We start from the raw sequence: 115,343 nt of genomic DNA on the forward strand, positions 1-115,343 counted from the left end.
TTCACTGACTACACTGAGCATATCGTTTGCACTCGACATCGGCTGGCTTTTTCAGCACGCCCGCAGGTCGGGTGCAAGTCCCCAGTCCTGAAAAGGAGTCCGGTCATGAATACCCTGCGTTTCTCCTCCAAGCTTCTGTTCGCACTGCTGCTGTCCGCAGCCGGCATGCCCGCTGCACTGGCCGCACCGCAAACCTACGAGATCGATCCGGAGCATTTCTCGATCGGCTTCCAGGTGCAACATGTCGGCTACGCCAGCGTGATCGGCCTCTTTCTCGAGGCCGGCGGGCAGTTCGTGTACGACGAGGACACCCGCCAGCTCAGTTCGGGCCGCGTCGTGGTTGCCGCCGACAGCGTCTTCACCAATCACAAGAAGCGCGACGGTCACCTGCGCGACCGCGATTTTCTGCAGGCCAAGCGCTATCCCGAGATTGTCTTCGAAGCCAGCAAATTCACGCCGGGCGAGAACAGTACCGGCAAGCTCGAAGGCATGTTGACGCTGCGCGGCGAAACGCGGCCAGTGGTCCTCGACGTGACCCTGAACAAGGCTGCCAGCTATCCCTTCGGGCATCGCAAGCACACGCTCGGCATCTCGGCCCGAACCACACTGCTCAGAAGCGAATGGGGCATGACCTACGCGGTGAAGGATGACATGGTGTCGGACCAGGTCGAGATGCGCTTCGAACTGGAGGCCGTGCGCCAGTAAACCAGGCAGGAGCGGTCTGAACCGGCTTGCGCTACCATGCACGACGCCAACCGGATCAGAGCCATGAAGAAAATCGATCACAGCAAACTCGACCAGATCGTCGCCGATGCCCGCCGCAACGCCGATGCCCGCAGCGACGGCTACCGTGAGCGCGCGCTGAAGATCTACCCGTGGATCTGCGGTCGGTGCGCACGCACCTTCACCCACGCCAACCTGCGCGAACTCACCGTCCATCACCGCGACCACAACCACGACAACAACCCGCCCGATGGCAGCAACTGGGAGCTGTTGTGCATCTACTGCCACGACAACGAACACCAGCGCCAGCTTGAAGCCCAGGCCGGCGGCAGCACCATGACCGACAACGGAACCGTGGCCACGCATTCACCGTTTGCGGACCTGAAGGCCCGGATGGCGGGCAAGAAGGGCTGACCCCGCTGCGCCCAGGTGCCCGACCGGCGCAGAAACGGTCTTCTATACTGCAGGTACAACACCATACGCAGCGGAGGAGACCACCATGTCGGATCACGTATACAAAATCGTCGAGCTTGTCGGTTCATCGCCAGTCAGCAGCGACGAAGCCATCCGCAACGCCATCGCCAAGGCGGGGCAGAGCGTTCGTCACATGGACTGGTTCGAGGCCACCGAGATTCGAGGCCACATTTCTGACGGCCAGATCGCCCACTTCCAGGTGAAGGTGAAAGTGGGCTTCCGCCTGGAGGATTGAGCGCCGCAGCGTTTGCCGAGCAGCAGTGATGTTCCACGTATGGGGATGGCGATGGCGATGAGCGAACTCAATCTCTCGATCTCTGTTGCAGGGCTGGCGCTCCCGCAGTGGGAGCAGGCCTTTCGCACCACCCTGCTGGCCGAGCCCGACGCCAAGGCGCTCGCCCTCGCCCCCGTCCGCAGCGCGGGCACGCTGGGCGCACGCCGCAGCAGCGCGATCAAGGTGAAGGGCGCTGCTGGCAGCGACGGTGCCGATGGCACGATCAAGCTTCTTGGCATCGTGCTGTCGGCCCTTTCGCTGGCCGTCGCCAGCGCCCAGCTCGCGATTGCGACAGGCGACAGGCCCGTTGTGCAAAGCGCAATCACCTGCACCATCGAAGGTCCTGACGGCACCCGGGAATTGCGCATCGAGAATGCAGGCATCGTGCCCGAGAGCCTGCTGCGCGACTGCCTGAAATCGACCGGAACACCAAGCCGTATCCAGGCCAAGCCAGATGCCGCGCCCCGATGAGCGCAGTGAGGCGGTCGCACGGCTGCGCGGCTCCAGCCGCGAACTGATTTCACGCCTGCCGGAAAGCGGGGAAGCACTGCTGGTACTGACCTGCGGGGTCGTCGTCATCAATGAAAGCTACGCCTATGCGAAAACGGTCAGTGGATTCGAGGCGGAGGTCGATGACCGCTTCATCCGCTGTGTTTACGGCGTGTCGCACGAAGCCGTCCATATGGTGCAGTTGCTGTCGACCCGTTTCGTGCTCGACATCGCGATCGAGTATGCCAACCTGTGCGCCCGAACCCAGCAGCACCTGAAGGCCGGGACGCCCGAAAAGGACTGGCTGGCCGGTCTGCTCACGGACTACCGCGCAACCCGAAGCCGTTTTGCCGCGTCCGGGCCGGGATTCTCGACGCTTCAGGTCCTCGAAACCCAGGCCGTGATCGAAGGCTTTCGCGGCGCCTTTTCCCGATACTCGGAGCTCGGCCTGGCAAAAACCGTACAGATCGCGCACGGAGTTGAATCCGACTATGCAGAAGCCATCGGCCGCCTGCTGGCCGGCTTCGGCTTCAGCTTCACTTTCAACGTCGTGCCCAAGCTGTGCTGGATCGCGCTGCACACGCCCGACCCGGGAAAGTCCTTTACCCAGGCCCTGCTCTCACTCGGCGACACCGACGTGAGCCCGCTGGAGATAATGAGTGCGTGCGAGATCTGCGATGTCTTCGGGGCGGCCCCGGCCGGACTCGCACGTTCGATGCGGGTAAGCATCCCCGCGGTGCGCGATCATGCCGTTCATGCACTGCTCGGCGATTACTTCGATGTGCTGGAGCAGGAAACCGACCCCGAAGCCTATCTGCAACGGGTCATGCACCCGGGCCGCAGTTCGGGGGGCGAACGGCGCGTCGCTCTGGCAGACCTCATGCCGCCGCTGACCATCTTCAACGACGACGGCTTCCAGATGAACGGCCCGCTCAAGGACCAGGGATGGGACGCCGCAGACCCGCTGATCCGGATCTCCACCCTCACCACGCAGACACTGGAATGGCTGGACGAACGCGCAGACGAAATGCCAAGCCACCCGACGTGATGCGGGCAGCCCGCTGACAAGGGTTCAGCGCGGCGCCTCGGTCCGGTTGTCAAAGCCGCTTCTGATGGCTTCGACCCGGCGCCGGTTCGCACCAAAATCGTAGTACCCGGTACGCGATGCCGACCGCAACTGGATCTCGCCTGCCGGGCCGAAGCGGAAGACCACGTCATCGACGAATCCGAACACTGCCGAGCGAAATTCGGCGTGAATCTCATTGCCCGCGTCCTGTTTGACCTGCGCGCCGTCCATGCCACGAAGCACCGCAAGCAGGCGCTTGCGCGCATCGGCCACGTCGCCCGTGTAACGCAGCGGCGCCACCCGACGGCCTTCGTCTGCTGCCTGCGACGACACGCAGTTCGGCGATGGCGGACACGGCTCGAGACCAACGGCCGCAGGAGCATCGCTGGCGAGAACCACGCTGCCGGAACATCCACTCACGAGCAGCGCAACTGCGATCCTTGCAGCCCGGCGCGATATCTTCATGTGCTCTCCAGATCTGAATGGCCCGACGGAAAAACGGAACAAGCGCGCACTGTTTCAAGCCTTGCGGCACGCCCTGCATTCGGCGTCATTCTACGCGGCGGCGTCTTTCCCCGCCGCCGCGTCACCCCCGATGAGTTCATCTGATGCCTTCAGTCACGCTCCCGGAGCGATGGCCTTCCCTGCAATTCGTGGCGTTGTTCGAACAGCCCCTTGCCGATACCGGGTATTGACGGGCGCGCCGGCGGACGCATTCTTCCTTGCATAAACTGCCTCTCGCACTAAGATAGTAATTGCTTACTTACTTTTCCCAAGAGGCTGTCGTGGATACTCCGCCGAAGCACCTCCCTGCCGACGAGCGTCGTGCCGTCACGGTCGAGTCCGTCGTCGCACTTGCCGGTTCGCAGAACCCAAGCGAAATCACCACTGCGGCGATCGCCAAACACATGAACCTGACGCAGGGCGCTCTGTTCAGGCACTTCCCGAACAAGGAGGCCATCTGGCAGGCGGTCATGGAGTGGGTCGCAGAGCGCCTGCTGGCCAGAATCGACCGGGCTGCGCAGGGAGTCGATTCCCCCCTGGCAGCCATGGAAGCGATGTTCATGTCGCATGTCGATTTCGTGATCGAGCACCCTGGCGTACCCAGAATGATGTTTGGCGAACTTCAGCGCGCCGAATCGACACCGGCCAAGCGCATGGTGCAGACCCTGATCGAGCGCTATGGCGAACGCCTGCATCGTCTCATCGACACCGGCAAGGCGCGAGGCGAGATTCCCGCCTCGCTTGATAACGCTGCTGCGGCGACGCTGTTCATCGGCACGGTCCAGGGGCTCGTCATGCAATCAATGCTGGCAGGCGATGTGGGACGCATGCGCCGCGATGCACCGCTGGTCTTCGCGATTTACTGCCGCGGCATCAGGAGTGCGCAATGAAACAGTTTCCCTTGCAAGGCCGCACCCTCGCGCTGCTTGCCGTCATCCCTCCGCTGCTGGCGCTGTTCATCTATGTCGGCCTGCGTTCGGGCCCACTCGCGCCGGTTGCAGTAACGCTTGTAAGCGTGGAGTCGCGGGCGGTCACCCCAGCGCTTTTCGGTATCGGCACGGTTGAGACACGTTACACGTACAGGATCGGACCGACGTTTGCAGGACGCATCAAGCGCCTCGACGTGCATGTGGGCGATCAGGTCAAGGCCGGGCAACTGCTCGGCGAAATGGATCCGGTCGATCTCGACGACCGGGTTCGCTCTCAGGAGTCGGCGTTGAAAAGTGCGCAGGCGGTTGTGCGCGAGGCACAAGCACGGCAGGCATACGCGGAAACCCAGGCTCGCCGCTATGAGCGGTTGCGCACCTTGCGCTCTGCCAGCGAGGAACTCGCAAGCACCAAGCGACAGGAACTGCAGATCGCCGAGGCTGCACTATCAGCAGCCCGGGAAGAGCTCGGACGTGCCCGCGCCAACCGCGAAGGACTCGTCGCACAAAGGAGCAACCTGCGCCTGATCGCGCCCGTCGATGGCATCGTCGCCGCGCGTGACGCCGACCCCGGGACGACCATCGTTGCCGGCCAGTCCGTCGTAGAAGTGATCGATCCCACGAGCTTCTGGGTCAGCGTACGTTTCGACCAGGTGAGTGCATCCGGACTGGCTGGAGGACTGCCCGCCCGTATCGTCCTGCGTTCGCACAGCGGCACGATGCTGGAAGGGCATGTGCTGCGGGTGGAACCCAGGGCCGACGCCGTGACCGAGGAGATACTCGCGAAAGTGATTTTCAACAGCATCCCCCAGCCACTGCCGCCCCTGGGTGAGCTGGCCGAAGTCACCGTCGAGCTGCCGACGCTCGCCGCGGCCCCGGTGGTCTCGAACGCGGCGATTCACCGTAACGGCGACAGCGTGGGGGTGTGGACAATCGCGGATGGCGATCTGCATTTCACCCCGGTAAAACTCGGCGCCGCAGACCTTGATGGCTACGTGCAGGTACGTGAAGGACTCAAGGATGGGGACCAGGTGGTGACCTATAGCGAAAAGGCGCTGACGGAGAGCAGCCGCTTCCATGTCGTCGACCGCATCCCGGGAGTCTCAAAATGATCAGCCTTGCCGGCCGCGACATTCTCCACGCCTGGGGAAAGTTCGTCTTCACCGGCATCGGCCTGGGTCTGCTGATCGGTGTGACTCTCGTCATGGCCGGGGTGTACCGCGGAATGGTCGATGACGGCAGAGCGCTGCTCGACAACAGCGGCGCAGACCTCTGGGTGGTGCAGAAGGACACGCTCGGGCCCTATGCAGAGTCGTCCAGCCTCAACGACGACGTGTATCGCACCCTGCTTGCCATGCCGGGAGTGGCCCGCGCCGCAAACGTGACCTACCTGACCATGCAGGCAAGAAAGGGTGAGCGCGATGTCCGTACCATGGTGGTCGGCATTGCACCCGGCGCAGTGGGGGGCACGCCGGGCTGGCCGCCCTATCTCGTCGCCGGGCGCAAGATCACGCGGGGTCACTACGAAGCAGTAGCCGACATCGCCACCGGCTTCCAGCTCAACGACGTACTGAAGATCCGCCGCAACCAGTACACCGTCGTGGGGCTGACACGGCGGATGGTGTCGTCCGCCGGCGACCCCATGGTATTCATTCCGCTCAAGGATGCGCAGGAGGCCCAGTTCCTCAAGGACAACGACGCCATCTGGCGGAGCCGGCGTCGCACCGAAGCCAATCCGGCCTTCAACCAGCCCGGCGTTCCGGGTCTGCTGGATGCGGTCATCGCGTCACAGAGCACCAATGCATTCGTCAACGCGGTGCTCGTCACGCTGAAGCCAGGCCACGCGCCGGACGAGGTCGCCGAATCCATCCGGCGCTGGAAGCGTCTGACGGTCTACACCCGGGCGCAGATGGAAAGCATTCTCGTCGGCAAGCTGATCGCGACCTCGGCCAAGCAGATTGGCATGTTCCTGGTGATTCTGGCCATTGTCAGCGCTGCAATCGTGGCCTTCATCATCTACTCGCTGACGATGGACAAGATCCGCGAGATCGCGGTGTTGAAACTCATCGGCACACGCAACAGAACGATCGCCGCAATGATCATGCAGCAGGCGCTCGCCTTGGGCGTGATTGGCTTCGTGGTCGGCAAGATCGCAGCCACGTTCTCTGCGCCCCTGTTTCCCAAGTACGTTCTGCTGATGCCGCTCGACTCCATCGCAGGCTTCTTCGCCGTACTTGCAATCTGCGTACTGGCCAGCATCGTCGCCATTCGCACGGCGCTCAAGGTCGATCCGGCCGAGGCCATTGGAGGATGAGATGAGCGGCAAAGGCATCCGCATCGAAGGTTTGAGAAAGCGATATGGCCAAGGCGACACCGCAGTCGACGCCCTCAAGGGTGTGGACATGCTGGTGGCGCCGGGTGAGGTGGTGGGGCTGATCGGTCCCTCGGGCTCCGGCAAGAGCACCCTGCTCAAATGCCTCGGCGCGGTGATCGACCCGACCGCCGGTCGCATGACGCTGGGCGATGAAGTGATCTACGACGAGCGCTGGAAAGTCCGCGATCTGCGCGCCTTGCGCCGCGACAGGATCGGTTTCGTATTCCAGGCGCCCTATCTGATTCCGTTTCTTGACGTCACGGACAACGTCGCACTGCTGCCGATGCTCGCCGGCGTCAATAACGGCGCGTCGCGCGAGAAAGCCCTGGAACTGCTGACGGCGCTCGATGTACAACACCGGGCGCACGCCATGCCCTCGCAACTCTCCGGAGGCGAGCAACAGCGGGTTGCGATCGCGCGCGGCCTGGTCAACCGCCCCCCGGTAATCCTGGCCGATGAACCCACCGCTCCGCTGGACTCCGAGCGCGCAATGGCAGTAATCCGCATCCTCAACGACATGGCCCGGAAGTTCGAGACAGCCATCATCGTCGTCACCCATGACGAAAAGATCATCCCCACATTCAAGCGCATCTACCACATCCGGGACGGCGTCACGCACGAGGAAGCCGGTGAAGGGCGGGGATTCGAATGAGAGAAGGACTGCGTTCCGTCAGACACTCGTAACGGCTTCCCGCGACGCCCGTCGAACCACCCTCACATCATACGTTTTCGACATACCTTCGATGTTCGTAAGGGGAAATGATGACCAAGGTGGTCGATTTCCATGTTGATGGCTGGCATTACATCTGGGTTGCATCCGACAGCTAGCAGGTGGCCTTCTGCCTTCAGGAGAGCAACTACAGAACCCACATCGTCCCCATGGAGGATTCGATCTACTTCTACCGGGATACCACCCGCCCTGCCCTGACACCAACCAGTGAGCCTCGTTAATGGCCATGTATTCGCCATTCATCAGGATCTGACGACACCGCCCCGGAAACCACATGAACGCCAGACGCATCAGCGAAATTCTCTACCGGCACGATCCCGCGCATACCGGATGCAATGCTTGCGAGGACATGGAGGACGAATACGACAGGATCTCAGATGCGATAGCAGACACTCCTGCTGCAAGCCTCAGCTTTGAGGCGTTCCGGGCAGTCATGATTGACTCATTCTTCGACGACGCCTTTGCCGACGGTGATCTTGAACGCTGCAATCGGGAAATCACAATGGAGTCTGCCGATTCGCACCGGCCAATGGGACCATAGCCAAACCATGCGCTGCAGAACCTGCGTGATCGAACGTCATGAAATCACGATCTTGCACAAGTCGTGCCGACACCTGACCGCTAACAGGCTTATTTATATTGAATAATATCTAGTCACAAGAGACCCGAAAATGATGGCAACACTTGAACGCGCAATCGCCCTTGCTGCTGAAGCTCACGCTGGACAGGTCGATAAGGCAGGACAGCCTTACATCCTCCACCCCTTGCGGGTCATGCTCAGGGTTCGCACCGACGAAGAGCGGATCGCTGCAGTGCTTCATGACGTTGTCGAAGACACGCACGTCACCCTTGAAGCACTCGCGCAGGAAGGCTTTTCACAAGCCATTCTGACCGCCGTTGCGGCACTGACCAAACTACCCGGAGAGACCCGTCTGGAGGCGGCGTCGAGGGCCGCCGTTGATTCTGTCGCACGCACAGTCAAGCTCGCCGACAACGCAGAGAACATGAATCTGAGCCGGATCGAGAACCCCACGGAAAAGGACTTTGCGAGACTGAAGGAGTATGAAAGCGTCCGCGCCCTGCTGCTCAGCACGACTGCAAACTAAGGCTTGGTCCTGCTGAAAGACTGGATCGGCGGTCGAGAGGGGTGGGTCTATATCTCCAGAATACAAGGGGTAGAGAGCCTCTCAGATGTTTACAAAGTCGGCATGACAAAACATGACACCCCAGAGAAACGAATACGCTCTCTATCTACAGCGGGTTTGCCGGGGCATCACGAGCTTGTCCGCGCATGGCCTGCACTCGAAGCCCGTAGCATTGAATGGAATCTTCACAAGGTGCTCAAGGCTTACGCATGGAAAAAGGAATTCTTTAAAGGCATTGAGCTTGATCGCCTGATTGAACTTTGCGATCATGAAATCACCGTGGCAAACGAAATAATTCGCGGGTTGTTTTACGAAGAATCCTAAAAACAAAGGACGCCGAAGCGTCCAAGATGACAAAGGACGCCGAAGCGTCCAAGATGACAAAGGACGCCGAAGCGTCCTATATAACCAAGGACGCCGAAGCGTCCTTGGGATCCATTCAAGATCCTGTTATCTTAATCCGACTTTTTAGCCATCCGTTCCCGCTGTTCGGCCTTCAGTCTGGCTTTCATTGCTTCCTTGGATTCCTGCAATTCTTGTGTTTTTTCCTGAATCATCGCTGCGCGATTAGTCTTGACGCGCTTGATGGCTTCTTCCATCGCCCGGTCGGCACAGCGTTTGTAGTCCTCTTCAGTAATTTCGACCGTAAAATTCTGTGTATCTTCTCTGACATACTTGGAAAACAATCCGGAAAACAGATTTTTACCTTCATTTGCTGTTGACAGATTAACATGAATATCTGCCTGATTCATAAGGTGACGGGCAACCAGATCTGCAAGCTCACTCGAAACCGGATCAAGATCCATCTGACGACTCAAGTCGGTCACGCGGTCACGAATTCTGGCGTTAAAAGCATGAATTTCGTCCGTCATTCTGACCGACATTTCTTGATCTCCAATAATGGACGTTCTAAAGTCCTCTATTGTATATTCATTACTTTTAATTTTATTGTCTTTTGATTTAATTACACCATCACGGTGTGCGATGATATCGTCACGATTTTTGATGACTTTATGTAAATGCGCAATCAAGTCATCCCGCTCCTTGATTTTTGCCTTCAGTGTCGCCACCTCTTCATTGTGGCGTTGAACCATGGCTTTAATCCGGTGACTGATCATTTCCATCTGATCCGCCGCCATCATGTTCGAAAGATGTTCCTGTGCAGCTGCGCCGTTAAGGTAAGAATTGGAACTCATGAGTTAACCCCCAATGTACGACATGCGTTATTCACAATGTTTTCCTCAGCCCTTCAAGACTTTTAAACGTACCTCTTTGACCTGATCCAAGGCTTCGCAGCCTTTATTACGGTATCAGTTAGGGCCATGACGGCAACTCCTTCAATACCACCCCAGTTACCGTCAATCACCGTCGGCCTGCAATAGCTCGACTCGGAACAATACAGCCAAAAAAAACCGGGAAGCACTTTTTTCAGTTGCTTTCCCGGCTTTTCTGCCGTTAAGCATTAAGTGGCCGGGAATAAAGCATAACGTGGCCAGACGACCTTGAAACGTCGGGCTCAGCAGGCCCCAAACACAACATATTTTATCCTTTAGCGCGCTTCGCCCGACCCACGAAAAGCATATCTTGGCCAAAAAATCCGAAATAAAGCAATTCGTGGCGAAAAAAATCTACCTTGAATCACCGCACTTTTTCGCACTGATACTGATGCTTTACCAGTAGCCGGGTCGCTTGGGCTCTGGCGCATCCAGGATTAGGTCGGAAACCAGCACCAATAGGTCCAGCCAATCCGCCTTTGTCCGAGCCCACGCAAGCCAGTCAGCCTCGTCAGCTGAAAGCACACCTTCGGCGTAAAGCCGCCTTTCCTTCGCAGCAGCAAAGCCGCGAAGGCTTGCTTCTTGCCCTCGGCTAATAGCATCAGCCTCAAGCTCCTTGAAAGGAGCGACCTAACCAGCACTGCAGGTCGTGAGGGACTATTGACCATCGCTGTGACGCAGCATGCCAACTTACGGCAGACCTCCTATTCCTCAATAGGTCGTAATTGCAATATCTAGCATCTCTAGTTCGCTTGGTGCCGAAAATATACCAAACCGATACAGCAATCCGTAGAGCGGGCCAGACTCAAGTCGCGCTTGTAGTGCCGCAAGGTTGCTAGAGGCGTTCAATCTCCTCGACTTGTTCCGCCTATTTCGGTCGATTCAAAGTCTCCGGAATGAAACCCTCGGCGGACAAGGCGCGGATGACCCCACGTATCAGGAAACTGTTGCTGAAGCCTACAGTGTACTGCCGTGCTCCGTCGCGAATGGGGGCCAACATCCGCCGTTCCACCAGCTTTCGGATTTGATAGGTGCGCTGGGTTTCATTCATGCCCGGCATCACCTCCTTAAGGTCGCTCGCCTTGACCATCCCTGCGCGCGCTGTCACCAGCAACACCTGCTCCTCCAACTGGGTGACCAGCTCACGGTCGCGCGCGTAATGGAGCGCGGGAGTCAAGATGCTGTCGACAAGATAGTTCCGGTCGGTCAGGCGGTCGACCTTGCGCAGTTCGTCCAGCATCCCTTCCAATACATAGACACACCATGCCTCCAAGCCCTCCGCCGCACCGGTATCAGCCCGACCAAGCATGGCGTAGTAGCGGTCCCGGTCATTGCAGAACACCGCGGTCGGATTCAGCACCCGCCCCCCGGCCTTTACGTTGAAGCCGTATTTGATAAGCAGGGTGTAGGTCAGGAGCCGCACGACACGGCCGTTACCATTGCCGAAGGGGTGAATCCATGCAAAGCGGTGGTGAGCCAGCGCCACCTTGATGAGGTCGTACTTGGCGGCATCGGCTCGGTTGATGAACGAGACCAACTCGCTCATGTACTGCGACACCATGACCGCCTCTGGCGGGAGGTGTTCCGACCTCGAAATCTTGACCGGTCCTTGCCGATACGCGCCCGGCGTAGCATCGCCCTCCCGTTCCAACTGCTCCACCGCCATGGCATGGAGCTCACGTACGAAGTGTTCGCTCACATCCTGGCCCGGCTCGAAGTGCTCTTCGATGTAGGCCATAGCCTCTTCGATGTTGGCCATCTCACGCAAATGGTCATCGAGGGCGGCAGGTTGCGCCTCGAGCCGGCTTTCTACGTAGTCGGCGAGCGTCGTGTGGTTACCTTCGATGCGTGCCGACCCGAGGCTCTCCAGCATATGGAAGATGTGCTTGAGCTGGAAGAAAACCGGCGCCGGGGTGCTACCCTCGAGTCGGAGACGACGTAGATGCTCCAGTTCGGTCACTACGTCGACCAGCGGGGAGTCGAAAGCCGGGTTCAGCAGGCGAAGGTCATGATGGTTAAAGCTGGGCATTGCTGGGTACCGGATTTGTGTAACTGGAACAGTGTGACAGATTATCTGAAAACCCCTTCCACAACATCTAAAAACCCTGAACCCAAGCCGTTGTTTACCTTTAACTTCTAAGCATCAAAGTCGCAAGATATCTTTAAAATAGCTCACCCGTCTTCTGGAACTCTGATCGCTGGCATCTGGTCACGCGCACTGATGCGCCCCCAGCTTGAAGTACACCTACGAGATGTCTGGCTAATGTACGCAGCGACGAACAGTTGGGTGGCGTAACTTAGCGAGCCGCTCACCGAAGCCTGTGACCGGCTTCCAGCAGCATTCTCTCAAGCTCAATCAGGTCAGTTGGTGTCGGTGGCTGGTTGCGACGCAGTCTCTGAAGCGCAACGTGCGACTCGTGCGCCCTCAGGAACTGCCGGGCCTTATCCTTGAACTTCGCCATATTCAAACCTGCTGTTACTTACGGTAGCTCAACAGGCGTCAGATCTCCGATCTCGTCCTCGAAGTTACTGTAGACGATGTTCTTCAGGCCTTTTGGAATGAGCTTTATCAGTGCGCGGAGTCGCCGACGAACGGTCGCGAGCATCGATGTGACGCCCTCCCACCAGTCTTCTGAAGCGACTGCCTGAATCAGCACCATCTCGGCCCTGATGGCGGGAATGGCACTTTGCTCTTTCAGCGCGCTCGCGATGGTCTGTATCTTCTCTTTCAAACCCACGAAGTCAGGTTTGGCCAGCAAGATGGCAAGCTGGGTCCGCAGCACCAGCATGTTGAAGCGCTTGGCCTCTTCATCCTCATCAGGCAGTTCGGTGGGTAATCCCGCCACCTTTGTGCTCAGCTCATGGAAGTCTTCGGGGCCGAGCGTGTGCCACGCATCTTCCTTTGCGGATTTCCCCACGTACTGGCGCGGTGGTCGAACAACGAAGTTGTCCAACCGCATGGCCGTCAGCCCGACTAAGAGCGAGTCTAAGTAGTCGAAGATGGCTCGGTACTTCTGATAAACGGACCGGAGTGCCTCATCGATGATGAGGAGGTCGAACAAAAGCGCCGCTGTCCTGAGTTCTCCCCGGCCAATGCTTCATCAATCGGGCCCATTATTGTTGGATACCCACAGGCAAATGCAGAAGCCCGTGCCATTGCCGACCGCTACCTCCGGCATCGCGCCGCCCGCGGCGAGCAACGGCAGACTCGCCTGCAATCACAGATTGGGGAGGTGCTCGACGAGCGCCTGGCAGCAGGCTACGAGGGAATGAGCGCGCGGGACATCTGGTATCGACTCGATACAGAGGCGCAGTCAGTGCCCAGCATCTTCCGCCACATCGCCACCGTAATGGACAGCCGTCGCAGCTGACCCAACTTCACCTAGAAAACAACACGGGACCGCGAGGTCCCGTTTTTTTACTCTCGCTGCGGCCGCGGTCACAGACCGCGGAAGCAAACCCGTCAGATTACTATGCCGCACCCGATAAACCAAAATATGGCCAATCGTGAAATAAAGCATAAATTGGCCTGGTGGCCACTTTATGCTTAACGGCACACACATCTGTGCCGTTAAGCATTAAGTGGCCGGGAATAAAGCATAACTTGGCCAGACGACCCTGAAACGTCGGGCTCAGCAGGCCCCAAACACAACATTTTTTGTCCTTTAGCGCGCTTCGCCCGACCCACGAAAAGCATATCTTGGCCAAAAGGTCCGAAATAAAGCAATTCGTGGCCAAAAAAATCCACCTTGAATCACCGCACTTTTTCGCACTGATACTGATGCTTTACCAGTAGCCGGGTCGCTTGGGCTCTGGCGCATCCAGGATTAGGTCGGAAACCAGCACCAATGGGTCCAGCCAATCCGCCTTTGTCCGAGCCCACGCAAGCCAGTCAGCCTCGTCAGCTGAAAGCACACCTTCGGCACGGAGCTGCTTCTCCCTCGCATCAGCAAAGGCGCGAAGCCGCACCGCCCGTTCCCAGTTCGTCGCATCAGCTTCAAGCTCCTTGAAGCGAGCAAGCTCGGAGGCACGGCGGGTCGTGAGGAACTCATAACGCGCCACGGCGATGCGGTATGCCTCCTTACGGCGGGCCTCCTCTTGTTCCTTGGCATGGATATCTCTCGCCAGAACCATGACACCTCCGACGACCTCCCCGAGTCGCCGTTCAAGCTGCGTTCTCGGTGTGTCGTTCCACTTACGGGATGGCCAGCGCCCAACCTCTATGGTCAAGGTGCCGGTCGGTGTGTAGTCATACTGGGCGATGCTTGGATAGCTTGCAGAGTGGTCCCATCGCGAACGGTCCCAATACCGTTTCCGGGCACGTTCCTCCGCGGGCGTAATCACATGTGCGCTGCGTTTGATGTGCTCAGTGATGACGACCGTCATCTTTGTACCTGTTTCCAGCCACTTCACCCAAGTACCACCCTTTTCAGCGTCAATCTCAAAGGCGAAGCCTTCCTTGGTCAGAGCCTTGATGAGCGCGTCGGCAAGCGCAAGCGCCCGGTCGAGTGCGTCCTTGGTCACGGAGAGGTTGAGCACTTCCTTCGGAGCCGAGCGAAGCAGCGTACCTTCGGGCCAACCGTCACGCCGACGCAGCCGTTTCGATGCAGCCACGACGAGCGGATGCGGTAGGCCACCTTCTTCGGGCGGAGGACTTGGCAAGACTGCCTTACGCACCCGCGCCGCAGTCTTCCGTGCTGCCTCACGGACAGCCACATCTTCTGGAGGTAGCTTGACCAAACCCGTACCAACCGGGCCAGACTGTTTGACAGGAGGAAGCGGAGCGCGGCGCATGACCTTTCCCGCTTTTACTTTAGCCCAATACCCCCTGCTCGGCAGCGGGATAGCCAAAGACCGACAAACTTTCGCCAAACCGACATCAGATAGCCCATATCGAGGGGCCACAATGGACACTGGCTCAGTCCAAACCTCGTTATAAAGCGCTTCTCGGTCAACCGATTTCTCGGCGCTCACCATCGCAGGCCTCCGAAACAAACAACTATCAAAGCTAACGCTGGCAGAATGTAGAGAACTCTTCCAGCATATCCTTGGTTGGTTACCCCATCGTTTTCTGAATCATTCAATGACCGAAAAAGCGCTTAATCACCTCCTCGACCGGACCGCCGAGTTCCATGAGGCCGTTCATCAGCACGTCGGCGAACTTCTGCCGGTGCCAGAACCACGCTTCCTAACCGCATTCCAGTCAGGCCTTTTATCGCTGGAACACGCCCTCAGCGCCTTTATGCTTTTCCAACATGGTCTTTGCCCGTCAGCAATCGCGCTTGCGCGTCCGCAGTACGAAAGCCTCGTAAGGGGCGTGTGGCTCCTGCACGCGGCAAGCGACCTATGGGTGAATAAACTCTCCGAACCGCTGTCCTTGGAAAGCGCCAAGCGAGCTAACGAAGGCTTGGGGTTGGCAGACATGCTTAAAGAGCTTGAGGCAGCGCCCTCCGCGCCTGCGGGAATCGTGGCCCAGCTTCGCGAATACAAAGAGGTTGCCTGGAAGGCAATGAATAGCTACACCCACGGCGGCCTCCATCCGATATCAAGAACATTGACGGGCTATCCACCACAACTCATTTACGACGTTGTCCGCAATTCGAACGCGGTGGTCGCATTGACAGCCCAACTCCAGTCGGTTTTGACGGGGCAACCAGCCAACATGGAACCCGTTCGCCAGATACACGAAACGTATAAAGATGTCTTACCTATCGTGCACTCACCCGCATAACCCAAGAAGCCCGGAGGTGTGAAATGCGAGCTGACCGGAGCATGTGCAGGCTGCTTCGGCTCCGGTTTCGACTCGCGTTAATCTTCCCCTGACAGCCGTTCGAAACCGAGAGACTCTTGGGGAATCCAGCACCCAGCCCGCCACAGCTTGAATAATTCACCTCCAAGCTCAGCACCGAGCCAGTCGACCGCTAACGATTCAATCCCGTTACTCGGCACATCCAAAGACCTCTGCCGACCATTAGCGAGGAGCCAGGCATAGAGTTCTGTAGCCGGAGCCACTTTTTCACGCCCACCTGCACGTGCCCGGTTAAACTCGAGCGGAATGCGGACCCCTGCAGGGTCGAGGTCCCCCAAGTAAAGAGCACCCACACCAGTAACCTCGTGCAACACCTGTTCAAGCGCGTCACCGCTGCCTTGGAAAGCCTTACCCGAACCGTAGACCACGGCGGCATAGCGCCTCGCCTGCTGGTTCCACTCGCCGAAGCTCCAGAAGCTGTTGTGGTTTTCGACAACGAGCACAGGCTGACCAGCGGCATCGGCCATGCGGTAGGGCAAGGGGGACGGCACCACGAAGGCGCCCAAGGCCGACAGGGGGAGCCGACCGCCAAAAAGACTATTGCCGCCACTAGCACGTAACGCATCGAGGCGCTTCTCATCGCCGAAGATTTCGAGCGAGCGCTCCTTGATGGGCACCATCTTGAGCGTGGTGCGCCGGCGCAGCAGAAAGTCGTTGATGGCCCGGGCGGCCTCCAACGGGGGCGGCTTCAATTCCGGCCAGAACCCGAGCTCCGGGACCCACGGCACCGTAGCGTAGTCGACCACCGGCGCCAGAGCCGGGGTGCGCTTGACCTGTACCCAAGTCGGCAGAGGCGGGTTGCCGACCTTCTCCCAGCTTCCGGGCGCAGGCAGTGCGAGCGCACCGGCCTCCTCGAGGGCGTGCAGGCGCTCGAGCAAAAGCGCATTACGGCCAGGATTGGTGAGGACTTCCGGATGCGCGGCGAAGAATGCCCGACGGACATCCTCGAGCGCCACGCGCTTTCGGGACCCGGTTCGAAGCGCCTCGAGGAACGCATCGCTCATGCCGCCACCTCCGCTGCCGAACGCTGCTCGTTGAGCTTGAAGTCGACGGCTTCGAGATGCCAGCGGCCGGTCTTCGTGTTCTTCCCGGCCTTGCGCAGACGCACGAAGCGGCCGAACTCGCCTACGGTGTTGTAGTCGGGCAGTGCGGTGGCGAAGATGAGCTGCACGTCCATCGCTTGCGCGAGCAACCGCTGCGCTTGCCACAGGGTCGGAGTGGTCGCCTTGGCAAAGGGGTTATCCAGGATGAGCGGCCCTCCGCCCGCCTTCTTGAGCTTCGCCTGGGTCTCGGCGCGCAGCTGGTTGATGAGCATGTAGAGGAACATCGCCATCACGACGCCCTCACCGCCCGAGTTCTGAATCTTGTCCACGGCGACGTACTGCAGCGCCTCATCGGGTACCATCTTGAGCATCTGCAGCCCGAGCGGCTTGCCGTAGATGCGCAGCAAGGCGTCCGCGACGAGTTCCGCGCCTTTGGCCGGCACGGTCTTCGATTCAATCAGGTCGTCGAGGTAGTTGCCAAGCTGCTGCCGGCGCACGTCGTGTCCCAGCTCGTGGAAGCGTGCCCGCATCTTCAGGATGGATTTGCCGCCCACGTACGGCGCGCCGGGCGGCACGCGCTTGTTGTTGCAGGCGGAGTTGAGCAGCGCGATGGCGCTGCTGGTGAGGTTGTGCAGTTCGCCCAGACACGCCTCGAAGTCCTCACGCATGCCAGCGAGGCTCGCCTCGGTCGTGCCAATGCGGTCGTCGAGGCCATCGAGCAGCCGCGCGCTGTCGGCACAAGCCGCTTCGAACTCGTTGCGCAGGAGCTGGCTGGCAATGTCGGGCTCCACCTCCTGCAGCGCAGGCATGGCTGCCTCGCCCCTGAGACGGTCGAAGGCCTTGATGGCGGCCGAGCGCGCGCCCTCCGATTCCTTGCGCTTGAGATTGAACTCGGCGATGAGCGCCGTAGCCTGTTCCACGAACGCGCTGTCCGGCGTTTCCACTGCTGCATCGAGCAGGTCCGGCAATCCCAACGACGCGCCCAAGCTCCCCGCCGACTGCTCGGCGCTGCGGGCCGTCTCTCCAGCTTCGCGAGCGGCCTGCTTGTGGCGGTCACTCTCGGAGAGCGCGGCCTTTGCGGCGGCAGTCGCCTCTTGCTGCGCCACGCGGGTGCGGGACAACGTTTCCTCGAGCGACGCGTCATCGAGGGCCAGCATTTCAGGCGTGGCCGGCTCGACCTGGGGGTTGTCCTTCCGGAACACCTTGCGTTCCGTCGCAGCCTCCGTTTCGTCGCGGTCCGCATCTCTCAGCGCATGTCCGGCTTGGGTGAGCGTGTCGGCACACTGTCGCAGGCGAGCGGCGAAATCCGTCGTATCAAGGTAGACCTCGTAGTCCTCTGGGCGCATCCCGGCGAACTCCGCCGCAAAGGCCTGCTGCCGTTCGGTGAGCCCCTTGCGCGCCTGCTCCTCCTGCAAACTAAGAAGTCCCAGCCGCTGGCTGGCCTCGGTCGAGTAGGTCCGCTCCGCGTCGGCATAGAGCGTGCGCAGCACATCCAGCGATTGCGGCTGCGCTCGCAATCGTTCTTCGGCCGGGAAGCCCTCTCGCCCGTACATGACCTCCTGCTGCTCCTTGAGCCGCTCAGCCGCCTGGCCTTCGAGTGCGAACTTGCGCTTGAAAGCAGTCTCCTTGGCCAGAGCGACGTTGCCCCGCTCGGCTTCGAGCTGGGTCTCAAGTGCATCCTGCTCGGCGCGCTCAATGGAAATGGCCTGCAGGCGAGCAAGCCGCGTCGGTCGGGCAACGTCGTGCCCCTCACTGAATCGGCGCACTGCGGCCCGGTGCATTTCGGCGGTCTGCGCCGCATAACCACACTCGGCCGCAGCCTGGCTCGCCGCGTCGGCGAGCTCGCGATATTCATCGGCCTGTTCTTCGGACATCTGCGCCCGCGCCAACGCGGCCGTCGACTCGGCACGCAAGCGCTCAATCTCTGCCCGAGCACGAGCGAGCGCACCACCACTAAAGCGCTTGGCGTACGCGAGCAACTGCTCCTGGGCGGTCACCGCCTCCTTGTGGCGCAATGCGTGAGCGTCACGCTGCCCTTCCGCGATGGCAAGCCTGGCATCGAGTTGCTGGAGCAGGACCTGAGCGGCCTCCTCGTTGAACGCGGCGTCATCGGCGGCGGGCAGCACGAAGCGGTCCTCGCTCCCGACCTCGGCCTCCAACGCGGCCACCGATACCACGACTGGGGCATCGAGCTGCAACGCCTGTCCGACGAGTTCGCGGGCCCGCGTGAGCTCGCTGGACGCAACCGACACCCCCAGGAAGCGCGCCGGGTTGCTCAGGACCAGAGCGCGGGCCGCCGCGGCGTCGGGGATGGCTCGCGCGAGGTAGGTATTGAAAGGCTTGGCCGATTTAACGCCCAGTGCGCGAAGGCTCGACACGACCTCATTGACGTCGCGCGAGCCGCCCGCAACCCCGGTCTCCATAATGGCGCTATGGCTTGCTTGAAGCGTCGAAAGCTGCACCGCGTGTTGCGCCACGGCCCGCTCTTCGGCCAGCGTGCGTCGCTCCAGGGCGGGCAACAAGGCCGGCGAATCGGGGTCCGCCGTGTCGGCCTCGGCCACCAGCCGCAGAATCGGCAGCTGCGAGAGCTTCTCGCGCTCGGCTTCGCCCTCGGCCACGAACGTCTCGCGCTGAGCAATGCTGTTTGCGGCCTTGGCGGCATCGAGCGCGGCTTCTTGAGCACGTCGGCGCGCATCGCGCTCCTGCTCCCGCAGCGTCGCGGCCTGGTCACGGCGCTGCTGCTCCTCGCTGCGCTTCTTAGTGGCGAGCTCAGCGTAGCGCGACAGGGCCGCCGACGTCGGCTCACCCTCGTTGAGCACGCCTTCGTCGATGAGTTGAGCGAGCGCAGCGAGATAATTGTCTTCGTCCGCCTTTAGCCTCGCCTTCTCCGCCTCGAGCGTACGCACGGCGGACTCGAGCTTACGCAGGTCTTGCGTGAGCGTGCCGAGACGCTCACCCGCCTGGGTCTCTTCATTGCCCGCTGCGCTCGCTTGGGCGCGCAGCGCCTGCTCGGCGTTATGGAGCGCGTGGCGCAGCAGCGCCCCTTGCGTTTCTGCCTTGTCCCGCCAGGGTTCAAGCGCTTCGCGCGCCGCGGCGGCGCTCGCCTCCAGTTCAGTCAAGCGCGTCTCGCAGGCGGCAATTTCAACGCGCGCCTTGGCCGCCTTCACGCAGAGCTGGGTGAGCCGCGCGGTCTCGACGCTCCCTTGGGCCGACTCCTTTCGCGCCGTGGCGGCTTCCAGGGCGCGCGTGAGCTGCAGCAGCCTCAGCGTCGTAGCCTCGCCGGCATGCTGCTTCGACAGGTTCTCCTTCTCCTTGGCCAGGACGGTCTGGGACTCCTGCTTGGCGGTCGCGTCACGTTCAGCTTCCCGCAACTCGTGCGCCATGACGTCAAGGCCGCGCACAAGCCCCGCCCCACGGCGCAGCACCGTGTCCTGAGCGCTGTGGGCGACGGTATAGGCGGCTGCAGCATCGTTAAAGGTGAGCAGCGACGTGCGCAGCCGGGTGAGCTCGGTCAGGCATTTTTGCAGATGAGGCTTGCGCCGAAGCTTGTCGCAGACATCGACCACGCTTTGGCGTACGGACGCCGCCAGCCCCTCGTCGAGGGTCAGGCCGAAGAATTTACGGATGAATTCGGGCTCCGAGTTGAAGGTCAGGAACCCGGTGTCGATGCCCCCTTCCTGTGCGGAGAAATTCACCTGTAGCTTCAGCATGTCGACGTCGATGAGGCGCTCCTCGCGCAAATGCTTCTGCCAGTCGTGTTGTACCCGGGTCTGGAAGAAATCCGGCGAGTGCTTGTGTGCGTCGTGAATCCAGCGCGAGAATTCGAGCATGCTGCTCACCGGCGCCCAGTTGAGCTTCGGCGCAGGCACCGATTCGAAGGTCAAGCTGCTGTTGGCCTCGAAGCTGAAAAAAACGCGCTCGACTTCATCGCGCTCGGCACTCGCCTTCACGGCGACCGCCTGCCCGAGGACCAGCCGGTAGGGCTGGCCGCCCGCCGTGCGCGGCGGCATCACCCACTCGATGAGGACGATGCCGGGCTGGCCGTCGCGCGCGAAATACTGGGTAAAACGATGGTTCTTATTCTGGATGTGCTTGAGGAAGCGCTCTAACGGGGTGTCGAAGCACGAGAACACGAAACTCAACAGGGTCGTTTTCCCGCCACCGTTTTCGAGGTTCAGGATGGTGTCGGTGGGCTCCCCCGTCGCGGGGTCGGTCAGGTCAAAGGTCACTCCGTCGTACCACGCCATATCGACGCCGTAGCCGCCAACGTAGATGCGCGAAATCTTTTGCATGATTAGGCCCGTCCTGCGGTGGCGCCCGTCTGGGCGATTTCGAAAAGGCGCCGCAAGGTGAGCTCACGTAGCTGCACCTGCAGGCGGTGGGTGGGGGTGTACGTCACTTGCGTATCGTCGGCGGCCTCCCGGTCGACGCGCACCAGGCCGCCGGCCACCATGTGCAAAAGCGCAAGGCCGATGAGACCCGTAACCGAGGCGGGCGACGCCCGCTGGGCGCCGGGCAGCATCAAGGGCATCGAACAGACGAGCTCCCAGCCCGGGGCGAGCTCGACCGGGACGTCCTTGAGGTCAGCCTCCTCGGCACCGTCTTTCAGGCGTCGCGCCAGCGCCAGCAAGGTGTCGCGAAACTGCGCGAGGCTCGCCGGCGGCGGCACGAAGCTGTCGTCCTCCAATCCGCTCGTGGTCGGGTAGAACACCGCCGCGATGGCCACGTGGGCGAGCACGAGTCCGGCCTTCTGGTCGGGCTTGAGGTTGGCACGCAGGTCGGCGATGCGCATGGCGAATTTGCTCTCGCGCGAGGCCGGCACGACGACCAGACCGCGCTCGCTGAAGTCGAGTACCGACAGTTCGAGCCCGTCGGCGACCTCCTCTACCATGGCAGCGAAGCTCGGTTCCGCGCGAAAAAGGTCGAGCAGCTCGCGGTAGTGCGGGTCGTTGACCGGCGAGAGCGCAGGCTGGATGGCCTTATAGACGAGGCGCGCGGCGTTACGCGCTGTGCTGGTTGAAGCTGTCATGACGAGGTCCCGTCGAGTGGGGAGAAGCGCAGGTTCGAGCCTTGCGCGACATCGCGCTCGAAGCGTCCGTCGGCTTCAGCACGCATGGAGGGAAAGAGCGTTTCCGCCTGCGAGTAGCTGCGAAACAGCATGAGCACGAGACAGCGCTGCATGGCACGGTCAAGACCTTCCGTCTCGGCCATGGCCAGTAGCGCGTCGAGACTGCAGGTGCCCGCTTCCGCGAACTTGCGGGTCACCCAGGCCTGCACCTCGCTGATGAGTGCCGGCGAGAACTGTTCGGGCGGCGGTACGAAGGGCTCGATTTCTCCCTCTTCACCATCGGGCTCGACGGCCTCCGCGCGTCGCTCCAGGAGCAAACCGAAAACGCTGTTCAGCCCGTAGACCTTGGGCCACTTGGCCGGATACAGCCCGCTGATGGCATGGTCCGCGTGCTCGGCCAGCACCTCGCTGCCGAGCTTGAGCAGGTCTGGCAGAAGACGGGCTTCGAGGTCCGGCAAACCGGACGGACGGCGGGCGCGGAAGAGCGCGCGCTGCGCCAGCAGGAATCTGTCTGGCGCGACCGTAATGTCGCTCACCAAATTCGCGCGAATCACGCTGGCACCCTGCAGGGTTTTCAACAGCTTGGAGAGGTCCTGTCGCGCCTTCGCGTCCTCGGCAGACTGCAAGGCCTCCCGGACCGCCTCCGTCATTCGCTGGTCCTCAGCTTGGCGGGCACCAACGTGGGCGCGCGCATCAATCAGCTTCCCTGCGACCTCCCGCGTCCAGTTTACCGAGCCAGGCGCACGGTACGCCTGCGTCAGTCGGTCGCGGATGAATTGCCGGTACTCAAGCGAGAGCGTGCGTGCCCGCTTTGCGATTTCAAGCGCCACATCGAATCGCCCGCGCTTAACCAACAAGTCGAGCATCTTCTCCATGAGTTCCTGTGCATCTTCAGGCGCAAGGTCGAGCATGCCGAGATACACAAGATAGCCTTCGGCCGTCGGGCGATAGCGGTAAACGTCCTCGAGGTCTGGTTCGTAACTGACGAGCCGGAATCGAATTGTCCTCGTCTGGCGGGCAGGCCCATCGAAGAAATCGAAGGCAAACTCGCGATAAGCATTTGCCTTGTTGTCGAGGGTATCGAGGATAGCTTCCGCCACTCGGCGCGCCTGCGGTGCGGTGAGACTGGGCTTCATGACCGACGCGACCGCCATCAGCCCGTCAATGAGCTCTGCTGGCGTGCAGCCCATGTGGATGGTTGTGCCTTCCATCATCTGGTCCAGTGCCGTCAGCACCAGATAATGCGTATCGAGGTCCTTGAACAGCGGCGCAGTACCAGCCGATTCAGTGCCGATACTATGTTTGCTGAGTTCGAGTTGAAAAAACGGCCTCAGCAGGAGCAAATTCCGTTGCTGCTTCGTAAGGTCGAGCAGTTCCACTACGGAGTCACGAGCGGAGGCGGCGTCTTCAAAGCGCGGCAGTTCAGCAGCTTGGTCCATTTCGAATGTGGAAATCCGGGAGAGCACACACTATCGAACAAATCACATTGGCATTGTAGGTATAAAAACTAGACTCGTATAGTTTTTATACAACCGATAGACTTGCTCCATGACCAAGCACACACCCCCTGCCGTCGGCATCCCATCCGGCACCGCACACACATCAAGGCGCTGGAGCCAGGAGCGCAGACTTGAGTTCATCGAATACCGCTTGCAATGGGACGGTCGGCTCAATCGGTCCGACCTTATCGAGTTCTTCGGCATCTCAGTGCCCCAGGCATCGCTCGACATCGCCAGATACTCGGAGCTCGCCCCAAACAACATCCGATACGACTCTAGCGAGCGAACCTACCTGTGTAGCACCCCGTTCGCACCGCTATTCCATACCGACAATCCACAGCGATACCTGAACGACCTGCTCGTATCTGCCTCCGCCATATCATCGGAGGGCAGCATATTTCTCGGATGGGTGCCGCCTGTCGGGATAACGCCCGTCCCCACGCGGGTCATCTCTGCCGAGACACTGGGCAAACTTCTGTTCGCCATTAGGAACCGTGAGACGGTCTACGTGGAGTATCAATCACTTACGAGCGAGAAGCCTCAGGCAAGAACGCTTTCACCTCACGCAATGGGCTTTGACGGCTACCGCTGGCATATTCGGGCATTCTGCCAAATGCGAAAGTCCTTCCGCGATTTCGTGATTGCTCGGATACTCAGCATCAGGTCGGGAACCGCATCAAGCGTCTCCCCTTCAGATGACCACGCCTGGAACACCCCAGTCACTCTGGTTATCGCACCGCACCCCGGCTTGCCACCGGCACAGCGCAAAGTCGTCGAGCTCGATTACGGAATGGAGGGCGGTGAGGCACGTCTTGAGTGCCGCCAAGCGCTGCTTTTCTACCTGCTCAAGCACCTTGGGTTTGAGGGACGCCAAGCGGTCACGCCGCAGGCACAGCAAATCATCCTGAAAAACGTGGACGAAGTCACATGCTACCTGGCTGAACAAACGCGCCTCTCCTGAAGCAAAAACACACCAATGAGCTTAGTTCCTCATCGCGCCCTCCTGTAAGGCAGTGCACACTCCGGAGTCATATGGTGTGCATTGCGCGGCCATGCCCATGCCATTTTAATGACGAGGGTGCGTGTCGTCGGTAAGATTGATGTCATGAACGAATATCTTGACCTTGACCGCCGTTTTGGCCTACTGACAAAGTACATTCCCTCAGAGCTGTTCGCACCTGAAATGCAGGGCAAGTACCTGTCCTGGGACAAGGTGCTGGAAGGACGCTTCTCTGTCATTGTAGGCCGAGCCAACTTTGGCAAGACCATGGAACTCAAGGCTAAGAGCAAGTCAGTTCGCGCCCACGGCCAGCTCGCCATTTACGCTGCTCTACATAATGTCCTCGGGGAAGACGATTTTGAGGACGCATTAGAGATTGAGGACCGCGACGCTTTTGCTGCTTGGACGCAATCCGGTGGCGAATTAACAGTGTTCGTCGACTCTTTGGACGAAGCGTCTCTCGGCACGGAGGATGGCATTCGGAAAGCATTACGGCGCCTGAGCAAGGCGCTCGATTGGCCGACCACGAACGTCAAGTGGGTCCTGGCCTCCCGGCCGGCCGTACTCACACAAGATGTACTAGCCCTACTCCAAGCCGAGCTTCGCACCACCCTGTTTACAGGGGCGAGCGAAGACTCATCCGATGAAGATGAGTTCAGTGCTGCTTTTGAAGAAGTCGCCGCAGCTTCAGCAGATGGCATCGAAATAGAACGGGCGTCATCTACGTCAACGGAAGCAGATGCTGGCGACCCCGCAATAGGCGATGTCGCATCTTCGGACGCGGCCAGCAAGACAGCGAACAAGGCCCTTGCAAAAGAATGCCTCAAAGTTTTTGCATTGAAACCATTGGACAAAGCTGCCGCAACGGTTTACCTGGAAAATCATTGTGGTATGCATCAAGCCAAGGAGACGCTGAACGCTGCAGAGAAGTACGGACTCGACCGCCTTGCGGAAGGACCTGGCAGCTTGGAAGTACTTGCCCATATCGACCCGGTTCGAAATCAGCCTCAGTGCCTCACTCAGGTCTTTAAAAAGATGGTTAACGCTGTTCAGGAACAACAGCGCACCGACCCCAGAGAGTGCAGAGTAGGTAGCCCGCCACCTGACAGCCTCGAGAAAGCTATCGAGCGCCTAGCCAGCGCCTCAGCAGTGTGTCAGCTCCTCAACATCGAGATTTCATCCAAGGCACTGCACTATCGCGATGGCGTGCTCTCCGCTCGTCCCATCATAGCCTCGCTTCTGTCGGAACATTCCCTTGCATATCTACTCGGCTCACGCTTGTTCATTGACTCAGGACAGCATCAGGTCAAGCTATACCCGGATGAACTCTTACCTTTTCTCGCTGCCCGGCGGCTTGCCTCCCTTGTCAAGTCTCCCGAAGATGCTCGTCGGTTGCTCGCCAACTTCACTTGGCGCTCAACCACAGGGGAGTGCGGCGTCTACCGTCCCCTGCTTGCTTTAGCCGGATGGTTGGCAGTCTTCTGTACGCACTGCCGTCGGGAACTCCTAGTCATCGAACCTCAAGCAGTTGCGTTCTTCGGCGACCTAAGAAACCCCCATCTGCCGCTTACCGAGGCTTCGGATGCACTCGAGCGCACCATCAAGCGTCTCGTCGAAGAAGGCGATTCGCTCGGGCGCTCGTACTACACGCTTACGGCCGAAAACTATTGGCAAGCGGCCAAACCAGGCATTGAATCGATACTCGTGGCGCTGTTCGAAAAGTACGGCGCCGATTGGCACGCCAAGAATGCGCTCTTGAATATCGCCGGGCATGCACGCCTAGATGTTTTCCGCGATACGGTGCTTGATTCTCATGGCAGGGACTACGGAAAACTACTAGATGACCAGCTCGACATGGGCTACATCTTAGCGTTGGGCCGGAGGGACGACCTCCTCGCCTTGGGAGCAGCTCTGCGGGATAGACCTGAGATACCTGAGTCCCGTGTGGCTAGACTCCTAGCTGAACTAGCCTGGAAGGCTTTGGATGCCCGGGCGATATCAGAAATTACGGCTGCGCAGTTTCGCAGGGGGCGGGGAGGATTCACCACTAATTGGGTGCTCACGCGCAGTGTGGCGCACGATGCAACAGATGACGCCCTGTACAAACTTACTCGCTCGTTGCTGCTGCGACTCGTGAAATCGGATGTCGCTGACGGCCGCAGGACTGAAGAGTATTGGGCAAACGAGAGGTTCGTCGAACTCGTTATGGACATGCTCGCGCTTGTTATCGAGCGCGCCGTCAAAACGCCATCGCACATTGCGAAGTTTTGCCTAGTGCTCAATCGCGCTGTTAGCAAGCGCTACCTCGGAAGCGCTGATAGGGCTAAGCTACGAACTGCGCTGCAAGCAAATAGCGAGGTCCGCCTGGAGGTCCTTCGGGGGCTAATACACCGAACCGACAAGACGGCTGACGACATCGCCAAAGCGCTCTTCATGCATCAATGCATCTACCATTTCGTCGACGGAGACGAGACGGAAGTTGGCGAACCAGGTTTCACTGAGCTAATTGAGACGCGGAGGAGGCAATCGAACGAGCCTCCACGCAAGCCGCGAAAGCCGCGTGACCCGGACCACATAGTAGACGCGGAATCTCAGACCGCCCTGCTCGGCATGCTCGACGGGCTTCGAGATGCCTCCAACGAGAGCGCTCTAGCTTGGGTAGCCCGATGGTTAAGTCAAACTATTCAGGAGGCACGTTGCGGCGAATGTAACTTCGCACTCTTCGAGCAGGCGACTGGTAGCGAGATTGCGCAAGCTGTTCGGCTAGGTCTAAGTACCTTGTGGCGAAGCAAGGACCCGAAGTGGAACGAGAACGAGCCCAACTCAACCTACAACATCACAATCGCAGGTTTGCAAGGGTTGCATCTTGACCTAGGCGATGGGTCCCAGCTACCGGCACTCGGCGAACAGGAAGTTCGGAAAGCCATTCGATACGCGCAGTTCGAAATTAACGGCTACCCAAAGTGGTTTTGGAGCCTCGTGCGCACTCACGCGGAGGTGTCAACGCAGGAGCTAAGCACTATCTTGGCGCGAGCGGGCAACGGACAGCTATCACTGGACAAGGCTGAGACCCTGATTCGGCATCTCGACGAATCACCCATCGGCGTCCAGCAAAGCCTCGCCCGCCCGGCATGGGATTACATTCTGAGAAATCCCATGCTTTCCAAGTACACCTCCGAAGCGGCCCTGAAGGTTGCAGCTGCCACCAATGATGTCATTGACCAGGCTACATTCGAGACGGAAGCATACCGCCGCGTGGTGTCGGCATTCGATGACCAGTCTCGTGTGCTCGACGCTAATGGGGCAGTCGTGGATTCGGAGACCCACAAGGAACTGCAAGAATCGGAGAAGCAGAGCCGCGAGTTGAAGCAAAGGCGTTCAAACGCGGTCGTTTGGGGCAGCTTCTGGCTGTGGAACTATCCTGGGACTTTTAGTGAATTTTGGGACGCTTGGCGGGCGAAAAACCCGATGGCAGCGGAGGCGTTCATGTTTGCTCTGGCGGCACACGTGGGTGAAGACCGCGAAGCAAACCTTAAGCAGGTCGCCGAAAAGGGGAGTGTTGGTCTTGACACACTGAAGATGCTCTACGTCTGGGTGCACTCGGTGGTCCGGGAGGAGGACGACATCCAGCACGAAGCAGGCCGAGTTTACTCGATAGGTCAGCGTGAACACGCGGAGCGCCTGCGCAACTCGATAATCCCCGCCATCTCGCACGCCAAGTCCGAACGGGCCTATGAGGTACTAAGTGAGTTAAGGCAAAACGCCTCCGGCTACCGAGCGAAATACCTGAGACATATTCAGTTCATGATGCGCGAGGAGCAGTACGCCAAAAACCCGATTCCACAGACTGAGTACGCCGAGTTCGAAAGGAGTTTCGCCCCGAAAGTATCTGAATACATTGAGTTTGCCATGGCCGTGGAATCCGACTTACTAGCAGTCAAAAGCCAAATTGAAACGGGCGACTTCAGTCTTCGCCGCTTTTTTAACTCTCTGAACTTTAATCGCATCAAGACCAACAACGACGGCCTTGCGCTTGAGGAAGACTTCCAAGCGCTGCTGGGTAGTGAGCTAAATCACATCGCAAACAGCCGCTACGTCGTTACCCTCGAACCAATACTCCCAGAAATGACGCGCCGGGACGTCCTGTGTCAAATAGGGTCGCTTCGGGCCACTATCGAACTCAAGATGTCGGTCCGGTGGACTCTTGCGGACTACGTCGAGGCACTGGAGAAGCAGCTGCAAGGCCAATACATGATGGCGCCGAACTCGAAGATTGGCTTCTTCGTACTGGTGCTACAGAAGCCACGTAAGTGGGTTACAGGGAAAAAAACGATTGGGTTTGACGAGCTGCTTCGCATATTGCAGAAGAAGGCGCGAGAAAAGGAAATTGAAGACAGCTCAGTCTACCTCCGCGTCATCGGCATCGATGCAACCTCCAAGGAGAGCTTCCGCGCTGCCAGACAAAGCGAGAAGGAGGGCGTAAAGAAAAAAGCTGGCCGGAAAGGCGGCACTCAGCAGCGTAGTGGCAGCAACCCCAAATAGTTGAAGGATGCCCTCGCGTTCGGAAGCACTCTAGATGATTCACTCACCCGCAATCACAAAGCTAGAAGAAGCAATTTGCTGAGCTGTTGGTCGGTGCTCATCGACTCTCCACCTTCCATATGCGATTCAGCTAGGCCACAGCCCGCTCCCGAATCCCCTCCAACACCTGCACAATCTGTGAAACGGTCGCGGCCGGAAATATCCCAAGCGGGCCCTGCGCGTTGAAGTCGGTAAATGGCGATTGAAATAACCTGTCCGTCTCCATCACGCCGTTTTGCGTAAGCTCCTCGACCACGAGATTGATGAACTCAATCTGGTTTGCCGTGGCGGTCGAGCCGCTGATGAACTCGCTGAAGGCCTGCATCGCAGCTTCACGGTCAAGCCCGACCAGGGAGCGGATGAAGATGCCGAGTCCGTGACTCTTTTCTTTCGCTTCCTGAATAAGCTCGGGCGAGCCACCGGCTTCCAGCAGCATTCTCTCAAGCTCAATCAGGTCAGTTGGTGTCAGTGGTTGGTTGCGGCGCAGTCTCTGAAGCGCAACGTGCGACTCGTGCGCCATCAGGAACGGCCGGGCCTTATCGTATTGCTGCCAGTTGAAGTCTGCAGTGCTGAAAGGCAAATACACTGATAGTCTTGCTATCCGCAGCGTCTATGCCAATCAAGATTGTTGATGCAGATGCAATGAATCTATCCTAACGGAGCGGTGCCCCAAATTGATAGACCTGCACGAGAGCGTACGGAGCGTATCAGCGCGCGCCGGCACCCGTACGCATGAATACGACGCGCCTGCCTTCCATCCTCAACGAGTCGGTTGGTGAAGTTGCCTCCGGCGCCACCGCCTATGGACGTGGCAAGTGCCACCTGGCAAGCGCTACCGTCAGATGGCAGTCAGTGAGCTCGAACGCCGATACACGCACAGTCTCTGGCACGTCTTCGCACTGTAGCCGCGCAAGCGCACGCTTCAGCCGCCGCCGAAACTCCCGGAGCTCACAAACTGCGCCACTCCAACGAAAAAGGTCATCGATTTTCACCGGATACGGCTTGGCGTGAGAACTGTAGTAGGCCGCCAGCCATGCCGGTAGCCCTGAGTAATTATGCAGTGCAGCATCACTGACTGCACTCCAGTCCGCCGGACCAAAAAGACGCGCCATCGACTCCAGCACGCGAAATGAAATAACGTCACTTCCCTTCAGTTGCCCATCAGGCGTCCCGCGCCCCCGGTAACCATCGTCGAACGCGACATCAATCAGCCGTGGCATCGGAATATCCACCCTTCTCATCCGTACGCGCAGATGTGCGGCGTTAAGTCGAATCAGGCTGTCTCGAATTGCGCGGTGGGTATTGGCACAGTAGCTAACCTTAAGGTCACGTGAAAGTTGCCAGAACGTCACCTTCACCCAACGCAGGTCACCCCCAGGGCAAAGCGGGCGGTCGTCGCGATAGTAGTTCAGGCAGGCCGCAAAAACGCGGCGGTCGTAATCACCAAGCGGATGCCCTGTGAGTGTCACTGCCGTGTCGCCCTGCGATGCAATCTCCAGGTCCATCAACGGTTTGTCGCTCACCCCAGCGGCCGCGAACAGGGACGAGCGCAAGAACAAATTCGGGATACCGACGGTCGCCTCCCGCCACGAAGGCAGATAGACGTCCTCTCCGCGACGTATCGCCCGGCGCTGGCGGGCCTGGCGCACCTCGCTCACAGAGGCGTTGTCAGCAAGCACTAGCACCGCCGCCTCCTCCTCGGCCTTCATCTTGCGTAGCTGACTGCGCGCGGAAGACTCGACGGTTGCCGCCGCCGCACAAGCAAGGTCTTGAGTCCAGCCATCCTGTGCTGACTCCGCTGCCCGCCGCGCGCCCGAGGCTTGCGCCAGAAGCTCGGAAACCTGCTCAGCGGTTCGTCGTATTGCCATGCTGCGCGTCCGTAGCTCGTTGAATGTATGCAGCCAGAAATCCACGAAGGACCGCCGACGCACAGACGCCCTGCAGTGCGCAAAGCGAGGTGAACTCGTTTTTCAGGTCCTCAGGCAGCCAGATTTTCATCTGCACTGAGCCCGCCCGGTGCCGGTCATTTGTGTTTTGAGTATTTATTTGCATTTGTCGTCTCCAAGGGGAATCGAGTACCCACTTGGACGTATAGCGCGCAGACCATGCATAACGAACCTAAATCGGCGTCCATGCCCACCGCCACTTGGCGTTAATACACGGATTACTTGGCCCCGAGACACGCACTACTTGTCGTGGCCCCACATTTCACTTGGCTTCGAAACACGGCTGTCAGCCGCCAGAGAGAAAATATGTACCAACACGACGGAACATTTCGGCGGATACCCACACGCCTAATCACTAATCATTTAATCAAACCACCCACGCGCCGCTTTCGCACGCCCTCTGCTACGCCCACGGTGAGCTGACACCCCACAACCAACAATCCCAATCTCGCGGCATGGCTCTCCGACTTCCAGCCAGTGTGCGACATAGTGCGCAGCGCGCACCTCATGACGCACCGGGAGCCCACCGTGGCGCACGGGACCGTTACGCAAACTCAACAATTCCGCAATTCCCAGCCAATGACAGAACAGTCCCGTGGATACTCACTCGATACAAATGGTGCGCTTCGAGAGCACTGAATAGCCGGGGGTAGTTACCAGACTATGCGTCCAGATGCAGCGCTCAAACGCGAAAACCTTTTCTTCCATAAAACATGGACTAGAGTTAGACACAGCTACTGCGGTAGCGAAACCTGAAACGCAGGCAATCGGGCCTATGAGCTCCGAGGCGCCATTTTGTGAACAGACCACAAAATGGAGCTCGGGGAATGTGCGCCATCAGAAAACCGGAAAAGAAGAATAACAAGGTCGTTAAACACGGTTACCGCGAGGGCCCGGTCAGACTATGCGCTAACTCCTGCTGGCGCTCATTTCGTTGCACCCTTCGCACTGCTGCCGACACCATCTTTTGCAGTGACGGCATCGACAAGGTCCGACTCGTTTCCAAGAATGCTCAGGCAAACCAACAGGAACGCGGCACTGAAGTTGCCACGATTGATGCGTCGATTAATGACCGTAGCACTACCTGGAATCCTCTTGGCATTCAAGGCTTCCGCCAACTCACGATAGCCCCACCCGCGCTGAAGCATCCCACGCTTTATCAGCCGCTCTGCCACAAACCCCCACTCCTCCATCACTGGCACTTGGACTCCCGGCAAACCGTTCGCCACATCAACCGATATAGGGCGTCCCCTGCCTGCTCTCATCATCGACCGCACCTCAATTCAAGTAGCCGAAAAAGCTATTTAGAGTCAATTTTGGCACATCATCCATGCGCCTTTCTATACCTCCACTCAACCAACATGGAGGCAAGAAATGCTTGACACCCCCGAACGCGAGCGATTACTCGACCGGCTTGGACTTCCAGCTGCCGGAAGGCGACTGATACTCGACGCCGCAAAGTACGCTCCGGTAAGAAAAGTCTCCTCCAAGGGGGGCGGAAACGTCATCACGCCCTACCAGAGCCTGAAGATGCAGCGGACCGTCGAAACGGAAAGCCGCCATCTTGAGTTCCCTGCCGCGGTCGGCCACGAGCACAACCCAAAGGTCTTGGAGTATTTTCCGCAACCCTGCCGGCTGACGTTTGAGGTCATCGATGCGGACGGCGAAATCCATGCTGTCGACCACACCCCTGACTTCTTGGTCATCACCGAGCGTGAAGTCTGGCTCGAAGAATGTAAACCGTGGTCGAAGCTCGAGCGCCTCGCACAGCGCAAGCCGTGGCGCTATCAGCTCGACGCGGACAACCGCTGGCGGTCCGATGGTATCGAGCAGTGGCTCGCCGAGAGAGGTATCGGTTATCGTATCCTGAGCGACCACGACATCCCCCAGCGACGCGTCGAGAACACGCTCTTCCTTGAGGACTACCTTGACCCTGCGGCACCGACCTGCCAGGTAGAGGTCGAGCTTCGCGTTAAGGAAGCGCTCGCGCAGGACGCCACGTTGTACCTGGCCGAACTGTACGAGCGACTGGAGTGTCGCCCCGATGACATTTTCAAACTCGTTGCAGATGGGCTGATTGTCGCTGATATCGACCATGCGGCACTGAGCGAACCGACCCGATGCCGCGTGTTTCGCGATACCGCAGTCCGCGATTTTGAACACGCACGCCGGCTTCCAGCGCCGTTCGCCCCCCTAGGCACGGTGGATATTACCGTCGGTGCTCGCCTGATGTACGACCAGCAGCCATATACCGTCCTTATGGTCGGGGGAAACAAGGCCGTCCTCCAATCCGACGACCATAAATCCGTTGAGGTCTCGCTCGAGACTTTGGAGAAGCTTGCCGTTGCCGAAAACGTTCTTATGGTCGGACAAAGCCTCGGGACCGAAGGGTCAGTTCGCCTATCCGACTTCACCGAGAACGAGCTGCGGATGGCGCTCAACCGCAGCTCCAACCTCGAGAACATCACAAACCCCAATCGGACCCAGAGGCGGCTACTGAAGGCGCTTGCCATTGCGAAGGTAAGCGGCACGGACGAACTCGTCGCACTGGTTCCCCGTCTGCGCGACCGCGGCAACCGTAGCCCCCGTCTGAGTTCCGAGCAAGAAGCTGCGATGGAGGAAGTCATCCGCACGGAATTCGAAAAAAGTCACGCGCCGAACCCAAAGCATTGTCACGCGCAGCTCAAGACGCTGTGCGCAACCCGCGGCATACGCGCCCCATCCTACCCCACGCTCATCGCCCGTATCAAGGCACGCCCCCGCCAGCAACAGGACCGGGCCCGGCACGGTAATCGGGTCGCGTACCAAAATGCAGAGTTCGTGAACGTGCTCTATGCCGATACCCCGGTGCATGGGTCCCGCGCGCTTCAGTATGTACATATGGACCACACCGAGCTCGATATCGAGCTGGTCTCACTGAAGACCGGCAAGTCGCTCGGTCGGCCATGGCTGTCGCTCGCCATCGACGCCTTCACACGGCGAATTGTGGGCATCTATCTCTCGTACGACCCGCCGTCGTACCGCTCGAACATGATGCTCCTGCGTGACATCGTCCGTCGCCATCGTCGGTTGCCTCAGTTCATCGTCGTCGACAATGGAGCGGACTTCCGCAGCGAGGATTTCAAGAATTTTGCCGCACTGATGCGCATTCACGTCCGCTACCGGCCAGCCGGCCGTCCGCGCCACGGTTCGGTCATGGAACGCATCTTTGGACGCATTCACACAGAGTACATCCACAACTTAGCGGGCAACACGAAAGCGTTAAAGGATGTGCGACAAACCACCGGCAAGTTTCTGCCCTCGCGCCTTGCCGAATGGACGCTGGAGTCTCTATACCTCGGCATCGAATACTGGGCGTTCATTTATTACGACAACGCTGAACACGCTGCGCTGGGCGTGAGCCCTTGCCAAGCCTTCAATCGCAGCATCACATCGTCAGGTAATCGCACACATCGCATCGTCACGTTGACCAAGGATTTTCTCATCCTGACGTGTCCGACGGTGGGCCGACTGGGGCAACGCAAAGTCGACCGCCAGCGTGGCATCAAAGTCCACTCGAACTACCACTACTGGTGCCCGGAGTTTCGCGACCCGAAGCTGCACGGCCGCAGCCTCCCCGTGCGCTACGACCCGTGGGATAGCGCGACCGTCTATGTGCAAATCGACAAGCGCTGGGTGGCAGCGCAGTGTAAATCGCTCACCGCGTTGGGTCAGCTCACGGAGAAGGAGCGCGAGCTCTTCTCGACCGAGATGCGTAGCCATTACCGCCTGCGCGACGACGACGAGGTCTCAACTCAGCAGCTTGCCGAGTTCCTGCGAGTGTTCACGCCCAAGGGCGCAGCGGAGCTCGCCCTGGAGCGTCAACGCGAAAACCGCGAACTGTACGGGTCGGTTGGCATCGGCGCGATTGCCAAGCCCATACCCGCATCCCAACTCCCCAGCGCGGTCCAGCTCTCGGCCGCCCCTGTAGCCAGCGACATCCCCGCCATTACGTCGGCCTCGTCCACGGGGCTGTCGCTCGAAGCCGCGCATCCCCTGGACCTTCCCGAATTCGACACCTTTTAATCATTGAGAGAAACCATGATGACTACTCACTTGAATAACGCATCGACCGACCATCATCACCTGACCGGTCACCGTATCCGTCACCCCCGCATCGCCTCGGCCATCGATGAATGCGGTCTACTACTTGAAGCGGGCGACGGTGCGGACCTCCTCCTGCTCTGCGGCCCTACGGGTGCGGGCAAGACGACGCTCGGAAATTTCCTCGTCGAGACCGAACTGAAGAACCAGTCGGAGGACCTTGCCGCGAATCCTGGCTACATCCCCGCGATACGGGTCGAGGCGCCGGCGTCCGGTGAGCGCGAATTTTCGTGGCGGCTGTTTTTCAAGCGCATCCTCGATGAACTTGAATACGAGCTCGATGTGCCGCGCACGGCCTACGGCATCGACCCCGGCACGGGGCGAGTGGTGCGCCCCCGCGGCACGAATCCCAACAGCCTTGCCGGTCTTCGCACGTCGGTCGAACGGTCTCTGAAAAGCCGCGGGACGCGCTTCATCGTGGTCGATGAAGCCGCCCACATTGCCCGCCAGTGCCATCCCAGCCTGCTGGAACTGCAATTCGATACGCTCAAATCGCTGTCGAACGAGTGCGGAGTTCAGTGGATTCTGATGGGCTCCTATGACCTCTTCGAGCTCATCTCGCTGAGCGGTCAGCTCGCGCGTCGCTCGCACATCATCCACTTCAGCCGCTACCGCGAGGACGTCACAGACGACCTCCGCGCATTTCGTGCTTGCCTCAAGCACTTCGGGCTGTCGCTGCCCGCGCTCAAGCAGGTCGACCTGCTGAAGTACGCCGAGGTGTTCCACCAAAACACCCTCGGCTGCATCGGCATACTGCGTGACGTGCTGGTTCGCTTGGACCTGCTGGTCGGCCGCCGGGGGTGGTCCGAGGATACCCTGTGCAGTGCCCTTCTCACCGAAGCCCAGGTGACCCAAATCCTGCGGGAAATCGTCGAGGGCGAAGAGCGCATCGCACCGGGGCTCAAGCGCAACCTGATTGCGCCACACACCACTGCCGGCCGGAGGGTCGCGTAATGAGCAAAGTGCACAATCCGCGCTCGACGCTCCACGCCCTGGCCCCGCTGGGACAAGGCACACCGGACGTTGAAAGCCTCACCAGCTATTTCTGCCGCCTAGCCTTCTCCCACAGCATGACGGCCCAGAAGCTCGCCGATTGGGTACTCGAGCGATTCGACAATGCGATGTGCGAGAAATACGGCTGGCACCAGCGCAACCTGTCAAGTATGTCGCCGGAAAGTGAGCAGTGGGCGGCCTGGCTGTCCGAACTGACTGGCGTCGGGGCGCTGGACCGGCACACCCTGTCGCCTTGGCGCGGCATCCTGGGCACCCCGGGCCTGGCACCGAAATCGGACCGTTGGTGTCCGTGCTGCCTGGCCGAAGACAAGACCAACGGGACCACCCCTCATCTTCGTCTGTCGTGGGACATCGCACCGGTCGACGTATGCCAGCGCCACAAGGTCGAACTCACTTCCACGTGCCCGCATTGCGAGCGCAGCAACGTTCGGAATCGTTCGACGATTGTGGTGCCGGGCTACTGTACGTCTTGCGGCGGATTCCTGGGCGATGCGAAAACTGAGCCGGCATCACCGGAGGACCTGTGGGTGGCCCGTCAAGTTGGGCTGATGCTTCAGGAACCCCCGAAGGTTGCATCCCATGGCCTAGTTCCCCTGTTGGAAACAGTCATCGAGCGAATGGCTGACGGGCGACCGAGCAACTTCGCGAGCCGATATGGTTTCTCGAAGAGCGGCATCTCGCACTGGCTCAACAAGGGCGGAATCCCCTCTCTGAAGGCTTGGCTCACTATCGCCGGACACGGCGGTATCGGCCTGGACAGGCTGTTCGCGGGCGACGTTGAAGGTTGGGAGCCTCCCCTTGTGCCGATGCAGTTGCCCATCGAGATGCCCGAATCGCCCAGGGCCGGTATTAAGTCTAGAGAACTCGACTGGGAGCACATCCGGGCTCAACTTCGCGCCATGCTCGAGGAGCCCGAGGCGATTTCAGTAAATCAGGCGAGCGAGCGCTTGGGCGTCGACCGCAAGAACCTCTACCTGCAGGCAAATGCAGAAGCTCGTGCCATTGCCGACCGCTACCTCCGGCGTCGCGCCGCCCGCGGCGAACAACGGCAGACTCGCCTGCAATCACAGATTGGAGAGGTGCTCGACGAGCGCCTGGCTGCAGGCTACGAGGGAATGAGCGCGCGGGACATTTGGTATCGACTCGATACAGAGGCGCAGTCAGTGCCCGGCATCTTCAGCCACATCGCCACCGTAATGGACAGCCGTCGCAGCTGACCCAAACTTCACCTAGAAAGCAAAACGGGACCGCGAGGTCCCGTTTTTTTTCTCTTGCTGCGGCCGCGGTCACAGACCGCGGAAGCAAACCCGTCAGATTACTATGCCGCACCCGATAAACCAAAATATGGCCAATCGTGAAATAAAGCATAAATTGGCCTGGTGGCCACTTTATGCTTAACGGCACAACATCTCCGGAACATTCCGGACTTGTTCGTGGTGGACCGAATGAGGATCGAACTCACGACCTCCGCATTGCGAACGCGGCGCTCTCCCAGCTGAGCTATCGGCCCATCGAGCGAATATTATATGAACTCACCCGCTTGAATGGAAGCCTCGGCGTCAGGTTTCATCCTGGTCAGCACCCGAGCCGACGACAGCGCGGCCGAGGCGGTCGGCGATGGCTCGCCAGGCGTCGTCCGCCGGCAGCCCTTCGAGCAGGATGAAGTCTGCACCGCTGGCGTCGAGTTCGCGCAGACTGGCATAGAGATCGTGCCCGTAGGCGGCCACATCAGCCGACGCTGCATGCCAGATGAAACGTGCATCATGCGGATCAGCGACGGAGTGGGCCAGCACGGCTACGCGACTGCCCTCCCCTGCCAGGGTTGCGGCCTCTTCAACGAGTTGCGCAGCGGCCAGCATTTTGAGCGGAGTTGCCGGTGCGTAGTGTGCAGCGAGGGCACCTGACACGCGGGGCGTATTCTCATCGGGCCCGGCCTTCGGCGCAGCGGCACTGCCTGCATCGGCCTCACCACGCACGCGCGGCCGACGGCCAATGATGCGTGCAATGTCGTCTGCGGTGATCGCGCCGGGGCGCAGGATCTCGGGTGTGTCGCGCGAGAAGTCGAGAATGGTGGACTCAATGCCCACTGCACAGGCGCCGCCGTCGAGCACCATCGCCACCTTGTCGCCGAGCTCTTCCTGAACATGGGCGGCCGTGGTCGGACTGATGCGGCCGAAACGGTTGGCGCTTGGCGCAGCAATGCCGGAGTCGAACACCTGCAGCAGCGCGAGCGCGATCGAATGCGAGGGCACACGCAGGCCAACCGTATCCTGACCACCCGTCACTTCGTCCGGCACGCCGGCTTCGCGTTTCAGGATGAGGGTGAGCGGGCCGGGCCAGAACGCGCGGGCCAGCGCAATCGCTTCTTTCGGAATGCTCGAGGCCCAACGCGTCATGTGGCTGGCATCGGGCAGATGAACGATCAGCGGATGATCGGCCGGACGCCCCTTTGCCGCAAAAATTCTTGCGACCGCTTCAGGGTTGAGCGCATCCGCCCCCAGCCCGTAGACGGTTTCGGTCGGCATGCCGACGATGTCGCCTGCACGCAGCAAATCGGCCGCGCGCTGAATGGCAGTGAGCGTGGGCGGCTCGATGAGGCCACGCGCCGGGGCAGGCGCGGCTTTCGATGCGCTCATTCGTCGCTGATGCCGATTGCTGCACGGGCCTGCAGCGCGAGCGCGAGCACCTGATCGCCATTGTCGCCGGTCACGGTGAAGTGCCCCATCTTGCGACCGGGACGCGCGTGGTGCTTGCCGTACAGATGCAGGCGCAGGCCGGGCACGGCATGCAGCACAGACCAGTCGGGCTCGCGATAGCTGCCGTGACCTTTGAAGTCCTCGTACCAGAGTTCGCCAAGCAGATTGACCATCACCGCAATCGAATGCTGGCGCGGAAGGGCGAGCGGCAGACCGCACAGCGCCCTCACCTGCTGTTCGTACTGGCTGGCGTCACAGGCGTCGATGGTGTGGTGACCGCTGTTGTGCGGGCGCGGCGCCATCTCGTTTACAAACAGTTCGCCGCCGCAGACGAAGAACTCGACCCCGAGGGTGCCGATATAGCCCAGTTTGCCCGCCAGACGCTCGGCGATGTCCTGCGCGCGCAACTGTACGGCCTCGGTGACAAAGGGCGAAGCCTGAGCCGGGGCAACGGTGATGTCGAGGATGCCGTTGCGATGGCGGTTCTCGCCCGCTGCAAAACAGCACACTGTGCCGGCCTCGTCGCGAGCGAGCACCACCGACACTTCGTAATCGAGCTTGAGCATCTTCTCCAGCACACAGGGCTCGCCCTTGAAGTGCTGAAATGCGGCAAGTGCCTCGTCCCGGCTGGCAACGCGCGCCTGGCCCTTGCCGTCGTAACCGAAGCGGGCAATCTTGAGCACCGCCGGAAACAGCTCGTCTGCGGCGCCGCGAAGATCGTCCTCGCAGCGGATGATGGCGAAGGGGCCGTGCGGCACTTCATTCTCCGCCAGAAACGACTTCTCGGCGATACGGTTCTGACACACCGCCACTGCACTCGCAGACGGATGTACGGGGATGAACTTTGCGAGGTAATCCAGCGTATCCGCAGGGACGTTCTCGAACTCGGTGGTCACGGCCGCGCATTCTGCGGCCATCGCATCGAGTGCCACATAGTCGTCGTAGGCTGCCACCAGGTGATGATCGGCGAGCAAACCCGCAGGGCTGTGCGGATCCGGGTCGAGCACCCAGACCTTGTAGCCCATTTCATGGGCAGCCGAAACGAAAAAGCGACCAAGCTGGCCGCCGCCGAGCATGCCTAGGGTGGCGGGCGGAAGAATCATGATGTGCGCCTTTCAGTCCAGCTTCATGTCCAGCACCGACTGCGTCTGACGGGCGCGGAAGGCGTCGAGTTTTTCGGCCAGGGCGGCGTCGTTGTTGGCCAGCAGCGCAATGGCGAACAGGCCGGCGTTGGCTGCGCCTGCTTCACCAATGGCGAAGGTCGCGACCGGAATGCCCTTGGGCATCTGCACGATGGAGAGCAGCGAGTCCTTGCCCGACAGTGCCTTCGACTGCACCGGCACACCAAGCACCGGCAGCGTGGTCTTGGCGGCAACCATGCCCGGCAGATGGGCTGCACCGCCGGCCCCGGCGATGATCGCCTTCAGGCAACGACCGCGCGCGCTTTCGGCGTACTCGAACATGAGATCGGGCGTGCGATGGGCGGAGACGACGCGTGCCTCGAAGGGCACACCGAACTCTTCCAGCATCCGTGCAGCAGCCTGCATGGTGGGCCAATCGGAGTTGGAGCCCATGATGATGCCGACGACCGGCTGCATATCACTCATTATCTTGTCCTTGAAACTTACTTGCCCGCGGCGCGAGCGGCGCGGTCGGCGGAAATCACGGTGTTTTCGAGCAGCATGGTAATGGTCATCGGACCCACTCCGCCGGGCACCGGGGTGATGAGACCGGCAACATCCTTCGACGATTCGAAGTCGACGTCACCGCACAGCTTGCCGTCCGGCAGACGGTTGATGCCGACGTCGATCACCGTTGCACCGGGCTTGATCATGTCGCCGGTAACGAAACGCGGCTTGCCGATGGCCGCCACCAGGATGTCGGCGCGGCGGGTATGGAAGAGCAGATCGCGCGTTTTCGAGTGACACACGGTGACCGTTGCACCGGCGTTGGTCAGCAGCATCGCCATCGGCTTGCCGACGATATTGGAACGACCGATGACCACGGCCTCGGCGCCAGCAAGCGTCACGCCCTCGGCTTCGAACATCTTCATCACGCCGTGCGGCGTACAGGGCAGGAAGGCTTCCTGGTTCTGCGACAGGCGGCCAACGTTCTCGGCGTGAAAGCCATCGACGTCCTTGGTCACGCTGATCGCTTCGAGCACGGCGGCTTCGTCGAACTGCGGCGGCAACGGCAGCTGCACCAGAATGCCATGCACAGCGGGGTCGGCGTTGAGCTCGGCCAGCTTGGCCATGACCTCGGCCGGCGCGACATCGGCAGCGTAATCGAGCCGCAGCGAGCGGATGCCGGCTTTCTCGCAGGCCGACACCTTGTTGCGCACATACACTGCGGAAGCGGGGTTCTCACCCACCAGGATGACCGCCAGACAGGGCTGCACACCGCGCGCGGTCAGTGCAGCAGCGCGTTCGGCAATTTCGCCGCGTACCCGGGCCGAAAGGGCGTTGCCATCAATAATGCGAGCGGTCATCGCTGGAGCCTCGAAAAAGCTCGTAATTTTAGCAGCATCGACGCGTGCTGCGAGACGCGAGGCGAAATCTGCTCCGATTCCGATCCCGCAGACGCACTGAAGCACCCCGCCGGTGCTCAGTCGGGCTCAGACAGATCCGGGCACTTGAGACCGATCCGGGTGACACGTCCGGCTTCGTCCATGTCGCGCACGGTAAGCAGAAAACTGCCGATACGAACACGGTCGCCGACGACGACACGTCGTCCGAGCCGGTGCAGCATCAGGTCGCGAAGCGCAAGCGAGGCTTCTCCCGCCTCGATCTCGAAACCATAGGCCTGGGCAAGGTCGACCGCCGGGCAGTCGGGATCGACCACGAACTCTCCGAAAAAGCGTGCGTTGGCCGACAGTTCGTTGGATGCGCCCGCATTGAACGTGCTGGCAAGGGGCTCGGCGTAGGCATCGGCCGCCGCGAACCAGACGGCATCGCCCGCCTGCAAGCGCGTATCGCGCTGCAAGGCCTGCAAACGGCCACGGCGCACCAGCGACACGCAGCGTACCGACAGCTCGCCGTGCGCTGCCGCGATGTCGTCCGGATGCACGCCCTCCGCTCGGGAGCCCGCCGCAACGCGGTATTCCAGCAGATCGAGCGAGGCCTTGTCGCCGACCCAGACCTCACGCCGATCGAAAGGCTCGTCGCGCGCCGGCACCTCAACCTTCAGCCAGCGCGCCGCGATCGGCACGGTCGCACCCTGCACCAGCAAGGACACCAGCACCACCGCGAAAGCCACATCGAACAGCAGGCGCGAGTCGGGGATGCCCATCATCACCGGGACGATGGCCAGCACGATCGGCACCGCACCCCGCAGCCCGACCCAGGAGATGTACGCGAGCTCGCGCGGCCGGTAACGAAAGGGCAAGAGCCCCGTCAGCACGGCCAGCGGGCGGGCAACGAGCATCAGAAACACCGCCATCAGCAGCGCCTGCGGCCCGTGCGTGAGCAGCTGCGACGGCGTCACCAGCAGCCCCAGCACGAGGAACATGCCGGCCTGAGCCAGCCACGCCAGCCCGTCCATGACGCGCAGCACGTGTTCGGTGGCGTGACAGCGGCGGTTGCCCACGACGAGGCCGGCAATGTAGACCGCGAGGAAGCCGCTGCCGTCGATGAGATTGCAGGCGGCAAAGATCATCAGCCCGCCGGATACGATCAGCAGTGCATACAGCCCTTCGGCCAGCTTCAGCTTGACCAGCAGGCGCGCCAGCACGAGTCCGCCGACGAGGCCGAACATGCCCCCGATGACAAGCTGCGACACCAGCATGAGGGCAAACCGTCCGGCGCTGGCCTGCTCGGGCATCAGCAACATTTCCACCAGCGCGGTCACCAGCAGGATGGCCATCGGATCGTTGGCGCCGGACTCGATCTCGAGCGTGGCCTTGACCCGCTCGTTGAGGCGCACGCCACTGTTGCGCAACAGGGCAAACACGGCTGCGGCGTCGGTGGAGCCCACAATCGCGGCCAGCAGCATGCCGAGCCGCCAGTCGACATCGAGCAGCCAGGTGGCAAACAGGCCCAGCAGCAATGCTGTGCCTACAACCCCCCAGGTCGCAAGCACCGCCGCCGGCCACAGCGCGACCCGAAAACTGGAGATGCGGGTGCGCAGTCCACCGTCGAGCAGGATCACGGCGAGGGCAAGGTGTCCGACCAGCGTGGCCATGCTGAAGTCGTCGAAGCGAATGCCGCCCGGCCCGTCCTCCCCGGCAAGCATGCCGACAACAAGAAACAGCAACAGGAGGGGCAGGCCAAGACGTGCAGACACGGTGCTGGCCAGCACACTAATGAATAGCAGGACGCCTGCGAGAAGAAAGAGTGCGTTGAGGGCGGTCATGGACGAAATGCGGGTGGCAGGCGGTGCACAGTATATGCACCTGACACCGCTTCGTCCGTTCCCGCGCCAAACGGTTCAGCGCGCGGTGCCGCCCGGCTCCACGGTCACGACGTTCTGCACCAGTTCGGCCAGCGAATGCGCGCCCATTTTTTCCATGACACGGGCGCGGTGCACTTCCACCGTCTTGATGCTGATGCCGAGGACATCGGCGATCTGCTTGTTGAGTTTGCCGACGATGATGAGATCGAGGACCTCGCGCTCACGCTGGGTGAGGTGCTCGAGGCGCCGCGCGGTATCCGCTTCCTGCCTGCGCTGCGAGCGGCTCGACCGCTCCTGCTCCAGACACTGCTCGATGAGTCGCAGCATGTCCTGGTCGCCGAAGGGTTTCTCGATGAAATCGACCGCGCCCTTCTTGAGCACCGATACCGCCATTGGCACATCGCCATGACCTGTGATGAAGATGACCGGCAGCGTGCAGCGACGGCGGCCGAGCTCTTCGAACAGTTCCAGCCCACTCATGCCCGGCATGCGCACGTCAAGCACGAGACAGCCCGACATCTGCTCGCCATAGGCGGAGAGAAACTCTTCCGCCGACTCGAACGCAGATACCGCGTAACCGCTGGACTCGAGCATCCAGACAAGGGAGTCGCGCAAGGCGTCGTCGTCGTCGACGATGTAAATCTGTTGATCAGGCGCGGCGTGCGACTCGCTCACTTGCGGCCTCCGTGGGCAGGGTAAAGGAGAATATGGTACCTCCTTCCGGGTTCACGTCGACAATCAGGCGACCATCATGAAACTCGATGATGGAGCGACAGATATTGAGCCCCATGCCCATGCCTTCGGCCTTGGTTGTATAGAACGGTGTAAACAGCTTCGCCCGGTCCTCGTCGCTGATGCCGTGGCCACGATCGATGACCGCGACCTCGACCGAATGCGGGCCGAAATCGCGCGCCCGGACGACCAGGGTGCGCTCTTCGGGCAGCACGTCCTTCATGGCCTCGAGCCCGTTGCGCACCAGGTTCAGCACCACCTGCTCGATCATGATGCGGTCGGCGAACACCGCCGGCAGATCCGGGGCGACCTCGACCTCGAGCCGGATGCCAAGGCGACGCGAGTCGATTTCGGCAAAACCGATCGCATCGTCGAGCACATCCGAGATGTGCACCGCACTGCGGCGCGGCTCGCTCTTGCGCACGAACTCGCGGATGCGGCGGATGATCTTGCCCGCGCGCTCGGCCTGGAAGCTCGCCTTCTGCATTGCCGCCAGCAGGTCCTCGGGCTTGCTGCTGCCTGATTGCATGCGGGTGACGCAGCCAGCGCAGTAGTTGGCAATCGCGGCCAGCGGCTGATTGAGCTCGTGCGCCAGGGTTGAAGCCATTTCGCCCATGGTGATGAGGCGCGCAGTGCGTTCGAGACGCTCTTCCTGCTGCCGCGAGATCTCGGCCGTCTGTTTGCGGTCGGTGATGTCGGTGGCGATCCCCATGCGCACCACACGGCCGTCCACCCAGCGCGTAGCGTGCTCTCGCACGTGATACCAGCGCCCCGACAGGGGGTGCTGCAACTCGCCGTCGAAGAGTTCGCGCGGCAGGTCACCGACGGTCAGGCTGCGCGGGTCGACACGGTAATCGCCGCGCTCCGGCTGCGGCACCGCTACGCCGCGCACGGTGCGCCCGACCGCATCGAAGCCGTGAATGGCCTTGAAGGCACGATTGGCAAAAAGGATTTCGTCGGTGCGTGCGTCGGACACGAACACCGCCGCATCCAGACCGTCGAGCACGGCCTCGAAACGTTCATGCGCCGCCTCCAGCGCGGCACGCACCCGCTTGGGCTCGGTGATGTCGGTCACCGAGGCCATCCAGCCCGTCTGATGTCCGGCCAGATCGATCAGCGGCGACAGATAGAAGCGGGCATCGAGGCGCTCGCCATTCTTGCGCCTGATCCGCATCTCGAAGCCGCTTGCCGGCGCACGCCCGGCAAGGGTCAGCTCAAGGTTACGTGAGCAGGTTTCGATTTCCTCCGACGGCCAGTACGGGAACGGCGCCTTGGCCCCGATCAGCTCACCCTCTTCGAACCCCACCATGCGACAGAAGGCGGAGTTCACATACATGATGCGTCCAGTGAGATCGATGGCGCGCAGGCCGGTGATGACCGAATCCTCCATCGCCTTGCGGAAGGCCGACTCGGCGCGCAGCGCCTCTTCGGCGGCCTTGCGCCCGGTAATGTCGTGCGCCACCGCGTACACCAGCTTCTCGGTCCGGACCGGGTTGATGCTCCACACCAGCCACTTGTAACTGCCATCGGCGCACAGACAGCGATTCTCGTATTTCACGGTCTGTCCGGACGCAAGCAGACGCAACTGCTCAAGAGTTGCCGCAACCTCCTCGCGGTGGACGATGTCGAGCATCGGCGTACCGGGCAACTCGGCCGGCGGATAACCAAGAATGCGCTCGAAGGCCGGGTTGCAGCGCTTGAACGTACCGTCAAGGCCGACCACGCACAGCATGTCGAGCGACAGATTGAACAGGCGGTCGCGCTCCTTCTCGACCTGAACCCGACGCTGCACATGAGTACGCAGCATCCACAGGCTCCAGAACACGGTGATCGACAGCCCGACGATCAGGATCGTCGGCAGCGACTGGGGCAGTTCGCCAGTGGTGCGGAAGGCCGTTGCGCGCAGGACCAGGCCGTTTCCGGGCGGATCGAGCGGAATCTCGAAGGCGACGCTTTCATCGAGATCCTTGAGCATGGAATTGACCGCGAGGGTTTCGCCGCGCACGTTCTGCAGCGCGAGGCGGTACTTCTCGGCAAACCAGCCGGGCACCAGGTGGCGGACGATGCGCTCGATCGAGTACACACCGACGATGACGCCACGAAACTCGCGCCCCCTCCGGATCGGCACGTACACCTCAAGCACCGTCACCCCGCGCGGCGTCATGTAGGCCTCGCCGTAGGTGATGCGGCCTTCGTCGCGGGCACGATGAAACACGCCGGACTGAAGCACCGACAGCGACTCGCCCGACAGCCAGTCGGTCGTATCGAAAGGGGCGGACCAGCGCACGACGCTGTCATCGCCCACCCAGACGATATTGACCAGCTCGCCATTATTGGCAATGTGCTGGTTGGCCCTGAGCTGGAACGCGTCGGAGTCGAGCGCCTCCGCCGACAGGTCGCGCGCAAGTTGCCCCAGAAACTCTTCCGTCCCCTGCATGTGCAGGCGCATCGTCTGCTCTGCCCACTGCACGTCGCGCGCCACTGCGTTGCGCTGGGTCTCGAGTTCGCGCGTCTGCAACAGACCAACCAGCGCCAGCATCGACAGGGCGAATACAACCATCGCGATATAGGGCGCGGTCCAGTACCAACGACTTGGTTCGAACTGAGAGGGATCGTCGGTTTCGGTCATGATGCGGGCGATGGGTACCGCTTGGCTGAGGATGGAGGAATAGCATGGCACCCGGAAACTGCCGGCTGACCCATTGTTGCTGCGCGGCCCGGGCATGTGGCATCGGGTATTACCCCTAGCAACGAAGCATTGAATAATTGCTGCTTGGGGTTTCCGCCAATTTTTTGTCATTGCGCATCGACACACAATGCGTGAATGCCCCTATGCACGATTTTCAAACAACTGCTCGTCGCAGTCGCCGCCATGCTCATGACGCTCACTGCCGGGGCACAGCAGCCTGCCGTCTCGAACAACCCGATCAAGATCGGCGTCTCCGGCCCGTTCACTGGCGGGTCGGCCCCGATGGGGATCTCGATGCGCGAAGGCATCCGGATCGCAGCCGCGGAGATCAACGCAGCGGGTGGTCTGCTTGGCCGCCCGGTCGAACTGGTCGAGCGCGACGACGAGGCACGCAACGAGCGCGGCGCGAATGTCGTGCAGGAATTGCTCAACAAGGAAGGCGTGGTCGCCGGCCTCGGCATCGTCAACACTGGCGTCGCCCTTGCGAGCCAGCGCTACTACCAGCTCGCGCGCGTTCCGGTTATCACCTCGGTGGCAACCGGCTCCCTGGTCACGAAGCAGTTTCACCCACCCGAGTTCGTCGACAACTACATCTTCAGGGTATCGGCCAACGACACCCTTCAGGCCGCCATGATTGTGGAAGAAGCCGTCGATCGCCGCGGCTTCCGGCGCGTGGCGATCTTTCACGACGCCACGAACTACGGTGTCCTCGGTCGCGAAGACCTCGAGGCCGCACTCGACCGGCGCGGGATGCGTCCGCAGCTGGTCGAGCGCTTTCAACTGCGTCAGGCCGACATGACCCAGGCCCTGATGCGAGCCAGGCAGGCCGGCGTGGATGCGATCCTGACCTATGGCATCGGCCCCGAGCTGGCGCAGATTGCAAACGGCATGGCGCGCCTGCAGTGGAAAGTGCCCCTGATCGGCAGCTGGACGCTGGCCATGTCCAACTTCATCGACAACGCCGGCCCCAACGCCGAAGGCGCACGCATGCCGCAGACCTTCATCCAGGAGCCGAACTCACCTCGGCGCAAGCGCTTTCTCGATGCGTGGCAGGCGCTGACCGGAACCGAGCGAATTCCCGTTCCACCTGCGGCCGCACAGGGTTATGATTCCGCCCTGCTGCTCGCTGCCGCCATTCGTCAGGCAGGCACAACCGAAGGTGACCGTATCCGGGACGCCCTGGAAAACCTCCAGACCCGGGTGGAGGGCGTGATCATGGACTATGAACGACCGTTCTCCAGGAACAACCACGAAACCATCGCCGCGACCGGTCAGATCTTCATGGGCGAAGTGCGCGGTGGCAAGGTGGTCTTTGCATATGAAGAAGACCGTTTGCGAGCGGTTCGCAGATGATGCAGTTGGTAAACGCTTTCCCGATCGGCCGGGGGATCTCTCCCTCCCTCCCTCACCCCCGGCCGATTTTTTTCCGTAAGTCTCAGTCGACAGGGCTCGCGCTGCAGTGCGCGAGCCCTGTTTCATTTTGCGCGCCGGCGTTCACGAAACGCAGTGTTTCGCGCGCCCGACGCCTGGCATGGAGGAACCAGCTTTTGATCTGAGCGGCGAAAGATGCATATGAGGTTTTCAAGATAGATATTGCACGATGCGAAATAACGTTTTATAGTTCGAAACGTTGAGCAAACGAGCCACGGTTCGTGCGCGCACGATTTACGAACGCAACCGCTCGTAATGGGCGGAATCTGCCAAACAGCAGTCATGAGGAGACAAGCCATGGGAACAAACAACGTCCTTCTGCAGCCCGACCCGGACACTCAGGAAACGCAGGAATGGCTCGAGGCAATCGCCGCAGTCATTGAGAACGAAGGCCCCGAACGCGCCCATTACCTGATCGAAAAGCTCATCGACAGCGCACGCGAGGAAGGCATCAACCTGCCCTACTCCGCAACCACTCAGTACATCAATACGATTCCTGCCGATCAGCAGCCCAAGTATCCGGGCGATCCGGACATGGAGATCAAGCTTCACTCCTACATCCGCTGGAACGCCATGGCGATGGTGGTGCGTGCCAACAAGCACACCAACGTCGGTGGCCACATCTCCTCATTCGCTTCATCCGCTGCCCTCTACGACGTGGGCTTTTCGCATTTCTGGAAAGCGACGGACCACGAATCCGGCGGCGACATGATTTTCTTCCAGGGCCACTCGGTCCCCGGCGTCTACGCCCGTGCCTACATGCTCGGCCGCCTGACCGACAGCCAGCTCGACGGCTATCGTCAGGAAGTCGACGGCACCGGCATTTCGTCCTATCCGCACCCGTGGCTGATGCCGGATTTCTGGCAGTTCCCTACGGTCTCGATGGGCCTCGGCCCCCTGTGCGCCATCTACGCCGCTCGCTTCACGAAGTACATGGCGAGCCGCGGCCTGATCGACGCAAAGAAGGCCGAAGAGCGCAAGGTGTGGGCTTTCCTCGGCGATGGTGAGACTGACGAAGTCGAATCCCTCGGCGCCATCGGCATGGCCGCGCGCGAGAAGCTCGACAACCTGATCTTCGTCATCAACTGCAACCTGCAGCGCCTGGACGGCCCGGTGCGTGGCAACGGCAAGATCATCCAGGAACTCGAAGGCGAGTTCCGCGGCGCGGGCTGGAACGTCATCAAGCTGGTGTGGGGCACCCACTGGGATACCCTGTTCGAGCGCGACAAGACCGGCATCCTCAAGAAGCGCATGATGGAGCTGTGCGACGGCGAATATCAGACCTTCAAGGCCAAGGACGGCGCCTATGTGCGCGAGCACTTCTTCAACACGCCTGAGCTGAAGGCACTGGTTGCCGACTGGACAGACGACGATGTGTGGCAACTGAATCGCGGCGGTCACGACCTGTTCAAGATCTTTGCCGCCTACGACGCAGCCGTAAAGCACAAGGGCCAGCCGACCCTGATCCTGGCGAAGACCATCAAGGGCTTCGGTCTGGGCCAGTCCGGCGAGGCAATGAACATTGCCCACAACACCAAGAAGCTCGACGTCGAATCGATCAAGCGTTTCCGCGACCGCTTCGGTCTGCCGGTGTCCGACGACAAGGTCGCCGACCTGCCCTATCTGAAGTTCGACGAGGACTCGGCCGAGTACAAGTACATGCGCGAACGCCGCATGGAACTGGGCGGCTTCCTGCCCAGCCGCCGGACCAAGGCCGAAGCCCTGCAGGTTCCCGGCCTCGACGCTTTTGCCGCGCTGCTCAAGCCATCCGGTGAAGGTCGCGAACTGTCGACCACCATGATCATGGTGCGCATCATGAACACCCTGCTCAAGGACAAGCAGATCGGCAAGAACATCGTGCCGATCGTGCCCGACGAGAGCCGCACCTTCGGTATGGAAGGCATGTTCCGCCAGTACGGCATCTGGAACCAGGAAGGTCAGAAGTACGTTCCGGAAGACCATGACCAGCTGATGTTCTACAAGGAATCGGTCACTGGCCAGGTGCTGCAGGAAGGCATCAACGAGGCCGGCTCGATGGCCGACTGGATCGCCGCCGCAACCGCTTACTCGGTGCATGGCGTGCAGATGGTTCCGTTCTACATCTGCTACTCGATGTTCGGCCTGCAGCGCACCATGGACATGTGCTGGGCGGCTGCCGACCAGCGTTCGCGCGGCTTCCTGATCGGCGGCACCGCCGGTCGCACCACGCTGAACGGCGAAGGCCTGCAGCACGAAGATGGCCACAGCCAGATTCTGGCCAATGTCATCCCCAACTGCGTCAGCTACGACCCGACCTTCCAGTACGAGCTGGCAGTCATCGTGCAGGACGGCATGCGCCGCATGTTCGCCGAGCAGGAAGATGTGTACTACTACATCACGGTGATGAACGAGAACTACGAGCACCCGGAACTGCCGGCGGGCTCCGAAGCCGACATCATCAAGGGGATGTACGCGTTCAGGAAGGGCGCCGAAGGCAATGGCCCGCGTGTGCAACTGCTGGGCTCCGGCACCATCTTCAACGAAGTCATTGCCGCAGCCGATCTGCTCAAGAACGACTGGGGCGTGGATGCGGACATCTGGGGCTGCCCGAGTTTCAACGAACTGGCCCGCGACGGTCAGGCCGCTGCGCGCTGGAACCTGCTCCACCCGCTGGAGGCACCGAAGCTCTCGCACGTCGAACAGAAACTTGCCGACGCCAAGGGCCCGGTCGTTGCCGCAACCGACTACATCAAACTGTTCGCCGAGCAGATCCGTCCCTTCGTGAAGAGCAGCTACATCACGCTGGGCACCGACGGCTTTGGCCGCTCCGACACCCGCGAGAAGCTGCGTCACTTCTTCGAAGTGGATCGTCGCTGGGTCACGCTGGCTGCATTGAAGGCACTGGCAGACGAAGGCAGCATCGAACGCGAGAAGGTTGCGGCCGCACTGGTCAAGTACAACCTTGACCCGTCCAAGCCGAACCCGATGTCCGTCTGAGCGCCGAAGGAGACAAGAAGATGAGCCAACTGATTGAAGTCAAGGTTCCGGATATCGGCGATTTTTCCGATGTACCGGTGATTGAACTGTTTGTGAAGGTCGGCGACACCATCAAGGTGGACGACTCGATCGCCACGCTGGAATCCGACAAGGCAACGATGGATGTCCCGTCGTCGGCGGCCGGCGTGGTCAAGGAAGTGCTGATCAACCTCGGCGACAAGGTGTCGCAAGGCACGCTGATGATCAAGGTCGAAGCCGCAGGTGATTCTGCAGCGGCAGCCCCTGCTGCTGCACCCGCACCGGCCGCCGCACCGGCGCCAGCTGCAGCAGCGCCGGCTGCGCCGCCTGCGGCCGGTGGCGGCATTGTCGAAGTGAAGGTGCCGGACATCGGCGATTTCGATGAAGTGCCCGTGATCGAGCTCTACGTGAAGGCTGGCGACACGATCAAGGTCGACGATGCCATCGCCACCCTCGAGTCCGACAAGGCAACGATGGACGTGCCCTCGTCGGTTGCCGGCGTGATCAAGGAGGTTCTGGTCAAGCTCGGCGACAAGGTGTCCGAAGGCTCCGTGCTGATCAAGGTGGAAGCGGCCGCTGCCGCTGCCGCAAGCGCGCCGGCACCGGCGGCCAGTGCGCCCGCCGCCCCCGCTGCAGCACCTGCACCCGCCGCTGCGCCCGCCCCGGTTGCAGCGCCGGCACCAGTTGCTGCGGCCTCCGCACCAAGCGCAGTCAAGCTTGGCGGAAAAGTGCACGCCAGCCCTTCGGTACGCGCCTATAGCCGGGAACTGGGCGTAGACCTGTCGACCGTAAAGGGTTCAGGCCCGAAGAACCGCATCCTGAAAGAAGACGTCACCGCCTTCATCAAGGGCGCGATGAGCAGCGGCGTGGTTCCGGGCAAGACGCCGGCTGCTGCGGCCGGCGGCAGCCTGGGTGGCGGCCTCGACCTGTTGCCGTGGCCGAAGGTCGATTTCGCCAAGTTCGGCGAAGTTGAAGTCAAGCCGATGTCGCGCATCAAGAAGATCTCCGGTCAGAACCTCGCCCGCAACTGGGCCATGATTCCTGCGGTCACCTATCACGAAGATGCCGACATCACCGACCTCGAAGCATTCCGTGTTCAGATGAACAAGGAATACGAGAAGTCCGGCAAGAAGCTCACCATGCTCGCCTTCATCATCAAGGCCTCGGTGCGTGCGCTGCAGGAGTTCCCGGAGTTCAACACCAGTCTCGATGGCGACAACCTGGTGTACAAGAAGTACTTCAACATCGCATTCGCGGCCGATACCCCGAACGGGCTGGTCGTGCCGGTTGTGAAGGAAGCCGACAAGAAGAGCGTGTTCGAGATCGCTGCCGAAACCGGCGCCCTGGCCAAGAAGGCACGCGATGGCAAGCTCGGCCCGGCAGACATGTCCGGTGCCTGCTTCACCATCTCGTCGCTGGGCGGCATTGGTGGCACCTACTTCGCGCCCATCGTCAATGCGCCTGAAGTCGCCATCCTCGGCGTGAACAAGTCGGCGATGAAGCCGGTGTGGGACGGCAAGCAGTTCGTGCCGCGCCTCACGCTGCCGATGTCGCTGACGGCCGACCACCGTGTCATCGACGGCGCACTGGCAACCCGTTTCAACGTCTATCTTGCACAAATGCTGGCCGACTTCCGTCGGGTCATGCTGTAAGGGGGCCACGTCATGAGTCAAATCGTTGAAGTAAAGGTCCCGGACATTGGCGACTTCGATACCGTTCCGATCATCGAACTGTTCGTTAAGGTCGGCGACAGCATCCAGGTCGACGACGCCATCTGCACGCTTGAGTCCGACAAGGCCACGATGGATGTACCGTCCGAGGTGGCTGGCGTAGTGAAGGAAGTTCTCGTCGCCCTCGGCGACAAGGTCGGCGAAGGCGCAGTGCTGCTGAAAGTCGAGACGGCCGGCGCAAGCGCCGCTGCACCGGCTGCAGCACAAGCCCCTGCAGCACCGGCTGCGGCCGCCGCACCTGCGGCAGCACCATCCGCTGCTCCCGCCGCCGCCAGTCATGGCGGCACGGCCGACATCGAGTGCGACATGCTCGTCCTCGGCGCAGGCCCTGGCGGTTACTCCGCCGCCTTCCGCGCAGCGGACCTCGGTCTGAAGACCGTCATCGTCGAGCGCTACCCGAGTCTGGGCGGTGTGTGCCTGAACGTCGGCTGCATCCCCTCAAAGGCACTGCTGCATGTTGCCGAAGTCATGGATGAGGCCTCTCATGTCAGCACCGCCGGCATCAGCTTTGCCAAGCCCACGGTCGACGTCGACGCGCTGCGCAAGCACAAGGATGGCGTGATCGGCAAGCTGACCGGCGGTCTCGCCGGCATGGCCAAGGCGCGCAAGGTCGAGATCGTGCGCGGCTACGGCAGCTTCCTCGACCCCAATCACGTCGAAGTCGAAGTTACCACCGGCACGGCTCAGGACAAGACCGGCGACAAGAAGGTCATCCGTTTCAAGCAGTGCATTATTGCAGCCGGTTCGGCTGCAGTGCATCTGCCCTTCATCCCACGCGACCCGCGCATCGTCGACTCTACCGGCGCACTGGAACTCCGTCAGGTGCCCGAGAAGATGCTGGTCATCGGCGGGGGCATCATCGGCCTTGAAATGGCCACGGTGTACTCCTCCCTCGGTAGTCGCATCGATGTGGTCGAGATGCTCGACGGCCTGATGCAGGGACCGGATCGCGACGCAGTCAAGGTATGGGAAAAGCAGAACGCCCATCGCTTCGACAAGGTCATGCTGAAGACCAAGACGGTCGGCGTAGAAGCGAAGGATGACGGCCTGTATGTCACCTTTGAAGGTGAAGGCGCACCGACTGAGCCGGTCAAGTACGACATGATCCTGCAGTCGGCCGGCCGCTCACCCAACGGCAAGAAGATTGCTGCTGACAAGGCCGGCGTTATCGTTGGCGAACGCGGATTCATTCCGGTCGATGCACAGATGCGGACCAACGTGCCGCATATCTTCGCCATCGGCGACATCGTCGGTCAGCCCATGCTTGCGCACAAGGCAGTACATGAGGCTCACGTCGCCGCAGAAGTCGCGGCAGGTCACAAGTCAGCCTTTGACGCCACCGTGATTCCCGGTGTCGCCTACACCCATCCTGAAGTCGCATGGGTCGGATACACCGAAGCCCAGGCCAAGGCCGAAGGCAAGAAGGTCGAAACCGCCAAGTTCCCGTGGGCAGCGAGCGGCCGCGCGATCGCCAACGGTGCCGACTACGGCTTCACCAAGCTGATCTTCGACGCCGAATCCCATCGCGTGATCGGCGGTACGATCGTCGGCCCGAGTGCGGGCGACATGATCGGTGAAGTGTGTCTGGCAATCGAAATGGGCGCCGACGCGGTCGACATCGGCAAGACCATCCACCCTCACCCGACGCTGGGCGAAACGGTGGGCATGGCAGCCGAAGTGGCGCACGGAAGCTGCACCGACCTGCCACCGATGCGCAAGAAGTGACAGCGTCGGACAGTGAATAACGGTGAAACAGAGAATGGCGGCCTGCGGGTCGCCATTTTTTTGGTTCGATTTCCGAGAGAGGTATCAGTCGCACGGAGAATGCCGCTTCTTCGCAAAGAAAGGCCTGGAGTAACTTCGGCTCATGCACCGAGCAGACACCGCAGCTGCACGACAACGTCGCCGAGAGCTTATGCCGAGAGCTTCTTTCTCTTGCTAACGCGGAAGCGTCATCAAGCGTCGGATCTACAGGCCCCAGCGCGAATGCGGGGGGACGAGGAATGCCTTCTATTACAGCGCGCTTTTCTACAAGTCTCCGCGCCTACACGGTTTCCGCTCAATTCTAGTCAGCGGCGTTTGAACAGCGGTACCGTGTCGCAATGCAGGACCGTCTGCTCAATCCGAGGGATTCGCCTCCCGCGTTGTAGCGCTGCGTGCCGTAGACGTCAAAAACCCCGCTGAGGATTATCTCAGCGGGGTTAAGCGTAGGGTTAGTCTGACGATGACCTACTTTCACGAGAACGAATCTCACTATCATCGGCGCGATCTTGTTTCACGGTCCTGTTCGGGATGGGAAGGGGTGGGACCAAGACGCTATGGTCGTCAGACTATGACTTGTCACCTGCGCGTTGCAGGCCAAAGCGGGAAGAAGTATATGGGTGTTGTGATTGCGTCGATGGTTGGGCGAAGTTTTTTCGTCCAACAACGAGTATCGACTGTTTTGTAAGGTTATAGGATCAAGCCTCACGGGCAATTAGTATCGGTTAGCTTAACGCATTACTGCGCTTCCACACCCGACCTATCAACGTGGTGGTCTTCCACGACCCTTCAGGGGGCTCTAGGCCCCAGGGAAGTCTCATCTTGAGGCGAGTTTCCCGCTTAGATGCTTTCAGCGGTTATCTCTTCCGCACTTAGCTACCCGGCGATGCGACTGGCGTCACAACCGGTACACCAGAGGTGCGTCCACTCCGGTCCTCTCGTACTAGGAGCAGGTCCACTCAAACTTCCAGCGCCCACGGCAGATAGGGACCAAACTGTCTCACGACGTTTTAAACCCAGCTCACGTACCACTTTAAATGGCGAACAGCCATACCCTTGGGACCGGCTACAGCCCCAGGATGTGATGAGCCGACATCGAGGTGCCAAACTCCGCCGTCGATGTGAACTCTTGGGCGGAATCAGCCTGTTATCCCCAGAGTACCTTTTATCCGTTGAGCGATGGCCCTTCCATACAGAACCACCGGATCACTATGTCCTGCTTTCGCACCTGCTCGACTTGTCGGTCTCGCAGTCAAGCCTCCTTTTGCCATTGCACTATCAGTACGATGTCCGACCGTACCTAGGAGACCTTCGAACTCCTCCGTTACCTTTTGGGAGGAGACCGCCCCAGTCAAACTGCCCACCATGCACTGTTCCCGACCCGGATTCACGGGCCTGGGTTAGAACCTCAACGACACCAGGGTGGTATTTCAAGGTTGGCTCCACGAGAACTAGCGTCCCCGCTTCAAAGCCTCCCACCTATCCTACACAAGTCCCGTCAAAGTCCAATGCAAAGCTACAGTAAAGGTTCATGGGGTCTTTCCGTCTAGCCGCGGGTAGATTGCATCTTCACAAACATTTCAACTTCGCTGAGTCTCAGGAGGAGACAGTGTGGCCATCGTTACGCCATTCGTGCAGGTCGGAACTTACCCGACAAGGAATTTCGCTACCTTAGGACCGTTATAGTTACGGCCGCCGTTTACCGGGGCTTCGATCAAGAGCTTGCACCCCATCACTTAACCTTCCGGCACCGGGCAGGCGTCACACCCTATACGTCCACTTTCGTGTTTGCAGAGTGCTGTGTTTTTAATAAACAGTCGCAGCCACCGATTCTCTGCGGCCCCTTCGCCCTTCGGATGTACTCCTACAAGCTACCGGGGCATACCTTCTCCCGAAGTTACGGTATCAATTTGCCGAGTTCCTTCTCCTGAGTTCTCTCAAGCGCCTTGGTATTTTCAACCTGCCCACCTGTGTCGGTTTGCGGTACGGTCGATTCTAGACTGAAGCTTAGAGGCTTTTCCTGGAAGCAGGGTATCAACCACTTCGTCTCACAAGGAGACTCGTCATCACGCCTCAGATAATCCCCGCGGATTTGCCTACGGGGTACTCCTACACGCTTAAACCAGGACTTCCAACACCCGGCTGGCCTAACCTTCTCCGTCCCCCATCGCATCTAGAACCGGTACAGGAATATTGACCTGTTTCCCATCGACTACGCATTTCTGCCTCGCCTTAGGGGCCGACTCACCCTGCGCCGATGAACGTTGCGCAGGAAACCTTGGGCTTTCGGCGAGGGTGCTTTTCACACCCTTTATCGCTACTCATGTCAGCATTCGCACTTCCGATACCTCCAGCATCCCTCTCGAGACACCTTCGCAGGCTTACGGAACGCTCCCCTACCACGTGTCATAAGACACATCCGCAGCTTCGGTTCATGGCTTGAGCCCCGTTACATCTTCCGCGCAGGACGACTCGACTAGTGAGCTATTACGCTTTCTTTAAAGGGTGGCTGCTTCTAAGCCAACCTCCTAGCTGTCTATGCCTTCCCACTTCGTTTGCCACTTAGCCATGCATTTGGGACCTTAGCTGGCGGTCTGGGTTGTTTCCCTCTTGACAACGGACGTTAGCACCCGCTGTCTGTCTGCCGTATATCACTTTGCGGTATTCGGAGTTTGCTATCGCGGGGTAGATCGCATTGACCCCCCCAACGATTACAGTGCTCTACCCCCGCAAGTGTCCGTACGACGCACTACCTAAATAGTTTTCGGGGAGAACCAGCTATTTCCGGATTTGTTTAGCCTTTCACCCCTATCCACAGCTCATCCCCTAATTTTTCAACATTAGTGGGTTCGGACCTCCAGTGCGTGTTACCGCACCTTCATCCTGGCCATGGATAGATCATCCGGTTTCGGGTCTACGCCCAGAGACTATGTCGCCCTTATCAGACTCGCTTTCGCTACGCCTCCCCTATTCGGTTAAGCTCGCCACTGAACGTAAGTCGCTGACCCATTATACAAAAGGTACGCAGTCACCCCACAAGGAGGCTCCCACTGTTTGTATGCATGCGGTTTCAGGATCTATTTCACTCCCCTCCCGGGGTTCTTTTCGCCTTTCCCTCACGGTACTAGTTCACTATCGGTCGATCACGAGTATTTAGCCTTGGAGGATGGTCCCCCCATCTTCAGACAGGATTTCTCGTGTCCCGCCCTACTTGTCGCACGCTCAGACCCGCCACCTAATTTTCACATACGGGGCTATCACCCTGTGTTGCCGGACTTTCCAGACCGTTCTGCTAATTAGATGGTTTAGTCGTGCAGGCTCATCCGTGTTCGCTCGCCACTACTTACGGAATCTCGGTTGATTTCTGTTCCTGCAGCTACTTAGATGTTTCAGTTCGCTGCGTTCGCCTCCACGTACCTATGTATTCAGTACGGGATACTCCTTGCGGAGTGGGTTTCCCCATTCGGATATCGGGGGATCAAAGCTCCATTGCCAGCTCCCCCCCGCTTTTCGCAGGCTTGCACGTCCTTCATCGCCTGTGATCGCCAAGGCATCCACCACATGCACTTAGTCGCTTGATCCTATAACCTTAGATCCTCGGTTACCCAAAGATCCGGTCACAGGTCGAACTCGTTTGTGCGAACCTCGTCGCGCCGCTGACACAGCACGCGAGATTCAATGCAATCACGCTACCCGTGCAACGCATCTACTGATACGCTGCACATATATATACTTCTTCCACTTTGTTAAAGAGCGAGCCAATCGAGAAGTTTGACCTTCCCGAGAAGTCAGGCATAAACACCAGAAGCTTTCCTGGCCATGCATGACTGACTTCTCGAACCTCGTTGTGTGTCTGACCACTGTCTGACCAGCGTCTGGTTTGCATCAGATACTGGTGGAGCTTGTCGGGATCGAACCGACGACCTACGGCTTGCAAAGCCGCCGCTCTCCCAGCTGAGCTAAAGCCCCATTCTGACCAACGCACCTTCGATAGTTTGGTGGGTCTGGTTGGGTTCGAACCAACGACCCCCGCCTTATCAAGACGGTGCTCTAACCAGCTGAGCTACAGACCCTCACACTCGAGGCTCTTCGCTTGAACAACCGATAAGTTGTGGATACTTGACCACTGCGACCTTTCTCTTGAAAGGAGGTGATCCAGCCGCACCTTCCGATACGGCTACCTTGTTACGACTTCACCCCAGTCATGAATCTCACCGTGGTAAGCGCCCCCCGAAGGTTAAGCTACCTACTTCTGGTGAAACCCACTCCCATGGTGTGACGGGCGGTGTGTACAAGACCCGGGAACGTATTCACCGCAGCATGCTGATCTGCGATTACTAGCGATTCCGACTTCACGTAGTCGAGTTGCAGACTACGATCCGGACTACGATCGGCTTTAAGAGATTAGCTCCACCTCGCGGCTTGGCAACCCTCTGTACCGACCATTGTATGACGTGTGAAGCCCTACCCATAAGGGCCATGAGGACTTGACGTCATCCCCACCTTCCTCCGGTTTGTCACCGGCAGTCTCATTAGAGTGCCCAACTAAATGATGGCAACTAATGACAAGGGTTGCGCTCGTTGCGGGACTTAACCCAACATCTCACGACACGAGCTGACGACAGCCATGCAGCACCTGTGTTCTGGCTCCCGAAGGCACCAAGTGATCTCTCACAAGTTCCAGACATGTCAAGGGTAGGTAAGGTTTTTCGCGTTGCATCGAATTAATCCACATCATCCACCGCTTGTGCGGGTCCCCGTCAATTCCTTTGAGTTTTAACCTTGCGGCCGTACTCCCCAGGCGGTCAACTTCACGCGTTAGCTGCGTTACTCAGAAAGTTACCTCTCCGAACAACTAGTTGACATCGTTTAGGGCGTGGACTACCAGGGTATCTAATCCTGTTTGCTCCCCACGCTTTCGTGCATGAGCGTCAGTACAGGCCCAGGGGGCTGCCTTCGCCATCGGTGTTCCTCCACATATCTACGCATTTCACTGCTACACGTGGAATTCCACCCCCCTCTGCCGTACTCTAGCCTTGCAGTCACAAACGCAGTTCCCAGGTTAAGCCCGGGGATTTCACATCTGTCTTACAAAACCGCCTGCGCACGCTTTACGCCCAGTAATTCCGATTAACGCTCGCACCCTACGTATTACCGCGGCTGCTGGCACGTAGTTAGCCGGTGCTTCTTGTCAAGGTACCGTCATCCGACAAAGATATTAGCCTTGCCGTTTTCTTCCCTTGCGAAAGAGCTTTACAACCCGAAGGCCTTCTTCACTCACGCGGCATGGCTGGATCAGGCTTGCGCCCATTGTCCAAAATTCCCCACTGCTGCCTCCCGTAGGAGTCTGGGCCGTGTCTCAGTCCCAGTGTGGCGGATCATCCTCTCAGACCCGCTACAGATCGTCGCCTTGGTGAGCCTTTACCTCACCAACTAGCTAATCTGACATCGGCCACTCCAATCACGTGAGGTCCTAAGATCCCCCACTTTCCCCCTCAGGGCGTATGCGGTATTAGCTACGCTTTCGCGTAGTTATCCCCCATGACTGGGCATGTTCCGATGCATTACTCACCCGTTCGCCACTCGCCGGCAGGTGCAAGCACCCCCGCTGCCGTTCGACTTGCATGTGTAAAGCATGCCGCCAGCGTTCAATCTGAGCCAGGATCAAACTCTTAAGTTTAATCCTACAAAGTACTCAAAATCATTTTACTGACATATGAGCACCTAATCTTTGTGAAACTCAAAACTGCCTAAGCAGTTTCATGGCCACAGCGATCAAGCACCCACACTTATCGATTGTTCAATTTTTTAAAGAACCGCTGCAGTTCCTGCAGCAGAGAAGCGAGATTATGATCAACTTAACTTATCTCGTCAACCCCTGTCTTCGTTTTATTTCAAAACCACCGAAACAACAAAAACAGAAATCCGCTTCAAAAATACCTGCAAAAACAACTGCTTTCCTGCCATCACCCCGTTTCGCTAACTGCGTTTCGCGGTGAAGAGGTGCGCATTATAGACACCTCAGAATGCTCGTCAACAACTAAATTTCAGATTGTCGAAAAGAAGCCCAATTCACGCCTCGGCGCCCTTCTGATGACGCATCAGCGCCCAGGCGACATGCTCGCGCACAATCTCTGAAGGATGATCGGCCCTCGCACTGAGCGCAGCCACGACTTCGGGCGTACCAGGGCCGTTACCAAGTGCAACCGCAATGTTGCGCAACCATCGTTCGTGACCGATGCGGTGAATCGGACTTCCCGCGGTCAGGCGCCCGAACGCTTCTTCGGTCCACCCGAAGAGTTCTACGAGCGATGCACTGTCGAGCCCGTTCCGCACCTCGAAGTCAGTTTCCACAGCCCGCCTGGCGAACCGGTTCCAGGGGCAGACAAGCTGACAGTCGTCGCATCCATATATGCGATTGCCGATGAGCGGACGAAACGCCTCGGGGATGGAGCCGTGCAACTCGATCGTCAGATAGGAGATGCAGCGTCGCGCATCAAGCCGGTAAGGCGCAACGATTGCTCCGGTAGGGCAGGCATCGATACAGGCGACGCAAGTCCCGCAGTGCGCACTCACCGGCTCATCCACTGGCAAGGGCAGGTCAGTGAAGATCTCACCAAGAAAGAAGAACGACCCGAGCGACCTGTCTATTAGTAGGGTGTGCTTGCCTCGCCACCCGAGACCACTCTTCGCACCCAACTCCACTTCCAGTACTGGCGCTGAGTCTACAAATACCCGGTAGGCGGACGGAGAGGCACCAGCGATTCTGTCAGCAAGCTTCTGCAGGCGCGACCGCATCACCTTGTGATAGTCCCGGCCCAAGGCATAGCGCGAAACATAGGCAAGCGTCGGATCACTCAGAACCGCCTCTGCCGGCCTGGCATCCGGCCAGTAATCCATACGCACCGAGATGACACGCAGCGTTCCCGGCAGAAGCTCTGCCGGGCGCGCCCGCTTCAGCCCGTGGCGCGCCATATAATGCATCTCGCCATGAAATCCGGCTTCGAGCCAGCGCTCCAGCCCAGGCTCAGCCGATTCGAGACCGGTGTCCGCCACGGTGATGGCACCAAACCCGAGCTCGCGCGCCCACAACCGGACATGTTCAGCCAAGGCCGCCATGTCCTCGGAAGACCCCTGGATAGTCGAGGAAGACTCATGCTCAATCTTGTTCACCCTGCGGATGATAGCTACACCGTGCTCACGACGCACCTCGACAATGAGGACGACACACTTGAACTTGGCGGTTTACTCGCCGCAGCCCTGACACCCGGACTGAAGATCTGGCTGAACGGAAACCTTGGCAGCGGAAAGACGACACTCACCCGCGGACTGCTTCGTGAACTCGGTCACACTGGAAAAGTCAAGAGCCCGACGTATACTCTCATTGAACCTTATGTAGTTTCTAGATTAGACTTATATCACTTTGATTTTTATCGACTGAACTCACCTGAAGAGTACCTTGATGCAGGACTGGACGAGTACTTCAACGGACCGGGCGTGTGCATTGTCGAGTGGCCTGAACAGGCTGCTCCCTATCTCGCCACTCCAGACCTCGTTGTCCTCATCGAGCCAGAAGGTGAAGGACGACGAGCCACCCTCCGGGGTCTCACCGAAGCGGGGCAAACATGCATAAGCCAACTAGCCAATTGTCAGAAGAAACAATCCCCACCCCCCGGAAAATGAACCGACGAACCCTGCTCAAGTTCGCAGGCGCCTCGCTTGCGCTTGTGGTGAGTCCGGTCGGCATGGCTGCAGGCAGCCTGCTTGCGGTCAGAGTCTGGCCCGCCGAGGAATACACCCGAATCACGCTCGAAGGCAGCAACGAGCTTCGCTTCACCCACCTGATGGTGAAGGATCCCGAACGACTGGTCGTTGACCTCGAAGGCATTGAGCTCAACAGTGTTCTGCAAACACTCCCTGGCAAGGTGCTCGACTCGGACCCCTACATTCGCAACATCCGGGCCGGTCAGAACCGCCCCGGCGTGGTCCGTGTGGTGGTCGAACTCAAGGCCGAGGTCAATCCGCAAGTCTTTACGCTCGCGCCGGTCAGCAACTACGGACATCGTCTGGTGCTGGATCTTTATCCAACCGTCGAAATGGATCCGCTGCTGGCGCTCATCGAAAAGTCATCCCCGATCGACGCGGCCGCCGGCGAATCCGGCATCACCGACGCAAAGGCGCACGGCAGCCCGGAGATCGCCCAGCGCGACAACGCGCCCGCGCATCGGGAGCGCAAGCCCGAGCCTCGTGTAAACCGCCTGTTCACCGTAGTGCTCGACGCTGGGCACGGCGGAGAGGATCCTGGCGCGGTTGGCCGCGGCGGGAGTTACGAGAAGAACGTCACGCTCGACATCGCCAAGCGCCTGCGCAAGAAGATTGACGCGATGCCGAACATGCGCGCCGTACTGACCCGCGACGGCGACTACTTCGTGCCGCTCGGTCAGCGCGTCACCCGTGCGCGAAGGGTTCAGGCGGACCTGTTCGTCTCAGTCCACGCCGACGCCTTCGTGCGCCCGGAAGCCCGGGGCAGCTCGGTATTCGTGCTGTCCGAAAGAGGGGCATCGAGCTCGGCTGCACGATGGCTGGCGCAGAAAGAGAACGATGCGGACCTCATCGGTGGCGTCAATCTGGCAAAGCAGGACGGCCACCTTGCGCGAACCCTGCTTGACCTGTCTCAGGCCGCGACGATCAACGACAGTCTCAAACTCGGCAAGGCCGTGCTGGCCGAACTCGGCGACATCAACACCCTGCACAAGGCTCACGTGGAACAAGCGGGCTTCGCCGTGCTGAAAGCACCCGACATCCCGTCGATCCTCGTTGAAACTGCGTTCATCAGCAACCCGGAAGAAGAGCGTCGCCTCAATGACGACGCCTATCAGGACAAGATGGCCGAGGCGATCATGCGCGGAATCCGACGCTATTTTGACGACAACCCGCCCGCGCCGCGCACCCGCGTTGCACAGCTGGGCTGATTTGCCCCCTCCTTTGCCGGTATAATCGCGGATTTTTTCAGGCGGTTATGCAGGTTTTTCGCGGGTTCCCCGAACAGGCAAAGGAAGCCTGCGTGCTGACCATAGGCAATTTCGACGGTCTGCATCGCGGGCATCAGGCGCTACTCAAGCAGCTCACCGACAAGGCTGGCGCATTGGGTGTGCCTGCGGTCGTGCTCACGTTCGAGCCGCATCCGCGTGAGTACTTCGCCCCGGACAAAGCCCCTGCGCGCCTTGCTTCACTGAGAGAGAAACTGCAGCTGCTGGCCACCAGCGGCGTCGATCGCGTGCATGTCTGCCGCTTCGACGCGCGATTTTCCGCGCAGTCTGCAAGCAGCTTCATTGAAGACGTGCTGGTCAAAGGGCTGGCGGTACGCCATCTCTTCATTGGTGACGATTTTCGATTTGGCGCGGGACGCAAGGGGGATTTCGCGATGCTCCAGGCAGCGGGCCGTGACTTCGGCTTTGGCGTCGAGTCGATGCCGACGCTCGCCGTGGCCGGCGAACGCGCCTCGAGTTCGGCAGTACGCTCGGCGCTTGCGGACGGCGACCTCGAACACGCCGCGCAGTTGCTCGGACGCCCCTACAGCATCGCTGGTCGCGTGGTCCATGGTGACAAGATCGGACGCCAGCTCGGTTTCCCCACACTGAATATTCAGCTCAAGCACCGCCGCCCCCCGCTTTCAGGTGTTTTTGCGGTCTCCGTCGAAGGACTGGAGGGCGGCCGGCTTGCTGGCGTCGCCAACGTGGGCGTCAGGCCAACAGCCACCGATGCCGGGCGCGCCCGTCTTGAAGTCCACCTGCTGAACTGGAGCGGCGACTGTTACGGCGCTCATCCGCGCATTCACTTCCTGCTCAAGATTCGCGACGAGATGAAATTCGCCTCGCTCGACGAACTGAAAACGCAAATCGCCCGCGATGCCGATACTGCACGCGACTGGTTCGCCCTCAATCCGAATTGCCTTCTAGGCTGAACAGAGACAGACGCACACGCCATGGCCGACTACCGCAAGACGCTCAACCTTCCCGATACCTCCTTCCCGATGCGCGGCGATCTGCCAAAGCGCGAGCCGAAGTGGATTGCCGAATGGCAGCAGAAGAAGCTCTACCAGCGCATTCGGGAGGCCAGCGCAGGACGGCCCAAGTTCGTGCTCCACGACGGCCCTCCGTACGCGAACGGCAATCTCCACCTCGGCCACGCCTTGAACAAGATTCTCAAGGACATCATCGTGCGCTCGAAGACCATGGCCGGTTTCGACGCCCCGTATGTTCCCGGCTGGGACTGCCACGGCCTGCCCATCGAACACAAGGTGGAAGTCACCCACGGCAAGAACCTGCCTGCGGACAAGGTGCGGGAACTGTGCCGCGCCTATGCGGCCGAGCAGGTCGAGATCCAGAAGCAGGAGTTCATTCGCCTCGGCGTGCTGGGTGAATGGGACAACCCCTACCTGACAATGAACTTCGCCAACGAGGCGAACGAGATCCGTGCGCTGGCCGAAATGACCAAGGCCGGGTACGTGTTCAAGGGCCTGAAGCCGGTCAACTGGTGCTTCGACTGCGGCTCAGCGCTGGCCGAGGCCGAAGTCGAGTACGCGGACAAGCAATCCCCGACGATCGATGTCGCGTTCGCCGTGACGGATGCTGATGCACCGAAACTCGCCGCTGCATTCGGCCTCGACACGCTTGCGAAGCCCGCGGCCGCCGTCATCTGGACCACCACACCGTGGACGATTCCCGCCAACCAGGCACTGAACGCACACCCCGAATTCGACTATGCACTGGTCGACACCGGCGAGCGGCTGCTGATCGTGGCCGAGGAGCTCGTGGCTGCCTGCCTTGAACGCTACCAGGCCGAAGGCAGGATCCTTGCGACCACCAAGGGCGAAGCCCTCGAGCGTATCGAGTTCCGCCACCCGCTCTACGACCGTGTCTCACCGGTCTATCTTGCCGAGTACGTCGGTCTCGACGCCGGCACCGGCATCGTGCACTCGGCGCCTGCGCATGGCGTGGATGACTTCAACTCCTGGGGCGCCTACGGCCGCAGCAATGACGAGATCCTGTCTATCGTCATGGGCCACGGCGAGTACGTACCCGACCTGCCCTTCTTTGGCGGGATGAACATCTGGAAGGCCAACCCAGCCATCGTCGACAAACTGCGCGAAGTGGGTGCGCTGGTCTCGGACAGCAAGATCAGCCACAGCTACATGCACTGCTGGCGTCACAAGACGCCGCTGGTCTACCGCGCCACGGCGCAGTGGTTCGTAGGCATGGACCGCAAGGCTGCAGATCAGACCACGCTGCGCGAGCGCGCGCTGCGCGGGGTTGAATCCACCAAGTTCTTCCCCGCATGGGGGCAGTCGCGTCTGCATGCAATGATCGCCAACCGCCCGGACTGGTGCATCTCGCGCCAGCGCAACTGGGGCGTCCCGATCCCGTTTTTCCTGCACAAGGAAAGCGGCGAGTTGCATCCGCGTACCATCGAGCTGATGGAAGAAGTCGCAAAGCGCGTCGAGAAGGAAGGCATTGAAGCCTGGTTCAAGCTCGACGCAGCGGAGCTCCTTGGGGCTGAAGCTGCCCACTACGACAAGATCAGCGACACCCTGGACGTCTGGTTCGACTCCGGCACCACGCACTGGCATGTGTTGCGCGGCTCGCACAACGACGGTCATGCCGAAGGCCCGCGTGCAGACCTGTACCTCGAAGGCTCCGACCAGCACCGCGGCTGGTTCCATTCCTCACTGCTGACCGGCTGCGCCATCGATGGTCACCCGCCCTACAAGGCGCTGCTGACGCACGGCTTCACGGTGGACCAGCAGGGCCGGAAGATGAGCAAGTCGCTCGGCAACACCATCCTGCCGCAGGAAGTGTCGGACAAGATGGGCGCCGAGATCCTGCGTCTTTGGGTGGCCAGCACCGATTACTCGGGCGAACTTGCGATGTCCAAGGAGATCCTCGCCCGTGTGGTCGAAGGATACCGGCGCATCCGCAACACGCTGCGCTTCCTGATGGCCAACACCGCCGATTTCTCCATCGACACGGATGCCGTGCCCATCGATCAGTGGATGGAGATCGACCGCTATGCGCTGGCCTTCACCCGCCAGATGGGCGTCCAGGCAGAGGCCGATTTCGGCAGGTTCGAGTTTCACAGGATCGTCCAGGGCTTGCAGATCTTCTGCTCGGAAGAACTGGGCGCCTTCTATCTCGACATCCTCAAGGACCGCCTGTACACGACCAAGGCAGACAGCCTCCCGCGCCGCGCCGCACAGACGGCGCTGTGGCACATCACCCAGACGCTGATCAAGCTGATGGCACCGATTCTCACCTTCACCGCAGAAGAAGCGTGGGCCGTCCTCAATCCGGGCAAGGACGACAGCGTGATGCTTCACACCTACCATGCCCTGCCGGCACAGGAAGGCGAGGCTGGACTCATCGCGCGCTGGGAGAGCATCCGCAGCGTGCGTGCCGACGCACTGAAAGTGATCGAAGCCCTGCGCGCTGAAGGCAAGGTGGGCGCATCGCTGCAGGCCGAACTCGAACTGCATCTGACGGACGAAAAGTTCGTCGCCATGCAGAGCCTGGAGGACGATCTCCGCTTTGTCACCATGACTTCGCGCGCGGCGCTGGTCAAAGTGGCCTGCGCCGAGGAAGAGCGCATTGTTGCCACGCCGAGCGAACAGCAGAAGTGCGAACGCTGCTGGCACTACACGGACGATGTCGGACATGACCACGATCATCCGACGCTGTGCGGCCGTTGCGTGAGCAACCTGTTCGGAAGCGGAGAAGCGCGCTCGCATGCCTGATCCGAAGCAAGCCGCCCGGCCGGCCCTCACGGCGATGTTGCCATGGCTCGCATTGGCCATGCTCATCGCGGTGCTCGACCAGGTCACCAAGCAGATCGTACTGAGCATGATGGAGTACGGTGCGCGCGTTCCGGTGACCGGGTTTTTCGATCTGGTGCTGGTGTTCAATCGCGGCGCAGCGTTCAGCTTTCTGGCCGAGCACTCCGGCTGGCAACGCTGGTTCTTTACCGGGCTGGCCGTCGTCATCTGCGGCTGGCTGACCGTACTCCTCCATCAGCACCGGAATGAACGTCTGCTGCCGAGCGCGTTCGCACTCATCATCGGCGGAGCGATCGGCAATGTGGTCGATCGCCTGATGCATGGCGCAGTCGTAGACTTCCTGTACTTCCACGCCGGTCGTTTCGGCTGGCCGGCGTTCAATCTCGCCGACTCGGCCATCTTCGTCGGCGTCGCCCTGATGCTGTGGGCGCAGTTCCGCAGCAGCAAACAACACACCCACTCAAAACCGGAGCGTTCCTCGTGAGCCAGACCGTTGCCGACAACAGCCTTGTCACCCTTCACTACCGCATCACGCTGACCAATGGCCAACCGCTGATCAGCACCTTCGAGGCCACCCCCGCCACCCTGCAACTCGGCGCGGGCGAGATGCTGCCGGCAATGGAGAAGCTGATCGTGGGGCTCGAAGTGGGCAGCAACCATGTCTTCGAACTCGAACCCGAGAACGCATTCGGCCCCCACCGCGAGGAACTGGTGGAGCGGGTAAAGCGCGAACACATGCCTGCGGAAGAGATCGAAGCCATGAGCATCATGGAGTTCAGCGCGCCCGACGGTTCGCGCTACTCGGGACTGGTGCGCGAAATCGACGCAGAATCGGCGCTGATCGACTTCAACCACCCGCTCGCGGGAAAGAACATCCGCTTCGAAGTGAAGATCATCGGCACCTCGTGATGCCGGGTTCAGCCTCAGAGAGAACATATGAACGATAAGGAAATCATGCTCGCCACCCCACGCGGCTTCTGTGCCGGGGTGGAGCGCGCCATCGAGATCGTCGAGCGGGCGCTGCAGCGGTTCGGCGCACCGATTTATGTTCGCCACGAAGTGGTGCATAACAAGTTCGTCGTTGATGACTTGCGCAACAAGGGCGCAATCTTCATCGAGGAACTGGAAGAAGTCCCTTCGGGCAACACCGTCATCTTCAGCGCGCACGGCGTGTCGCAGGCAGTGCGTGACGAAGCCGAGCAGCGTGGCCTGCGTGTGTTCGACGCCACCTGCCCGCTGGTCACCAAGGTGCATATCGAAGTGGCCCGCATGCGCGAACAGGGCCGGGAACTGGTCATGATCGGCCACAAGGGGCACCCGGAAGTCGAAGGCACAATGGGTCAGGTCAGGGACGGCATCCATCTCGTCGAGACCGCCAATGACGTCGCCGGCCTCACCGTTGCCGACCCCGACAAGCTCGCCTATGTCACCCAGACCACGCTCTCGGTGGACGATGCGGCAGCGATTGTTGCTGCGCTTCGCGAGCGCTTCCCGAACATCGTTGGCCCCAAAAAGGACGACATCTGCTACGCGACCCAGAACAGGCAGGACGCCGTGAAGTTCATGACGCCGTTTGCCGACGTCGTGTTCGTGGTGGGCTCGAAGAACAGTTCGAACTCGAACCGTCTGCGCGAAGTTGCCGAACTGCGCGGAGTGCCCGCCTACCTGGTGGACAACGCTGACGGTATCGATCCGGCCTGGCTTGACGGCAAACGCCGCATCGGCGTCACCGCGGGCGCGTCTGCGCCGGAAGTACTCGTGGAGGACGTCATCGTGCGACTCAAGTCACTGAGCGGCGGAGCGGTGCGCAACCTCGACGGCGTGCCCGAAAAAGTGACCTTCCCGCTCCCCAAGGAGTTGCAGGACACCCCGTAAGGCAGATGGTCGGGGATGCGAGCCCTGTCCGTATCCCCGAACAGACAGCACCGCGGAAGCCACAAGGCGCAGCGCGCCCGGACTGCTTCCGCGGGCACACATCAGATATGCGGCTCCATGATGCGGCGATAGAACTCATGGAAGTGCTGCATCCCATCCTCGTAGGGTGACTGGTAAGGCCCCACCTCACTGCGGCCCTCCTTCAGCAGGGCACGACGGCCGCGGTCCATGCGCTCGCCGATCTCGTCGTCCTCGATCGCGGTCTCCATGTAGGCGGCCTGCTCGGCCTCGACGAACTCGCGCTCGAACTCGACGATATCTTCCGGGTAGTAGAACTCGACCACATTCGTGGTCTTGTCGACATCGACCGGAATCAGCGTGCTGACAACCAGCACGTGCGGATACCACTCCACCATCACGTTCGGATAGTAGGTCAGCCAGATCGCGCCATGCGCCGGCTTCTTCTCGCCGTAGTAATCCTGCACGGCCTTGTGCCACCTGCCGTAGGTCGCCGACCCCGGCTTGGCAAGCGAAGTGATGCCGACACGCTGCACCGAATACCAGTCACCGAACTGCCAGGAAAGGTCGTCGCAGGTGACGAACTTGCCCAGCCCTGGATGAAAGGGTGCAACGTGGTAATCCTCGAGGTAGACCTCAATGAAGGTCTTCCAGTTGTAGTTGCACTCGTGAATTTCGACACGATCCAGTTTGTAGCCGGTGAAATCGAGTTCGCGCGCCACCTGCATGCCGGCAAGGTCGGCATTGGCCGAGCGCGGCCCCTTGAACAGCAGCCCCTGCCAGTCCTCCAGCACGTCGCGCCGGAGATTGAGACAGGGATTATCCGCAAAATGAGGCGCGCCCAGCAGTGTGCCCTGCTGGTTGTAGGTCCAGCGATGAATCGGGCATACGATGTGCTCGGTCGAGCCCGACCCTTCGAGCATGATCGCCTGCCGGTGCCGGCAGACGTTGGACATCTGGTGAATGCCCGCATCGGTGCGAAACAGCAGCTTGGAATGATCAAGCCATTCAAGCGAACGATAGTTGCCGACTTCCGGTACCATTAGCGCATGGCCAACGTACCCCGGCCCGGCATCGAAGAGGAGTTTCTTCTCCATCTCGAAAACCTTCTCGTCGAAGTACCATGAAACCGGCAGCTGCGATGCTGCTGGTGCCAATTGCGACTTGGCCGCGATATCGGACATTACCGAACCCCCTAATCTGGACCAGAATCCGGACAGATAAACGTAATATCTTAAGCGAAGCCCCGTTTGACCGCCAGACGCCCGATCGGTTATTTTCCCGTCTTTACCCGCGCCACGTCCTGATCCATGCCAAAGTCGGCGTCAGCTCCAAAATCCTTCGAAGCCGCAGTCTCCGAACTTGAGACCATCGTCCAGCAAATGGAATCCGGCACCCTGACGCTCGAGGATGCCCTCGACCGCTACCAGCGCGGCGCCAGCCTGCTCAAGTATTGCCAGGAAACCCTGAGCAATGCCGAGCAGCGCATCCGGGTACTCGAAGGTGATTCACTGGTCGACTTCAATCCGGACCCGACGCGGAGCGATACATGAGCCAGAACGACTTTGCCGACTGGATGCGTCAGGTTCAGGCGCGCACCGAAACGGCGCTGGCGGACGTCCTGCCCGATCCGAACCTCGCCCCTGCCCGCCTCCACGAAGCAATGCGCTACGCGGTACTCGGTGGTGGCAAGCGGGTGCGCCCGCTGCTCGTTCATGCTGCCGGGCAGCTCGTCGGCGCACCGTCTGCGCACCTCGACCACGCTGCCTGCGCGGTCGAACTGATCCACGCCTACTCGCTGGTGCATGACGACATGCCGTGCATGGATGACGACATCCTGCGTCGCGGCAAACCGACCGTACATGTCGAATATGACGAAGCGACCGCGCTGCTGGTTGGCGATGCATTGCAAACCCTCGCGTTCCAGGTGCTCGCCGACAACCCGGTCAGTGCCACACCTGCGGGCCAGATCGCAATGATCCGCCAGCTGGCCACTGCCTCGGGCTCGCGTGGCATGGCAGGCGGTCAGGCCATCGACCTCGCTGCAGTCGGCAAGCAGTTGTCGCGCGAAGAGCTCGAGTTCATGCATGTCCACAAGACCGGCGCCCTCATTCGCGCGTCGGTGCTGCTCGGCGCGCAGGCCGGCACGCCCCCCGACGAGGCAGACCTCCAGCGTCTGGACCGTTACGCCAAGCTGATCGGCCTGCTTTTCCAGGTGGTCGATGACATCCTCGATGCCGAGGCCGACACGGCCACGCTTGGCAAGACTGCGGGCAAGGATGCCGACAATGACAAACCGACCTATGTCAGCCTGATCGGGCTCGATGAAGCCAAGCGCCTGTCGCGGGAGATGCTCGCCGAAGCGCATGAGGCACTGGCACCGCTCGGCGAGCGCGCCGCCCGCTTGCGTGCGCTGGCCGACTACATCGTGCATCGCCCATTCTGACTCCCACCTTCTTCTGCCGGCCCGACACATGTCTCCGTACAAAAATCTAGAACGCATCACCTCACCCGCCGACCTGCGCGCCCTCGAACGCCGCGAACTGGGTCTCGTCGCCGATGAGCTGCGTGCGTTCCTGATTGAGTCGGTATCCAAGACCGGCGGACATCTGTCATCGAACCTGGGTACGGTCGAACTGACGATCGCCCTGCACTACGTGTTCAACACCCCGGAAGATCGCATCGTCTGGGACGTCGGGCATCAAACCTACGGCCACAAGATCCTGACCGGGCGCCGTGAAGCGATGAGCAATCTGCGGCGCTGGGGCGGCATTTCCGGCTTTCCCCGCCGCTGCGAAAGCGAGTACGACACGTTCGGCACCGCGCACTCCTCGACCTCCATCTCGGCGGCACTCGGCATGGCCGCAGCGGCCCGCGACCGCGGCGAGGACAGGCAGTCGATTGCGGTCATCGGTGACGGCGCAATGTCGGCAGGCATGGCCTTCGAGGCGCTGAACAACGCTGGCGACATGGAAGGCGTCAACCTGCTGGTGATTCTGAACGACAACGAAATGTCGATCTCGCCACCCGTCGGTGCGCTCACCAAGATTCTTGCCCGTCTGATGTCCGGCTCAACCTACAACACCGCCCGCCGCGTCGGCGAGAAAGTGCTGGGAATGGCACCTTCCGTTGCGGAGCTGGCGCGCAAGGTCGAAGAGCACGTAAAAGGCATGATCACCCCGGGCACCCTGTTCGAGGAGTTCGGCTTTCATTACTACGGCCCGATCGACGGCCACGATCTCGACGCCCTTGTGCCCACACTGCAGAACCTGCGCAAGCTCAAGGGCCCTCAGTTCCTGCATGTGATTACCCGCAAGGGACAGGGTTACAAGCTCGCCGAAGCCGACCCCATTCTTTACCACGGCGTCTCCAAGTTCGACCGCAACGCCGGCATCCAGAGCAGCAAGACCGGCGCCAAGCTCACCTATACCCAGGTATTCGGTGACTGGTTGTGCGACATGGCTGCGACCGACCCGCGCGTCGTCGGCATTACGCCGGCCATGCGCGAAGGCTCGGGCCTGGTACGTTTCGAACAGGAATTCCCCGACCGCTACTACGATGTCGGCATCGCCGAGCAGCACGCGCTGACCTTCGCCGCGGGCATGGCCTGCGAAGGCTATCGCCCGGTGGTGGCGATCTACTCGACCTTCCTGCAGCGCGCTTACGACCAGTTGGTGCATGACATTGCGCTGCAGAACCTGCCGGTAGTACTGGCCGTCGATCGCGGTGGTCTGGTCGGAGCCGACGGCGCGACCCACCATGGCGCGTTCGACCTGTCCTTCCTGTCGTGCATCCCGAACATGGTGGTGATGGCGCCGGCCGATGAGAACGAATGCCGGCAGATGCTCTACACCGCAGTCTGTCACGACGGACCCACCGCAGTGCGCTACCCGCGCGGCAGTGGCACCGGCGTTGCGCCGGAAACCGCGATGACCGCACTGCCCATCGGCAAGGCCGAAACGAAACGGCAGGGCAAGCGCATCGCGCTGCTCGCCTTCGGCAGCATGGTCAATACGGCCACCACAGTGGGCGAAGTGCTCGATGCGACGGTTGTTAACATGCGCTTCATCAAGCCGCTCGACGACGCGCTGATTGTTGAACTTGCCGCGAGCCACGACCTGCTGGTGACGATCGAGGAGAACGCCGTCATCGGCGGCGCAGGCTCGGAGGTCGCACGTGTCGTCGAAACACTCGCCGAACGTCCGCGCATCCTGCGTCTCGGCCTCCCCGACAATTTCATCGACCATGGCGAGCAGGGACAGCTTCTGGCCTCGATCGGCCTCGACAAGGACGGCATTCTCGCAAGTATTGCGAAAGCCTATCCAGGCAATAGTTGAGTAAGCTTGTCGGGATTGCTAGCATTCGCTTTCTGAAAGGGCGCAGACCCCGACCACAACAGAGAACACACATGAACACCCAGGCAGCACAGGCCATTCCCGACGTCCAGAGCAGCATCGATCGCCGCGAGATTGCGATCAACAAAGTCGGGATCAAGGCGATCCGTCACCCGATCAAGGTCAGCGACAAGTCGGGCGGCGTGCAGCACACCGTTGCCACTTTCAACATGTATGTCGGCTTGCCCCATAACTTCAAGGGCACCCACATGTCGCGCTTCGTTGAGATCCTCAACAGCAACGAGCGTGAGATTTCGGTCGAGTCCTTCGAGCCGATGCTGCGTGAAATGGTGACGCGCCTCGAGGCCGAAACCGGTCACGTCGAGATGAGCTTCCCCTACTTCATCAACAAGGCAGCACCGGTATCCGGCGTGCAGAGCCTGATGGATTACGAAGTCACCTTCATCGGCACCATCCACGAAGGCGGTCGCTACGCGTTCACCATGCGCATCATGGTGCCCGTCACCAGCCTGTGCCCGTGCTCGAAGAAGATCTCCGAATACGGCGCGCACAACCAGCGCTCGCATGTCACGGTCACCGCAACGCTGAACGACCATCTGTGGATCGAGGACGTCGTACAACTGGTTGAAGGCCAGGCATCGTGCGAAGTCTATGGCCTGCTCAAACGCCCCGACGAAAAGTACGTTACCGAGCGCGCCTACGAGAATCCGAAGTTCGTCGAAGACATGGTCCGCGACGTCGCCGGCCTGCTCAACCACGAGCCACGCATCGACGCCTACTCGGTCGAATCGGAAAACTTCGAATCGATTCACAACCACTCGGCTTACGCACTCATCGAACGGGACAAGCGTCAGGCGGCCTGACTCATATGACTCTGCCCTCCGTCCCGCTGTCGGTGCTCGATCTTGCACCGGTTCCACAGGGCAGCACGCCTGCCGACGCGCTGCGCAACACCACCGCGCTTGCACGTCACACCGAGCGCCTCGGTTTCAATCGCTACTGGCTTGCCGAACACCACAACATGACCGGCATCGCCAGTGCGGCGACGGCGGTGGTCATTGGTCACGTGGCCGCGGCAACCTCGAGCATTCGCGTCGGCGCTGGCGGGATCATGCTGCCGAACCACGCTCCGCTTGTCATTGCCGAGCAGTTCGGCACGCTCGAGTCGCTCTTTCCCGGGCGCATCGATCTCGGCCTCGGTCGCGCACCGGGCACCGACCAGCGCACCGCGCGCGCATTGCGGCGAAACCTCGCCAGCAGTGATGACAGCTTCCCGCAGGACGTTGCGGAACTCCAGTTCTACTTTGCTCCGCCACAAGCCAACCAGCCTGTGCGAGCTGTTCCGGGCGCAGGTCTGGATGTGCCGATCTGGCTGCTCGGTTCCAGCCTCTACAGTGCGGAGCTCGCAGCCCACCTCGGCCTGCCCTTCGCCTTCGCGTCGCACTTCGCGCCGCGCTTCCTGATGCAGGCAATCGATCTCTATCGCAGCCGCTTCAGACCATCCGCCACGCTCGATGAACCCTATGTGATGGTCGGCGCCAATGCGATCGGCGCGGACAGCGACGACGAAGCGCAGTTTCTGCTGCGCTCGCTGCGCCTGCGCTTTGCGGCCATGGCCCGCGGCGTGCGTGGCACGCTTCCGCCCCCGGAGGACTTCAGGGAAAGCGACTGGACGGCAGCAGAGCTCGCCTTTGCCGACGAGTCCCTGTCGTGCGCGGCAGTCGGTGCCACCTCAAGCATGGCCACGCAGCTGTCTGCGCTCGTCGCGCAAACTGGTGCCGACGAAATGATCCTCACCGCGCAGATCTTCGATCACCAGGCGCGGCTGCATTCGTATGAGGTCCTTGCCCAAGCATGGGGTCTGGCGCCCCTGGGCGCATCGCGAAGCTGAATCGCTGCGTGGCACACGCCCCGCAGCTGGCTGAAGCCTGTCAGCGCGCTGGCGCACCCGCAGTGAGTCCCTGCCGCAGTTCGCGCAGTCTTGCCTTGATTCGACGTGCATTGTCGACGCCCATCCGCACCATGATCTTCTGCCCTGCGGACAAGGCTTCGAGTTCGGGGTCTTCGAAGCGGTAACGCACCTTGGGTTGAATCAGGCGAATCGGGCCTGCGACTTCGGGCGCTGCCAGCATGTGATCAATGACGACGACCAAGCGATCGTTGAAATAGGCGGACGGGTAGCCAAGCTCGTCATATGCAGCCTGAAACAAGGGATACAGCCGCCGGTACGCGGCAACGAGCATGCGCATGTCGGCCTGCTCGGCGAACAGGACGTACGGCAGATAACGCGCCTCGTTGTCGGCCGCAATACTCCGTGCGCCGTCCTGTTCATTAACAATGAACCCGCCGTCGGCCTTGCGCACCGGGGAGCGAGACAAGGGCAGCCGCTCACCAGGCAGGTTATCCACCGTCACCACGATCCGCCGTACGAGATCCTTCACCACGACAAGCTCGCCCAGACCGCCGCCGAAGCTGCTGCCGAACTCCGCAGCCACACGGTCGTCACTGCCGGCGAGCTCGGGCGGTGGTAGGACTGCAGCTTCTGCCGGCGCCTCGACCACGGCGAGCTCGGGCACGATCGGGTAGCGAATGACCGGCTCGATCAGCCCTGACGACGCAGGCTCCGCCGGCTGCTGCACTTGCGGGACAGGTTCGGCCGGCCTGACTTGCTCGGGCGCTGGCCCGAACCCCAGATACGCAACACCCGCTCCGATCGCAAGCACCGCAACCAGCAATACACCCTTCAGCGTTCTTGAGCTCACCCGTCCCCCCGTCAGTCGTGTTCGACGCAGCGCAGCGTCACCCGTTCGGGGCGAAGCACACGCGCGTTCCCGTCATCCAAAACAGCCTCGGACGGAACGACGGATCCCATCGCCCCGCGCAGGCAACAGGAACAACGATACACGGACGGGGCGCGCGTGTCCGCCCCGTCGCAGGGCGGACACGTCCACCGCGTTCAGGCGAAGAAGCGCAGCGCGGTGTCGACCACTGCGCTCGCCTGCGGCACGAAGGCCTGCTCGAGCGGGAAACTTGCCGCTGCGGGTGCGTCCGGGCCAGCCACCCTCCGCACCGGAGCCTTGAGCGCAGCGAAAGCCTTGTCCGCGATGGTGGCGGCAATCTCGGCGCCGACACCGCAGCTCCGGCTCGCCTCATGCACGATGATGGCCCTTCCCGTCTTCCTGACCGAAGCGAGGATACTCGCCTCATCCAGCGGCTTGAGCGTGCGCAGATCGATGACTTCTGCCGACACGCCCTGCCCGGCAAGCGCCTGCGCCGCCTCTTCGCACACTGCGACCGTCTTCGCATAGGAGATCAGGGTGACATCCTCCCCTGCCCTGCGCACCATCGCCTCGCCGATCGGCACCAGACATTCGCCATCCGGCACGTCGCCGGCGACGAAGGCGAGACCGATATCGACAAAGAACAGCACCGGGTTGTCATCTCGAATCGCAGCCTTGAGCAGTCCCTTGAAATCCGCCACGCTCGAGGGCATGACCACCTTCACGCCCGGGCTATGCACAAACCAGGCTTCAATGTTGTGGTTGTGCTGGGCACCGACACACCAGCCGGCACCGGTCATCGTGATCGCCACCAGCGGAAAGCTGAACTGTCCGCCGGACAGATAGCGCAGCTTTCCCGCACTGTTGACCAGCTCGTCCATCGCGTAACACAGGAAAGGCGCGAACAGCAGGTCGGCAACGGGACGCAGGCCGGTAGCCGCCGCACCTGCAGCCGTGCCGGCGATGATGCCCTCGGCCAGCGGGGTGTTGCGCACCCGCTCGCCCCCGAAGGCCTCCACCAGCGCATGTCGTTTCGTCGCCACGCCTTCGCCCATCAGCAACACGCGCGGGTCGCGTGCCATCTCCTCGGCCAGCGCCTGATCGATCGCTTCCTGAACTGTAATCTGTGCCATTTTTCCTGGCTCCTCAGGCGTAGACATCGGTGACGAGTTCATCGATCGCGGGATACGGCGAGTCCATTGCATAGGCGACCGCCGCGTCGACACGGCTTTTCGCCGCCGCCCTCATCGTCGCGATGGCGTCGGCATCGAGCCTTCGGGATTCCTGCAGGCTGCCCTCGAAGCGCGACAGCGGGTCACGCGCCCATGCAGACGCCAGCTCCTGCGCATCGACGTACGCCTGATCATCGGGTTCGAAATGCCCCCGCAGGCGGTAGGTCCGGGCTTCGAGCAGAAAGGGCTTGCCGCTGCGGACCACGTCCAGCGCCGCAGTGGCCACTGCGCGCACCGCCTCGACGTCGTTCCCGTCCACCGTGACACTGTCGATGCCGAACGGCGCAGCCCAGCTCGCGATACGATCGGCCAGCATGGTCTCGCGCCGGCTGACGAAGGCCTGCCATTCGTTGTTCTCGCACACGAAGAGAATGGGCAAACCCCACACCGCGGCAAGATTGAGCGATTCATGGAAACGCCCTTCGCAGGCTGCGCCGTCGCCAAAGAAACACACGACGACACCTGCACGATGCAGCATCTTCTGTGACAGGCCGACGCCACATGCCAGCCCAAGTTCGCCGCCCACGATGGTCGAGGTCAGAATCACCCCCAGCTCACGCGCCGAGATGTGCAGCGAACCACTCTTGCCCTTGCAATACCCGTCCCTGCGCCCCATCACTTCGGAGAAAAGACGTCCGGGGTCTGCCCCGCGTGCCAGCAGATGCCCGGCGCTGCGATGATTGGTGAGAATCAGGTCATCCCTGCCCAGCGCCGCAATCACACCCACCGCGCAGGCTTCCTGACCCACCGAGGTACAGGTGCCGGGCGCCCCGGATTCGGCCTGCAAGGCCGCTGCCTGCTCTTCATAGGCACGGATCAGCTGCATCATCTGCAACAGTTCTTCCGGCCGCTCGCCATACAGTTTCACGCTCACGCCACACCTCCTGCTCCGCTTCGGTCTGTGAGTCCGGCGCCAGAAACGGCCGGACGCGACAGACTCTAGCCGCAGGAACTTCCCCGCGGCACGCGCTTAGGAAACATTTAGCATGATGCGAATGAAATCATAGACTTCGCCCCGCGCTCAGGCCTGAACCAGGCTCAGCGGACGCTGAACGCGCAGTCGGAAACGCCCGCGCCCCGTCTTCTCGATCTGCACGGGCGCCTCGCGCTCGACCAGTCGGCGTGCAAGCAGGATCAGCCGCGCCTCAAGATTGTCGCTGATCTCGGGCAGCCGGATTCTGGGGTCGAGCCGCAGTTCGCGATTGGAGAAATCAGTCTGTCCTTTGTCAACGTAGTCGCGAACCAGCGCCAAAAAGATGGAACCGGCCACGCCCTTGATCAGGTAGCCCCCATCGAGAAAGACGCTGTCGTTCTCCGCGTAGTGACGCACGGTCACTGCCCGGCCCCGCGCCGGGGATGGCGAGGGTTCGGGCTCAACGGGGTCCTCGCTGGTTTCATGGCTGTGCTGGAGCACACGCATCGCCGCCCCCAGTTGCCCCGCCAGCGCAACCAGGGCGTCCTCGTCGTCATAGCCGAAGCGCAGCTCCTGCGCGCTCTCGACATACAGCATGCCAACGAGCATGTGACAGGCCATGATCGGTACGGCCAGCTGGCTGCATGACGCGGGAAGTCCGGGCAGCGGGATCTCGGTTTCGATTCCCCTCACACCACTTTTCTCGAGGCCGCTGCGAATCGCCCGCCCATAGCTGTACTCGGCTGCAAAATGCCCGATCCTGATTGGCGTGCGTTCGCGGGCAGCAACGCCGATGATGCCGTCGCCGAGCGCGATTTCCGAGCCCACGCCCGAGCTCGGATACCCTCTGCTGGCAACCGTGTACAAGTGTCCGCCCCCTTCGTCCAGCATCAGCACCATCGCATGCTCGATGTCGAAATGACGTGCAAGCCCCGCCAGCAGACGCGACAGCAAACCCTCCAGATCGGCGGCACCGCAAAGCATCTCGGAGCACGCCCTCAAGGACGACAGCCTGTTGCGGTGAACCGGCGGCAGGACGACGACCTCGCCCGGCACCTTCTCGATATCGAGTACGCGATAGACATCCGAACCCAGCAGGCGGAAAACGCCGCTCATGCCGGTATGCGAAGCGATGCCGGCCAGCCTCACCTTCATGGTCTCGAACAGCGGACCACTGTCCTCGGTGCGCAGGTACTGCAGGCTCAGCCGATAGTGAGCCGCAGTGTGGGGGTCGATCACCGACACCCGCGCATAGGGAGACGCCAGAATATTGCGCCGCGTGGTGTTGAAAAACTGGTAGGACAAGGCGACATGCTCGCTGTCCACGAACTGAACCTGCGAAAGATAGGCGACGTTCGGCGTGCCGTCCGGCGCGCAGGTGGCGATATTGCCCGGGACGACACCTTCGAGGCAATCACGTATGCTTTCCAGCCTCACCATCACCGAGCCCCTGCGAGTGGCTCGCCCGCATGCGGCCCAGGCGTCTGGGAAAACGCGGACGTCGGCGTAAATCGCACCATGACAAGCTCATCCACCGGACAGGCGAGCAGCGCGCGCACCATTTCTTCGGTATGACCATAGGGTGCCAGCACGCCAACGAAGCCGTCGCGGTAGCGGTCGACCAGCGCTGCGTCGCCGGGCTCGAGGCGCAGGACCAGGGCATCGTCCCCCTTGAGCTGCAGGGTGCGGTGTGTGCTTGGCTCACTGAAAACGACCGCTAATGCGCCGCTGCGTCGAACACCATCGAGCACGTCCGCCGCCGCCTTCACCCCGAAGATCACGTTCACGCTGTTGCAGTCCTCCGCGACACGGCAACCGAGCCCGCGCGCCAAGGCCGGGAAGCCCCCGGGGCGACAGGAAGCAGCATTGATCGACACCGCGCCGGAGATGAACTCCGCGTGCGCGCGATCGAGAATCGGCGGGCGTGAACTCGACATCGTGTTCAAATCATAGCCGCGTTTGCAGACACTTCCACTTCCTGCATGGCCCTGCATCGCCCCTAATGCGCGCCTTGGAAAGCAGCTCGGACACTCACCTTCCGCCAGCTGCGCAAGCCCCCGTTCCGCCCTGATCCCCGGGAAGTCGAGCACGAAAAAAAACGCCCCTACCGGTTTCCCGGACAGGGGCGCTTCACTGCGCCGGCGAGTCCGCTCACGCAAACCCGCCCGGCCTGATGCTTCAGATTTCGACGGTGTCGGCGACTTCCTTGAACTCGGCGATCTGGTCGAAGTTCATGTAGCGATAAACCTCACCCGCCTTCGCGTCGAGCGACTGAACCTGCGCCAGGTACTCGGCAACCGTCGGGATCTTGCCGGTCAGCGCGCACACTGCGGCCAGCTCGGCAGAGCCGAGGTAGACCTGGGTGTCGATACCGAGACGGTTCGGGAAGTTACGCGTGGACGTCGACATCGCCGTCGAACCCTTGCGAATCTGCGCCTGGTTACCCATGCACAGCGAGCAGCCCGGCGGCTCCATGCGGGCACCGGACTTGCCGAGCACCGAGTAGTAGCCTTCTTCGTTCAGGATCATGGCATCCATCTTGGTCGGCGGAGCCACCCACAGACGGGTCGGGATGTCCGACTTGCCTTCGAGCACCTTGGCCGCAGCACGGAAGTGACCGATGTTGGTCATGCACGAACCGATGAACACTTCGTCGATCTTGGCGCCGGCAACTTCGGACAGCAGCTTGACGTCGTCCGGGTCGTTCGGGCAGGCAACGATCGGTTCCTTGATGTCGGCCAGATCGATGTCGATCACAGCAGCGTAATCGGCATCGGCGTCGCCCGACAGCAGCTCGCCGTTGGCGATCCACGCTTCCATGGCCTTGATGCGACGACCCAGGGTGCGGGCGTCCTGATAGCCATTGGCGATCATCCACTTCATCAGCGTGATGTTCGAGTTCATGTACTCGACGATCGGCGCCTTGTCCAGGTGCACCGTGCAGCCAGCGGCAGAGCGCTCGGCCGATGCGTCGGACAGCTCGAATGCCTGCTCGACCTTCAGATCCGGCAGACCTTCGATTTCGAGGATGCGGCCGGAGAAGATGTTCTTCTTGCCCTTCTTCTCAACCGTCAGCAGGCCCGCCTTGATGGCGTACAGCGGAATGGCGTTGACCAGATCACGCAGGGTGACGCCGGGCTGCATCTTGCCCTTGAAGCGCACCAGCACGGATTCCGGCATGTCCAGCGGCATCACGCCAGTGGCAGCGGCAAAGGCGACCAGACCGGAACCGGCCGGGAAGGAGATGCCGATCGGGAAACGGGTGTGCGAGTCACCGCCGGTACCAACGGTATCGGGCAGCAGCAGACGGTTGAGCCAGGAGTGGATCACGCCGTCACCCGGACGCAGCGAAACGCCGCCACGCGTGGAGATGAAGCTCGGCAGTTCGCGGTGGGTCTTGACGTCGATCAGCTTCGGGTAGGCCGAGGTGTGGCAGAAGGACTGCATCACCAGATCAGCCGAGAAGCCGAGGCAGGCCAGATCCTTGAGCTCGTCGCGGGTCATCGGGCCGGTGGTGTCCTGGGAACCGACGGTGGTCATCTTCGGTTCGCAGTAGGTACCCGGGCGAACGCCCTTGCCTTCCGGCAGGCCGCAGGCACGACCGACCATCTTCTGTGCCAGCGAGAAGCCCTTGCCGCTGTCGGCGGGGTCTTGCGGCAGACGGAACAGCGTGGACGGCGGCAGGCCAAGCGCTTCACGCGCCTTGGTCGTCAGGCCACGGCCGATGATCAGCGGAATACGGCCGCCGGCACGGACTTCGTCGAGGATGACCGGAGTCTTGAGTGCCGCTTCAGCGATCTGTTCGCCGTTCTTGAAGGCGGTGACCACGGCAGTTGCCTGGTCGACCTTCAGTTCGATCTCGTCGCCCATGTCCATCGACGAAACGTCGATTTCGATCGGCAGCGCACCGGCATCTTCCATCGTGTTGAAGAAGATCGGCGCAATCTTGGAACCCAGACACACACCACCGAAACGCTTGTTCGGCACGAAGGGGATGTCTTCGCCGGTGAACCACAGCACCGAGTTGGTGGCCGACTTGCGCGAGGAACCGGTACCGACCACGTCACCAACGTAGGCGACGAGGTTGCCCTTGGCGCGCAGATCTTCGATGAACTTGATCGGACCGCGAACACCGGCGTCTTCCGGCGTGATGCCCGGACGCGGGTTCTTCAGCATGGCCAGCGCGTGCAGCGGGATGTCGGGACGCGACCACGCGTCCGGTGCCGGCGACAGGTCGTCGGTGTTGGTTTCACCGGTGACCTTGAACACGGTCAGCTTCTGCGACGCGGGGACTTCAGGACGGCTGGTAAACCACTCGCCGTCGGCCCAGGACTGCAACACGGCCTTGGCGTTTGCGTTGCCAGCGTCGGCCAGCTCCTTGACGTCGTGGAAGAAATCGAACATCAGCAGGGTCTTCTTCAGACCTTCAGCCGCGACCGCACCGACCTCGGCATCGCCGAGCACGTCGATCATGGGCTTGATGTTGAAGCCACCCAACATGGTGCCGAGCAGTTCGACGGCCTTGGTGCGCGACACCAGGGCACAGGTTTCTTCGCTCTTGGCGAGCTTGGCCAGGAACTCGGCCTTGACCTTGGCGGCATCATCGACACCAGCCGGTACGCGGTAGGTGAGCAGTTCGACGAGGAACGCTTCCTCGCCGGCAGGCGGATTCTTGAGCAGTTCGACCAACTCGGTAGTTTGCTGCTTGGTCAGGGGCAGCGCGGGGATACCGAGGGCGGCACGCTCGGCGACATGGGCACGGTAGGCTTCAAGCACGGCGACTTCCTTCCAGTTTGTGACGGTGGCAGGGGCTCCGAACGGGGGTTCTCCCGCACGGATCAAACGAGATTATATGTCTTTTATAAGACTTAGGGTGCAGTGCAACACCCTGCGCGGTCTCAGACACGACTCAAGCGTCCAATTCTACTCCCGACGCATCTACCCACAATAGGCCATTGGCAAGGATTTGGCAGGTTTCGCGGCACACAGCGGAATCCGGGGAACATCACATGCATCGGTCTGGTCGGAAACCACACACGGGCATCAAAACAGCGCCCACCCACCCGCAGGAGACGAGCCATGCCCCATGAAATGTTCGACACGCTGAAGACCTTCTCGACCCGCAGCGGTGTGTGCGGCCGGTATTACTCCCTGCCCGCCCTGGAGTCAGCCGGGGTCGGCCCGGTATCCCGACTGCCGGTGTCGATCCGTATCGTGCTCGAGGCGGTGTTGAGGAACTGCGACGGCCGCCGGGTAACCGAGCGGCATGTGCGCGAACTTGCCAACTGGGCACCCGATGCCCCGCGCAACGCGGAGATTCCGTTTCTGGTCGCACGTGTCGTCCTGCAGGACTTCACCGGCGTTCCCCTGCTGTGCGACCTCGCCGCCATGCGCAACGTGGCCGTCGAGCAGGGCAAGGACGCAAAACGGATCGAGCCCCTGGTTCCGGTCGACCTGGTCGTCGATCATTCGGTCCAGGTTGACCACTTCGGCACGCCACAGGCCTTGCAGCAGAACATGACGCTCGAGTTCGAACGCAACCGCGAACGCTACCAGTTCATGAAGTGGGGCATGCAGGCCTTCGATGCCTTCCGTGTCGTTCCGCCGGGCATTGGCATCGTGCACCAGGTGAATCTGGAGTACCTGTTCGAAGGCCTGCGCCATACCGGCGACCTGTACTACCCGGATACCCTGGTCGGCACCGACTCGCACACAACGATGATCAACGGCGTGGGCGTGGTGGGCTGGGGCGTTGGCGGGATCGAGGCCGAAGCGGGAATGCTCGGGCAGCCGGTGTATTTCCTGACGCCGGACGTGATCGGTGTCGAGCTCCGGGGTCGCCTGCCGGAAGGCGCAACGGCCACCGATCTGGTGCTGCGCGTGACTGAGATGCTGCGGCGCGAGAAGGTGGTGGGCAAGTTCGTCGAGTTCTTTGGCGAGGGAACGGCGGCACTGAGCGTGACCGACCGTGCGACCATTGCCAACATGGCGCCCGAGTACGGCGCAACCATGGGCTTTTTCCCGGTAGACGAGAAAACCGTGGCCTACATGCGCGGAACCGGGCGCAGCGAGGAAAGCTGCGAGCTGATCGAAGCCTATTTCCGGGCGCAACAACTGTTCGGTGTGCCGCGCGCCGGCGAGATCGATTACACCCGCACCCTGACACTGGACCTCGACACCATCGTGCCCTCGCTCGCCGGGCCGAGCCGGCCGCAGGACCGCATCGAGCTGCCCGCCATGCGGCGCACCTTTGAAGCGCTGTTCTCGGCCCCGCCCGCCGACAACGGCTTCGGCCGTGACGCCGAGCAACTGGACAAGCGGGTCGCAACCGGTCTCGATGGCGTCGACCTCGGCCACGGCGACATCCTGATCGCCGCCATCACCTCATGCACCAACACCAGCAACCCTGCGGTGATGATTGCGGCCGGGCTGCTTGCACGCAAGGCCGTGATGCGCGGCATGCGGGTCAAGCCGCACATCAAGACCTCGCTTGCGCCGGGCTCGCGCGTCGTCACCGAGTACCTGGGCAAGGCCGGGCTGCTCGAGCCGCTGGCCGAACTCGGGTTTGCGCTCGCAGGCTACGGCTGCACCACCTGCATCGGAAACTCGGGCGATCTCGCACCGGCGCTGAACGAAGCCATCACGGGCAATGACATCGTCGCCGCTGCAGTGCTCTCGGGCAACCGCAACTTCGAGGCCCGGATCCATCCGAACATCCGTGCGAATTACCTCGCCTCTCCTCCCCTCGTGGTGGCCTACGCCCTGGCAGGCACCGCCAGAATCGACCTGAGCAGCGAAGCGCTCGGCTCCGACACGGACGGCAAGCCGGTATTCCTGAAGGACCTGTGGCCAAGCTCGGACGAAATCGCCGAGCTCATGCCCTTCGCCATGGATCCGGCCACCTACCGCCGCCTCTACGCCGATTTCAGCAAGGACAATGCACTGTGGCAGGAGATCGCCGCCCCCACCGGGGTGGTCTACGACTGGCCCACCTCCACCTACATCGCGCGCCCGCCCTTCTTCGACGAGTTCACGGTCACACCCGGTGCGGTGTCGGACGTCATCGGCGCGCGTCCGCTGATGCTGCTCGGCGATTCGGTGACCACCGACCACATCTCGCCCGCCGGTGCCTTCTCCGAATCGAGCCCTGCCGGACAGTGGCTCAAGGGACAAGGCGTAAAACGCAAGGACTTCAACTCCTACGGTTCGCGCCGCGGACAGCACGAAGTCATGGTGCGAGGCACCTTTGCCAACGTCCGCATCAAGAACCTGATGCTGCCCGCGGGTGCGGACGGCAGACGGCGCGAAGGGGGTTACACCCTGCTCGACGGCGAGGAGGCCACGGTGTTCGACGCTGCCGCAGCATGGCGGGCACGCGGTACGCCCACGGTGATTCTGGCCGGAGAGGAATACGGCACCGGCTCCTCGCGTGACTGGGCGGCAAAGGGCACGGCACTGCTCGGCGTGAAGGCCGTCGTCGCGCGCAGTTTCGAGCGCATCCACCGCTCCAACCTGGTCGGCATGGGCGTGCTTCCCTTGCAGTTCGAGGGCGACGTCAGCTGGGACTCGCTCGGCATCGACGGCAGCGAAACCATCGACATCGTCGGCGTGAGTGCCGACATGCAGCCGCAACAGCATCTGAACATGCGCATCCACCGCGCTGACGGCAGCCAGGAGGACGTCAGCCTGCTGTGCCGGATCGACACGCCGATCGAGGTCGAGTATTACCTGCACGGCGGCATCCTTCCCTACGTGCTGCGCGACATACTCTTCCCCGACGGCGCGGTGCACGGCTGAACCTTTTTGCGCCGCGTACAACGCGCGGCGCATACCAATCTCAGCCTGATGGGGCAAAATGGGCATCCGACATCACCGGTAACAAGATGAAACCCACCCCCTGTCCCTGTGGATCCGGCAAGGAGTTCAGCGCCTGCTGCGGCCCGGCCATTGACGGCACGCTCAGCCCACAGACTGCCGAGGCGCTGATGCGCTCGCGCTACTCGGCCTATGTGCTTGAGAACGAAGCCTATCTGCTGGCGACCTGGCACGTATCGACCCGTCCGGCACCGCCGCTGTTCGACACCGCTCCCTTGCCAAAATGGATCGGGCTGCAGGTGCGCGCACACCGGCAGACGGATGAAACACATGCCGAAGTCGAGTTCCTTGCACGCTACAAGGTGGGCGGACGTGCCCACCGACTGCACGAAACCAGCCGCTTCGTGCGCGAGGACGGACGCTGGCTCTACCTTGACGGCGACATGCACGATGCGGACAAGGACCGCTGAAGCCACCCTATAATCCGCTGCATCAACCCCGAAGCCTCGCCAACGAGAACAACATGAACCTCGAAAAAGTCATCTTCGGTTTCTTCATCCTGCTCGCTGCCACACTGAACTTCGGCTTCTTTGTCGGCGATATTGCCGACCCCGGACACCACGACATCTATGAGCTCTTTGCCGCGATCGTCGTCAGTCTGATCGCCACCATGCTCAAGTTCGGCGACCGCACGCAGATCGGAGCCATCCACCTTGCAACCAGTCTGGTGGCCGACCTGCAGCTCATTGCCGCAGCCATGGTCTGGGGTTACGCCGCTCACATCACCGCGAGCGGATTGACGCCCGAGATGACCGCGCGCGTCGTCTCGCTGTCGGGCGGAGCCCTGTTCGCCAACGTCGTGTCGGTCGTGATCCTGATCGCTGAAACCATCATGCAGCGCCGCTGATGCACGAACCTCCGTTCGAACCGCTGGCGCGGCACCATAGCGTCTTCTTCCTGATCATGCGGCGGCTGAGACTGCCGCTGATCCTGCTGATCTCGATCGTCGCGATGACCGTGCTCGGGCTCACGCTCGCGCCAGGCATTGATGTCGACGGACGCCCTCATTATCTGAGCTTCTTCCATGCGCTGTACTTCGCCAGCTACACCGCAACCACGATCGGGTTTGGCGAGATCCCCTATGCGTTCTCGGATCAGCAGCGGCTCTGGGTACTGGTCTGCATCTACCTGTCGGTGGTCGGGTGGGCCTACACCCTCGGCACGGTGTTCGCCATTCTGTCCGACCGCAACCTGCAACAGGCGATCGCGACGCAGCGCTTCGTCCGCGCCGTCCAGCACCTGGGCGAACCCTTCTACCTGATATGCGGCTATGGCGAAACCGGCCGTCTGATCTGCCACGCGCTCGACCGCCTGGGCTACCGCTCGGTCGTCATCGAGCGTGATGAATCCAAGGTGGGCGAAATCGACCTCCACAGCTACGCTGCAGACGTCCCCTTCCTCACCGCCGATGCCAGCAACCCCGAGACGCTGCGCTATGCCGGTCTGACCCATGAAAGCTGCATCGGGGTCATCGCGCTCACCAACGACGACAGCGCCAATCTCGCCATCGCCATTGCAGCCCGTCTGCTGGCGCCGCGCCTGCCGGTCATGGCGCGCGCGGAAGCCCTTGAGACCGCGGCGAACATGGCGTCGTTCGGCACGCCGCACATCATCAACCCGTTCGAGAAATTCGGCGACACACTCGCGCTTGCACTGCATGCACCGGCCGCGTGGCAACTGCTGGGCTGGCTCACCGGCCTGCCAGGCACAACCGTAGAGCGCCACCGGGAACCACCGCGCGGCGCCTGGGTGCTGTGCGGGCACGGACGCTTTGGCAAGCTCATGGTGGATGCGATGGACTCGGAGGCGGTCCCGGTGACCATCATCGACCGCCAACCGCCGGATGACGCCACCCACCGCTGGGTTCAGGGTGATGGCACCGGCGCGGTGGCCCTGCTCGAGGCCGGCATCAAGGACGCCGTCGGCATCGTGGCGGGCACCAGCTCGGACGTGGACAACCTGTCCATCGCGGTGACCGCGCGCGAGCTCAACAAGAACCTGTTCGTCATCCTGCGCCAGAACCACTATGCCAACCGCGCCCTTTACGGCGCCTTCGAGTCGGACATCACCGTGGTTCCCAGCGAGATCATTGCCCATGAATGCCTCGCCATTCTGAGCACCCCGCTGCTGGCACCGTTTCTCGACGAGATTCGCAGCCGCGACGAAGAATGGTGCGCCTGGCTGCTCGATCGCATGACGCGCCGCCTGGGCTGGACCGTGCCCGATGTCTGGAGCGAGCGCATCAACCTGAGCCGTGCGCCGGCCCTTTACCGCCGGCTGATGCGGGGCGAAACGATCACGATCGACCAGTTGCTGCGCTCGCATGGCAACCGTAATGAATTCCTGGCCTGCGAGGTGCTCTACCTGGTGCGCGATGACGACGACGACCTCGTGATACCGGCCGCAAACACGGCGGTGCGACCGGGCGACGAGCTGCTGCTCGCCGGCAGGCCCGGGGCACGCGGCCGCTTCGGCTTCAATATCGCCAACGAACACTCATTGAACTACATCCTTACCGGCACCGACCTCCCCGGCGGCTGGATCTGGGAGAAGCTTGCGCAACGGAAAAAACAGCCGAGCAACCGTCACCTGCCGTAACCCGTGACGCTCGCTGCGGCGTGCGTGCTCAGCCCTCCGCCACCAGCAACACGTCCTCGCCGTTGAAATGCACCTTCTGCCCGACCCGCAGCTTTGCGCGTTTGCGCGACTCTGGGCGGCCATCGACCTTCACCAGTCCGGCCTCGACCGCAGCATGTGCTTCCCCACCCGAACTCACCAGATTGGCAGCCTTCAGCAGTTGGTCCAGCTGAATGTAGTCACCGCGCACCGCAAACGTCGTCGTCATGTCAGTTCTCTCATCGTCCAGGTCGATGACACGCTGCCCGCAAGTGCTTAAAGCCACGAGCCTCGTGTCACAATGGCGGGCATTGTCTCCCAGTGTTCGTCCCGATGACCAGTTCGCCATCAACCCCGGCCTCCAGCCTGCTCGAGCTGAGCGACCGTTGCACCCTGAATGCACTCGCTGCAGGCACCCTGCAACCGATCAGCACCGAGAAGATCGTGCTCAACGATGGTGGCTTCGACTTTTCCGTGCGCTGGGTTTCATCGCTTGAACGCAAGAACGCTGCCCGTGTCGAGGCGGTGACCCGCCGCACCCCCGACTTCAACCCCTTCCTGCCCCCGGAGCCCACGCTGACCGTAGCGCCACTGGGCCCGGACCATCTGGCGGTGCTCAACAAGTATCCCGTCATCGAACGCCACCTGCTGATCATCACCCGCCACTTCGAGGCCCAGACCGCGCCGCTCAAGGTGGCGGACTTCTCCGCACTGGCACAGGTCATGCAGGCACATGGGGGCCTCGGCTTCTACAACGGCGGCACGGTGGCGGGCTCCAGTCAGCCGCACAAACACCTGCAATGGGTTCCGAGCACCGGCAGCTTGCCCGGCTTCACCCGCACGCTTGGCGCCGACACACTGATCGGTGAAAACCCGACACTTCCATGGCGCCACCGCTTCGTGCGCCTCGAGGCCAAGGTGTGGACAGCGTCAGCTGATGCCGGCGAGCAACTCCATGCAGATTTTGTGCGTGCATGCACGGCCCTGGAGATGCCCTTCAGCGCCGAGCCGATGCCGCCGTACAACCTGCTGTTAACGCGTGACTGGCTGCTGGTCGTGCCGCGCAGCCAGGAAAAAATCGATGATATCTCGGTCAATGCGCTGGGCTTCGCCGGTTCGCTGTTTGTCCGCCGCAAGGAACAGATCGAACAGCTGCGCGCGCATGGACCGCTCGCCCTGCTGACCGCCGTGGCGCAGCGGCGCCCCTGAACACGCCCCGCGGCCAGCGCGCAAGCAGGTTCAGCGCCGCAGGGGTCGCGCGGCTCAGGCGGTGAAAACCTCGGCCGCCGGATCTGCTGCAGCCACGATCACACGCGACGGATGCGGGTTCGGCAAGGGCGGCAGATTGATCTTGGCGCGCAACTCGTCGCACTTCGGGTTGGGAGTGCCGTCGTCGAAATACACCGGAAACTCACGGCACGGGGTCGGACGATTCTCGTAGATCGAGCACGAAACCTGCTGGCCGAGCGTGCCCTCGAGCGCTGAACAGCGGCGATTCGCATCATTGCTGCCCTTCATGCAGCGCATGAAGGGATTGAGCTTCTCGGTCATGGCCGCAGGCACGAAGCCGCCAGGCGCATCGTCAGCCTCACCCCAGTAGAAGGAAATGCGGAAATGGGTGCAGCAGATGCCGCAATCAAGGCAGGGATTGAAACTATCCATGGCAAACCCGTCGACGAGATGAAGAACGTTCCCGAACGGGACCGCCTCCGGATCGACTTGGCGTCATGCAGGCCACATCCTCGTACAGCAGTCGTGTGGGCATGAACAGGCCATCAAATCCGGCGACGGCATTCTAGCCATTGCCGGACATTGCGCAAGCACTATTTATTCTTTTATTTCAGCTGCTTGCAAACACAATTTGCAGAAATATTTCGAACAAGTCATCAGACAGACATGCGATCGCTGCGAACGACGTGCAGCCACGCCAAAGCGGACATCTGCACAAACCGGATCGGCACCACACGCCTCACCCAGCACACAGTGCAAGACGCCGCATGGTGCGCGGCGCCTTGCCACATTCAGCGCTTACTCGGCAGTCGCACCACAACATTTCTTGAATTTCTTGCCGCTACCGCAGGGGCAAGGGTCATTGCGACCCGGCCCGGCGGTCGAGGGGCCCGGCGGTGCATCAACCGGCAGCGGCTGCGGCGCAGGCAGGTCCATATCGCGCCAGTGCGAGAAGATGTCGTTGGCCGCCTCGCCCATCGCCGCGAGCCAGCCCAGCCGCGTATCGTCGTCGACTGCATCGGCACCGTCTTCGGTCCACGGCGCGAGGACCGTGTTCAGGGTTTCGCGTACCGCTTCGACTGCGTCCTCGGGCAGACCTTCGCGCCAGTCCTTGCGCCATGCGTCCAGCCCCTGGGTGAAACCCTCCACCCATTCGTCGCCGAGCTTGATGGTGTCGACGTCGGTGATCGCAAAGCAGAACGGCTCCCAGCAGCTTTCGTCATCGTCATCGAGCCCCAGCGTGGTTGCCATCTCGTTGTAATACGACAGCACCAGCCGGATGGCTTTCTGCACGCCCTTGCCCGAGCCAAAGCTCATGCCCTCCTCGTGTGCAGACCACACGGCCGGCAGCCAGCGCTCGACCGGAATCGGCTGCGGCGAGAGCAGCACGCCGGCCAGAAAGCCGTCGAGCATTTCGAGGTTCATGCAGTCCTCGGGGACGATATCCGAGGTGAGCATTTCTTCCAGCTCCTCGAACTCCTCGTCAGACATCAGGTGTGGGTTGCCCGAATCGGTGGTCATGTGTTTCTCCAGGGTAAGCAGGGCGATGGCATCGGTTGCATACGCAATCCAGACTGCCGGGCGTTCATTTCAGGTCGATGATCAGACGATACAGGGTCTGACCGGAATCACGATATTTGCGCTCGAAGGGGGTCAGCGGCACCGGCGCCTCGAAGGACTCCCACGCCACCTCCTGCCCCAGCACCTGCCCCAGCGCCGCAGCGAACTCCTCGACATACACCGACCAGTTGCTGCGCAGCTCGAGTACGCCCCCAAGCTGCGGAATGAAGGGGAACACGGGATGGGCATGCCAGCGCCGGGTCAGGTGCCCGATCTTGGGCCAGGGGTTGGGATAGAGGATGTAGTGCCGAGCCAGGCGCAGATCGGCGGCGTGCAGCAGGCGCCAGTAGTCCACCAGATCCGCGCGCACGAACACCATGTTCTTCGGCATCAGCGCATCGGGATAAGGCTTGCGACGGGACAGGCGGTCCTGCGACTGATCGACGCCAATCACCCAGTGATCGGGAAAGCTGCGCGCGAGCTGAATGGTGCTGTGACCCACGCCACAGCCTGCATCCAGGATCAGCGGCGCCTGCCGGTCCCATCCCGAAAGGCTGGCCTCGAACGCGTCGCGGTTGTAATCGTTGATCGGCTTGCGAAAGGGCTCGGCGAGGTGGCGGGCCACCTGCTCGGCGAGCCTGTCGTGCACGCCCTGCTGGGCGCTCACCGGAATGGTGGAATTTGCGTAACTCAAGGAAGGCTGTCTCGTGTTTGGTCAGGCTGCATGCTGGGCGGGTTCGCCGAGAATGCCCCGGCTCACCAGTACCCGGTCGATCTCGGCCAGCGTCTTCAGCGGGCGGATCTGCATGAAAAGCGTCTCGGCCTGCTCGTAGCGGCGGCGGAGCATGTTCAGCCACTGCTTGATACGCCCCGGCGCGTGGTGAGCGGCCACCTTTACAACCACCCGGTCGCGGAACTCGGCAATAAGGGGCGCGAGCAAGGCCCACTCGGCCGCACGCACCCCGGCATCATCGTCCTGATCGAGGCGAATACGTCGAGCGAGAAAGGGGTCGCTGACGGCCCCGCGCCCGAGCATCACGTCAGTCGCGCCCGACACCGCCCGACAGCGCGCCCAGTCGGCCGCGGTCCACACCTCTCCATTGGCGACGACGGGGACGGACACCACATCGGCGATCCTGCCCACCCACTCCCAGTGTGCGGGCGGCCGATAGCCCTCGACCTTGGTGCGGGCGTGCACCACGAGCTCGGACGCTCCGCCGGCAGTCAGCGCCTGCGCACATTCGAGCGCACGCCCCTTGTCCACCACGCCGAGTCGCATCTTGGCGGTCAGCATCATGTCGGAGGGCAGTGCTGCGCGCACGGCACGCGCGATCTCATGCAGCAGTTCGGGTTCGTCGAGCAGTACCGCACCACCGCGGTGACGATTGACCGTCGGTGCGGGGCATCCAAAGTTGAGGTCGACCGCAGCAGGTGCGAGCAAGGCCAACTGTGCGGCATTGTCAGCCATTGCCGCCGGGTCGGAGCCGAGCAACTGGACACGCACCGGCATGCCGCCGACGGCCCTGCTGCCGTGATCGAGTTCGGGCACAATGCGACGGAAACAGCGGTGCGGGAGCACCGAACCGGACACACGTGCGAATTCGCTCACTGCGCAGTCATAGCCGCCGATACGGCTTAATACGGCACGCAGCACGTCGTCCAGCAAACCTTCCATCGGCGCAAGCAGCAGGCGCAAAGTGTTTCTCGCGGGCAGGTGTTGGGAAAGCAGGCCATTGTAAACGAAGCCAGATCATTGCGCGCTTGCCATGCGAGGAAGACTCGAGGATAATTGCGTGTTTTCAATTTAGGGTGGTCACAACCGCCGCCCGCCGTACTCAGGATCTGACATGAAAGCGGAAATCCATCCCAATTACAAAGACGTCGACGTGACCTGCTCCTGCGGCAACACGTTCGTCACCCGTTCGACCATCGGCAAGCAGCAACTGCACGTTGAAGTGTGTGCAGAGTGCCACCCGTTCTACACCGGCAAGCAGAAGATCGTCGATACCGCCGGTCGCGTCGAGCGCTTCCGTCAAAAGTACGGCAACGTACAGCGCGCAAGCTGAATCGCCGTCGCTCAACAGCGATAGCGCATCACGAAAAGGCAGCCACGGCTGCCTTTTTTGTTGTCCGTGACCCGTCCTGAATAGCGTTGACACCTGTTCAGGCCGGGGCAACGACCAGCTGCGCCAGCACAAATGGCGGCCACATCGCCCCCAGACGCGTCATGCGCAATGCAAGCGCTCCGCGAGGCCGATACAATGCAGGTCTTGCGGACACAGGTCTGCCCCCATCGACACCGCTACCGAGCGCGAATGCCCCCCCGCGAACCTTACAACCCCTCCGCACTGCAGCGCCGAACCTACGGCACCGTCGGCCTGACCCTGCTGGTCGGGCTTTACCTGCTGACCGGCCTCACCGGGCACGAACCCTGGCGCGGCGACGACGCACGCCACTTCGGCCCGGTGTTCTCGATGCTGCAGGGCGAAGGCCTGCTGTTCCCCGCCATCGCCGGCCTGCCCTTTCCTGATTTTCCGCCGCTGTATTACTGGGTCGCTGCGCTGCTGGCAACGCTCACCGGAAGCATCCTGCCACCCCACGATGGCGCACGACTCGCCAGCGCCGTTTTCACGGCAATGACGGTGTACTGGATTGCGCGCGCCGCCGAACGCTTCTACGGGCGCCCGGCGCGCACACCCGCAGCCCTGCTGACCCTGGGCAGCCTCGGGCTGGTACTGCACGCTCACGAAACCCAGCCAATGCTCGCCCTGATGGCGATGGTTGCGCTCGTGATCAACGGGCTTGCCAGAGTTCCCCAGCAGCCAGTCGGCGGCAGCCTTCAGGCAGGCCTGGGCAGCGCCCTCGCACTGCTCGCCGGCGGCCTGAGTGGCGCGATCCTGACCCTGCCGCTGTTTCTTCTGGTCATGACGGCCTGCCCCGACTGCCGCAACCCCCGGGCCAGCGGCGGCCTGCTGGCGGGTCTCTCGCTGGCAACGCTCCTGGGCGCCCTTTGGCCCCTGCTCATACACCTGACCGAGCCGGAACTCCTTTCCCTCTGGCTGCACCGGGAATGGACCTCGCTCACCAGCGATGCGCTGCGCGGCGGCGACCTCAATCGCCTTGCCGAACTGTTGAGCTGGTTTGCGTGGCCGCTCTGGCCCATCGCGCTCTGGGCACTGTGGCGGGCTCGACGCCGAATGCTGGAACTGCGCTGGCTGCTGCCGCTGCTGTCCGCGCTGATTGCGATCGGCATCATCATCGCCGAGGGCGATCTCTCACCGACGGCGGCCCTGCCCCTGCTTCCCTCCGTCGCTCTGCTTGCCGCGGGTGGCGTTCCGGTGCTGCGGCGTGGCGCAGCCAATGCCTTCGACTGGTTTGGCGTGATGAGCTTCGGTGTCTTCGCCACCCTGGTCTGGATCGCCTGGACCGCTCAGGCCTATGCATGGCCGCCGGGGCTGGCGCGCCATATCGCACGGGTAACGCCGTCCTTCACCCACGGCGACGGACTGCTGCAACCGGCCATCGGCATTGCGATCTGCGCACTCTGGATCGTCCTGGTGTGGCGCCTGCCACGCACGACGACGCGCGCAACAGCGAACTGGGCCATGGGCATGACCATGCTGTGGTGCCTGGCGGTCACCTTGCTGATGCCCTGGTTCGACTACGGCCGCAGCTACCGCCCGGCGGTGACTTCGCTGCAGCAGGCCCTGCGCCCCCACAAGGCTGAATGTGTCGCAAGCACGGGGCTCCCCGACGCGGTACGCAGCGCGCTCGACTACTATGCGGGCATTCGCCCCGCGCTCACCCGCGACGGCACCACGCCCTGCCGGCTTCTGCTGACCTATTCCGTCCGCCGCCAAGCAGACGGAAAACCGGGCAGCGGGTGGCAGCCGGTGTGGGAGTATCGGCGTGGCGGCGGTAAACAGCTGGAAGTGCTTCAGCTCTACCTTCGCACCGACAGTAACTGACAAACCTGCGTGCCGCAGCCGCGGCGACCCGCCAAATGAAACGAGGCCAGCGGCATGAATTGCGGCTGGCCTCGAACAAGGCAGGTGCAGCGTGCGAGCGTGTCAGCCCAGACGCAGGAAGTTGTCCCGGTAGTGCGCCAGCTCGGCGATGGACTCCTGGATATCGGCCAGCGCAGTGTGCGCCCCGGCCTTCTTGACGCCCTTGTACACCTCCGGATTCCAGCGCTTCGCCAGCTCCTTCAGCGTCGACACATCGAGGTTGCGGTAATGGAACCAGGCCTCGAACTGCGGCATGTAGCGCACCAGGAAGCGACGGTCCTGCCCCACCGAATTGCCGCACATGGGCGACGTACGCGACGGCGTCCATTCCTGCAGAAACGCCAGCATCTGGGCCTCGGCTTCAGCCTCGGAGACGGTGGACGCACGCACCCGATCGATCAGACCCGACTTGCCATGGGTATTCTTGTTCCAGTCATCCATCGCATCGAGCACGCTGTCGGGCTGATGCACCACGATCACCGGTGCTTCGGCGACGGTATTGAGATCGCTGTCGGTAATGACGACCGCGATTTCGATGATGCGATCGGTGTCCGGTTCGAGGCCGGTCATTTCCATGTCCAGCCAGATGAGGTGATTCTGATCCTGTGCCATAATCCTTGAGCCTTTCGTGCGCCGGGCGGGCTGTCCGCGGCGAGATGAAACATTCCCGGCCGCGATTGTGTCACATAATGGTCCATCACTTCCCGTCGGCTTTCCCGGATGTCCCCACACCTGTTTACCGTACTCTTCCTCATCGCGCTCGGCAGCACGCTCCTCGTCAAGACGGGTCTCATGCTGCGCCAGATCCGGCACGTGCGCGCTCACCGCAATGCCGTGCCAGGTGCGTTTGCCGACAGCATCGGGCTTGAGGCACACCAGCGGGCTGCGGACTACACCGCCGAGCGGGTGCGACTCAGCCTGGTCGAGCTCGCAGTCTCGGCGGTTTTCGTACTCGCACTCACCATCGGCAGCGGCCTTCAGCTCATCAGCACCCTCTGTGCAGGACTGTTCGATGCAGGCTCCATCGCCCATGGTGTCGCGCTGCTGGCCATGCTCGGCGTAATCAGCTGGGTGATCGACCTGCCGTTCTCCCTGTACCGTACCTTCGTCCTGGAAAAGCGCTACAACTTCAATCGCATGACCCCCGCCCTGTTCGTCTCCGACAGCCTTAAGCAGGCGGCGCTGGCAGCGGTGATCGGCCTTCCGCTCCTCACCGGCGTGCTGTGGCTGATGGCCGCAATGGGCGCAGCGTGGTGGGTCTGGGTGTGGGCGGTCTGGCTCGGCTTCAACCTCCTCGTCCTGCTGATCTGGCCGACCTTCATTGCGCCGCTGTTCAACCGTTTCAGCCCGCTCGCCGACGAGCAGCTCAAGCACCGCGTCGAATCGCTGCTCGATCGCTGCGGCTTCCGCTCCAAGGGGCTTTTCGTGATGGACGGCTCGCGCCGCTCCGCGCACGGCAACGCCTACTTCACCGGCTTTGGCGCGTCAAAGCGCATCGTGTTCTTCGACACCCTGCTCGACAAGCTCACGCCCCAGGAGGTCGAGGCCGTGCTTGCACATGAACTCGGCCATTTCCACCACAAGCACATCGTCAAGCGCCTGCTGGTGCTCGCCCCGGCCAGCCTCGCGCTGTTTGCGCTGCTTGGCTGGCTGCTTTCGCAACCCGCCTTCTTCAACGGCCTGGGCGTGACTCAGACCGGCACCGCAGCCGGGCTCGCCCTGTTCTTCCTCGCGCTGCCCTGGTTCACCTTTGCCCTGACACCGCTGATGAGCCAGTGGTCACGCCGCCATGAATTTGAAGCAGACCGCTACGCAGCCAGCCATACTCAGGCAAACGACCTGGTCAGCGCGCTGGTAAAGCTGTACCGCGACAATGCTTCGACACTCACGCCCGACCCGGTGTACTCCGGCTTCTTCGACTCACACCCGCCGGCTGCAGTGCGTATTGCACGGCTTCAGGGCTGACACACCCGGAGCCGTGACGGAGAACAACAAGGAGGATGACATGAAAATACATCTACTGATCGCGCTTGGCTCCACGCTGATGTTCAGCCTTCCGGCTGCCGCAGATCCGTTTGCGGAAGCCGACATCAAGCTGGGCGGCGAGATGCACGACAAACTGTGCGTCGCCTGTCATGAACAGAAGTACGGCGGCAAGGACGGCTCGGACATCTATATCCGGGTTGATCGCCGCGTCAATTCGCCCAGCGCCCTGAGCCAGCAACTCACGGCGTGCACGACCATGCTCAATCTTGATCTGTTTCCGGAAGACGAAATGCACATTGCCGGCTATCTGAACAAAAACTACTACAAGTTCAAGTGAATATTCGCAACGCAGGCAGCCGCAAGCGCGCCCAGGCAGAGACAAGCACCGGCACCGTTGTCGCCGCCTTTGGCCGTCACTACGAAGTGGACACCGCGGATGGGCGCCTGCGCTGCTATCCGCGGGGCAAACGAAGCAGCTTTGCCTGCGGCGATGAAGTCGACATCGCCGCCGCCGGCGACGCGCAGGGCGTCATTGAGCACCTGCACCCACGGCGCAACCTGCTGTGGCGCTCGGACGCCTTCCGGGAAAAACTGATCGCCTCCAACCTGAGCCATATCGGCATCGTCGTCGCCACCGAGCCGGGCTTTTCGGACCTGCTGATATCACGCTGCATCGCGGCAGCGGAAAGCCAGGACATCACCGCAGTGATCGTGCTCAACAAGGCCGATCTGACGGATCGACTGGAGACAGCACGCAATCAGCTCGCCCCGTTTTCCGCCCTCGGCTACGAGGTGCTCGAGGTTTCGGCGCTGGATGGCGCGGCATCGCTGAAGGCCAGCCTGTCCGGGCACCGCAGCATTCTTGTCGGACAGTCCGGCATGGGCAAGTCGACACTGACCAACGCGCTGATACCCGAGGCCGAGGCCGCCACGCGCGAGATCTCCACCGCACTCGACACCGGCAAACACACCACGACCTTTGCGCGTCTCTATCCGCTCGGCGAGGGCTGGCTGATCGACAGTCCGGGCCTGCAGGCTTTCGGACTAGCCCACATGACACCGGATGAACTGGTCGAGAGCTTCATCGAGTTTCGACCGCACCTTGGCAAGTGCCGCTTCCGCGACTGCAGGCACGAGGCCGAACCGGACTGCGCACTCCTCGGCGCACTCGCGGCGGGACAAATTCACCCCCGCCGCTTCGAGCACTACCGCATCATTCGCAGCGAAATCGCCGCCGCGAAACAGGCCAATCCGGGCTGGTAAATGAAACGGGAGGCCATCAATGGCCTCCCGTCTGCGTTCAGCAAGCAGACCGGGTGATCGTCAGGACACCGGCACCAGGAAGTCGTCCGCAATCCGGTTGCCCAGCGACTGCACGCGATCGAGCAGGCGCATGGTGTAGCTATGCAGCCCGCCACGAACGATGTCATCGATCTTGCCAAAACGCAGTTGCGACTCCAGTTCGCCAGCCTGACGCTCGGTCTCCGCCGACTGGGCGTTGCTGACACCCTGAAGGTTGGCATAGACCTCCTTCATGCAGCGCGCCAGCGAACGCGGCATGTCGGCACGCAGCAAAAGCAGCTCGGCCACACGCGCCGGCGTGATCAGATCGCGATACACCTTGCGATAGACCTCGAAGGCCGACACCGAGCGCAGCAAGGCACTCCATTGATAGTAGTCGGCAGCGCCGCCCTCCGACTCGCCCGCAGGCAGCAGGATCTGGTACTTCACGTCGAGAATCCGCGCGGTATTGTCGGCGCGCTCGAGGAAGGTGCCGATGCGGATGAAGCGCAGCGACTCATCCTGCAGCATGGTGCCGATGGTGACGCCACGCGACAGGTGAGAGCGGTACTTCACCCACTCGAAGAACTCGCCGGGGCCGACATCGAGAAACTCTTCGCGTGTGAAGTCGCGCATCTTCAGCCAGGTGGCGTTGGTGGTTTCCCACAGCTCCGAGGTCAGCGTTCCGCGGACAGCATGCCCGTTCTCGCGCGCAGCCAGCAGGCAGCTGCGAATGCTCGAGTGGTTGGTGGGCTCGAAGATCATGAAATCGAGCACGTTGTCGGGCGTGATCTCGGAGTGGCGCTCGTGAAAGGCCGCCTCGAGCCCCATGATCCGCAGGGTTGCGCCCCAGGCCTGGTCCTCCTGGACCTGCGACTGCGGCATCATCGACATGCGGTAATTCACGTCCAGCATCCGTGCAATATTCTCTGCCCGCTCCATGTAGCGGGCCATCCAGTACAGGTGATCTGCAGTACGGCTCAGCATTGTCTGTTCTCCATCAAGCCATTCATCACGCTTCAAGCACCCAGGTGTCCTTGGTTCCACCGCCCTGCGAGGAGTTCACGACCAGCGAACCTTCGCGCAGCGCGACCCGGGTCAGGCCGCCGGGAACCAGCTGGATCTCCTCACCGGACAGGACGAAAGGACGCAGGTCGATATGGCGCGGCGCAATCCCCGACTCGACAAAAGTCGGGCAATTCGACAGCGCAAGGGTGGGCTGGGCAATGTAGCGCTCGGGGTGGGCCACCAGCACCTTGCGGAAAGCCTCGATTTCATCCTTGGAGGCCGCCGGTCCCACGAGCATCCCGTAGCCGCCCGAGCCGTGCACCTCTTTCACGACCAGCTCAGAAAGGTGATCGAGCACATAGGCCAGATCTTCCTTCTTGCGGCACATCGAAGTCGGTACGTTGTGCAGGATGGGTTCCTCACCGAGGTAGAAGCGGATCATCTCGGGCACATACGGATAGATTGACTTGTCATCGGCCACGCCGCCGCCGATGGCATTGGTGACGGTGACGCCGCCCGCCTGGTAGGCACCCAGCAGTCCCGGCACACCGAGCACGGAGTCGGGCCTGAAGGCGGTCGGATCGATGAAGTCGTCATCCACCCTGCGGTAGATCACATCCACGCGCTGCGGGCCTTGCGTGGTGCGCATGAAGACATGATCGTCCTTGACGAACATGTCCTGCCCCTCGACCAGCTCCACCCCCATCTGCTGTGCCAGAAACGCATGCTCGAAATACGCGCTGTTGTACGCCCCCGGCGTCATGACAACCACCGTCGGGTCGGTCACCCCGGTCGGCGCCACGCTGCGCAGCATGTTGAGCAGCATGTCGGGATAGCGGTCGACCGGCGCCACCTTGTAATGCGAGAACAGGCGCGGGAAGAGCCGCATCATCATCTTGCGGTTCTCGAGCATGTAGGACACGCCCGAAGGCACACGAAGATTGTCCTCGAGTACGTAGTACTCGCCCGCGCCAGCACGCACGAGGTCGACCCCGGCGATATGTGCGTAAATATCACGCGCGACATCCACGCCCTGCATCACCTTCCGATACTGGGCGTTGTTGAGTACCTGCTCGGGCGGAATGTGCCCTGCCTTCAGGATATTCTGGTCGTGGTAGATGTCGCCGATGAACATGTTCAGCGCCTTCACCCGCTGCCTGAGGCCTGCAGCGAGGATGGTCCATTCCTCTGCGGGAATGATGCGCGGAATGATGTCGAACGGAATCAGGCGCTCGGTGCCTGCATTCTCCCCATACACCGCAAAGGTGATTCCGTACCGGTGAAACAGTGCATCCGCTTCAGCCCGCTTCTGGGACAAGCGCTCCGTGGGCATCTCGGACAGCCAGTTGGCATAAGAGGCATAGTGCGGACGAACCCGCCCCGCCTCATCGGTCATCTCGTTGTAGAAATTCTTGATGGTCATGACACGAAGCCTGCCTTTCTCGTTGTGATTCCGGACGAGTAGATAGGAGCGAAAAACGTGCCAGCATAAAAGCAGGCGCCAACCCATCAGGCAGTGTCTTTGGAGCAGCTAACGCACCATTTAAGTGCCTTGTCGGGTCATTGCACCAAAATGTGGTGCATCCCACCTCCCGCGGGTGGGCGCGCACGAATCCGGCGCATAAAAAAACCCCGCCGAAGCGGGGTTTTTGCAAGGCAGGAAATCCTGACGATCAGATGCGCTCCCAGATCGTGGTGATGCCCTGGCCGCCACCGATACACATGGTGGCCATGCCGTAGCGGCCATTCACGCGGATCAGCTCATGCAGCAGCTTGGTGATGATCACGCCACCGGTTGCACCAACCGGGTGCCCCAGTGCGATGGCGCCACCGTTGGGGTTGACCTTGGACGTATCGAGTTCCAGCCCCTTGTTCACCGCGATCGACTGGGCAGCAAAAGCTTCGTTGGATTCGATGACATCCATCTTGTCCAGCGACAGGCCAGCGCGCTGCAGCGCAATCTTGGAGGCAGGGATCGGACCTTCACCCATGAGTTCGTTCGGCACGCCAGCAATGGCGTAGGACACCAGGCGAGCGATCGGCTTGTGACCAGCAGCGGCAGCCTTGGCAGCCTCAGCCAGCACCAGGAAGGAGGCGGCGTCGTTGATACCCGACGCGTTACCTGCGGTGACCGAACCGTCTTTCTTGAACGCCGGCTTCATCTTGCCCAGCGCTTCCATGGTGGTTGCACGCGGATGCTCGTCGGTATCAAACACGACCGTACCCTTGCGGGTTTCGAACGTGATCGGCACGATCTGGCTCTTGAAACGGCCTTCAGCAATTGCAGCGGCAGCACGATTCTGCGATTCCAGCGCGAATGCGTCCTGATCTTCGCGGCTGATGTCCCACTTGCTGGCCAGATTCTCGGCCGTGATACCCATGTGGCCAACGCCGAACGGGTCGGTCAGCACAGCGACCATGGCGTCGATCGCCTTGGTGTCACCCATGCGGGCGCCGCTGCGCAGCGCAGGCATCAGGTATGCCCCGCGGGACATCACTTCCACGCCGCCGCCGATGGCGAAATCGGCGTCGCCCAGCAGAATTGCCTGAGCGGAGTTAACAACTGCCTGTTGGGCAGAGCCGCACAGACGGTTAACCGCGAACGCAACGGATTCCTTGCTCATGCCACCCTGGATCGACGCGAGACGGGCAACATAGGCGTAGCGGGAATCAGTCGGGATGCAGTGACCGACCGCAGCAAACGATACTGCCGCAGGATCGACACCAGCGCGTGCGATTGCTTCCTTGACCACCAGTCCACCCAGTTCGCCCGGCTCGATGTCCTTGAGCGAGCCATTAAAGCCACCCACTGCGGAACGAACGGCACTCAGCACTACGACTTCACGATTAGCCATCAATACACCCTCCTCGAAAATTAACCGCCAACCCAGCCCGCAAGACCCAGCAGGGCAAGCATTACCAGACACACGACCAGTGCTCGCCACACGAGCCCGACCGTGCTTTGCATGTAATCGGCGTCGGCTTCGTCCCCCAGCCCCATTTCAGGCCGCTCGACGATCTCTCCCGAAATATGTATGGGCATGCCAAGACGCACACCCAATGCACCGGCGCCGCTTGCAATCAGTATAGCCGAGCACTTGTCTGGCCACAGCATTGCCTGCGTGCGCCAGCAGAAAACCGCATCCTCGAAATCCCCCGCCACCGAAAATGACGCAGCGGTAAGACGTGCGGGCATCCAGTCAATTACGGCGAACGCCTGTCGCGCGAAACGACCGAAGCTGCCGAACTCGTTGTCGGTGCGGGAGCCCCATTCGTCGTCGAAGAAACGCGCAAGACGGTACATCAGCGCTCCACTCGCCCCCGGGAGCAGCACGAACCAGAACGCCACGCCGAACACGCTGCGGTGAGAAGCAATCAGCGCCTGCTCAATCGCAAGCCTGGCCACCTCGCTGGAACTCGCCTCCTGGTACTGACCACCGCGCCATTCCGACAACAGTGCGCGCGCGCGATCGATTTCGCCCATGCGCAGCGCAAGATGGATGTCGGTAAAGAAATGACTTTCCTGCCTGAAGCCCATGGTGAAGTAGAGCACCACGATGTTGAACAGGAAGGCCAGTAGCGGATGGATGTGCCACAACGCGAAGAAGGCGATTGCGCACGCCACCGTCGCCAGCACGACCACCAGTACCCAGGCAATGCGCCCATTGCGGGCCCGCCCGTCGTTGAAACGCACAACCAGCGCCCCCGCAAGCTTACGCAACGGCCCGACGACGAGTTGCTGCACGGAAAGCGGTCGAACCTGCTCGATCAGCAGGGCAATGATGAGCGAAAGAAGCGTCATGCGAATTCGGTAAAAGGGGAAAAGTCGTCGTGAATAATGGTTTGCGCCCAAGATACCACAAACACCGTGACTTCTTCGCACGCGCGCCGGCACGTAAACCGGTAAACCGCGAAAGCCTCAACCGCGATTGCTGACCGCGCCAGACGCAGCTCAGGACGACTCTGCAAGGATCAGGATCGTACCGGATCCACCTCGGTCATCACACGATAGAGCGACATCAACATACCGGCGGTGGCACCCCATATGTAGTAATCGCCATACGGCATCGCGTGAAAGTGCCGCGTGCGCCCCTCAATCTCGAGGCTGTGGCGCAAATGATTTGCCGGATCGAGGAAATGCGACAGCGGCACCTCGAACGCTTCGGCTACTTCAAAGGTATCGAGCGTCAGCTCGAACGGCGGATGAACAAGGCCGACCACCGGTGTGACCCGAAAGCCGGTACCGGTAAAGTAATCAGGCAGTGCGCCAATGAGTTCCACACGATCGGCACCCAGCCCGATCTCCTCCTGCGTCTCGCGCAGCGCCGTGGCGACCGGCGACGCATCCCCTTTCTCCACCCGCCCGCCGGGAAAGCTGATCTGCCCCGGGTGATGATGCAGATGATCTGTGCGGCGTGTCAGCAGGACTGACGCAGCGTCGTCCCTCAGCACCAGCGGCACCAGCACTGCAGCAGGCATGTGCGCATCACCCCGAACCATCTCGGGCCAATCGGATCCCGCGGGCAGATCCCGCGCAGCTTTCAATCGCTGCTTCAACGCTTCAGAACAAACATCCCGCACCTGTGACTCCTTGATTCCATCCACGCGCCCTGCCGTCGCTCCGCGACAATCCCCGGCGCATCAATAGCGCTTGCGCAATACAAGCCTGCTTCCCTCGCGGGTCATCTCCATCCGGCTGAGAAAACTCATTCCAAGCAAGGCAAGCGGGAGATCGTTCTCAAGCACTGAAGCCTCAACATCGTTCAGCACCAGCGTGCCGACCCTGACCGAATCCAGTCTGACCCTCCACACCTTTCTCAACCCTGCTGCAGTCTGGGTTGCGCCCACCTCTGCCTTGGACAGGTCAATACCGAGACGACGCGCATCCGACCGGCCGATGGAGACGACCGACGCCCCGGTATCCACGAGAAAACGGATCGCACCATTGTTGACATGTCCATTGACAAAAAAATGCCCCTGACTGTCACCCTCGAGGTATACATCTGAATTGCCCTCCGCTGCAGCGCGCCTGACGACGCGCTCACCCAGCCGCACGCTTTCCCGTCGGCCATCAACAAAGATCCGGGCAGTGTCGCCGTCGATTGCGACGAGTTGCACCCCCTCCGGCGTGCGCTGCCCAACGGACAAGGTTCGAGGGGGACCACCGTCTACCACCAGCACCGCCTTGTTAGCGAAGATTCCGGCAACGGCCACGTCTGCGGCGGAAGCACATATCGGAAGCACTGCACTCAGGCTGACGATGAATCTGCTCGACCAGCGAATGGTCATTGACATGGGGTAACTCCAGCGATGCTGAAACGGTCTCTGGTTATTACATACTTGCCGTTGTTCGTCGAGTCAGAAACACACTGGTTTCGACCATGATGATGGTCCGGGCACGGATTCCCGGCGTCCATCGCCACCTCGACACAGCTAAGACTTAAACATTATTGACCGACCGGTCGATCAATTTAACGATCTTTTGATCCAGGTCAAACTCTGCCGGACCAAGCTGCCTCATCTTTCACTTCGCGCAGCACACGCTGCCACCAAGACCAAGATGAGGAGACAGGCATGGCACATAACGAGAAGCTGGCGATGACGATGGAGTTTCCGCCGGCGACAGAGCAACCGAACATCTACCCGCTGTCGTGGAACGCGCAGACCGCCAAGATGGAAGAGGTCTGGGATGCGGCACAGCGCGAGAACTGGGACCCCAAGAAGCTGCCGTGGGACACGCTCGATGTCGAGTCCTACACCTGGGAAGAGCGCGAGTCGATCGCGTACTGGTGGACCCTGCTGTCGGTATTCGATGCCTCTGCCCCCCCTGTGTTTGCCGAAGCCTTCATCAAGACCTATGAAGTGCACGAGGAAGACCCCGTCCGGCGCTGCTTCTTCTCGGTCACCCGCGACGAACAGAACCACGAGCAGATGTGCGGCCTGGCCATTACCCGCTTTCTCGGCCATCCCGATCCGATCACCTACGAGCCAAAAACCGATCTCGGCAAGCGCCTGCAGAAAAACGCGAAGTGGCTGTATTACAACGGCGGCCGCTACTGGACGGGCTACAAGAAGGCCGTGCCCAAGTATTCGCTGGCGGTCCTGTTCTCATCCTTCCTGATGGGCGAGATCGCGGCGGCGACGATCTTCAAGCAGATGCACGACAACTCGCGCGAACTCGTGTTCAAGGAGGCGTTCCGCAACATCGGCCGCGATGAAGGTCGTCACATGGCAATCTGCATGGCGCTGATGGAACGCGACTACCCGAAGCTTCCGCCCGAGGACAAGGCGCTCGTCACCAAGCAGATCCGCGCCGGTTACCTGTTCCTGTCCGCCGTACTGTTCGAGCCGCCGATGGAGTTCTGGGACCTGCCGGCCGATTTCATCGACAACCAGCGCGAGGCCGAAGAGGTGGCCCGCGGCGCCGGCTTCGGGGTGCCGAGTTACGAAGCCAAGAAGGAAAACTGGAAGGCTGCAATGCTCAACCTCAAGGGCGTGCTCGACCGCTACGAGATTCCCTTCCCCGCAATCCCTGAAGTCGGCATTTCCGGCCAGGAGATCTCCGACATCGACATGAACGACATCATTCCGGTGTTCTGATCAGGGCGGGCAGGCCTGCCCTGCCCTGCGCCGTGCCGTGCCGACGGACCTGCATCCCCGTGGATGCAGGTCCGTCCGGCTGACGGCGCCAGCCCGCGCGATATCTGACATGTAACAACAGCGACGACGATACAGACGTCGTCTGCACCGACCTCAGCGAGACAAGCGATGCAGAAGATAAAACTCCACCCCTCGGGTCGTGAAGTGGAATGTCACGGCGGGGACACCGTCCTCGCCGCGCTCGAGCGGGCCGGCTATGCCTTGCCCAACAACTGTCGCGCCGGCGCCTGTGGCGAATGCAAGGTCAAGGTGCTTTCCGGGCAGTTCGACCAAGGCATGGTGCTGGACATGGCGCTATCGCAGGAGGAGCGCAAGCAGGGCTACGGCCTGATGTGCATGGCCAAGCCGCTGTCGCCAGAACTGGTGATCGAATGGGGCACCGAGGACGCGAAACCGAAACTCTTCCCGCCGCGGGAAAATCAGCGCTTCGTGCTCATCGATCGCATCGCACGCACGCCGAGCATTCTTGAGCTCCACTTGCGCCCGGTAGGCCAGGTGATGCGTTACTGGCCGGGCCAGTATGTCACCCTTGGCGATGAACGGGCCGGGGCGCCGCTGCGATGCTATTCAATCGCCAATGCACCGCGCACCGATGGCGAAATCGTGTTGCAGATCACACGGGTAGACGACGGCAAGACCAGCCGCTGGGCCCACGACAACCTCAGGCTCGGTGACGTGGTGAAAGTCTCCGGCCCTTACGGCACCTTCATCGGCGACCTCTCGGTAGACTCGCCGGTGCTGTGTCTGGCCTCGGGTTCGGGGCTTGCACCGATTCTCGCGCTTGCCGAAGCCGCATTGCGGCGCGGTTACCGCAGGCCGGTCACGCTGATGTTCTCGGCGCGCACCGAGGCAGACCTGTACGACACCGGCCTGATGCAGTTCTGGGAAACGAAACACAGAAATTTCAGCTACAAGCCGAGCCTGACCCGGGAGAAACGCGACGGACGTCTGCACGGGCGATTGCCTGAACTGCTGCCGCAGGCCTTCAAGGACCTTTCGGCGCACAGCGTGTTCGTGGCGGGAAACCCTGAGTTCGTGACCGCTTGTGTGGCAGCAGCGAAAGCCCTAGGGGCCCGCGAGGAGATGATCCACACCGAAGGCTACTTCGCCCAGGCACAGCCGGAAACGGCGCCTGCGAGCCAACTGGTAGGCACCTGGCCCACATGAAAACACCGGATCGTTTCGACGCGCTCGGCGCCGCAACGATCCGGTGACAGACGACTTGAATCGGCGAATCAGTCGCGGAAGTTGCCGTACTGGAGCGGGAAGTCGGTAACCGTCTTCTTGACCAGCGCGATCGCCTCTTGCAGCACATCACGCTTGGCACCCGACACACGAACCTCTTCGCCCTGTATCGCGGCCTGAACCTTGAGCTTGTTGTCCTTGAGCAGCTTGACGATCTTCTTCGCCATTTCCTGCTCGACACCAACCTTGACCTTCACTTCCTGCTTGACCTTGTTACCGGACACCTTCTGCAGGTCGCCATACTCAAGGCAGCGCACATCGACCTTCTTGGAGGTCATCTCGGGCAACAGGATGTCCTTCATCTGGCTGATCTGAAAGTCGCTGTCGCCGTAGAGGGTCAGCAACTTGTCGCTCTGCTCGACGCGGGCATCCGTGCCCTTGAAGTCGTAACGGTTGGTGATCTTGCGATTGGCGACCTCGACTGCGTTCTTCAGCGCGACGAGATCGACTTCGGACATGATGTCAAAAGAAGGCATGGCGCTCCCCTGCGTGCTTGTTCAGCCGTAGTGGCAGATGTAGTGGAAGGGCTCGCCCGCCACTTCGATGTCAAAGCTCGAGTTGGCCGGCACGTTGAAGGACTCGCCCGCAGCGTAGGTCTTCCATTCGGTCTCGCCCTTCATGCGCACACGTGCGCTGCCGCTCACGCCTTCCATGACTTCCGGAGCAGCGGTATTGAACGTCAGCGCAGCCGGCAGGATGACGCCAACGGATTTACCGGTGCCGTCTGCAAAGCGCACGCCATGGCTGATGCACTTGCCGTCGAAATAGACGCTGGCCTTGGTAGAGACGGCCACGCCGTCGAGTGTTTCGGTAATGCTCATGAAAAAGTGCTTTCCTATTCGATACCCATGAATTTCTGGATCAGCGCCTTTGCCACGAAGCCGATGAATCCCAGCCCAAGGGCCAGAAACATCCACACCGTGCCATATTTGCCGGCCTTCGACTCGCGGGCGAGATTGCCGATGATGAACAACATGTAAATGATCAGCGCAGAAAAACAGACGGTGAGCGAGATCTTCTCGAACTCTGCAATCGTCAGGCCAAAAATCAGTACTTCGTTGTCCATCACCGGTGTTCCAAGTATTTCCGCCAGGGGCGCGAACGATCAGCCGCGTTTTGCCTTGGCATTTGCCGCAATCCGCAGACGCAGCGAATTGAGACGGATGAAGCCTTGTGCGTCCTTCTGGTCGTAGGCGCCGCGGTCGTCTTCAAAGGTTGCAATCGTCGGATCGAACAGCGAGTCGGACTTCGAGTCGCGCCCGGTCACGATCACATTGCCCTTGTAGAGCTTGATCCGCACCCAGCCATTGACCGTCTGCTGGGTGTTGTCGATCAGCGCCTGCAGCGCAAGGCGCTCGGGGCTCCACCAGTAGCCGTTGTAGATGATGCTGGCGTAGCGCGGCATGAGGTCGTCCTTGAGGTGGGCGACTTCACGGTCGAGCGTGATCGATTCGATGGCGCGGTGAGCCTTGAGCAGGATGGTGCCACCCGGGGTTTCGTAGCAGCCACGGCTCTTCATGCCAACGTAGCGGTTCTCCACCAGGTCGAGACGGCCCACGCCGTGCTTGCCACCGAGCTCGTTGAGCTTGGCGAGCACTTCATGCGCCTTCAGACGGATCCCGTTGATGGCGACCACGTCACCCTTCTCGAACTCGAGATCGACGTACTCGGCTGCATCCGGTGCGGCTTCGGGCGACACCGTCCACCGCCACATGTCCTCTTCGGCTTCTGCCGCCGGGTTCTCGAGGTGACGACCTTCGAAGGAGATGTGCAGCAGGTTGGCGTCCATCGAGTAGGGCGAGCCGCCCTGCTTGTGCTTCATCTCGATGGGAATGCCGGCCTTCTCTGCGTAGGCGAGCAGCTTCTCGCGCGACAGCAGGTCCCACTCGCGCCACGGTGCGATCACCTTCACGCCAGGCATCAGTGCGTAGTAACCAAGTTCGAAACGGACCTGGTCGTTACCCTTGCCGGTTGCACCGTGAGAGACGGCGTCCGCGCCGGTGGCACGTGCAATCTCGATCTGGCGCTTGGCGATCAGCGGGCGGGCGATCGAGGTACCGAGCAGGTACTCGCCTTCGTACACGGTGTTGCAGCGGAACATCGGGAAGACGAAGTCGCGCACGAACTCTTCGCGCAGATCGTCAATGAAGATGTTCTCGGGCTTGATGCCGAACTTGAGCGCCTTCTGGCGCGCCGGCTCGAGTTCTTCGCCCTGACCGAGGTCGGCAGTAAACGTCACCACCTCGCAGTTATAGGTGTCCTGCAGCCACTTCAGGATTACCGAGGTATCCAGTCCGCCGGAATAGGCGAGCACCGCTTTCTTTACATCGCTCATCATCTTGTCCAGTCTGTTGCCGTGGCGTCTCGTGGACGCCCGGCGGTTAGCAGCAAATCGCGTTATTCAGCTTGCGTCCTCGTCCCCGACGCGACCGAGTACGAGAAATTCCATCAATGCCTTCTGTGCATGCAGCCGGTTTTCCGCTTCGTCCCACACCACCGACTGCGCGCCGTCGATGACTTCGGCCGTGACCTCTTCACCGCGATGGGCGGGAAGACAGTGCATGAACAGTGCGTCGGGCGCCGCCACCGACATCATCTCGGCATCGACACACCAGTCGGCAAACGCTTTCATGCGCTCTTCGTTCTCGGCCTCGAAGCCCATCGACGTCCACACATCGGTGGTCACCAGATGGGCGCCCTTGCAGGCCTCGAGCGGATCGGTGAACTGCTCGAAGTGGTCGGTGCCATACAACCCGGCGCGCTCGGGCTCGACTTCATAGCCCGGCGGCGTCGACACATGCACATTGAAACCGAGTACCTCGGCTGCCTGCAGCCAGGTGTTGCACATGTTGTTGGAGTCACCCACCCAGGCCACGGTCTTGCCCTTGATGCTGCCGCGGTGCTCGATATAGGTGTAGATGTCGGCGAGGATCTGGCACGGGTGATATTCGTTCGTCAGCCCGTTGATCAGCGGCACGCGCGAATTCGCGGCGAAGCGCTCGATGATGTCCTGCTCGAAGGTACGGATCATCACCACGTCGCTCATGCGCGAGATCACCTGCGCAGCATCCTCCACCGGCTCGCCACGGCCGAGCTGAGAGTCGCGGGTATTGAGGTAGATCGCAGATCCGCCAAGCTGCTGCATCCCGGCCTCGAAGGACAGCCGGGTGCGGGTGCTCGCCTTCTCGAAGATCATCACCAGCGTGCGATCGAAGAGCGGATGGTAGGGTTCGTAGTTCTTGAACTTGTCCTTGATCCACTTGGTACGCTTGAAAATATGCGCGTACTCGTCCGCGGACAGGTCGTTGAACTGCAGATAGTGTCGGGGTGAACTCATGGGCAGTCTGCCTTTGCCGTCACTGCGACAAAAAGTCTTTGATCAGCGGCGCCAGCGCATCGACCAGCGTTGCGGCGTCATCGCTGCTGAAAATCAGCGCCGGCAGCAGGCGCACAACGCGTTCTGCCGTCACGTTGATGAGCAGTCCGGCGTCGAGGCCGCGCTTCACCAGGTCGCCACAGGGGCGGTCGAGCTCGATACCGATCATCAGGCCACGACCGCGGATATCCACCACGCCGGGAACGCCTTTCAGTGCAGTCGCGAGCCCGTTGCGAATCGCATCACCCACAGCGACCGCGTTGTCCATCAGATTGTCGTCTACGATGGCATCCATGGTCGCAAGCGCGGCCGCGCAGGCCAGCGGATTACCACCGAAGGTCGAGCCATGATTGCCCGGCTTGAACAAGCCGGCCGCCTTGCCCGCAGTCAGGCAGGCGCCGATCGGCACACCCGAACCGAGCCCCTTGGCCAGCGTCATCACGTCCGGACGCACGCCGGCATGTTGCCAGCCGAACCAGTTTCCGGTGCGGCCCAGGCCGCACTGGACTTCGTCGCAGATCATCAGCCAGCCGTGCTCATCACACAGGGCGCGCAATTCGCGCTGGAAGTCGTCATCAGCGATATGGATACCGCCCTCACCCTGGATCATCTCCAGCATGACCGCAACGACACTGCCGTTGTGTGCAGCGACGTTACGCAGCGATGCGATGTCTTTGTAGGGCACCCGGACGAAACCCGACACCAGCGGCTCGAAGCCTGCCTGCGCCTTGCGGTTGCCTGTTGCCGAAAGCGTCGCCATCGTGCGTCCGTGAAAGGCGTTTTCCATGACCACGATCGTGGGCAGTTCAACACCTTTCTGGTGGCCATACATCCGCGCCAGCTTGATCGCAGCCTCGTTGGCTTCGCAGCCGGAGTTGCAGAAGAAAACCTCTTCCATGCCCGAAGCGTCGGCGAGACGGTCGGAAAGACGATCCTGCAAGGGGATGCCGTACAGGTTGGAGGTATGCAGCACGCGCGACGCCTGCTGGGAGATTGCGCGAACGAGGCGCGGGTGATTGTGCCCGAGCGTCGAAACCGCAATGCCAGAGAGCGCGTCAAGATAGCGCTTGCCCGTTTCGTCGTGGAGCCAGACGCCGTCGCCGTGAGTGAATGCCACCGGCAATCTGGCGTAGGTGTTCATGACATGGGACATGGAAAACCCCGATCAGGATGGACCAAAAACGCGCACGGCGGCTGACGCCGCCGTACAGGAAGTGAGCATGGATGTTAAGCCAAAACAGGGGCAAATGTACATACAACGCCCGATGCAGCACGATGCTGCGGCACATCACACACCCCGAATTCTGCTAGAATCCGGCCGGTTTCTTGCAGCGGCTGGTAACCCCGGCCCTGTACCACTCCCCGACATGGCATGACACATGAACCAGAAGATTGAGAGCTTCGTCATCATCGGGGTCACAAGGGAAGGAAAAACATTCCGCCCCAGCGACTGGGCGGACCGGCTGTGCGGAATCATGTCGGCCTTCGGTGCCGACCACCGCATGATGTATTCCCCCTATGTGCGCCCCGGCTGCACCCTCAAGGGCCAGAAGACCGTGATGGTCGACGCCCGCCTCTACGACATCGAACCCCTTGCCTACAAGTTCATGGTGAATTTCGCCAACGACAATGAACTGCAGATGGAACCGATCAGCGACGACCAGCTGTAGGCAGCAGCCCCAGGGATTTCGCCCGCGACCCGCCCCAGGCGCCGGACACCCCACCCTGCAAGCACGACGCAGGAAGCAAAACACGGAAGCAAAAAAAACGGCGACATCACGGTCGCCGTTTTTGTTTGCGGCAAAAAGCCGCAGATCGATGCTTGAAGATCAGGCAGCCATTGCCTTCACGGCAGCGGACAGACGGCTCTTGTGGCGAGCAGCCTTGTTCTTGTGAATGATCTTCTTGTCAGCGATGCTGTCAATCGTGCTCATCGAAGTGCTGAAGACAGACTGAGCGGCAGCCTTGTCACCACCCACAACAGCCTTGCGCACGGCCTTGATCGCAGTACGCAGACGCGAACGCAGGCTGGCGTTATGGGCGCGGGCCTTGGTCGCCTGACGTGCGCGCTTGCGAGCTTGTGCCGAGTTGGCCATATTTATAATTCCTGTGAGATTCGTGGTTCTAAGAAGCCCGCGATCTTAACCAATATGATCGCCGGACGCAAGCAACATTCTTGGATAATGTGCCGCACGCATGCCCGGGCCGGCTATCATGCCGCCTTTACCGACGGCCCCATTTCCGCATGAATCTCCTGCGCGCCCTTGCCACCGTCAGTGGCATGACACTGCTGTCCCGCATTCTCGGTTTCGTCCGCGACTTTGTCATTGCGCGTGCATTCGGTGCCGGCATGGCGACTGATGCCTTCTTCGTCGCCTTTCGCCTGCCCAACCTGCTGCGAAGGATGTTTGCCGAAGGCGCTTTCTCACAGGCCTTCGTTCCGATTCTCGCCGAATACAAGAACAAGCAGGGCGAAGCGGTCACCCGCCACCTCGTCGACCGGGTCGCCACCCTGCTCGGCCTCACCGTCGCCGCGGTTGCCCTGCTCGGCATTCTCGGCGCGCCACTGATCATTCAGGTGTCCGCGCCGGGCTTCTCGGCAGATGCGGACAAGTTTGCCCTCACCGTCGAACTGACCCGGATCACCTTCCCCTACATCCTGTTCATGTCCCTGGTCGCGCTCGCCGGCGGCATTCTCAACACCTGGAGCCGGTTTGCAATCCCGGCCTTCACGCCAGTACTGCTCAACCTGTCCTTCATCGGCATGGCACTGTTCGCCGCGCCGTATTTCGATCCGCCGGTGCTGGCGCTGGCGTGGGCCGTCTTTCTGGGTGGCATCCTGCAGCTTGCGCTGCAGATCAGGCCGCTGGCCAGAATCGGCATGCTGCCCCGCTTCAACATCGACTACTCCGACCCCGGCGTGCGCCGCATCCTGAAGCTCATGGCCCCGGCAATCCTCGGCGTCTCGGTCAGCCAGATCTCGCTGCTGATCAACACCATCTTCGCGTCATTTCTTGAAAGCGGCAGCGTGTCCTGGCTCTACTACGCGGATCGCCTGATGGAGTTCCCCGCCGGGCTGCTCGGCGTCGCCCTTGGCACCATCCTCCTGCCCAGCCTCGCAAAGCTGCATGCCGACGCCAACCCCGAAGCCTTTTCGTCGCTGCTCGACTGGGGGCTCCGCCTGACACTGATGCTGACCCTGCCCGCCGCACTCGGCCTGGCCATGCTGTCAGTGCCGCTGATCACCACCCTGTTTCATTACGGGGCCTTCGCAAGCAACGACGTCCTGCAGACGCGCGAGGCACTGCTCGCCTACAGCGTCGGCCTCACCGGGATGATCCTGGTAAAGGTGCTCGCCCCGGGGTTCTACGCCCGTCAGGACATCCGCACCCCGGTCAAGATTGCCCTGATCACGCTGCTTGCCACCCAGCTGATGAACCTCGCCTTCATCGTTCCCCTGCGCCATGCCGGGCTGGCCCTCGCCATCGGTCTGGCAGCCTGCCTGAATGCGGGCCTGCTCTATCGCGGCCTGCGCCGGCGCGGCGTGTATGTTCCACAGCCGGGCTGGGGGCGCTTCTGGCTCAAGCTCCTTGTTGCACTGGCTGCCATGGCCGCCGTGCTCTGGTTCGGCGTCAGTGCCGATGCGGTCTGGCTCGAGCGCAGCGGACTGGCGCGTGTCAGCTGGCTGGCCGGGGCGGTGGTCGCCGGGGCGGTCACATACTTCGGGGCGCTGTTTGCACTGGGCTTTCGTCCGCGCGACTTTCGACGCCGGGCCGCAAGCTGACGTACTCAAGCTGACGCGCACAAGCCGAGGCCCGGCCCCTGTCAGCAGGGCGCCGTCACGCATTTCGGGTGATCAGCACGTCGCACAGCCGCTAGAATCGAATGATTCATCACCCGCAAGGAGGCGCGACATGAAACTGACCAGCCAGAGCCTGACCGACGGCGCACGCATCGCCGGCGAATTTGCTTTCTGCATTCCGGCGACCGAAG

Annotated in this window: 99 protein-coding genes, 3 tRNA genes and 3 rRNA genes (2 of these 105 running past the window's edge); 52 read left to right on the forward strand and 53 right to left on the reverse strand. The window is 61.3% G+C overall.

The features are described 5' to 3' along the window. The 6 genes from CEW83_RS07560 to CEW83_RS07585 form a co-directional block, all read left to right on the forward strand. Positions 1-91, forward strand: the final stretch of a protein-coding gene (locus CEW83_RS07560; protein ID WP_108948798.1) for a CDP-alcohol phosphatidyltransferase family protein. Its footprint begins 656 nt before the window's first position; 91 of the gene's 747 nt are visible here — the last part of the coding sequence; the start codon falls outside the window, past its left edge; it ends in the stop codon at positions 89-91. A 14-nt stretch (positions 92-105) separates the two neighbouring features. Then, the gene (locus tag CEW83_RS07565; protein ID WP_108948799.1) at positions 106-705 is read left to right on the forward strand and encodes a YceI family protein; all 600 of its coding nucleotides are present in this window, start codon (positions 106-108) and stop codon (positions 703-705) included. Between the two features lie 63 nt (positions 706-768). After that, positions 769-1,137 (forward strand): YajD family HNH nuclease, encoded by a 369-nt coding sequence (locus CEW83_RS07570; RefSeq protein ID WP_108948800.1) that lies wholly within the window; start codon positions 769-771, stop codon positions 1,135-1,137. A gap of 85 nt (positions 1,138-1,222) precedes the next feature. Beyond that, complete coding sequence (locus CEW83_RS07575) at positions 1,223-1,432, forward strand: dodecin (protein ID WP_108948801.1); 210 nt, start codon at positions 1,223-1,225, stop codon at positions 1,430-1,432. Between the two features lie 57 nt (positions 1,433-1,489). Continuing rightward, the gene (locus CEW83_RS07580; protein WP_159099410.1) at positions 1,490-1,942 is read left to right on the forward strand and encodes a hypothetical protein; all 453 of its coding nucleotides are present in this window, start codon (positions 1,490-1,492) and stop codon (positions 1,940-1,942) included. Further along, on the forward strand, positions 1,926-3,008 hold the full coding sequence (locus tag CEW83_RS07585) for a hypothetical protein (protein ID WP_108948803.1): 1,083 nt from the start codon (positions 1,926-1,928) through the stop codon (positions 3,006-3,008). Before CEW83_RS07580 ends, CEW83_RS07585 begins: the two co-directional genes overlap by 17 nt. A gap of 24 nt (positions 3,009-3,032) precedes the next feature. Here CEW83_RS07585 and CEW83_RS07590 read toward each other — a convergent pair whose 3' ends face one another. After that, positions 3,033-3,491 carry a DUF1499 domain-containing protein gene (locus tag CEW83_RS07590; protein WP_108948804.1) on the reverse strand — a complete coding sequence of 153 codons (459 nt, stop codon included), beginning with the start codon at positions 3,489-3,491 and terminating at the stop codon, positions 3,033-3,035. Positions 3,492-3,811: 320 nt separating this feature from the next. On the opposite strand from CEW83_RS07590, the gene CEW83_RS07595 reads away from it, so the two are divergent. The 7 genes from CEW83_RS07595 (at position 3,812) to CEW83_RS07625 (ending at position 9,029) form a co-directional block, all read left to right on the forward strand. Next, positions 3,812-4,420, forward strand: coding sequence for a TetR/AcrR family transcriptional regulator (locus CEW83_RS07595; protein ID WP_108948805.1), 609 nt, complete (start codon positions 3,812-3,814; stop codon positions 4,418-4,420). Next, a complete protein-coding gene (locus tag CEW83_RS07600; protein WP_108948806.1) occupies positions 4,417-5,568 on the forward strand; it encodes an efflux RND transporter periplasmic adaptor subunit in 1,152 nt (383 codons plus the stop codon). Before CEW83_RS07595 ends, CEW83_RS07600 begins: the two co-directional genes overlap by 4 nt. Continuing rightward, positions 5,565-6,770, forward strand: a complete 1,206-nt coding sequence (locus CEW83_RS07605) for an ABC transporter permease (RefSeq protein WP_108948807.1) — start codon at positions 5,565-5,567, stop codon at positions 6,768-6,770. The genes CEW83_RS07600 and CEW83_RS07605 overlap by 4 nt, the downstream gene beginning before the upstream one ends. A 1-nt stretch (position 6,771) precedes the next feature. Then, positions 6,772-7,482: an ABC transporter ATP-binding protein gene (locus tag CEW83_RS07610; RefSeq protein ID WP_108951263.1), complete on the forward strand. Its 711-nt coding sequence runs from the start codon at positions 6,772-6,774 to the stop codon at positions 7,480-7,482. A gap of 352 nt (positions 7,483-7,834) precedes the next feature. Next, positions 7,835-8,101, forward strand: coding sequence for a hypothetical protein (locus tag CEW83_RS07615; RefSeq protein ID WP_108948808.1), 267 nt, complete (start codon positions 7,835-7,837; stop codon positions 8,099-8,101). 130 nt (positions 8,102-8,231) lie between these two features. Continuing rightward, complete coding sequence (locus CEW83_RS07620) at positions 8,232-8,666, forward strand: HD domain-containing protein (protein WP_199915234.1); 435 nt, start codon at positions 8,232-8,234, stop codon at positions 8,664-8,666. 3 nt (positions 8,667-8,669) lie between these two features. Next, complete coding sequence (locus CEW83_RS07625) at positions 8,670-9,029, forward strand: GIY-YIG nuclease family protein (protein ID WP_108948809.1); 360 nt, start codon at positions 8,670-8,672, stop codon at positions 9,027-9,029. Positions 9,030-9,160: 131 nt separating this feature from the next. On the opposite strand, the gene CEW83_RS07630 is transcribed toward CEW83_RS07625, so the two are convergent. From CEW83_RS07630 to CEW83_RS07640, 4 genes are all read right to left on the reverse strand, one after another. Continuing rightward, positions 9,161-9,901 carry a hypothetical protein gene (locus CEW83_RS07630; RefSeq protein WP_159099411.1) on the reverse strand — a complete coding sequence of 247 codons (741 nt, stop codon included), beginning with the start codon at positions 9,899-9,901 and terminating at the stop codon, positions 9,161-9,163. A gap of 946 nt (positions 9,902-10,847) precedes the next feature. Continuing rightward, on the reverse strand, positions 10,848-12,008 hold the full coding sequence (locus tag CEW83_RS07635) for a Fic family protein (RefSeq protein ID WP_108948811.1): 1,161 nt from the start codon (positions 12,006-12,008) through the stop codon (positions 10,848-10,850). A 280-nt stretch (positions 12,009-12,288) separates the two neighbouring features. After that, on the reverse strand, positions 12,289-12,441 hold the full coding sequence (locus tag CEW83_RS21700; RefSeq protein ID WP_332871105.1) for a type I restriction-modification enzyme R subunit C-terminal domain-containing protein: 153 nt from the start codon (positions 12,439-12,441) through the stop codon (positions 12,289-12,291). Between the two features lie 18 nt (positions 12,442-12,459). Next, on the reverse strand, positions 12,460-13,041 hold the full coding sequence (locus CEW83_RS07640) for a hypothetical protein (protein ID WP_199915235.1): 582 nt from the start codon (positions 13,039-13,041) through the stop codon (positions 12,460-12,462). A gap of 171 nt (positions 13,042-13,212) precedes the next feature. On the opposite strand from CEW83_RS07640, the gene CEW83_RS21010 reads away from it, so the two are divergent. Then, positions 13,213-13,350 carry a hypothetical protein gene (locus CEW83_RS21010; protein ID WP_159099412.1) on the forward strand — a complete coding sequence of 46 codons (138 nt, stop codon included), beginning with the start codon at positions 13,213-13,215 and terminating at the stop codon, positions 13,348-13,350. A gap of 415 nt (positions 13,351-13,765) precedes the next feature. On the opposite strand, the gene CEW83_RS07645 is transcribed toward CEW83_RS21010, so the two are convergent. Continuing rightward, positions 13,766-14,593 (reverse strand): hypothetical protein, encoded by an 828-nt coding sequence (locus CEW83_RS07645; RefSeq protein ID WP_199915236.1) that lies wholly within the window; start codon positions 14,591-14,593, stop codon positions 13,766-13,768. Between the two features lie 469 nt (positions 14,594-15,062). On the opposite strand from CEW83_RS07645, the gene CEW83_RS07650 reads away from it, so the two are divergent. Beyond that, a complete protein-coding gene (locus CEW83_RS07650; protein WP_108948813.1) occupies positions 15,063-15,710 on the forward strand; it encodes a DUF6988 family protein in 648 nt (215 codons plus the stop codon). A gap of 77 nt (positions 15,711-15,787) precedes the next feature. On the opposite strand, the gene CEW83_RS07655 is transcribed toward CEW83_RS07650, so the two are convergent. Genes CEW83_RS07655 through CEW83_RS07670 form a run of 4 tightly spaced genes read right to left on the reverse strand, consistent with a single transcriptional unit; the run spans position 15,788 to position 23,338 of the window. Next, positions 15,788-16,792 (reverse strand): Wadjet anti-phage system protein JetD domain-containing protein, encoded by a 1,005-nt coding sequence (locus CEW83_RS07655; protein WP_108948814.1) that lies wholly within the window; start codon positions 16,790-16,792, stop codon positions 15,788-15,790. Then, positions 16,789-21,123, reverse strand: coding sequence for a hypothetical protein (locus tag CEW83_RS07660; RefSeq protein WP_108948815.1), 4,335 nt, complete (start codon positions 21,121-21,123; stop codon positions 16,789-16,791). The genes CEW83_RS07655 and CEW83_RS07660 overlap by 4 nt, the downstream gene beginning before the upstream one ends. Before the next feature lie 2 nt (positions 21,124-21,125). Then, the gene (locus tag CEW83_RS07665; protein ID WP_108948816.1) at positions 21,126-21,860 is read right to left on the reverse strand and encodes a hypothetical protein; all 735 of its coding nucleotides are present in this window, start codon (positions 21,858-21,860) and stop codon (positions 21,126-21,128) included. Further along, positions 21,857-23,338: a hypothetical protein gene (locus tag CEW83_RS07670; protein WP_199915237.1), complete on the reverse strand. Its 1,482-nt coding sequence runs from the start codon at positions 23,336-23,338 to the stop codon at positions 21,857-21,859. Before CEW83_RS07670 ends, CEW83_RS07665 begins: the two co-directional genes overlap by 4 nt. Positions 23,339-23,447: 109 nt before the next feature. On the opposite strand from CEW83_RS07670, the gene CEW83_RS07675 reads away from it, so the two are divergent. Together CEW83_RS07675 and CEW83_RS07680 are read left to right on the forward strand one after the other, a co-directional pair. Next, positions 23,448-24,359, forward strand: a complete 912-nt coding sequence (locus CEW83_RS07675) for a WYL domain-containing protein (RefSeq protein WP_108948817.1) — start codon at positions 23,448-23,450, stop codon at positions 24,357-24,359. Positions 24,360-24,503: 144 nt separating this feature from the next. After that, positions 24,504-28,940: a hypothetical protein gene (locus CEW83_RS07680; RefSeq protein WP_159099413.1), complete on the forward strand. Its 4,437-nt coding sequence runs from the start codon at positions 24,504-24,506 to the stop codon at positions 28,938-28,940. Positions 28,941-29,070: 130 nt separating this feature from the next. On the opposite strand, the gene CEW83_RS07685 is transcribed toward CEW83_RS07680, so the two are convergent. The 3 genes from CEW83_RS07685 to CEW83_RS07695 all read right to left on the reverse strand — a co-directional run bounded on the left by CEW83_RS07685 (position 29,071) and on the right by CEW83_RS07695 (position 32,118). Next, on the reverse strand, positions 29,071-29,565 hold the full coding sequence (locus CEW83_RS07685) for a type I restriction-modification enzyme R subunit C-terminal domain-containing protein (protein WP_234419018.1): 495 nt from the start codon (positions 29,563-29,565) through the stop codon (positions 29,071-29,073). 214 nt (positions 29,566-29,779) lie between these two features. Then, entirely contained in the window at positions 29,780-30,892 is a 1,113-nt protein-coding gene (trfA, locus tag CEW83_RS07690) for a plasmid replication initiator TrfA (protein ID WP_234419019.1), read from the reverse strand. A 959-nt stretch (positions 30,893-31,851) separates the two neighbouring features. Then, the gene (locus tag CEW83_RS07695; protein WP_234419070.1) at positions 31,852-32,118 is read right to left on the reverse strand and encodes a DUF6471 domain-containing protein; all 267 of its coding nucleotides are present in this window, start codon (positions 32,116-32,118) and stop codon (positions 31,852-31,854) included. A 181-nt stretch (positions 32,119-32,299) separates the two neighbouring features. On the opposite strand from CEW83_RS07695, the gene CEW83_RS07700 reads away from it, so the two are divergent. The 3 genes from CEW83_RS07700 to CEW83_RS07710 are packed head-to-tail and all read left to right on the forward strand — an operon-like array spanning position 32,300 to position 37,299. Next, positions 32,300-34,990, forward strand: coding sequence for a Mu transposase C-terminal domain-containing protein (locus CEW83_RS07700; protein ID WP_108948821.1), 2,691 nt, complete (start codon positions 32,300-32,302; stop codon positions 34,988-34,990). A gap of 15 nt (positions 34,991-35,005) precedes the next feature. Beyond that, complete coding sequence (locus tag CEW83_RS07705) at positions 35,006-36,022, forward strand: AAA family ATPase (RefSeq protein ID WP_108948822.1); 1,017 nt, start codon at positions 35,006-35,008, stop codon at positions 36,020-36,022. Next, complete coding sequence (locus CEW83_RS07710; protein WP_108948823.1) at positions 36,022-37,299, forward strand: TniQ family protein; 1,278 nt, start codon at positions 36,022-36,024, stop codon at positions 37,297-37,299. Before CEW83_RS07705 ends, CEW83_RS07710 begins: the two co-directional genes overlap by 1 nt. 217 nt (positions 37,300-37,516) lie before the next feature. Here CEW83_RS07710 and CEW83_RS07715 read toward each other — a convergent pair. The 8 genes from CEW83_RS07715 to CEW83_RS07750 form a co-directional block, all read right to left on the reverse strand. Continuing rightward, a tRNA-Ala gene (locus CEW83_RS07715) sits at positions 37,517-37,592 on the reverse strand. 49 nt (positions 37,593-37,641) lie between these two features. Continuing rightward, positions 37,642-38,718 carry an L-threonylcarbamoyladenylate synthase gene (locus tag CEW83_RS07720; protein ID WP_108948824.1) on the reverse strand — a complete coding sequence of 359 codons (1,077 nt, stop codon included), beginning with the start codon at positions 38,716-38,718 and terminating at the stop codon, positions 37,642-37,644. Next, the gene (locus CEW83_RS07725; RefSeq protein WP_108948825.1) at positions 38,715-39,881 is read right to left on the reverse strand and encodes a 5-(carboxyamino)imidazole ribonucleotide synthase; all 1,167 of its coding nucleotides are present in this window, start codon (positions 39,879-39,881) and stop codon (positions 38,715-38,717) included. Before CEW83_RS07725 ends, CEW83_RS07720 begins: the two co-directional genes overlap by 4 nt. 12 nt (positions 39,882-39,893) lie before the next feature. Beyond that, the gene (gene purE, locus CEW83_RS07730) at positions 39,894-40,385 is read right to left on the reverse strand and encodes a 5-(carboxyamino)imidazole ribonucleotide mutase (RefSeq protein WP_108948826.1); all 492 of its coding nucleotides are present in this window, start codon (positions 40,383-40,385) and stop codon (positions 39,894-39,896) included. A gap of 17 nt (positions 40,386-40,402) precedes the next feature. Then, positions 40,403-41,266, reverse strand: a complete 864-nt coding sequence (folD, locus tag CEW83_RS07735; protein WP_108948827.1) for a bifunctional methylenetetrahydrofolate dehydrogenase/methenyltetrahydrofolate cyclohydrolase FolD — start codon at positions 41,264-41,266, stop codon at positions 40,403-40,405. Between the two features lie 116 nt (positions 41,267-41,382). Beyond that, the gene (locus CEW83_RS07740) at positions 41,383-43,128 is read right to left on the reverse strand and encodes a potassium/proton antiporter (RefSeq protein ID WP_108948828.1); all 1,746 of its coding nucleotides are present in this window, start codon (positions 43,126-43,128) and stop codon (positions 41,383-41,385) included. Between the two features lie 75 nt (positions 43,129-43,203). Next, positions 43,204-43,842, reverse strand: a complete 639-nt coding sequence (locus tag CEW83_RS07745) for a response regulator transcription factor (RefSeq protein ID WP_108948829.1) — start codon at positions 43,840-43,842, stop codon at positions 43,204-43,206. Beyond that, positions 43,817-46,528: a PAS domain S-box protein gene (locus CEW83_RS07750; RefSeq protein ID WP_108951266.1), complete on the reverse strand. Its 2,712-nt coding sequence runs from the start codon at positions 46,526-46,528 to the stop codon at positions 43,817-43,819. The genes CEW83_RS07745 and CEW83_RS07750 overlap by 26 nt, the downstream gene beginning before the upstream one ends. 243 nt (positions 46,529-46,771) lie before the next feature. Here CEW83_RS07750 and CEW83_RS07755 point away from each other — a divergent pair, with 243 nt between their 5' ends. The 4 genes from CEW83_RS07755 to lpdA all read left to right on the forward strand — a co-directional run bounded on the left by CEW83_RS07755 (position 46,772) and on the right by lpdA (position 54,468). Continuing rightward, positions 46,772-47,941, forward strand: coding sequence for an ABC transporter substrate-binding protein (locus CEW83_RS07755; RefSeq protein ID WP_234419020.1), 1,170 nt, complete (start codon positions 46,772-46,774; stop codon positions 47,939-47,941). A gap of 375 nt (positions 47,942-48,316) precedes the next feature. Beyond that, entirely contained in the window at positions 48,317-50,995 is a 2,679-nt protein-coding gene (aceE, locus tag CEW83_RS07760) for a pyruvate dehydrogenase (acetyl-transferring), homodimeric type (RefSeq protein WP_108948831.1), read from the forward strand. Positions 50,996-51,015: 20 nt separating this feature from the next. After that, positions 51,016-52,665, forward strand: a complete 1,650-nt coding sequence (aceF, locus tag CEW83_RS07765) for a dihydrolipoyllysine-residue acetyltransferase (protein ID WP_108948832.1) — start codon at positions 51,016-51,018, stop codon at positions 52,663-52,665. A 12-nt stretch (positions 52,666-52,677) separates the two neighbouring features. Further along, positions 52,678-54,468, forward strand: a complete 1,791-nt coding sequence (lpdA, locus tag CEW83_RS07770) for a dihydrolipoyl dehydrogenase (RefSeq protein ID WP_108948833.1) — start codon at positions 52,678-52,680, stop codon at positions 54,466-54,468. A 491-nt stretch (positions 54,469-54,959) separates the two neighbouring features. On the opposite strand, the gene rrf is transcribed toward lpdA, so the two are convergent. The 5 genes from rrf to CEW83_RS07795 all read right to left on the reverse strand — a co-directional run bounded on the left by rrf (position 54,960) and on the right by CEW83_RS07795 (position 60,184). Continuing rightward, positions 54,960-55,073, reverse strand: a 5S ribosomal RNA gene (gene rrf / locus CEW83_RS07775). Positions 55,074-55,198: 125 nt separating this feature from the next. Further along, a 23S ribosomal RNA gene (locus CEW83_RS07780) occupies positions 55,199-58,085 on the reverse strand. Positions 58,086-58,397: 312 nt separating this feature from the next. Further along, positions 58,398-58,473: transfer RNA gene (locus tag CEW83_RS07785), tRNA-Ala, on the reverse strand. Positions 58,474-58,500: 27 nt separating this feature from the next. Next, positions 58,501-58,577: transfer RNA gene (locus CEW83_RS07790), tRNA-Ile, on the reverse strand. A 70-nt stretch (positions 58,578-58,647) separates the two neighbouring features. Next, a 16S ribosomal RNA gene (locus CEW83_RS07795) occupies positions 58,648-60,184 on the reverse strand. The 16S, 23S and 5S rRNA genes sit together here with 2 tRNA genes alongside, the layout of an rRNA operon. Positions 60,185-60,266: 82 nt before the next feature. On the opposite strand from CEW83_RS07795, the gene CEW83_RS21015 reads away from it, so the two are divergent. After that, positions 60,267-60,503, forward strand: coding sequence for a hypothetical protein (locus CEW83_RS21015; RefSeq protein WP_159099415.1), 237 nt, complete (start codon positions 60,267-60,269; stop codon positions 60,501-60,503). Positions 60,504-60,576: 73 nt separating this feature from the next. On the opposite strand, the gene queG is transcribed toward CEW83_RS21015, so the two are convergent. Further along, positions 60,577-61,623 (reverse strand): tRNA epoxyqueuosine(34) reductase QueG, encoded by a 1,047-nt coding sequence (gene queG / locus CEW83_RS07800; protein ID WP_108948834.1) that lies wholly within the window; start codon positions 61,621-61,623, stop codon positions 60,577-60,579. A gap of 36 nt (positions 61,624-61,659) precedes the next feature. Between queG and tsaE the strand changes: the two genes are divergently transcribed. Genes tsaE through ispH form a run of 7 tightly spaced genes read left to right on the forward strand, consistent with a single transcriptional unit; the run spans position 61,660 to position 69,208 of the window. Then, on the forward strand, positions 61,660-62,187 hold the full coding sequence (tsaE, locus tag CEW83_RS07805; protein WP_108951267.1) for a tRNA (adenosine(37)-N6)-threonylcarbamoyltransferase complex ATPase subunit type 1 TsaE: 528 nt from the start codon (positions 61,660-61,662) through the stop codon (positions 62,185-62,187). Further along, positions 62,130-63,476, forward strand: coding sequence for an N-acetylmuramoyl-L-alanine amidase (locus CEW83_RS07810; protein ID WP_108948835.1), 1,347 nt, complete (start codon positions 62,130-62,132; stop codon positions 63,474-63,476). The genes tsaE and CEW83_RS07810 overlap by 58 nt, the downstream gene beginning before the upstream one ends. A 47-nt stretch (positions 63,477-63,523) precedes the next feature. After that, entirely contained in the window at positions 63,524-64,468 is a 945-nt protein-coding gene (locus CEW83_RS07815; RefSeq protein WP_108948836.1) for a bifunctional riboflavin kinase/FAD synthetase, read from the forward strand. 21 nt (positions 64,469-64,489) lie between these two features. After that, complete coding sequence (gene ileS, locus CEW83_RS07820) at positions 64,490-67,294, forward strand: isoleucine--tRNA ligase (RefSeq protein WP_108948837.1); 2,805 nt, start codon at positions 64,490-64,492, stop codon at positions 67,292-67,294. Then, complete coding sequence (lspA, locus tag CEW83_RS07825) at positions 67,287-67,817, forward strand: signal peptidase II (RefSeq protein WP_108948838.1); 531 nt, start codon at positions 67,287-67,289, stop codon at positions 67,815-67,817. The genes ileS and lspA overlap by 8 nt, the downstream gene beginning before the upstream one ends. Next, on the forward strand, positions 67,814-68,242 hold the full coding sequence (locus CEW83_RS07830; RefSeq protein WP_108948839.1) for an FKBP-type peptidyl-prolyl cis-trans isomerase: 429 nt from the start codon (positions 67,814-67,816) through the stop codon (positions 68,240-68,242). The genes lspA and CEW83_RS07830 overlap by 4 nt, the downstream gene beginning before the upstream one ends. A 27-nt stretch (positions 68,243-68,269) precedes the next feature. Further along, positions 68,270-69,208, forward strand: a complete 939-nt coding sequence (ispH, locus tag CEW83_RS07835) for a 4-hydroxy-3-methylbut-2-enyl diphosphate reductase (RefSeq protein ID WP_108948840.1) — start codon at positions 68,270-68,272, stop codon at positions 69,206-69,208. Between the two features lie 101 nt (positions 69,209-69,309). On the opposite strand, the gene CEW83_RS07840 is transcribed toward ispH, so the two are convergent. Next, positions 69,310-70,410, reverse strand: a complete 1,101-nt coding sequence (locus tag CEW83_RS07840; protein ID WP_108948841.1) for an aromatic ring-hydroxylating oxygenase subunit alpha — start codon at positions 70,408-70,410, stop codon at positions 69,310-69,312. 126 nt (positions 70,411-70,536) lie between these two features. Here CEW83_RS07840 and CEW83_RS07845 point away from each other — a divergent pair, with 126 nt between their 5' ends. The 5 genes from CEW83_RS07845 to CEW83_RS07865 all read left to right on the forward strand — a co-directional run bounded on the left by CEW83_RS07845 (position 70,537) and on the right by CEW83_RS07865 (position 75,472). Continuing rightward, on the forward strand, positions 70,537-70,779 hold the full coding sequence (locus CEW83_RS07845; RefSeq protein ID WP_108948842.1) for an exodeoxyribonuclease VII small subunit: 243 nt from the start codon (positions 70,537-70,539) through the stop codon (positions 70,777-70,779). Further along, on the forward strand, positions 70,776-71,672 hold the full coding sequence (locus CEW83_RS07850; protein WP_108948843.1) for a polyprenyl synthetase family protein: 897 nt from the start codon (positions 70,776-70,778) through the stop codon (positions 71,670-71,672). Before CEW83_RS07845 ends, CEW83_RS07850 begins: the two co-directional genes overlap by 4 nt. A 28-nt stretch (positions 71,673-71,700) precedes the next feature. Beyond that, the gene (gene dxs / locus CEW83_RS07855; protein WP_108948844.1) at positions 71,701-73,563 is read left to right on the forward strand and encodes a 1-deoxy-D-xylulose-5-phosphate synthase; all 1,863 of its coding nucleotides are present in this window, start codon (positions 71,701-71,703) and stop codon (positions 73,561-73,563) included. Between the two features lie 71 nt (positions 73,564-73,634). Next, entirely contained in the window at positions 73,635-74,444 is an 810-nt protein-coding gene (gene folE2 / locus CEW83_RS07860) for a GTP cyclohydrolase FolE2 (protein WP_108948845.1), read from the forward strand. 5 nt (positions 74,445-74,449) lie between these two features. Then, on the forward strand, positions 74,450-75,472 hold the full coding sequence (locus CEW83_RS07865; RefSeq protein WP_108948846.1) for an LLM class flavin-dependent oxidoreductase: 1,023 nt from the start codon (positions 74,450-74,452) through the stop codon (positions 75,470-75,472). 40 nt (positions 75,473-75,512) lie between these two features. Here the strand turns inward: CEW83_RS07865 and CEW83_RS07870 are convergent, their stop codons facing one another. The 6 genes from CEW83_RS07870 to acnB all read right to left on the reverse strand — a co-directional run bounded on the left by CEW83_RS07870 (position 75,513) and on the right by acnB (position 83,282). After that, the gene (locus tag CEW83_RS07870; RefSeq protein ID WP_199915239.1) at positions 75,513-76,343 is read right to left on the reverse strand and encodes a DUF3014 domain-containing protein; all 831 of its coding nucleotides are present in this window, start codon (positions 76,341-76,343) and stop codon (positions 75,513-75,515) included. Between the two features lie 194 nt (positions 76,344-76,537). Continuing rightward, positions 76,538-77,494, reverse strand: a complete 957-nt coding sequence (locus CEW83_RS07875) for an alpha-ketoacid dehydrogenase subunit beta (RefSeq protein ID WP_108948848.1) — start codon at positions 77,492-77,494, stop codon at positions 76,538-76,540. 13 nt (positions 77,495-77,507) lie between these two features. Then, complete coding sequence (locus CEW83_RS07880; protein WP_234419021.1) at positions 77,508-78,467, reverse strand: thiamine pyrophosphate-dependent dehydrogenase E1 component subunit alpha; 960 nt, start codon at positions 78,465-78,467, stop codon at positions 77,508-77,510. A gap of 147 nt (positions 78,468-78,614) precedes the next feature. Then, a complete protein-coding gene (locus CEW83_RS07885) occupies positions 78,615-79,946 on the reverse strand; it encodes a GAF domain-containing protein (RefSeq protein ID WP_108948849.1) in 1,332 nt (443 codons plus the stop codon). Then, complete coding sequence (locus tag CEW83_RS07890) at positions 79,946-80,443, reverse strand: hypothetical protein (RefSeq protein WP_108951269.1); 498 nt, start codon at positions 80,441-80,443, stop codon at positions 79,946-79,948. The genes CEW83_RS07885 and CEW83_RS07890 overlap by 1 nt, the downstream gene beginning before the upstream one ends. Positions 80,444-80,684: 241 nt before the next feature. Then, complete coding sequence (gene acnB / locus CEW83_RS07895) at positions 80,685-83,282, reverse strand: bifunctional aconitate hydratase 2/2-methylisocitrate dehydratase (protein WP_108951270.1); 2,598 nt, start codon at positions 83,280-83,282, stop codon at positions 80,685-80,687. A gap of 303 nt (positions 83,283-83,585) precedes the next feature. On the opposite strand from acnB, the gene acnA reads away from it, so the two are divergent. From acnA to CEW83_RS07915, 4 genes are all read left to right on the forward strand, one after another. Continuing rightward, positions 83,586-86,303 (forward strand): aconitate hydratase AcnA, encoded by a 2,718-nt coding sequence (gene acnA, locus CEW83_RS07900; protein ID WP_108948850.1) that lies wholly within the window; start codon positions 83,586-83,588, stop codon positions 86,301-86,303. Between the two features lie 86 nt (positions 86,304-86,389). After that, the gene (locus CEW83_RS07905; RefSeq protein ID WP_108948851.1) at positions 86,390-86,791 is read left to right on the forward strand and encodes a YchJ family protein; all 402 of its coding nucleotides are present in this window, start codon (positions 86,390-86,392) and stop codon (positions 86,789-86,791) included. 53 nt (positions 86,792-86,844) lie between these two features. Continuing rightward, on the forward strand, positions 86,845-87,228 hold the full coding sequence (locus CEW83_RS07910; protein ID WP_108948852.1) for a DUF6394 family protein: 384 nt from the start codon (positions 86,845-86,847) through the stop codon (positions 87,226-87,228). Beyond that, the gene (locus CEW83_RS07915) at positions 87,228-88,979 is read left to right on the forward strand and encodes a potassium channel family protein (RefSeq protein WP_108948853.1); all 1,752 of its coding nucleotides are present in this window, start codon (positions 87,228-87,230) and stop codon (positions 88,977-88,979) included. Before CEW83_RS07910 ends, CEW83_RS07915 begins: the two co-directional genes overlap by 1 nt. Before the next feature lie 28 nt (positions 88,980-89,007). Here CEW83_RS07915 and CEW83_RS07920 read toward each other — a convergent pair whose 3' ends face one another. Then, positions 89,008-89,226 carry an RNA-binding S4 domain-containing protein gene (locus CEW83_RS07920; protein ID WP_108948854.1) on the reverse strand — a complete coding sequence of 73 codons (219 nt, stop codon included), beginning with the start codon at positions 89,224-89,226 and terminating at the stop codon, positions 89,008-89,010. Between the two features lie 104 nt (positions 89,227-89,330). Between CEW83_RS07920 and CEW83_RS07925 the strand changes: the two genes are divergently transcribed. Continuing rightward, on the forward strand, positions 89,331-90,206 hold the full coding sequence (locus CEW83_RS07925; protein WP_108948855.1) for an ATP adenylyltransferase family protein: 876 nt from the start codon (positions 89,331-89,333) through the stop codon (positions 90,204-90,206). Positions 90,207-90,260: 54 nt separating this feature from the next. Here CEW83_RS07925 and CEW83_RS07930 read toward each other — a convergent pair whose 3' ends face one another. The 4 genes from CEW83_RS07930 to CEW83_RS07945 form a co-directional block, all read right to left on the reverse strand. Continuing rightward, positions 90,261-90,659: a YkgJ family cysteine cluster protein gene (locus CEW83_RS07930; RefSeq protein WP_108948856.1), complete on the reverse strand. Its 399-nt coding sequence runs from the start codon at positions 90,657-90,659 to the stop codon at positions 90,261-90,263. Positions 90,660-91,025: 366 nt separating this feature from the next. Beyond that, the gene (locus CEW83_RS07935; RefSeq protein ID WP_108948857.1) at positions 91,026-91,748 is read right to left on the reverse strand and encodes a YecA family protein; all 723 of its coding nucleotides are present in this window, start codon (positions 91,746-91,748) and stop codon (positions 91,026-91,028) included. Between the two features lie 64 nt (positions 91,749-91,812). Then, positions 91,813-92,481, reverse strand: coding sequence for a tRNA (guanine(46)-N(7))-methyltransferase TrmB (gene trmB, locus CEW83_RS07940; RefSeq protein ID WP_108948858.1), 669 nt, complete (start codon positions 92,479-92,481; stop codon positions 91,813-91,815). A 21-nt stretch (positions 92,482-92,502) separates the two neighbouring features. Further along, on the reverse strand, positions 92,503-93,483 hold the full coding sequence (locus tag CEW83_RS07945) for a tRNA-dihydrouridine synthase (protein WP_199915240.1): 981 nt from the start codon (positions 93,481-93,483) through the stop codon (positions 92,503-92,505). 151 nt (positions 93,484-93,634) lie between these two features. Here CEW83_RS07945 and rpmE point away from each other — a divergent pair, with 151 nt between their 5' ends. Beyond that, complete coding sequence (gene rpmE / locus CEW83_RS07950; RefSeq protein WP_108948859.1) at positions 93,635-93,853, forward strand: 50S ribosomal protein L31; 219 nt, start codon at positions 93,635-93,637, stop codon at positions 93,851-93,853. A gap of 249 nt (positions 93,854-94,102) precedes the next feature. Further along, on the forward strand, positions 94,103-95,755 hold the full coding sequence (locus CEW83_RS07955; protein WP_108948860.1) for an ArnT family glycosyltransferase: 1,653 nt from the start codon (positions 94,103-94,105) through the stop codon (positions 95,753-95,755). 102 nt (positions 95,756-95,857) lie between these two features. On the opposite strand, the gene orn is transcribed toward CEW83_RS07955, so the two are convergent. After that, positions 95,858-96,406 carry an oligoribonuclease gene (gene orn / locus CEW83_RS07960; protein WP_108948861.1) on the reverse strand — a complete coding sequence of 183 codons (549 nt, stop codon included), beginning with the start codon at positions 96,404-96,406 and terminating at the stop codon, positions 95,858-95,860. A gap of 108 nt (positions 96,407-96,514) precedes the next feature. On the opposite strand from orn, the gene CEW83_RS07965 reads away from it, so the two are divergent. The 3 genes from CEW83_RS07965 to rsgA are packed head-to-tail and all read left to right on the forward strand — an operon-like array spanning position 96,515 to position 99,043. Further along, entirely contained in the window at positions 96,515-97,759 is a 1,245-nt protein-coding gene (locus tag CEW83_RS07965) for a M48 family metallopeptidase (RefSeq protein ID WP_108948862.1), read from the forward strand. Between the two features lie 40 nt (positions 97,760-97,799). Further along, positions 97,800-98,117, forward strand: coding sequence for a cytochrome c (locus tag CEW83_RS07970; protein ID WP_159099416.1), 318 nt, complete (start codon positions 97,800-97,802; stop codon positions 98,115-98,117). Between the two features lie 2 nt (positions 98,118-98,119). Next, the gene (rsgA, locus tag CEW83_RS07975; RefSeq protein WP_108951272.1) at positions 98,120-99,043 is read left to right on the forward strand and encodes a ribosome small subunit-dependent GTPase A; all 924 of its coding nucleotides are present in this window, start codon (positions 98,120-98,122) and stop codon (positions 99,041-99,043) included. A 60-nt stretch (positions 99,044-99,103) separates the two neighbouring features. Here rsgA and CEW83_RS07980 read toward each other — a convergent pair whose 3' ends face one another. The 6 genes from CEW83_RS07980 to CEW83_RS08005 form a co-directional block, all read right to left on the reverse strand. Then, on the reverse strand, positions 99,104-100,048 hold the full coding sequence (locus tag CEW83_RS07980) for an alpha-E domain-containing protein (RefSeq protein ID WP_108948864.1): 945 nt from the start codon (positions 100,046-100,048) through the stop codon (positions 99,104-99,106). 25 nt (positions 100,049-100,073) lie between these two features. Next, complete coding sequence (locus tag CEW83_RS07985; RefSeq protein WP_108948865.1) at positions 100,074-101,492, reverse strand: circularly permuted type 2 ATP-grasp protein; 1,419 nt, start codon at positions 101,490-101,492, stop codon at positions 100,074-100,076. 250 nt (positions 101,493-101,742) lie between these two features. Next, complete coding sequence (locus CEW83_RS07990; protein ID WP_108948866.1) at positions 101,743-102,924, reverse strand: acetyl-CoA C-acyltransferase family protein; 1,182 nt, start codon at positions 102,922-102,924, stop codon at positions 101,743-101,745. 20 nt (positions 102,925-102,944) lie between these two features. Next, complete coding sequence (locus tag CEW83_RS07995; RefSeq protein ID WP_108948867.1) at positions 102,945-103,871, reverse strand: CobD/CbiB family protein; 927 nt, start codon at positions 103,869-103,871, stop codon at positions 102,945-102,947. Positions 103,872-104,041: 170 nt separating this feature from the next. Then, the gene (locus tag CEW83_RS08000; RefSeq protein ID WP_108948868.1) at positions 104,042-104,569 is read right to left on the reverse strand and encodes a CoA pyrophosphatase; all 528 of its coding nucleotides are present in this window, start codon (positions 104,567-104,569) and stop codon (positions 104,042-104,044) included. A gap of 141 nt (positions 104,570-104,710) precedes the next feature. After that, positions 104,711-105,358, reverse strand: coding sequence for a retropepsin-like aspartic protease family protein (locus CEW83_RS08005; RefSeq protein ID WP_108948869.1), 648 nt, complete (start codon positions 105,356-105,358; stop codon positions 104,711-104,713). A gap of 285 nt (positions 105,359-105,643) precedes the next feature. Here CEW83_RS08005 and CEW83_RS08010 point away from each other — a divergent pair, with 285 nt between their 5' ends. Together CEW83_RS08010 and CEW83_RS08015 are read left to right on the forward strand one after the other, a co-directional pair. Beyond that, the gene (locus CEW83_RS08010; RefSeq protein ID WP_108948870.1) at positions 105,644-106,669 is read left to right on the forward strand and encodes a diiron oxygenase; all 1,026 of its coding nucleotides are present in this window, start codon (positions 105,644-105,646) and stop codon (positions 106,667-106,669) included. A gap of 168 nt (positions 106,670-106,837) precedes the next feature. Further along, positions 106,838-107,896 carry a 2Fe-2S iron-sulfur cluster-binding protein gene (locus tag CEW83_RS08015; protein WP_108948871.1) on the forward strand — a complete coding sequence of 353 codons (1,059 nt, stop codon included), beginning with the start codon at positions 106,838-106,840 and terminating at the stop codon, positions 107,894-107,896. A 68-nt stretch (positions 107,897-107,964) separates the two neighbouring features. Here the strand turns inward: CEW83_RS08015 and CEW83_RS08020 are convergent, their stop codons facing one another. The 6 genes from CEW83_RS08020 to CEW83_RS08045 form a co-directional block, all read right to left on the reverse strand. After that, positions 107,965-108,450: a YajQ family cyclic di-GMP-binding protein gene (locus CEW83_RS08020; RefSeq protein ID WP_108948872.1), complete on the reverse strand. Its 486-nt coding sequence runs from the start codon at positions 108,448-108,450 to the stop codon at positions 107,965-107,967. A gap of 21 nt (positions 108,451-108,471) precedes the next feature. Further along, the gene (locus CEW83_RS08025; protein WP_108948873.1) at positions 108,472-108,795 is read right to left on the reverse strand and encodes a pyrimidine/purine nucleoside phosphorylase; all 324 of its coding nucleotides are present in this window, start codon (positions 108,793-108,795) and stop codon (positions 108,472-108,474) included. Between the two features lie 14 nt (positions 108,796-108,809). Continuing rightward, complete coding sequence (locus CEW83_RS08030) at positions 108,810-109,040, reverse strand: DUF2788 domain-containing protein (RefSeq protein ID WP_108948874.1); 231 nt, start codon at positions 109,038-109,040, stop codon at positions 108,810-108,812. 39 nt (positions 109,041-109,079) lie between these two features. Further along, positions 109,080-110,309 carry an argininosuccinate synthase gene (locus CEW83_RS08035; RefSeq protein ID WP_108951273.1) on the reverse strand — a complete coding sequence of 410 codons (1,230 nt, stop codon included), beginning with the start codon at positions 110,307-110,309 and terminating at the stop codon, positions 109,080-109,082. Between the two features lie 66 nt (positions 110,310-110,375). Beyond that, positions 110,376-111,311 carry an ornithine carbamoyltransferase gene (gene argF / locus CEW83_RS08040; RefSeq protein ID WP_108948875.1) on the reverse strand — a complete coding sequence of 312 codons (936 nt, stop codon included), beginning with the start codon at positions 111,309-111,311 and terminating at the stop codon, positions 110,376-110,378. A gap of 19 nt (positions 111,312-111,330) precedes the next feature. Further along, positions 111,331-112,503, reverse strand: coding sequence for an aspartate aminotransferase family protein (locus CEW83_RS08045; protein WP_108948876.1), 1,173 nt, complete (start codon positions 112,501-112,503; stop codon positions 111,331-111,333). A 226-nt stretch (positions 112,504-112,729) separates the two neighbouring features. On the opposite strand from CEW83_RS08045, the gene CEW83_RS08050 reads away from it, so the two are divergent. Then, positions 112,730-113,020 (forward strand): DUF3579 domain-containing protein, encoded by a 291-nt coding sequence (locus CEW83_RS08050; RefSeq protein WP_108948877.1) that lies wholly within the window; start codon positions 112,730-112,732, stop codon positions 113,018-113,020. Between the two features lie 159 nt (positions 113,021-113,179). Here CEW83_RS08050 and rpsT read toward each other — a convergent pair whose 3' ends face one another. After that, entirely contained in the window at positions 113,180-113,446 is a 267-nt protein-coding gene (gene rpsT / locus CEW83_RS08055; protein WP_108948878.1) for a 30S ribosomal protein S20, read from the reverse strand. A 149-nt stretch (positions 113,447-113,595) separates the two neighbouring features. Between rpsT and murJ the strand changes: the two genes are divergently transcribed. Next, positions 113,596-115,134, forward strand: coding sequence for a murein biosynthesis integral membrane protein MurJ (murJ, locus tag CEW83_RS08060; protein ID WP_108948879.1), 1,539 nt, complete (start codon positions 113,596-113,598; stop codon positions 115,132-115,134). Positions 115,135-115,264: 130 nt separating this feature from the next. Then, positions 115,265-115,343: the start of a YbhB/YbcL family Raf kinase inhibitor-like protein gene (locus CEW83_RS08065; protein WP_108948880.1), read on the forward strand. The gene runs 551 nt beyond the window's last position; 79 of the gene's 630 nt are visible here — the first part of the coding sequence; the start codon lies at positions 115,265-115,267; the stop codon falls past the right edge of the window.

The sequence above is a fragment of the Parazoarcus communis genome, assembly GCF_003111645.1.
GTDB classification, from domain to species: Bacteria; Pseudomonadota; Gammaproteobacteria; order Burkholderiales; family Rhodocyclaceae; genus Parazoarcus; species Parazoarcus communis_A.

What these genes read in the sequence shown, in the direction of transcription:
- CEW83_RS07580 (WP_159099410.1), top strand. Translation starts at nt 1,490, where the DNA reads ATGAGCGAACTCAATCTCTCGATCTCTGTTGCAGGGCTGGCGCTCCCG.
- CEW83_RS07620 (WP_199915234.1), top strand. Translation starts at nt 8,232, where the DNA reads ATGATGGCAACACTTGAACGCGCAATCGCCCTTGCTGCTGAAGCTCAC.
- CEW83_RS08005 (WP_108948869.1), bottom strand. Translation starts at nt 105,358, where the DNA reads ATGACCATTCGCTGGTCGAGCAGATTCATCGTCAGCCTGAGTGCAGTG.
- aceE (WP_108948831.1), top strand. Translation starts at nt 48,317, where the DNA reads ATGGGAACAAACAACGTCCTTCTGCAGCCCGACCCGGACACTCAGGAA.
- CEW83_RS07605 (WP_108948807.1), top strand. Translation starts at nt 5,565, where the DNA reads ATGATCAGCCTTGCCGGCCGCGACATTCTCCACGCCTGGGGAAAGTTC.
- CEW83_RS08010 (WP_108948870.1), top strand. Translation starts at nt 105,644, where the DNA reads ATGGCACATAACGAGAAGCTGGCGATGACGATGGAGTTTCCGCCGGCG.
- lspA (WP_108948838.1), top strand. Translation starts at nt 67,287, where the DNA reads ATGCCTGATCCGAAGCAAGCCGCCCGGCCGGCCCTCACGGCGATGTTG.
- CEW83_RS07750 (WP_108951266.1), bottom strand. Translation starts at nt 46,528, where the DNA reads ATGACCGAAACCGACGATCCCTCTCAGTTCGAACCAAGTCGTTGGTAC.
- CEW83_RS07675 (WP_108948817.1), top strand. Translation starts at nt 23,448, where the DNA reads ATGACCAAGCACACACCCCCTGCCGTCGGCATCCCATCCGGCACCGCA.
- CEW83_RS07910 (WP_108948852.1), top strand. Translation starts at nt 86,845, where the DNA reads ATGAACCTCGAAAAAGTCATCTTCGGTTTCTTCATCCTGCTCGCTGCC.
- CEW83_RS07925 (WP_108948855.1), top strand. Translation starts at nt 89,331, where the DNA reads ATGACCAGTTCGCCATCAACCCCGGCCTCCAGCCTGCTCGAGCTGAGC.
- CEW83_RS21015 (WP_159099415.1), top strand. Translation starts at nt 60,267, where the DNA reads ATGGCCACAGCGATCAAGCACCCACACTTATCGATTGTTCAATTTTTT.
- CEW83_RS07655 (WP_108948814.1), bottom strand. Translation starts at nt 16,792, where the DNA reads ATGAGCGATGCGTTCCTCGAGGCGCTTCGAACCGGGTCCCGAAAGCGC.
- murJ (WP_108948879.1), top strand. Translation starts at nt 113,596, where the DNA reads ATGAATCTCCTGCGCGCCCTTGCCACCGTCAGTGGCATGACACTGCTG.
- CEW83_RS07850 (WP_108948843.1), top strand. Translation starts at nt 70,776, where the DNA reads ATGAGCCAGAACGACTTTGCCGACTGGATGCGTCAGGTTCAGGCGCGC.
- aceF (WP_108948832.1), top strand. Translation starts at nt 51,016, where the DNA reads ATGAGCCAACTGATTGAAGTCAAGGTTCCGGATATCGGCGATTTTTCC.
- CEW83_RS07810 (WP_108948835.1), top strand. Translation starts at nt 62,130, where the DNA reads ATGCATAAGCCAACTAGCCAATTGTCAGAAGAAACAATCCCCACCCCC.
- CEW83_RS07610 (WP_108951263.1), top strand. Translation starts at nt 6,772, where the DNA reads ATGAGCGGCAAAGGCATCCGCATCGAAGGTTTGAGAAAGCGATATGGC.
- CEW83_RS08030 (WP_108948874.1), bottom strand. Translation starts at nt 109,040, where the DNA reads ATGGACAACGAAGTACTGATTTTTGGCCTGACGATTGCAGAGTTCGAG.
- CEW83_RS07890 (WP_108951269.1), bottom strand. Translation starts at nt 80,443, where the DNA reads ATGTCGAGTTCACGCCCGCCGATTCTCGATCGCGCGCACGCGGAGTTC.
- CEW83_RS07930 (WP_108948856.1), bottom strand. Translation starts at nt 90,659, where the DNA reads ATGGATAGTTTCAATCCCTGCCTTGATTGCGGCATCTGCTGCACCCAT.
- CEW83_RS07970 (WP_159099416.1), top strand. Translation starts at nt 97,800, where the DNA reads ATGAAAATACATCTACTGATCGCGCTTGGCTCCACGCTGATGTTCAGC.
- ileS (WP_108948837.1), top strand. Translation starts at nt 64,490, where the DNA reads ATGGCCGACTACCGCAAGACGCTCAACCTTCCCGATACCTCCTTCCCG.
- CEW83_RS07635 (WP_108948811.1), bottom strand. Translation starts at nt 12,008, where the DNA reads ATGCCCAGCTTTAACCATCATGACCTTCGCCTGCTGAACCCGGCTTTC.
- CEW83_RS07585 (WP_108948803.1), top strand. Translation starts at nt 1,926, where the DNA reads ATGCCGCGCCCCGATGAGCGCAGTGAGGCGGTCGCACGGCTGCGCGGC.
- argF (WP_108948875.1), bottom strand. Translation starts at nt 111,311, where the DNA reads ATGAGTTCACCCCGACACTATCTGCAGTTCAACGACCTGTCCGCGGAC.
- CEW83_RS08025 (WP_108948873.1), bottom strand. Translation starts at nt 108,795, where the DNA reads ATGAGCATTACCGAAACACTCGACGGCGTGGCCGTCTCTACCAAGGCC.
- CEW83_RS07915 (WP_108948853.1), top strand. Translation starts at nt 87,228, where the DNA reads ATGCACGAACCTCCGTTCGAACCGCTGGCGCGGCACCATAGCGTCTTC.
- CEW83_RS07680 (WP_159099413.1), top strand. Translation starts at nt 24,504, where the DNA reads ATGAACGAATATCTTGACCTTGACCGCCGTTTTGGCCTACTGACAAAG.
- CEW83_RS07740 (WP_108948828.1), bottom strand. Translation starts at nt 43,128, where the DNA reads ATGACCGCCCTCAACGCACTCTTTCTTCTCGCAGGCGTCCTGCTATTC.
- CEW83_RS07565 (WP_108948799.1), top strand. Translation starts at nt 106, where the DNA reads ATGAATACCCTGCGTTTCTCCTCCAAGCTTCTGTTCGCACTGCTGCTG.
- purE (WP_108948826.1), bottom strand. Translation starts at nt 40,385, where the DNA reads ATGAGTGATATGCAGCCGGTCGTCGGCATCATCATGGGCTCCAACTCC.
- CEW83_RS07935 (WP_108948857.1), bottom strand. Translation starts at nt 91,748, where the DNA reads ATGACCACCGATTCGGGCAACCCACACCTGATGTCTGACGAGGAGTTC.
- lpdA (WP_108948833.1), top strand. Translation starts at nt 52,678, where the DNA reads ATGAGTCAAATCGTTGAAGTAAAGGTCCCGGACATTGGCGACTTCGAT.
- CEW83_RS07845 (WP_108948842.1), top strand. Translation starts at nt 70,537, where the DNA reads ATGCCAAAGTCGGCGTCAGCTCCAAAATCCTTCGAAGCCGCAGTCTCC.
- rpsT (WP_108948878.1), bottom strand. Translation starts at nt 113,446, where the DNA reads ATGGCCAACTCGGCACAAGCTCGCAAGCGCGCACGTCAGGCGACCAAG.
- tsaE (WP_108951267.1), top strand. Translation starts at nt 61,660, where the DNA reads ATGCTCAATCTTGTTCACCCTGCGGATGATAGCTACACCGTGCTCACG.
- CEW83_RS07710 (WP_108948823.1), top strand. Translation starts at nt 36,022, where the DNA reads ATGAGCAAAGTGCACAATCCGCGCTCGACGCTCCACGCCCTGGCCCCG.
- CEW83_RS07615 (WP_108948808.1), top strand. Translation starts at nt 7,835, where the DNA reads ATGAACGCCAGACGCATCAGCGAAATTCTCTACCGGCACGATCCCGCG.
- acnA (WP_108948850.1), top strand. Translation starts at nt 83,586, where the DNA reads ATGCCCCATGAAATGTTCGACACGCTGAAGACCTTCTCGACCCGCAGC.
- CEW83_RS07660 (WP_108948815.1), bottom strand. Translation starts at nt 21,123, where the DNA reads ATGCAAAAGATTTCGCGCATCTACGTTGGCGGCTACGGCGTCGATATG.
- CEW83_RS07885 (WP_108948849.1), bottom strand. Translation starts at nt 79,946, where the DNA reads ATGGTGAGGCTGGAAAGCATACGTGATTGCCTCGAAGGTGTCGTCCCG.
- CEW83_RS07630 (WP_159099411.1), bottom strand. Translation starts at nt 9,901, where the DNA reads ATGAGTTCCAATTCTTACCTTAACGGCGCAGCTGCACAGGAACATCTT.
- CEW83_RS07570 (WP_108948800.1), top strand. Translation starts at nt 769, where the DNA reads ATGAAGAAAATCGATCACAGCAAACTCGACCAGATCGTCGCCGATGCC.
- CEW83_RS08050 (WP_108948877.1), top strand. Translation starts at nt 112,730, where the DNA reads ATGAACCAGAAGATTGAGAGCTTCGTCATCATCGGGGTCACAAGGGAA.
- CEW83_RS08045 (WP_108948876.1), bottom strand. Translation starts at nt 112,503, where the DNA reads ATGTCCCATGTCATGAACACCTACGCCAGATTGCCGGTGGCATTCACT.
- CEW83_RS08015 (WP_108948871.1), top strand. Translation starts at nt 106,838, where the DNA reads ATGCAGAAGATAAAACTCCACCCCTCGGGTCGTGAAGTGGAATGTCAC.
- folE2 (WP_108948845.1), top strand. Translation starts at nt 73,635, where the DNA reads ATGAACACCCAGGCAGCACAGGCCATTCCCGACGTCCAGAGCAGCATC.
- CEW83_RS07875 (WP_108948848.1), bottom strand. Translation starts at nt 77,494, where the DNA reads ATGGCACAGATTACAGTTCAGGAAGCGATCGATCAGGCGCTGGCCGAG.
- CEW83_RS07980 (WP_108948864.1), bottom strand. Translation starts at nt 100,048, where the DNA reads ATGCTGAGCCGTACTGCAGATCACCTGTACTGGATGGCCCGCTACATG.
- orn (WP_108948861.1), bottom strand. Translation starts at nt 96,406, where the DNA reads ATGGCACAGGATCAGAATCACCTCATCTGGCTGGACATGGAAATGACC.
- CEW83_RS07965 (WP_108948862.1), top strand. Translation starts at nt 96,515, where the DNA reads ATGTCCCCACACCTGTTTACCGTACTCTTCCTCATCGCGCTCGGCAGC.
- CEW83_RS08035 (WP_108951273.1), bottom strand. Translation starts at nt 110,309, where the DNA reads ATGAGCGATGTAAAGAAAGCGGTGCTCGCCTATTCCGGCGGACTGGAT.
- CEW83_RS08000 (WP_108948868.1), bottom strand. Translation starts at nt 104,569, where the DNA reads ATGGTTCGGGGTGATGCGCACATGCCTGCTGCAGTGCTGGTGCCGCTG.
- CEW83_RS07700 (WP_108948821.1), top strand. Translation starts at nt 32,300, where the DNA reads ATGCTTGACACCCCCGAACGCGAGCGATTACTCGACCGGCTTGGACTT.
- CEW83_RS07840 (WP_108948841.1), bottom strand. Translation starts at nt 70,410, where the DNA reads ATGTCCGATATCGCGGCCAAGTCGCAATTGGCACCAGCAGCATCGCAG.
- rpmE (WP_108948859.1), top strand. Translation starts at nt 93,635, where the DNA reads ATGAAAGCGGAAATCCATCCCAATTACAAAGACGTCGACGTGACCTGC.
- CEW83_RS07705 (WP_108948822.1), top strand. Translation starts at nt 35,006, where the DNA reads ATGATGACTACTCACTTGAATAACGCATCGACCGACCATCATCACCTG.
- CEW83_RS07990 (WP_108948866.1), bottom strand. Translation starts at nt 102,924, where the DNA reads ATGGCTAATCGTGAAGTCGTAGTGCTGAGTGCCGTTCGTTCCGCAGTG.
- CEW83_RS08020 (WP_108948872.1), bottom strand. Translation starts at nt 108,450, where the DNA reads ATGCCTTCTTTTGACATCATGTCCGAAGTCGATCTCGTCGCGCTGAAG.
- CEW83_RS07575 (WP_108948801.1), top strand. Translation starts at nt 1,223, where the DNA reads ATGTCGGATCACGTATACAAAATCGTCGAGCTTGTCGGTTCATCGCCA.
- ispH (WP_108948840.1), top strand. Translation starts at nt 68,270, where the DNA reads ATGAACGATAAGGAAATCATGCTCGCCACCCCACGCGGCTTCTGTGCC.
- CEW83_RS07695 (WP_234419070.1), bottom strand. Translation starts at nt 32,118, where the DNA reads ATGGAGGAGTGGGGGTTTGTGGCAGAGCGGCTGATAAAGCGTGGGATG.
- CEW83_RS07905 (WP_108948851.1), top strand. Translation starts at nt 86,390, where the DNA reads ATGAAACCCACCCCCTGTCCCTGTGGATCCGGCAAGGAGTTCAGCGCC.
- CEW83_RS07590 (WP_108948804.1), bottom strand. Translation starts at nt 3,491, where the DNA reads ATGAAGATATCGCGCCGGGCTGCAAGGATCGCAGTTGCGCTGCTCGTG.
- folD (WP_108948827.1), bottom strand. Translation starts at nt 41,266, where the DNA reads ATGACCGCTCGCATTATTGATGGCAACGCCCTTTCGGCCCGGGTACGC.
- CEW83_RS07665 (WP_108948816.1), bottom strand. Translation starts at nt 21,860, where the DNA reads ATGACAGCTTCAACCAGCACAGCGCGTAACGCCGCGCGCCTCGTCTAT.
- CEW83_RS07600 (WP_108948806.1), top strand. Translation starts at nt 4,417, where the DNA reads ATGAAACAGTTTCCCTTGCAAGGCCGCACCCTCGCGCTGCTTGCCGTC.
- CEW83_RS07955 (WP_108948860.1), top strand. Translation starts at nt 94,103, where the DNA reads ATGCCCCCCCGCGAACCTTACAACCCCTCCGCACTGCAGCGCCGAACC.
- CEW83_RS07985 (WP_108948865.1), bottom strand. Translation starts at nt 101,492, where the DNA reads ATGACCATCAAGAATTTCTACAACGAGATGACCGATGAGGCGGGGCGG.
- CEW83_RS07920 (WP_108948854.1), bottom strand. Translation starts at nt 89,226, where the DNA reads ATGACGACGACGTTTGCGGTGCGCGGTGACTACATTCAGCTGGACCAA.
- queG (WP_108948834.1), bottom strand. Translation starts at nt 61,623, where the DNA reads ATGGCGGCCTTGGCTGAACATGTCCGGTTGTGGGCGCGCGAGCTCGGG.
- CEW83_RS07815 (WP_108948836.1), top strand. Translation starts at nt 63,524, where the DNA reads ATGCAGGTTTTTCGCGGGTTCCCCGAACAGGCAAAGGAAGCCTGCGTG.
- CEW83_RS07755 (WP_234419020.1), top strand. Translation starts at nt 46,772, where the DNA reads ATGCTCATGACGCTCACTGCCGGGGCACAGCAGCCTGCCGTCTCGAAC.
- CEW83_RS07720 (WP_108948824.1), bottom strand. Translation starts at nt 38,718, where the DNA reads ATGAGCGCATCGAAAGCCGCGCCTGCCCCGGCGCGTGGCCTCATCGAG.
- CEW83_RS07725 (WP_108948825.1), bottom strand. Translation starts at nt 39,881, where the DNA reads ATGATTCTTCCGCCCGCCACCCTAGGCATGCTCGGCGGCGGCCAGCTT.
- CEW83_RS21700 (WP_332871105.1), bottom strand. Translation starts at nt 12,441, where the DNA reads ATGGCGAAGTTCAAGGATAAGGCCCGGCAGTTCCTGAGGGCGCACGAG.
- CEW83_RS07865 (WP_108948846.1), top strand. Translation starts at nt 74,450, where the DNA reads ATGACTCTGCCCTCCGTCCCGCTGTCGGTGCTCGATCTTGCACCGGTT.
- CEW83_RS07995 (WP_108948867.1), bottom strand. Translation starts at nt 103,871, where the DNA reads ATGACGCTTCTTTCGCTCATCATTGCCCTGCTGATCGAGCAGGTTCGA.
- CEW83_RS07650 (WP_108948813.1), top strand. Translation starts at nt 15,063, where the DNA reads ATGACCGAAAAAGCGCTTAATCACCTCCTCGACCGGACCGCCGAGTTC.
- CEW83_RS07670 (WP_199915237.1), bottom strand. Translation starts at nt 23,338, where the DNA reads ATGGACCAAGCTGCTGAACTGCCGCGCTTTGAAGACGCCGCCTCCGCT.
- dxs (WP_108948844.1), top strand. Translation starts at nt 71,701, where the DNA reads ATGTCTCCGTACAAAAATCTAGAACGCATCACCTCACCCGCCGACCTG.